The organism is Streptomyces sp. RGM 3693, assembly GCF_050471125.1.
Lineage (GTDB): Bacteria > Actinomycetota > Actinomycetes > Streptomycetales > Streptomycetaceae > Streptomyces.
Window position 1 is genome coordinate 225,884 of the sequence record NZ_JBMPPQ010000004.1, and the last position, 115,343, is coordinate 341,226.

The 115,343-nt window shown below is 71.7% G+C and carries 94 protein-coding genes, 1 tRNA gene and 2 pseudogenes (2 of these 97 running past the window's edge); 35 read left to right on the forward strand and 62 right to left on the reverse strand.

The window, feature by feature from the left end:
• On the reverse strand, positions 1-180 hold the 5' portion of the coding sequence (locus tag ACO0M4_RS37215; RefSeq protein ID WP_430375564.1) for an MsnO8 family LLM class oxidoreductase. 879 nt of this gene lie to the left of the window's left edge; 180 of the gene's 1,059 nt are visible here — the first part of the coding sequence; it begins with the start codon at positions 178-180; its stop codon lies beyond the left edge, outside the window.
• Positions 181-280: 100 nt separating this feature from the next.
• On the opposite strand from ACO0M4_RS37215, the gene ACO0M4_RS37220 reads away from it, so the two are divergent.
• Complete coding sequence (locus ACO0M4_RS37220) at positions 281-1,177, forward strand: class I SAM-dependent methyltransferase (protein ID WP_430375565.1); 897 nt, start codon at positions 281-283, stop codon at positions 1,175-1,177.
• 45 nt (positions 1,178-1,222) lie between these two features.
• Here ACO0M4_RS37220 and ACO0M4_RS37225 read toward each other — a convergent pair whose 3' ends face one another.
• A complete protein-coding gene (locus ACO0M4_RS37225) occupies positions 1,223-2,719 on the reverse strand; it encodes a hypothetical protein (RefSeq protein ID WP_430375566.1) in 1,497 nt (498 codons plus the stop codon).
• Positions 2,720-2,928: 209 nt separating this feature from the next.
• On the opposite strand from ACO0M4_RS37225, the gene ACO0M4_RS37230 reads away from it, so the two are divergent.
• Positions 2,929-4,767: an endonuclease/exonuclease/phosphatase family protein gene (locus tag ACO0M4_RS37230; RefSeq protein ID WP_430375567.1), complete on the forward strand. Its 1,839-nt coding sequence runs from the start codon at positions 2,929-2,931 to the stop codon at positions 4,765-4,767.
• A 138-nt stretch (positions 4,768-4,905) separates the two neighbouring features.
• Positions 4,906-5,046: a hypothetical protein gene (locus ACO0M4_RS37235; RefSeq protein WP_362304321.1), complete on the forward strand. Its 141-nt coding sequence runs from the start codon at positions 4,906-4,908 to the stop codon at positions 5,044-5,046.
• Positions 5,047-5,133: 87 nt separating this feature from the next.
• Here ACO0M4_RS37235 and ACO0M4_RS37240 read toward each other — a convergent pair whose 3' ends face one another.
• The 12 genes from ACO0M4_RS37240 to ACO0M4_RS37295 form a co-directional block, all read right to left on the reverse strand.
• Positions 5,134-5,940, reverse strand: coding sequence for an EI24 domain-containing protein (locus ACO0M4_RS37240; RefSeq protein ID WP_430375568.1), 807 nt, complete (start codon positions 5,938-5,940; stop codon positions 5,134-5,136).
• A 139-nt stretch (positions 5,941-6,079) separates the two neighbouring features.
• Positions 6,080-7,069: a 2,3,4,5-tetrahydropyridine-2,6-dicarboxylate N-succinyltransferase gene (gene dapD / locus ACO0M4_RS37245; protein WP_430375569.1), complete on the reverse strand. Its 990-nt coding sequence runs from the start codon at positions 7,067-7,069 to the stop codon at positions 6,080-6,082.
• Between the two features lie 143 nt (positions 7,070-7,212).
• Positions 7,213-7,761 carry a TetR/AcrR family transcriptional regulator gene (locus ACO0M4_RS37250; protein ID WP_430375570.1) on the reverse strand — a complete coding sequence of 183 codons (549 nt, stop codon included), beginning with the start codon at positions 7,759-7,761 and terminating at the stop codon, positions 7,213-7,215.
• Positions 7,761-8,081, reverse strand: coding sequence for a DMT family transporter (locus ACO0M4_RS37255; protein WP_430375571.1), 321 nt, complete (start codon positions 8,079-8,081; stop codon positions 7,761-7,763). The genes ACO0M4_RS37250 and ACO0M4_RS37255 overlap by 1 nt, the downstream gene beginning before the upstream one ends.
• A 158-nt stretch (positions 8,082-8,239) precedes the next feature.
• Positions 8,240-8,575 carry a metal-sulfur cluster assembly factor gene (locus ACO0M4_RS37260; protein ID WP_364877175.1) on the reverse strand — a complete coding sequence of 112 codons (336 nt, stop codon included), beginning with the start codon at positions 8,573-8,575 and terminating at the stop codon, positions 8,240-8,242.
• The gene (gene sufU, locus ACO0M4_RS37265) at positions 8,572-9,030 is read right to left on the reverse strand and encodes a Fe-S cluster assembly sulfur transfer protein SufU (RefSeq protein ID WP_016578640.1); all 459 of its coding nucleotides are present in this window, start codon (positions 9,028-9,030) and stop codon (positions 8,572-8,574) included. Before sufU ends, ACO0M4_RS37260 begins: the two co-directional genes overlap by 4 nt.
• Before the next feature lie 52 nt (positions 9,031-9,082).
• Positions 9,083-10,339, reverse strand: coding sequence for a cysteine desulfurase (locus ACO0M4_RS37270; protein ID WP_430375572.1), 1,257 nt, complete (start codon positions 10,337-10,339; stop codon positions 9,083-9,085).
• Entirely contained in the window at positions 10,336-11,100 is a 765-nt protein-coding gene (gene sufC / locus ACO0M4_RS37275) for a Fe-S cluster assembly ATPase SufC (protein WP_430375573.1), read from the reverse strand. The genes ACO0M4_RS37270 and sufC overlap by 4 nt, the downstream gene beginning before the upstream one ends.
• A 7-nt stretch (positions 11,101-11,107) precedes the next feature.
• Positions 11,108-11,425 (reverse strand): non-heme iron oxygenase ferredoxin subunit, encoded by a 318-nt coding sequence (locus ACO0M4_RS37280; RefSeq protein WP_016578643.1) that lies wholly within the window; start codon positions 11,423-11,425, stop codon positions 11,108-11,110.
• On the reverse strand, positions 11,422-12,606 hold the full coding sequence (gene sufD / locus ACO0M4_RS37285) for a Fe-S cluster assembly protein SufD (protein ID WP_430375574.1): 1,185 nt from the start codon (positions 12,604-12,606) through the stop codon (positions 11,422-11,424). Before sufD ends, ACO0M4_RS37280 begins: the two co-directional genes overlap by 4 nt.
• Positions 12,607-12,667: 61 nt before the next feature.
• Positions 12,668-14,089 (reverse strand): Fe-S cluster assembly protein SufB, encoded by a 1,422-nt coding sequence (gene sufB / locus ACO0M4_RS37290; protein ID WP_430375575.1) that lies wholly within the window; start codon positions 14,087-14,089, stop codon positions 12,668-12,670.
• Entirely contained in the window at positions 14,086-14,904 is an 819-nt protein-coding gene (locus ACO0M4_RS37295) for a helix-turn-helix transcriptional regulator (protein WP_430375576.1), read from the reverse strand. Before ACO0M4_RS37295 ends, sufB begins: the two co-directional genes overlap by 4 nt.
• A 224-nt stretch (positions 14,905-15,128) precedes the next feature.
• Between ACO0M4_RS37295 and ACO0M4_RS37300 the strand changes: the two genes are divergently transcribed.
• From ACO0M4_RS37300 to ACO0M4_RS37310, 3 genes are all read left to right on the forward strand, one after another.
• Positions 15,129-16,091, forward strand: coding sequence for an ABC transporter ATP-binding protein (locus tag ACO0M4_RS37300; protein WP_430375577.1), 963 nt, complete (start codon positions 15,129-15,131; stop codon positions 16,089-16,091).
• Entirely contained in the window at positions 16,088-16,861 is a 774-nt protein-coding gene (locus ACO0M4_RS37305; protein ID WP_430375578.1) for an ABC transporter permease, read from the forward strand. The genes ACO0M4_RS37300 and ACO0M4_RS37305 overlap by 4 nt, the downstream gene beginning before the upstream one ends.
• A 95-nt stretch (positions 16,862-16,956) precedes the next feature.
• Positions 16,957-17,952, forward strand: coding sequence for a COX15/CtaA family protein (locus tag ACO0M4_RS37310; protein WP_430375579.1), 996 nt, complete (start codon positions 16,957-16,959; stop codon positions 17,950-17,952).
• Here the strand turns inward: ACO0M4_RS37310 and ACO0M4_RS37315 are convergent.
• From ACO0M4_RS37315 to ACO0M4_RS37325, 3 genes are all read right to left on the reverse strand, one after another.
• Positions 17,925-18,971 (reverse strand): amidohydrolase, encoded by a 1,047-nt coding sequence (locus ACO0M4_RS37315; protein ID WP_430375580.1) that lies wholly within the window; start codon positions 18,969-18,971, stop codon positions 17,925-17,927. The genes ACO0M4_RS37310 and ACO0M4_RS37315 overlap by 28 nt on opposite strands.
• A 129-nt stretch (positions 18,972-19,100) precedes the next feature.
• Complete coding sequence (locus ACO0M4_RS37320) at positions 19,101-19,487, reverse strand: hypothetical protein (RefSeq protein ID WP_430375581.1); 387 nt, start codon at positions 19,485-19,487, stop codon at positions 19,101-19,103.
• 45 nt (positions 19,488-19,532) lie between these two features.
• Entirely contained in the window at positions 19,533-20,483 is a 951-nt protein-coding gene (locus tag ACO0M4_RS37325; RefSeq protein ID WP_390012958.1) for a heme o synthase, read from the reverse strand.
• Positions 20,484-21,002: 519 nt separating this feature from the next.
• Here ACO0M4_RS37325 and tkt point away from each other — a divergent pair.
• Genes tkt through pgl form a run of 5 tightly spaced genes read left to right on the forward strand, consistent with a single transcriptional unit; the run spans position 21,003 to position 27,653 of the window.
• Positions 21,003-23,105 (forward strand): transketolase, encoded by a 2,103-nt coding sequence (gene tkt, locus ACO0M4_RS37330; RefSeq protein WP_430375582.1) that lies wholly within the window; start codon positions 21,003-21,005, stop codon positions 23,103-23,105.
• A gap of 34 nt (positions 23,106-23,139) precedes the next feature.
• Positions 23,140-24,258 carry a transaldolase gene (gene tal / locus ACO0M4_RS37335; protein WP_430375583.1) on the forward strand — a complete coding sequence of 373 codons (1,119 nt, stop codon included), beginning with the start codon at positions 23,140-23,142 and terminating at the stop codon, positions 24,256-24,258.
• A gap of 4 nt (positions 24,259-24,262) precedes the next feature.
• Positions 24,263-25,795, forward strand: a complete 1,533-nt coding sequence (gene zwf, locus ACO0M4_RS37340) for a glucose-6-phosphate dehydrogenase (RefSeq protein WP_430375584.1) — start codon at positions 24,263-24,265, stop codon at positions 25,793-25,795.
• Positions 25,792-26,850, forward strand: coding sequence for a glucose-6-phosphate dehydrogenase assembly protein OpcA (opcA, locus tag ACO0M4_RS37345; protein ID WP_430375585.1), 1,059 nt, complete (start codon positions 25,792-25,794; stop codon positions 26,848-26,850). Before zwf ends, opcA begins: the two co-directional genes overlap by 4 nt.
• Positions 26,847-27,653 carry a 6-phosphogluconolactonase gene (pgl, locus tag ACO0M4_RS37350; protein ID WP_430375586.1) on the forward strand — a complete coding sequence of 269 codons (807 nt, stop codon included), beginning with the start codon at positions 26,847-26,849 and terminating at the stop codon, positions 27,651-27,653. Before opcA ends, pgl begins: the two co-directional genes overlap by 4 nt.
• An 88-nt stretch (positions 27,654-27,741) precedes the next feature.
• On the opposite strand, the gene pgi is transcribed toward pgl, so the two are convergent.
• From pgi to ACO0M4_RS37415, 13 genes are all read right to left on the reverse strand, one after another.
• Positions 27,742-29,418 carry a glucose-6-phosphate isomerase gene (pgi, locus tag ACO0M4_RS37355; RefSeq protein WP_430375587.1) on the reverse strand — a complete coding sequence of 559 codons (1,677 nt, stop codon included), beginning with the start codon at positions 29,416-29,418 and terminating at the stop codon, positions 27,742-27,744.
• Between the two features lie 56 nt (positions 29,419-29,474).
• The gene (locus tag ACO0M4_RS37360; protein ID WP_430376043.1) at positions 29,475-30,740 is read right to left on the reverse strand and encodes an MFS transporter; all 1,266 of its coding nucleotides are present in this window, start codon (positions 30,738-30,740) and stop codon (positions 29,475-29,477) included.
• Positions 30,741-30,988: 248 nt separating this feature from the next.
• Entirely contained in the window at positions 30,989-31,324 is a 336-nt protein-coding gene (locus ACO0M4_RS37365; protein WP_016578660.1) for an RNA polymerase-binding protein RbpA, read from the reverse strand.
• A gap of 152 nt (positions 31,325-31,476) precedes the next feature.
• Positions 31,477-31,713, reverse strand: coding sequence for a preprotein translocase subunit SecG (secG, locus tag ACO0M4_RS37370; RefSeq protein WP_390012972.1), 237 nt, complete (start codon positions 31,711-31,713; stop codon positions 31,477-31,479).
• A gap of 141 nt (positions 31,714-31,854) precedes the next feature.
• Positions 31,855-32,631 carry a triose-phosphate isomerase gene (tpiA, locus tag ACO0M4_RS37375; protein ID WP_430375588.1) on the reverse strand — a complete coding sequence of 259 codons (777 nt, stop codon included), beginning with the start codon at positions 32,629-32,631 and terminating at the stop codon, positions 31,855-31,857.
• A 6-nt stretch (positions 32,632-32,637) separates the two neighbouring features.
• Entirely contained in the window at positions 32,638-33,849 is a 1,212-nt protein-coding gene (locus ACO0M4_RS37380; protein ID WP_430375589.1) for a phosphoglycerate kinase, read from the reverse strand.
• A 111-nt stretch (positions 33,850-33,960) separates the two neighbouring features.
• Positions 33,961-34,965 (reverse strand): type I glyceraldehyde-3-phosphate dehydrogenase, encoded by a 1,005-nt coding sequence (gene gap, locus ACO0M4_RS37385; RefSeq protein ID WP_430375590.1) that lies wholly within the window; start codon positions 34,963-34,965, stop codon positions 33,961-33,963.
• 252 nt (positions 34,966-35,217) lie between these two features.
• The gene (gene whiA, locus ACO0M4_RS37390) at positions 35,218-36,207 is read right to left on the reverse strand and encodes a DNA-binding protein WhiA (RefSeq protein WP_430375591.1); all 990 of its coding nucleotides are present in this window, start codon (positions 36,205-36,207) and stop codon (positions 35,218-35,220) included.
• Complete coding sequence (locus ACO0M4_RS37395) at positions 36,198-37,259, reverse strand: gluconeogenesis factor YvcK family protein (RefSeq protein ID WP_430375592.1); 1,062 nt, start codon at positions 37,257-37,259, stop codon at positions 36,198-36,200. Before ACO0M4_RS37395 ends, whiA begins: the two co-directional genes overlap by 10 nt.
• Entirely contained in the window at positions 37,256-38,209 is a 954-nt protein-coding gene (rapZ, locus tag ACO0M4_RS37400; RefSeq protein ID WP_430375593.1) for an RNase adapter RapZ, read from the reverse strand. Before rapZ ends, ACO0M4_RS37395 begins: the two co-directional genes overlap by 4 nt.
• A complete protein-coding gene (gene uvrC / locus ACO0M4_RS37405) occupies positions 38,206-40,302 on the reverse strand; it encodes an excinuclease ABC subunit UvrC (protein ID WP_430375594.1) in 2,097 nt (698 codons plus the stop codon). The genes rapZ and uvrC overlap by 4 nt, the downstream gene beginning before the upstream one ends.
• A gap of 120 nt (positions 40,303-40,422) precedes the next feature.
• Positions 40,423-41,322, reverse strand: a complete 900-nt coding sequence (locus ACO0M4_RS37410; RefSeq protein ID WP_430375595.1) for a hypothetical protein — start codon at positions 41,320-41,322, stop codon at positions 40,423-40,425.
• Between the two features lie 4 nt (positions 41,323-41,326).
• On the reverse strand, positions 41,327-41,959 hold the full coding sequence (locus ACO0M4_RS37415) for a papain-like cysteine protease family protein (RefSeq protein ID WP_430375596.1): 633 nt from the start codon (positions 41,957-41,959) through the stop codon (positions 41,327-41,329).
• A 261-nt stretch (positions 41,960-42,220) separates the two neighbouring features.
• Between ACO0M4_RS37415 and ACO0M4_RS37420 the strand changes: the two genes are divergently transcribed.
• Positions 42,221-43,159, forward strand: a complete 939-nt coding sequence (locus ACO0M4_RS37420) for a hypothetical protein (protein ID WP_430375597.1) — start codon at positions 42,221-42,223, stop codon at positions 43,157-43,159.
• A 13-nt stretch (positions 43,160-43,172) separates the two neighbouring features.
• Here the strand turns inward: ACO0M4_RS37420 and ACO0M4_RS37425 are convergent, their stop codons facing one another.
• From ACO0M4_RS37425 to ACO0M4_RS37435, 3 genes are read right to left on the reverse strand one after another with little or no spacing between them, the layout of a single operon-like run.
• On the reverse strand, positions 43,173-43,586 hold the full coding sequence (locus ACO0M4_RS37425) for a Rieske (2Fe-2S) protein (protein WP_430375598.1): 414 nt from the start codon (positions 43,584-43,586) through the stop codon (positions 43,173-43,175).
• A gap of 14 nt (positions 43,587-43,600) precedes the next feature.
• Positions 43,601-45,016, reverse strand: coding sequence for a sugar porter family MFS transporter (locus ACO0M4_RS37430; RefSeq protein WP_430375599.1), 1,416 nt, complete (start codon positions 45,014-45,016; stop codon positions 43,601-43,603).
• A 5-nt stretch (positions 45,017-45,021) separates the two neighbouring features.
• Complete coding sequence (locus ACO0M4_RS37435) at positions 45,022-46,038, reverse strand: zinc-dependent alcohol dehydrogenase family protein (RefSeq protein WP_430375600.1); 1,017 nt, start codon at positions 46,036-46,038, stop codon at positions 45,022-45,024.
• A 197-nt stretch (positions 46,039-46,235) separates the two neighbouring features.
• Here ACO0M4_RS37435 and ACO0M4_RS37440 point away from each other — a divergent pair, with 197 nt between their 5' ends.
• The gene (locus ACO0M4_RS37440) at positions 46,236-47,240 is read left to right on the forward strand and encodes a LacI family DNA-binding transcriptional regulator (protein ID WP_430375601.1); all 1,005 of its coding nucleotides are present in this window, start codon (positions 46,236-46,238) and stop codon (positions 47,238-47,240) included.
• Between the two features lie 112 nt (positions 47,241-47,352).
• A complete protein-coding gene (locus ACO0M4_RS37445) occupies positions 47,353-48,327 on the forward strand; it encodes a carbohydrate kinase family protein (RefSeq protein ID WP_430375602.1) in 975 nt (324 codons plus the stop codon).
• A gap of 267 nt (positions 48,328-48,594) precedes the next feature.
• Here the strand turns inward: ACO0M4_RS37445 and uvrA are convergent, their stop codons facing one another.
• Both uvrA and ACO0M4_RS37455 read right to left on the reverse strand, forming a co-directional pair.
• Complete coding sequence (uvrA, locus tag ACO0M4_RS37450) at positions 48,595-51,696, reverse strand: excinuclease ABC subunit UvrA (RefSeq protein ID WP_430375603.1); 3,102 nt, start codon at positions 51,694-51,696, stop codon at positions 48,595-48,597.
• Positions 51,697-51,968: 272 nt separating this feature from the next.
• Positions 51,969-52,700, reverse strand: a complete 732-nt coding sequence (locus tag ACO0M4_RS37455; RefSeq protein WP_430375604.1) for a TetR/AcrR family transcriptional regulator — start codon at positions 52,698-52,700, stop codon at positions 51,969-51,971.
• A 65-nt stretch (positions 52,701-52,765) separates the two neighbouring features.
• On the opposite strand from ACO0M4_RS37455, the gene ACO0M4_RS37460 reads away from it, so the two are divergent.
• The 3 genes from ACO0M4_RS37460 to ACO0M4_RS37470 all read left to right on the forward strand — a co-directional run bounded on the left by ACO0M4_RS37460 (position 52,766) and on the right by ACO0M4_RS37470 (position 55,938).
• Positions 52,766-54,319, forward strand: a complete 1,554-nt coding sequence (locus ACO0M4_RS37460) for an FAD-dependent monooxygenase (protein WP_430375605.1) — start codon at positions 52,766-52,768, stop codon at positions 54,317-54,319.
• A gap of 217 nt (positions 54,320-54,536) precedes the next feature.
• Entirely contained in the window at positions 54,537-55,271 is a 735-nt protein-coding gene (locus ACO0M4_RS37465) for a maleylpyruvate isomerase family mycothiol-dependent enzyme (protein WP_430375606.1), read from the forward strand.
• Between the two features lie 10 nt (positions 55,272-55,281).
• A complete protein-coding gene (locus ACO0M4_RS37470; RefSeq protein WP_430375607.1) occupies positions 55,282-55,938 on the forward strand; it encodes an MBL fold metallo-hydrolase in 657 nt (218 codons plus the stop codon).
• Positions 55,939-56,011: 73 nt separating this feature from the next.
• Here ACO0M4_RS37470 and ACO0M4_RS37475 read toward each other — a convergent pair whose 3' ends face one another.
• From ACO0M4_RS37475 to uvrB, 4 genes are all read right to left on the reverse strand, one after another.
• Positions 56,012-57,013 (reverse strand): TerC family protein, encoded by a 1,002-nt coding sequence (locus tag ACO0M4_RS37475; RefSeq protein ID WP_430375608.1) that lies wholly within the window; start codon positions 57,011-57,013, stop codon positions 56,012-56,014.
• Positions 57,014-57,174: 161 nt separating this feature from the next.
• The gene (locus tag ACO0M4_RS37480) at positions 57,175-59,193 is read right to left on the reverse strand and encodes a TerD family protein (protein ID WP_430375609.1); all 2,019 of its coding nucleotides are present in this window, start codon (positions 59,191-59,193) and stop codon (positions 57,175-57,177) included.
• Positions 59,194-59,270: 77 nt separating this feature from the next.
• Positions 59,271-59,849 (reverse strand): TerD family protein, encoded by a 579-nt coding sequence (locus ACO0M4_RS37485; RefSeq protein ID WP_430375610.1) that lies wholly within the window; start codon positions 59,847-59,849, stop codon positions 59,271-59,273.
• A gap of 174 nt (positions 59,850-60,023) precedes the next feature.
• Positions 60,024-62,180, reverse strand: a complete 2,157-nt coding sequence (uvrB, locus tag ACO0M4_RS37490; RefSeq protein ID WP_430375611.1) for an excinuclease ABC subunit UvrB — start codon at positions 62,178-62,180, stop codon at positions 60,024-60,026.
• A gap of 497 nt (positions 62,181-62,677) precedes the next feature.
• On the opposite strand from uvrB, the gene ACO0M4_RS37495 reads away from it, so the two are divergent.
• The 3 genes from ACO0M4_RS37495 (at position 62,678) to ACO0M4_RS37505 (ending at position 64,911) form a co-directional block, all read left to right on the forward strand.
• Positions 62,678-63,559, forward strand: a complete 882-nt coding sequence (locus ACO0M4_RS37495; RefSeq protein ID WP_430375612.1) for a glycerophosphodiester phosphodiesterase — start codon at positions 62,678-62,680, stop codon at positions 63,557-63,559.
• An 89-nt stretch (positions 63,560-63,648) separates the two neighbouring features.
• Positions 63,649-64,248: a methylated-DNA--[protein]-cysteine S-methyltransferase gene (locus ACO0M4_RS37500; protein WP_430375613.1), complete on the forward strand. Its 600-nt coding sequence runs from the start codon at positions 63,649-63,651 to the stop codon at positions 64,246-64,248.
• Between the two features lie 120 nt (positions 64,249-64,368).
• The gene (locus ACO0M4_RS37505) at positions 64,369-64,911 is read left to right on the forward strand and encodes a DUF1697 domain-containing protein (RefSeq protein ID WP_430375614.1); all 543 of its coding nucleotides are present in this window, start codon (positions 64,369-64,371) and stop codon (positions 64,909-64,911) included.
• A 53-nt stretch (positions 64,912-64,964) separates the two neighbouring features.
• Here ACO0M4_RS37505 and ACO0M4_RS37510 read toward each other — a convergent pair whose 3' ends face one another.
• The 5 genes from ACO0M4_RS37510 to ACO0M4_RS37530 all read right to left on the reverse strand — a co-directional run bounded on the left by ACO0M4_RS37510 (position 64,965) and on the right by ACO0M4_RS37530 (position 68,861).
• A complete protein-coding gene (locus ACO0M4_RS37510) occupies positions 64,965-65,426 on the reverse strand; it encodes a type II toxin-antitoxin system PemK/MazF family toxin (protein ID WP_430375615.1) in 462 nt (153 codons plus the stop codon).
• A gap of 282 nt (positions 65,427-65,708) precedes the next feature.
• Positions 65,709-66,350: a uridine kinase gene (locus ACO0M4_RS37515; RefSeq protein WP_430375616.1), complete on the reverse strand. Its 642-nt coding sequence runs from the start codon at positions 66,348-66,350 to the stop codon at positions 65,709-65,711.
• 41 nt (positions 66,351-66,391) lie between these two features.
• A complete protein-coding gene (locus ACO0M4_RS37520) occupies positions 66,392-66,844 on the reverse strand; it encodes a hypothetical protein (RefSeq protein ID WP_430375617.1) in 453 nt (150 codons plus the stop codon).
• 106 nt (positions 66,845-66,950) lie between these two features.
• Positions 66,951-67,832, reverse strand: a complete 882-nt coding sequence (locus tag ACO0M4_RS37525; RefSeq protein WP_430375618.1) for an IclR family transcriptional regulator domain-containing protein — start codon at positions 67,830-67,832, stop codon at positions 66,951-66,953.
• 87 nt (positions 67,833-67,919) lie between these two features.
• Positions 67,920-68,861, reverse strand: a complete 942-nt coding sequence (locus ACO0M4_RS37530; RefSeq protein ID WP_430375619.1) for a quinone oxidoreductase family protein — start codon at positions 68,859-68,861, stop codon at positions 67,920-67,922.
• Between the two features lie 723 nt (positions 68,862-69,584).
• Here ACO0M4_RS37530 and ACO0M4_RS37535 point away from each other — a divergent pair.
• Together ACO0M4_RS37535 and ACO0M4_RS37540 are read left to right on the forward strand one after the other, a co-directional pair.
• The gene (locus ACO0M4_RS37535; protein ID WP_430375620.1) at positions 69,585-71,213 is read left to right on the forward strand and encodes an FAD-dependent oxidoreductase; all 1,629 of its coding nucleotides are present in this window, start codon (positions 69,585-69,587) and stop codon (positions 71,211-71,213) included.
• A gap of 292 nt (positions 71,214-71,505) precedes the next feature.
• The gene (locus ACO0M4_RS37540) at positions 71,506-73,497 is read left to right on the forward strand and encodes a CDP-glycerol glycerophosphotransferase family protein (RefSeq protein ID WP_430375621.1); all 1,992 of its coding nucleotides are present in this window, start codon (positions 71,506-71,508) and stop codon (positions 73,495-73,497) included.
• Positions 73,498-73,626: 129 nt separating this feature from the next.
• On the opposite strand, the gene ACO0M4_RS37545 is transcribed toward ACO0M4_RS37540, so the two are convergent.
• Positions 73,627-75,822 (reverse strand): NB-ARC domain-containing protein, encoded by a 2,196-nt coding sequence (locus ACO0M4_RS37545; protein WP_430375622.1) that lies wholly within the window; start codon positions 75,820-75,822, stop codon positions 73,627-73,629.
• Positions 75,823-76,107: 285 nt separating this feature from the next.
• Here ACO0M4_RS37545 and ACO0M4_RS37550 point away from each other — a divergent pair, with 285 nt between their 5' ends.
• Entirely contained in the window at positions 76,108-77,184 is a 1,077-nt protein-coding gene (locus tag ACO0M4_RS37550; RefSeq protein WP_430375623.1) for an RNA ligase (ATP), read from the forward strand.
• 45 nt (positions 77,185-77,229) lie between these two features.
• Here the strand turns inward: ACO0M4_RS37550 and ACO0M4_RS37555 are convergent, their stop codons facing one another.
• The 3 genes from ACO0M4_RS37555 to ACO0M4_RS37565 are packed head-to-tail and all read right to left on the reverse strand — an operon-like array spanning position 77,230 to position 83,890.
• Entirely contained in the window at positions 77,230-79,170 is a 1,941-nt protein-coding gene (locus ACO0M4_RS37555; protein ID WP_430375624.1) for a helicase-associated domain-containing protein, read from the reverse strand.
• Between the two features lie 14 nt (positions 79,171-79,184).
• On the reverse strand, positions 79,185-80,906 hold the full coding sequence (locus ACO0M4_RS37560) for an SWIM zinc finger family protein (RefSeq protein ID WP_430375625.1): 1,722 nt from the start codon (positions 80,904-80,906) through the stop codon (positions 79,185-79,187).
• Positions 80,903-83,890 (reverse strand): DEAD/DEAH box helicase, encoded by a 2,988-nt coding sequence (locus ACO0M4_RS37565; RefSeq protein WP_430375626.1) that lies wholly within the window; start codon positions 83,888-83,890, stop codon positions 80,903-80,905. The genes ACO0M4_RS37560 and ACO0M4_RS37565 overlap by 4 nt, the downstream gene beginning before the upstream one ends.
• A 577-nt stretch (positions 83,891-84,467) precedes the next feature.
• Here ACO0M4_RS37565 and ACO0M4_RS37570 point away from each other — a divergent pair.
• Together ACO0M4_RS37570 and ACO0M4_RS37575 are read left to right on the forward strand one after the other, a co-directional pair.
• Positions 84,468-86,018 carry a UvrD-helicase domain-containing protein gene (locus ACO0M4_RS37570; RefSeq protein WP_430375627.1) on the forward strand — a complete coding sequence of 517 codons (1,551 nt, stop codon included), beginning with the start codon at positions 84,468-84,470 and terminating at the stop codon, positions 86,016-86,018.
• Positions 86,019-86,180: 162 nt separating this feature from the next.
• Complete coding sequence (locus ACO0M4_RS37575) at positions 86,181-86,486, forward strand: DUF6343 family protein (RefSeq protein WP_430375628.1); 306 nt, start codon at positions 86,181-86,183, stop codon at positions 86,484-86,486.
• Between the two features lie 45 nt (positions 86,487-86,531).
• Here the strand turns inward: ACO0M4_RS37575 and ACO0M4_RS37580 are convergent, their stop codons facing one another.
• The 4 genes from ACO0M4_RS37580 to ACO0M4_RS37595 form a co-directional block, all read right to left on the reverse strand.
• Positions 86,532-86,942: a tetratricopeptide repeat protein gene (locus ACO0M4_RS37580; RefSeq protein ID WP_430375629.1), complete on the reverse strand. Its 411-nt coding sequence runs from the start codon at positions 86,940-86,942 to the stop codon at positions 86,532-86,534.
• Between the two features lie 207 nt (positions 86,943-87,149).
• Positions 87,150-87,596 carry a cupin domain-containing protein gene (locus ACO0M4_RS37585; protein ID WP_430375630.1) on the reverse strand — a complete coding sequence of 149 codons (447 nt, stop codon included), beginning with the start codon at positions 87,594-87,596 and terminating at the stop codon, positions 87,150-87,152.
• Positions 87,597-87,619: 23 nt separating this feature from the next.
• Positions 87,620-88,210, reverse strand: a complete 591-nt coding sequence (gene coaE / locus ACO0M4_RS37590; RefSeq protein ID WP_430375631.1) for a dephospho-CoA kinase — start codon at positions 88,208-88,210, stop codon at positions 87,620-87,622.
• 281 nt (positions 88,211-88,491) lie between these two features.
• The gene (locus ACO0M4_RS37595) at positions 88,492-89,445 is read right to left on the reverse strand and encodes a PAC2 family protein (protein ID WP_430375632.1); all 954 of its coding nucleotides are present in this window, start codon (positions 89,443-89,445) and stop codon (positions 88,492-88,494) included.
• Positions 89,446-89,796: 351 nt separating this feature from the next.
• Between ACO0M4_RS37595 and ACO0M4_RS37600 the strand changes: the two genes are divergently transcribed.
• The gene (locus ACO0M4_RS37600) at positions 89,797-90,804 is read left to right on the forward strand and encodes a right-handed parallel beta-helix repeat-containing protein (RefSeq protein WP_430375633.1); all 1,008 of its coding nucleotides are present in this window, start codon (positions 89,797-89,799) and stop codon (positions 90,802-90,804) included.
• A 156-nt stretch (positions 90,805-90,960) separates the two neighbouring features.
• Here ACO0M4_RS37600 and rpsA read toward each other — a convergent pair whose 3' ends face one another.
• The gene (gene rpsA, locus ACO0M4_RS37605) at positions 90,961-92,475 is read right to left on the reverse strand and encodes a 30S ribosomal protein S1 (protein ID WP_430375634.1); all 1,515 of its coding nucleotides are present in this window, start codon (positions 92,473-92,475) and stop codon (positions 90,961-90,963) included.
• A 372-nt stretch (positions 92,476-92,847) separates the two neighbouring features.
• On the opposite strand from rpsA, the gene ACO0M4_RS37610 reads away from it, so the two are divergent.
• A complete protein-coding gene (locus ACO0M4_RS37610) occupies positions 92,848-93,681 on the forward strand; it encodes a class I SAM-dependent methyltransferase (RefSeq protein ID WP_430375635.1) in 834 nt (277 codons plus the stop codon).
• A gap of 67 nt (positions 93,682-93,748) precedes the next feature.
• Positions 93,749-96,352, forward strand: a complete 2,604-nt coding sequence (gene hrpB / locus ACO0M4_RS37615; protein ID WP_430375636.1) for an ATP-dependent helicase HrpB — start codon at positions 93,749-93,751, stop codon at positions 96,350-96,352.
• Between the two features lie 144 nt (positions 96,353-96,496).
• Here hrpB and ACO0M4_RS37620 read toward each other — a convergent pair whose 3' ends face one another.
• From ACO0M4_RS37620 to ACO0M4_RS37630, 3 genes are all read right to left on the reverse strand, one after another.
• On the reverse strand, positions 96,497-97,492 hold the full coding sequence (locus tag ACO0M4_RS37620) for a DUF3068 domain-containing protein (RefSeq protein WP_430376045.1): 996 nt from the start codon (positions 97,490-97,492) through the stop codon (positions 96,497-96,499).
• A gap of 72 nt (positions 97,493-97,564) precedes the next feature.
• Positions 97,565-97,699 carry an SPW_0924 family protein gene (locus ACO0M4_RS37625; protein ID WP_107490305.1) on the reverse strand — a complete coding sequence of 45 codons (135 nt, stop codon included), beginning with the start codon at positions 97,697-97,699 and terminating at the stop codon, positions 97,565-97,567.
• A 159-nt stretch (positions 97,700-97,858) separates the two neighbouring features.
• Positions 97,859-99,727, reverse strand: a complete 1,869-nt coding sequence (locus ACO0M4_RS37630) for a lytic transglycosylase (RefSeq protein ID WP_430375637.1) — start codon at positions 99,725-99,727, stop codon at positions 97,859-97,861.
• A gap of 180 nt (positions 99,728-99,907) precedes the next feature.
• Between ACO0M4_RS37630 and ACO0M4_RS37635 the strand changes: the two are divergent.
• Positions 99,908-100,174: pseudogene (locus ACO0M4_RS37635) on the forward strand (DUF4184 family protein); the annotation flags it as partial.
• A gap of 289 nt (positions 100,175-100,463) precedes the next feature.
• Here ACO0M4_RS37635 and polA read toward each other — a convergent pair.
• On the reverse strand, positions 100,464-103,178 hold the full coding sequence (gene polA, locus ACO0M4_RS37640) for a DNA polymerase I (RefSeq protein ID WP_430375638.1): 2,715 nt from the start codon (positions 103,176-103,178) through the stop codon (positions 100,464-100,466).
• A 247-nt stretch (positions 103,179-103,425) separates the two neighbouring features.
• Between polA and ACO0M4_RS37645 the strand changes: the two genes are divergently transcribed.
• The 3 genes and pseudogenes from ACO0M4_RS37645 to ACO0M4_RS37655 all read left to right on the forward strand — a co-directional run.
• Positions 103,426-105,726 carry an FdhF/YdeP family oxidoreductase gene (locus ACO0M4_RS37645; protein ID WP_430375639.1) on the forward strand — a complete coding sequence of 767 codons (2,301 nt, stop codon included), beginning with the start codon at positions 103,426-103,428 and terminating at the stop codon, positions 105,724-105,726.
• Between the two features lie 161 nt (positions 105,727-105,887).
• Positions 105,888-106,361, forward strand: a complete 474-nt coding sequence (locus tag ACO0M4_RS37650) for a PaaI family thioesterase (protein WP_430375640.1) — start codon at positions 105,888-105,890, stop codon at positions 106,359-106,361.
• Between the two features lie 96 nt (positions 106,362-106,457).
• A pseudogene (locus ACO0M4_RS37655) lies at positions 106,458-106,633 on the forward strand (ABC transporter ATP-binding protein); the annotation flags it as partial.
• A 160-nt stretch (positions 106,634-106,793) separates the two neighbouring features.
• Here ACO0M4_RS37655 and ACO0M4_RS37660 read toward each other — a convergent pair.
• The gene (locus ACO0M4_RS37660; protein WP_430375641.1) at positions 106,794-107,483 is read right to left on the reverse strand and encodes an ANTAR domain-containing response regulator; all 690 of its coding nucleotides are present in this window, start codon (positions 107,481-107,483) and stop codon (positions 106,794-106,796) included.
• 90 nt (positions 107,484-107,573) lie between these two features.
• On the opposite strand from ACO0M4_RS37660, the gene ACO0M4_RS37665 reads away from it, so the two are divergent.
• Together ACO0M4_RS37665 and ACO0M4_RS37670 are read left to right on the forward strand one after the other, a co-directional pair.
• Positions 107,574-107,656 (forward strand) — tRNA-Leu (locus ACO0M4_RS37665).
• Between the two features lie 85 nt (positions 107,657-107,741).
• Positions 107,742-108,530 carry a helix-turn-helix domain-containing protein gene (locus tag ACO0M4_RS37670; protein WP_430375642.1) on the forward strand — a complete coding sequence of 263 codons (789 nt, stop codon included), beginning with the start codon at positions 107,742-107,744 and terminating at the stop codon, positions 108,528-108,530.
• A gap of 50 nt (positions 108,531-108,580) precedes the next feature.
• Here ACO0M4_RS37670 and pyk read toward each other — a convergent pair whose 3' ends face one another.
• Together pyk and ACO0M4_RS37680 are read right to left on the reverse strand one after the other, a co-directional pair.
• Positions 108,581-110,017 carry a pyruvate kinase gene (pyk, locus tag ACO0M4_RS37675; protein WP_430375643.1) on the reverse strand — a complete coding sequence of 479 codons (1,437 nt, stop codon included), beginning with the start codon at positions 110,015-110,017 and terminating at the stop codon, positions 108,581-108,583.
• Between the two features lie 145 nt (positions 110,018-110,162).
• Positions 110,163-110,861, reverse strand: coding sequence for an SIMPL domain-containing protein (locus ACO0M4_RS37680; protein ID WP_430375644.1), 699 nt, complete (start codon positions 110,859-110,861; stop codon positions 110,163-110,165).
• Positions 110,862-111,073: 212 nt separating this feature from the next.
• Here ACO0M4_RS37680 and ACO0M4_RS37685 point away from each other — a divergent pair, with 212 nt between their 5' ends.
• Positions 111,074-112,894, forward strand: a complete 1,821-nt coding sequence (locus ACO0M4_RS37685) for a bifunctional metallophosphatase/5'-nucleotidase (protein WP_430375645.1) — start codon at positions 111,074-111,076, stop codon at positions 112,892-112,894.
• Between the two features lie 87 nt (positions 112,895-112,981).
• Here ACO0M4_RS37685 and ACO0M4_RS37690 read toward each other — a convergent pair whose 3' ends face one another.
• Complete coding sequence (locus ACO0M4_RS37690; protein ID WP_430375646.1) at positions 112,982-114,418, reverse strand: lysine N(6)-hydroxylase/L-ornithine N(5)-oxygenase family protein; 1,437 nt, start codon at positions 114,416-114,418, stop codon at positions 112,982-112,984.
• Positions 114,415-115,343, reverse strand: partial view of a pyridoxal phosphate-dependent decarboxylase family protein gene (locus ACO0M4_RS37695; protein ID WP_430375647.1) — the 3' portion only. It continues 484 nt past the right edge of the window; 929 of the gene's 1,413 nt are visible here — the last part of the coding sequence; its start codon lies off the right edge, out of view; the stop codon is at positions 114,415-114,417. Before ACO0M4_RS37695 ends, ACO0M4_RS37690 begins: the two co-directional genes overlap by 4 nt.

Below are 115,343 nucleotides of genomic sequence, written 5' to 3' on the forward strand. Positions count from 1 at the left end.
CACGGTGGGCGCCGAGCCGGCGACACCGGGCACGCTGTGGTGCTCGGCCACCCAGAACCGGTGGTACCCGAGCCGCTCGGCCCACCGAGCCAGCTCCACGGTGTCCCGCAACGCCGCCGCGGGCGGGTGTCCCTCCCTGGTGCGGGAGCGGTCCAGGATTGAGAATTGTGTCGTCCGCATCGTCGAGCTCACCTCCCCTTCAACATCCGCCCGTGCCCAAGATTCCTTCCCCACGCCCCCTCGGCCCCCTCCCCCCACGGCTTACGACGAGGAGCGTCCGATGACCGAGCAGCCGCCCCCGACCGGCGGATCCGGCCGGTCCGCGCACCCCGACCACCCGGACGGCGCAGCCCGCCCGGACCTCCCCGACCGGGTCGCCGCCACCTACGGCGAGGAGGACCTCAGCACCGTCACCGCGTTCACCGGCGGCTTCATCAACTTCGGCTACTGGGCCTGGCTGCCCGAGCCCGCGGACCGGCCGCTGACCGAGGACGACCGGCTCCGCAGCGAGCAGGACCTCTACCGGCTGGTGCTGGACACCTTCGACCGGCCGCGCGGCCGCACCGCCCTGGAGGTCGGCTGCGGCCGCGGCCTGGGCTGTGCGCTGGCCCTGCGGGAGTTCGACTTCGGGTCGGTGATCGGCCTGGACGCCCATCCGGACCAGATCGCCCGCGCCCTGGAGGCCAACGCCGCCCTGCTCCGCGAGGACACCGGCCCCCGCCGGCTGAAGTTCGTGCTCGGCCCGGCCCAGCGGATGCCGTTGCCGGACGCCTGCACCGACTTCGTCTACTCCGTCGAGGCCGCCCAGCACTTCCGCGACCTGGCCGGCTTCGCCCGGGAGGCGGTGCGCGTACTGCGGCCGGCCGGCCAGTTCGCGCTGACCACGTTCTTCGCCCGGGTCCCGGAAGCGGTCCGGGTGCTGCCCGAGCTGCTGCCCCCGTACGCCAACGGGCTGGACGTGACACACCTGGTGGACGACGTGGCGGCCACGTTCGACGGGGCCGGGCTGGTCGACGTCGCGGTGACGCCGATCGGCGACGGCGTCTGGGAGCCGTACGACCGCTACATGGCGGAGCGGCCGGAGCTGCGCGACAAGTGGCCCCGCCAGTACCTGACCGCCTACCAGACCGGACTGCTCGACTACTACCTGATCACGGCGGCGGCCCCGGCCGGCTGAGCCCCGGCGGAGCCGCTGACGCCGCGCCCCTCGTGCCGTCCCCGCTCAGTCGGCCCGTCGCGACCGCGCCTTGAAGGCGGCCTTGCGCGCCTCCTTGGCGGCCTTCTTGTCCGGGTGGAGCCGTCCCATGGCCTCCAGCACATCGGCGGTGGCCGGGTGGTCCACCCGCCAGACCGCGTCGAAGAACCCGCTGTGCTGGACGCTCAACCCGCGTACCAGCTCCTGGAGTTCGGCGGTCGCCTCGTCGTCGGTGTCGCCGAGCTGGGCCGCGATGGTGTCCACCGTCAGCCAGAAGACCAGCTCCTGGGACGGCTCGGGGATGCCGGGCAGTCCGCGCTCGGCGAGCCAGACCCGGGCCAGCCCGCCCAGGTGCCGGTCGTCGAGCACCTCGCGCAGCGCCGGTTCGGCCTCGGGGGCGACCAGGGAGAGGGTCTGCTGGGCGGCGAGCCGGCGCAGCGGGCCGTGCTCGTCGTCGCCGCGGGCGGCCGCGAGCAGCTCCCGGGCGGCGTCCAGCGGGGTGCGGGCGGCGAGCCACTGCTCGGACTCCGCCTGGGCCATCGCCTCGGGGTAGTCGGGCAGCGCCGTCAGCAGGACCTCGGCGCCCTGGTCGGCGAGGTCGCCGACGGCGGGGGCGTCCACCCCGGCGTCCAGCATCCGGGCGCGGACCGCCCAGACGCCGAGCGGGGTGAGCCGGACCAGGCCGTAGCGGGCGACGTCCTCGTCCGCGAGCGGCTCGGCCGCGCTCACCGTCTCGCCGTCCTCGTCGAGCTCCTCGATCAGTGCCTCGTCGACCGGCCGGTAGGCGACCAGTCCGATCGGCTCCAGCACCCGGAACTGGTCGTCGAGCCGCATCATCGCGTCGGAGACCTCTTCGAGGACCTCATCGGTGGGCTCGTCCATATCGTCCGGGACGATCATGGAGGCGGCCAGCGCGGGCAGCGGGACGTCCTGGTCGGGGACCTCGCCCAGGGCGCTGAGGAGGTAGAGGTTGCCGAGGATGCCGTCCAGCAGCTCGGCCTCCTCCTCCGGGTTCCAGTCCAGGGCGTCCAGGTCGAGTTCGTCGCCCTCGGCGAGCTGCTCGGCGATGTCGGAGAGGTCCGGGGCGACCGCGTCGGCGAGCACCGTCTCCATGCCGCCGAGCCAGATGTCCAGGACGTCCTGCGGGCTGCCGGAGGTGAGCAGGCCCAGCTCCTCGCCGGGGGTGGCGGTGCCGACCGCGGCGTCGTCCGGGAGGTTCGCCGCGTCGGCGGCGTCCGCCTCCTCGTGCTCGGTGATCTCGACCAGCCCGGTGTCCACCGCCAGCTGCCACGCCTCGGCGGCGTAGGCGGGGCCGTCCTCGTCGCCGGCCAGGCCCAGGTGCTCGGTGGCCGCGACCAGCGACTTCTCGACCAGCTCACCGCCGACGCTGACCGGGACGCCGGACTCGGCCCAGCGGGCGAGCTGGGCGGCCCGGGCCAGCAGCGGGGCGCTCAGTGCGGCGCGGGCCAGCTCCGCTTCGGAATGCAGCCGCACCGGCGGCATGGTGGGGCGGTCTGCGGACATCTGGGCTCAGCTCCTCGGACGGACGTCGGCTCGTGCGCCGCCCAAGCGTAGACGGAATCCTCCCCATCTCGGGCGGTTCACCCTTCCGTACGCTCCCGTCCACCGGGAGAACCTTGACAACTCCCTTGCGCACACAAGAGATTGACGCGCGTAGCGAGCGCCGGTCCCGCTTCGCCACATCTCCTACCCCCCCTTCTCCGGAGGCATTGATGCCACCCCGTCGTCCGCTCCGCAGACCGGTCGCCCTCACTGCGGTGGCCGCCTGCGCCGCCCTCGCCGGCGGACTGCTCAGCGTGCAGTCCGCCTCGGCGGCCGGCACCCGGATCCACGACATCCAAGGCAGGACCCGCATATCCCCGCTGGCCGGCAAGCAGGTCGGCGACGTTCCCGGCACCGTGACCGCGATCCGGGCGTTCGGCTCGTCCCGCGGCTTCTGGGTGCAGGACCCGCACCCCGACGACGACCCGGCGACCAGCGAGGCGGTCTTCGTCTTCACCGGCAAGGAAACGCCGAAGGTCGCGGTCGGCGATGCGCTCACCTTCAGCGGCACGGTCAGCGAGTACTACCCGGGCGGCAAGGACGCCGGCGGCCAGTCCGTCACCGAGATCACCAGTGCCACCTGGAAGGTCACCGCGAGCAACCAGGCGCTGCCGGCCCCGGTCAAGCTCAACGCCTCCTCGATTCCCGCGACTTACGCACCCGACGCGGGCGGCCGGAGCATCGAGTCGCGCACCCTCCGGCCCACGAAGTACACCCTCGACCGCCTGGAGTCGCTGGAGGGCATGCGAGTCTCGGTCGTCGGCGCCCCGGTCGTCGGCCCCACCAACACCCACAACGAGCTGTGGGTGACCGCCACCCCCGGCCACCACCGCACCGCCCGCGGCGGCACGCTCTACGAGTCGTACGCCGACCCCAACGGCGGCCGCATCAAGGTCCAGTCCCTCATCCCCTTCTCGCAGCGGCCGTTCCCGGTGGCCAACGTCGGCGACCGGCTGAGCGGCACCACCGCCGGCCCACTGGACTACGACAACTTCGGCGGCTACACCCTCCAGGCCACCGAACTGGGCACGCTCGCCGCCCACACCCCGGCGCCCGAGGTCACCCGCACACAGACGGCCGACGAACTCGCGGTGGCCACCTACAACGTCGAGAACCTCGCCCCGGACAACCCGCAGACCAAGTTCGACCGGCTGGCGAAGGGCCTGGTCCACAACCTCGCCGCCCCCGACGTCGTCGCCCTGGAGGAGGTCCAGGACGACAGCGGCGCCACGGACGACGGGACGGTCACCGCGGGGACCACCCTCAAGAAGCTCACCGACGCCATCAAGGCGGCCGGCGGCCCGGCGTACGCGTGGCGGGCGATCGACCCGCAGAACGACCAGGACGGCGGCCAGCCCGGCGGCAACATCCGGGTGGCGTTCCTCTTCAACCCGCAGCGGGTGGCGTTCACGGACGTCAAGGGCGGCGATGCGACCACGCCGGTCAAGGTCGTCGACGACCACGGCCGGGTCGGACTGTCCGCTTCGCCGGGCCGGATCGCGCCGACCGACGCGGCGTGGAAGTCCAGCCGCAAGCCGCTGGTCGGCGAGTTCGCGCTGCGCGGCAAGCCCGATCGCCGGGTCTTCGTGATCGCCAACCACTTCAACTCCAAGGGCGGCGACCAGGGCCTGGACAGCCGCTTCCAGCCGCCGGCCCGGACCTCGGAGACCCAGCGCACCGCACAGGCGAAGCTGGTCAACACCTTCGTCAAGGAGCTGCTGACCAAGGACCCCAAGGCCGACGTGGTGGTGGCCGGCGACCTCAATGACTACCAGTTCTCGCCCGCGCTGAAGACCCTCACCAGCGGCGGCGTGCTCACCGACCAGGTCACCAAGCTGCCGGTCGCCGAGCGCTACAGCTACGTCTACCAAGGCAACTCCCAGGTGCTGGACCACCTGCTCACCAGCAAGGCACTGACCCGCGCCGACTACGACGTGGTGCACATCAACGCCGAGTACGCGGACCAGACCAGCGACCACGACCCGCAGGTGCTGCGGATCAAGCCCTGACGCCCGACATCCCTGCCCCGCGCCTCACCCGGGGTGACCGTCTCGTCACTCCACCAGCCCACCTCCGGGGGCCAACTGCGCCCCGGGGTGCGGTACTGGGAGGGCAAACACCGTTTCGGCGAGACAAAGGGAGTCATGATGCCGAAGTCGCAGAACCGTAAGTCGGGCAAGCAGGACCGAGCCGCCGAGCGGCGCTCCGACCAGCACCGGCCGCAGTCGGAGGAGTCCGCCGCCGAGCGCACCCAGGACCTGAAGCCGCGGTCGCGCAAGGCTGACTGACGCGGGTAGGGCAGGCAGTACGCCGAGCGGCCGCCGCACCACAGGGTGCGGCGGCCGCTTCGTCGTTCCGGGCGTCCCCGGGCACGGTCACCAGGCGGCGGGCACCGCCCGTTCCTCCGGCTCCGGCCCGTCCGCCACCGCCGGCCCGGCATCCGGCCCGACGGGCACCAGCTCCCGCACCAGCAGGGTGGCCCCGGCCACCGCGCCCGGCATCAGCAGCACCGCCACGAACGGAATCAGGAACAGCAGCACCAGTGGCGTCCCGAAGCCCACCGCCAGGGCCTTGCGGCCGCGCAGCAGCCGCAGCCGCTCGCGGACCGGAATGTCCCGGCGCTGCATCGCCACCGTGGTCAGCTCGACGGCGAGGAAGAAGCCGGAGACACAGAACCCGAGGGCCGGAACCACGGTCTGCCCCACGAACGGCAGGAAACCCAGGAGGAAGAGCAGCACCGCGAACCCGGCGGCCCGCAGCAGCACATGGACCATGTCCCGCAGCGCGATGCCGATCTCCCGCCACAGCGGGCGGTCCGAGCCGGGCGGGCAGCCGCCCTCGCTCTCCTCGACCTGCTCCGACAGCGACTCGTAGAAGGGGTCGCCGATCAGCAGGGTGACGGCGGTGAACGTCAGCACCGACAGCGTCAGCCCGCCGGCCAGCAACAGCGCCACGAACAACCCGCGCAGCAGCCCCTGCCACGGGGAGCCCCAGCCGTCGGCGAACGGCGTCGCCCAGGCGGCGAGGTCGCCGGACCACAGGGCCAGCACGGTGAGCAGCCCCGCGTACAGCACCAGCGCCACCAGTGCGGGGATCAGCCCGAACCCCCACCACCGGCCGTGCCCGGCGACCCAGCGCACGCCCCGGCCCAGATACCGCACCCCCGCTACAAGATCACGCATGCGGCCACCCTATCGGCGCGACGGGACGGTCGACCGGTCCGGGACAACGCGGTGCGGAACCGGGTCCGGAACCGCACACGCCCCGGGCCCGGCGGTGTGGCCGCCGGGCCCGGGGCGAGGACTGCGGGACGGTGCCCGGTCAGTTGTGGCTGTGCAGGATCTCGTTCAGACCGCCCCAGATCGCCTTGTTCGGGCGGGCCTCGACGGTGCCGGTGGTGGAGTTGCGGCGGAAGAGGATGTTGTCGGCGCCGGACAGCTCCAGCGCCTTGACGATCTGGCCGTCGGGCAGCGTGATGCGGGTGCCCGCGGTCACGTACAGACCGGCCTCGACCACGCACTCGTCGCCCAGCGCGATGCCGATGCCCGACTCGGCGCCGAGCAGGCAGCGCTCACCGATCGAGATGATCTGCTTGCCGCCGCCGGAGAGGGTGCCCATGGTGGAGGCGCCGCCGCCGATGTCGGTGCCGTCGCCGATCACCACACCGGCGCTGATCCGGCCCTCGATCATCGAGGTGCCCAGCGTGCCGGCGTTGAAGTTGACGAAGCCCTCGTGCATGACGGTGGTGCCGGCCGCGAGGTGGGCACCCAGCCGCACCCGGTCGGCGTCGGCGATCCGAACGCCGGCGGGCGCCACGTAGTCGGTCATCCGCGGGAACTTGTCGACGCTGGTGACCTGGAGGTGCAGGCCCTCGGCGCGGGCGTTCAGCCGGGCCGTCTCCAGCTGGTCGACCGGCACCGGGCCGAGCGAGGTCCAGGCGACGTTGGCCAGCAGGCCGAAGACGCCCTCCAGGCTCTGGCCGTGCGGCTTGACCAGGCGGTGGCTGAGCAGGTGCAGGCGCAGGTAGGCGTCGTGCGCGTCCAGCGGCTTGTCGTCCAGGGAGGCGATGACCGTGCGGACGGCCACGACCTCCACGCCGCGGACCGGGTCGGGACCGATGGCCTTGAGGGCAGCGGCGCCCAGCAGCTCGGCGGCGCGGTCGTCCGCCAGCTGCTCGGTGCCGGCCGGGCCGGGCGCGTCGACCAGCTCGGGCGCGGGGAACCAGGTGTCGAGAACGGTGCCGTCGGAGGCGACGGTGGCGAGCCCGGCGGCGACGGCGCCGGTCGTGAGGGAAGTTGCAGCATCGGTCATGTGGGAAACCTAACCGGAGCCCGCCCGCGGAGGCGAACCGGTCTCAGCGATCGGTCCCGGGCCGTACGGTCACACGATCCGGGCCGCCCGCCCGCACCGTCCGGCTCGTAGGGTCGCACCAGCCGCCGGCCCGCGGGCGCCGGTCACCGGGCGGCCCCCAGCACCCCGGCCAACCCCTCGCGCACCAGGGCCGGCTGGAACGGCTGACCGGTGAGCAGGTGCTGGAGCAGCAGCCCGTCGGTGAAGGCCACCACCGCCCGGGCGGTGGCCCGGTCGCCGATCCGCCGGTCGAGCAGCGTCACCATCTCGTCCAGGCACTCGGCCGCGATCGGCCGCACCGCCTCGTGCCGCAGCGCGGCCAGGTACAGCTCGTACTCCAGCTCCACCCGCGCCCGGTCCGCGGCGAGGATCTCCGCGACCAGCCGGGCCACCTCGTCGGCGAGCGGCACGGCCGGGTCGATCCCGTCCACCCAGCGCGCGAAGTCCGCCAGCCACCAGCCGTTGGCCTGCCGCAGCGCGGCGACCAGCAGGTCGTCGAGGGTCGCGAAGTGGTACGTCGTGGAGCCCAGCGGGACGTCCGCCGCGGCCGCCACCGCGCGGTGGCTGAGCCCGGCGATCCCCCGCTCCCCGACCACCGTGATCGCCGCGTCGATGATCCGCTGCCGCCGCTCCGGGTCGTAGCGCCGGGCCATCAGTGCGCCCCGTCGAGGTTGAGCACCACTACCCCGGCGATCACCAGCAGCACCCCGAAGATCTTGAAGGCGCTGGCGCTCTCGCCCAGGAACACCATCCCGATCGCGGCGATCACCGCGGTACCGGTCCCGGCCCAGATCGCGTACGCGGTCCCGATGCTCATCGACTTGAGCGTCTGGGCGAGCAGTGCGAAGGCGAGCACGTACCCGAGGACGGTGCCGAGCGAGGGCCACAGCCTGCTGAAGCCGTGGCTGTACTTCATCGAGGTCGTCGCGAGGACCTCGGAGAGGATCGCGCCGGCGAGTGTCAGGTAGGCCATGCGTACGAGCGTACACAGCGTTGCGTACGACCGTACACAACGGGGGGGGCGATCGCAGCGCTCGGCGCTCAGCGCCCGGAACGACGAAAGCGGCCGTGCCCACCGAAGAACCGGTGGACACGGCCGCTCGACCGTGCGGTGGTGCCGCGGAGCGGCACTCAGACGTTGAACCCCAGCGCGCGCAGCTGCTCGCGGCCATCGTCGGTGATCTTGTCCGGGCCCCACGGCGGCATCCAGACCCAGTTGATCTTCAACTCGCTGACGATGCCGTCCGTGGCGGACCTCGCCTGGTCCTCGATGACGTCGGTCAGCGGGCAGGCCGCCGAGGTCAGCGTCATGTCGATGGTGGCGATGTTGGCGTCATCGATGTGGATGCCGTAGATCAGCCCGAGGTTGACGACGTCGATGCCCAGCTCGGGGTCGACGACGTCGTACAGCGCCTCGCGGACCTCTTCCTCCGAGGCCGGCTTGGTGGTGGTCGGGGTGTCGGTCATGCGGTCTTCGCCTCCTGGGAAAGGGCCTTGGCCGTGGCGTCCTTCCAGGCCATCCAGCTGAGCAGGGCGCACTTCACACGCGCCGGGTACTTCGAGACACCGGCGAACGCCACCGCGTCCTCCAGCACCTCCTCCATGGCGTCATCGGGCTCCACCTGGCCCTTGGACTGCATCAGCTCCAGGAACGTCTCCTGGATCCGCTGCGCCTCACCGAGCTCCTTGCCGACCAGGAGGTCGTTGAGCACCGACGCACTGGCCTGGCTGATGGAGCAGCCCTGCCCCTCGTACGACACGTCCTCGATGGTCGTGCCGTCGAGCCGCACACGGAGCGTGATCTCGTCGCCGCACGTGGGGTTGACGTGGTGCACCTCGGCGTCGCCGTCCCGAAGACCGCGCCCATGGGGGTGCTTGTAGTGGTCCAGGATGACGTCCTGGTACATGGAATCCAGCTTCACGACTCAGTCAGTCCTCGTCCTCATCCACCGTGCCTCTTGACCACGGTGCCCATTAACCGAAGAAGTTGCGGACGTGCTCCAGGCCCTCGATCAAGGCGTCGACCTCACCCGGGGTGGAGTACAGATAGAACGACGCTCGCGTGGTCGCAGGAATTCCGTAGCGCAGGCAGACCGGGCGCGCGCAGTGGTGCCCCACGCGGACCGCGATGCCCTGCTCGTCCAGAACCTGACCCACGTCGTGCGGGTGGATGTCGCCGAGCGTGAAGGAGAGCGTCGCCCCGCGGTCCTCGGCCGTGCTCGGGCCGATGATGCGCAGGTCGGGGACCTCCAGCAGCCGCTTGACGGCGTACTCGGTGATCGCGTGCTCATGCGCGGCGATCTTGTCCATGCCGATCGCGGTGAGGTAGTCCACGGCCGCGCCGAGGCCGACGGCCTGCGCGATCGGGGGCGTACCGGCCTCGAACTTGTGCGGCGCGGGCGCGTAGGTCGAGGAGTGCATGGACACCGTCTCGATCATCTCGCCGCCACCGAGGAACGGCGGGAGGTCCTCCAGCAGCTCCTGGCGGCCCCACAGGACGCCGATACCGGTCGGGCCGCACATCTTGTGGCCGGTGAAGGCCACGAAGTCGGCCTGGAGCGCCTGGACGTCAAGGACCATGTGCGGCGCGGCCTGCGAGGCGTCGATGCACACCAGCGCACCGACCTCCTGCGCGCGCCGGACGATCGTCTCGACCGGGTTGATGGTGCCCATGATGTTGGAGACCAGCGTGAAGGAGACGATCTTCGTCTGCTCCGTGATGACCTCGTCGATGTTGGACAGGTCGAGGCGGCCGTCGTCGGTGATGCCGAACCACTTCAGCTTCGCGCCGGTGCGCTGCGAGAGCAGCTGCCACGGAACGATGTTGGAGTGGTGCTCCATCTCCGTGATGACGATCTCGGTCTCGTGGTCCACGCGGTAGGGCTCGTCGGCCCAGCCGAGCATGTTGGCCACGAGGTTGAGCGACTCCGAGGCGTTCTTGGTGAAGATCACCTCGTTGCGGCTCGGCGCGTTGATGAAGGTGGCGACCTTGTCGCGGGCACCTTCGTACAGCGCCGTGGCCTCCTCGGCGAGCACGTGCACGCCGCGGTGGACGTTGGCGTTGTGACGTTCGTAGTAGGCGCTCAGGGCGTCGAGGACCTGGCGCGGCTTCTGCGAAGTCGCCGCGTTGTCCAGGTACACGATCTTCTTCCCGTCGTGGACCTGACGGTCCAGGATGGGGAAGTCCTTACGGATCGCCTCTGTGTCGAGGAGGCCCGGCAGCTGTGTCACGCGGTCGTACCACCCTTCACGTATGCCTCGTAGCCCTCGGCCTCCAGCTTGTCCGCCAGCTCGGGGCCGCCGGACTCGGCGATCCGGCCGTTGGCGAAGACGTGGACGTAGTCGGGCTTGATGTAGCGGAGAATCCGCGTGTAGTGGGTGATGAGCAGGGTGCCCACCTGGCCGGCCTCGCGGATGCGGTTGACGCCCTCGGAGACGATCCGCAGCGCGTCGACGTCGAGGCCGGAGTCGGTCTCGTCGAGGATCGCGATGGCCGGCTTGAGCAGCTCCAGCTGGAGGATCTCGTGGCGCTTCTTCTCGCCGCCGGAGAAGCCCTCGTTGACGTTGCGCTCGGCGAACGCCGGGTCCATCTGGAGACGCTCCATGGCCTCCTTGACCTCCTTGACCCACGTGCGGAGCTTGGGGGCCTCACCGCGGATCGCGGTGGCGGAAGTGCGCAGGAAGTTGGAGACCGAGACGCCGGGGACCTCGACCGGGTACTGCATGGCGAGGAAGACGCCGGCCCGGGCGCGCTCGTCGACGGACATCTCAAGGACGTCCTCGCCGTCGAGGGCGACGGTGCCACCGGTGATCGTGTACTTGGGGTGACCTGCGAGGGAGTAGGCGAGGGTCGACTTGCCGGAGCCGTTGGGGCCCATGATGGCGTGCGTCTCGCCCTGCTTCACGGTCAGGTCGACGCCCTTCAGGATCTCGCGCTGGCCGTTCTCGGCCTCGACGGAGACGTGCAGGTCGTGGATCTCAAGCGTTGCCATGGGGAACTCAGGACTCCTGGGTGACGGAGACGAGCACGTCGTCCCCTTCGATCTTTACGGGATATACGGGGACGGGGCGCGTCGCGGGAAGACCGGACGGCTTGCCGGTCCGCAGGTCGAAGCTGGAGCCGTGCAGCCAGCACTCGATCGAGCAGTCCTCGACCTCGCCCTCGGAGAGGGAGACGTTGGCGTGCGAGCAGATGTCGTTGATCGCGAACACCTCGCCCTCGGTGCGCACCAGCGAGATCGGCGTGCCGTCGATCTCCACCCTCTTGGGGGTGTCCTCCTCCAGCTCGCTCAGCGCGGCCGCGCGTACGTAGGTCATGCCGCCGACGCTTCCAGCTCGGCCTCGATCTTGCTCATCAGGCGCTCCTCGACGTCCGGGAGCCCGATCTGCTGGACCAGCTCGGCGAAGAAGCCGCGGACGACCAACCGGCGCGCCTCGTCGGCGGGGATGCCGCGGGCCATCAGGTAGAAGAGCTGCTCGTCGTCGAACCGGCCGGTCGCCGAGGCGTGGCCGGCACCGACGATCTCGCCGGTCTCGATCTCCAGGTTGGGCACCGAGTCGACCCGCGCGCCGTCGGTGAGCACGAGGTTGCGGTTCAGCTCGTAGGTGTCGGTGCCGGTGGCGGCCGCCTGGATGAGGACGTCGCCGATCCAGACCGCGTGCGCGTCCTGCCCCTGCAACGCGCCCTTGTAGGTCACGTGGGAGCGGCAGTTGGCCACGTCGTGGTCGACGAAGAGGCGGTGCTCCTGGTGCTGGCCCTGCTCGGTGAAGTACAGGCCGTAGAGCTCGGCCTCGCCGCCAGGCGCCGCGTAGGTGATCCGCGGGTGGAGGCGGACGACGTCGCCGCCGAAGGTGACAACCACGGACTTGAAGGTGGCGTCCCGGCCGACCAGGGCGTTGTGCTGGCCGCAGTGGACGGCCGTGTCGTCCCAGTCCTGGACGGAGACCACGGTCAGCTTGGCGCCGTCGCCGAGGAGGTAGTCGACGTTGGCGGCGAGCACGCCGTCACCGGTGTGGTCGATGACCACGACCGCCTCGGCGAACGCGCCCAGCTCGATGACCTGGTGGCCGAAGGCGGTGCCGCCCTCACCGTGCACCCGGATCCGGATCGGCTCGGTGAGGACCGTCTCCTTGGGAACGGTGACCACCGACGCCTTCTCGAACACGCTGTACGCCTGCGCGGCGACCCTGTCCACCGGCTTGCCGGCCTTGCCGACCCGCGGGTCGGCGCGGTCGACGAGCTCGTGGGTGACGCCCTCGGGCGCGGTGATGTCGACCTTCAGGTCGGGACCGCCGGCCACGGCGCTGCCGTCGTGCAGACCGCGCAGCCGCGCGAGCGGCGTGAACCGCCACTCCTCCTCGCGGCCGTGCGGCACCGGGAAGTCCGCCACGTCGTAGGACGGCGGGGCGCTCATCCGGGTGGCGACGGTGGACTCCGCGGCCACCGCGACGGAACCGGCGGTCGTGGAACCCAACGGGATGTTCTGAGCCTCAGCCATGGCTGTCGTCTAGCTCGCTTTCTGCGTTCTTGCGGGAGTCAGTCGCTGCGTGGGGCCGGGGTCAGCCGACCGCGCCTTCCATCTGCAGCTCGATCAGCCGGTTGAGCTCCAGCGCGTACTCCATCGGCAGCTCACGGGCGATCGGCTCGACGAAGCCACGGACGATCATCGCCATGGCCTCCTGCTCGCTCAGGCCGCGGCTCATCAGGTAGAAGAGCTGGTCCTCGCTGACCTTGGAGACGGTCGCCTCGTGGCCCATGGAGACGTCGTCCTCGCGGACGTCCACGTAGGGGTAGGTGTCCGAGCGGGAGATGGTGTCCACCAGCAGCGCGTCGCACAGCACGTTGGACTTGGAGCCCGCGGCGCCCTCGCCGATCTCGACCAGACCGCGGTAGGAGGTCCGGCCGCCGCCCCGCGCCACCGACTTGGAGACGATGTTGGAGGAGGTGTTCGGCGCCATGTGGACCATCTTGGAACCGGCGTCCTGGTGCTGGCCCTCGCCGGCGAAAGCGATCGAGAGGGTCTCGCCCTTGGCGTGCTCACCCATGAGGTAGACCGCCGGGTACTTCATGGTGACCTTGGAACCGAGGTTGCCGTCGACCCACTCCATGGTCGCGCCCTCGTAGGCGACGGCGCGCTTGGTGACCAGGTTGTAGACGTTGTTCGACCAGTTCTGGATGGTCGTGTAGCGGCAGCGGCCGCCCTTCTTGACGATGATCTCGACGACCGCGGAGTGCAGCGAGTCCGACTTGTAGATCGGCGCGGTGCAGCCCTCGACGTAGTGGACGTAGGCGTCCTCGTCGACGATGATCAGCGTCCGCTCGAACTGGCCCATGTTCTCGGTGTTGATCCGGAAGTAGGCCTGCAGCGGGATGTCCACGCGGACGCCCTTGGGCACGTAGATGAACGAGCCACCGGACCAGACCGCGGTGTTCAGCGACGCGAACTTGTTGTCACCGACCGGGATGACCGTGCCGAAGTACTCCTGGAAGAGCTCCGGGTGCTCCTTGAGCGCGGTGTCGGTGTCCAGGAAGATGACGCCCTGCTTCTCCAGGTCCTCGCGGATCTGGTGGTACACGACCTCGGACTCGTACTGCGCGGCGACACCGGCGACCAGGCGCTGCTTCTCCGCCTCGGGGATGCCCAGCTTGTCGTAGGTGTTCTTGATGTCCTCGGGCAGCTCCTCCCAGGAGGCGGCCTGCTGCTCGGTGGAGCGGACGAAGTACTTGATGTTGTCGAAGTCGATGCCCGAGAGGTCGGAACCCCAGGTCGGCATGGGCTTCTTATCGAACAGCTTCAGCCCCTTGAGGCGCAGCTTGAGCATCCACTCCGGCTCGTCCTTCTTCGCCGAGATGTCGCGGACGACGGCCTCGGACAGGCCGCGCTTGGCAGCGGACCCGGCGACGTCGGAGTCGGCCCAGCCATATTCGTACTTACCCAGTCCCTCGAGCTCAGGGTGAGCAGTCTCCGTAGGGAGCGTCATGCGGGGTTCCTCCCGGCCGTGCTAGCAGATGCTGTGGTGGTCTTTGTGGGGCGCTCACCAGTGCGGTGAGCTGCCTTGCCGGCGCCGGCCTTCGGGACGAAGGTCGTGCACACCCCGTCGCCGTGGGCGATGGTGGCAAGGCGCTGTACGTGGGTCCCGAGCAATCGGGAGAAGACCTCGGTCTCCGCCTCGCACAGCTGCGGGTACTGCTCGGCGACGTGGACGACCGGGCAGTGGTGCTGGCAGAGCTGTTCACCGAGCTGGGGATTGGGCGCACTGCGCGCCGTAGCAGCGTACCCGTCCGCGGTCAACGCCTTCGCCAGGGCCTGGGTGCGGGCCTCCGGCTCGGCCTTCTCGACCGCCTCGCGGTACCCCTCAGCCTGCGCGGCGAGCCGTGCTCGGGCGAACGCGGCGACCGCCGCCTCGCCCTTGGCGCCGCCGCCCGCGCTCTGCGCGATCCAGCGCATCGCATCCGCGGCGAGGCCGTCGTACGCCTGGTCGAAGGCGTCCCGACCGCACTCGGTGAGGGCGAACGCCTTGGCCGGACGGCCGCGGCCGCGAGCGCCGTAGACCCGCTTCTCGCGGGGCTCCACGACACCCTCGGCGACCAGCGCGTCCAGATGACGGCGGACCGCGGCCTGGGTCAGCTCCAGGCGGAGGGCCAGCTCGGCCGCGGTGGACGGGCCGTGGTCGAGGATGGAGCGGGCGACGCGGTTGCGCGTGCCGCGCTGCTCGTCGTGCGCGGGCGCGGAGGAATCCGGGCCGGCGGCCTGCCGGGCCGCGGGCCTGTTCCGATCCTCGCTCACGTATTTCACAACGCCATTGTTGCGTAATTCGTCAAAGCGATTCAAGCCTGTATCGCATTGCGGACCGGTGGCCTCCATCACTTAGGGTTACCTAATTACGGTGCCGTCCGTCACGCTCCGGAACCGGCGCCTCCCCTTCCGGAGGACACCCCTCAAGGCGGTCCCCGCACAGCTCCCGGACAGGTCCTGGCCCCAGCTCCCGGCGCCCCGCCCCGCTCCGTAGACTGCCCGGCATGCCCAGCACCTCCCCAGGGGACGCCCCCCGCTCCCCCGGCCGTGAGCCTGCCGTCGAGGTCGTCGGCCTGGTCAAGCGGTACGGGACCAAGACCGCCGTGGACGGCCTCGACCTCACCGTCGCGCGCGGCACCGTGACCGCCGTCCTCGGCCCCAACGGCGCCGGGAAGACCACCACCGTCGAGACCTGCGAAGGCTACCGGCGCCCGGACGCCGGTCGGGTCCGCGTCCTGGGACTGGACCCGATCGCCGACGCCGCCGCCCTGCGACCGCGGATCGGCGTGATGCTCCAGTCGGGTGGGGTCTACGCGGGCGCCCGGGCCGAGGAGATGCTGCGGCACACCGCCACCCTGCACGCCCACCCCCTCGACGTGGACCAGCTGATGGACTGGCTGGGCCTCGACAGCTGCGGACGCACGTCCTACCGGCGACTGTCCGGCGGCCAGCAGCAGCGGCTGGCCCTGGCGATGGCCGTGGTCGGCCGCCCCGAGCTGGTGTTCCTGGACGAGCCGACGGCCGGTCTCGACCCGCAGGCCCGGCGCGCCACCTGGGACCTCGTCCGGGAACTGCGCGCCGACGGCGTCAGCGTGGTGCTGACCACCCACTTCATGGACGAGGCCGAGCAGCTGGCCGATGACGTGGCGATCATCGACGGCGGCCGGGTCGTCACCCAGGGCAGCCCGGAGCAGCTGTGCAAGGGCGGCGCCGAGAACAGCCTGCGCTTCACCGGCCGCCCCGGCCTGGACGTCGCCTCGCTCCTCAAGGCGCTGCCGGCCGACAGCGCCGCCGCCGAACTGACCGCCGGCACCTACCGCGTCCAGGGCCAGATCGATCCGCAACTGCTGGCCACCGTGACCTCGTGGTGCGCCCAGAACGGCGTGATGCCCGACGCGATAGCCGTCGAACGCCACACCCTGGAAGACGTCTTCCTGGAGCTGACCGGCAAGGAGCTGCGCGCATGACCACCGCGACCGGTACGTTCGCCCCCCGGCCCGGCGCCGCACCGCTGCCCCGGATGATCCGCGCCCAGGCCGCCCTGGAGACCAGGATGCTGCTGCGCAACGGCGAGCAGCTGCTGCTGACCGTGATCATCCCGACGCTGCTGCTGGTGCTGTTCTCCGCCGTCCGCATCATCGACACCGGCGCCGGCAAGCCGGTGGACTTCCTCGCACCGGGCGTCCTGGGGCTCGCCGTGCTGTCCACGGCGTTCACCGGGCAGGCCATCGCCACCGGCTTCGAGCGCCGCTACGGCGTGCTCAAGCGGCTGGCCGCCTCGCCGCTGCCGCGCTGGGGGCTGATGACCGCGAAGACCTGCGCGGTGCTGGTCACCGAGGTGCTCCAGATCGCCCTGCTGACCGCGGTCGCCCTCGCGCTGGGTTGGTCCCCGCACGGCAACCCCCTCTCCGTGGTCCTGCTGCTCCTGCTGGGCACCGCCGCGTTCTCGGGTCTGGGGCTGCTGATGGCCGGCACCCTCAAGGCCGAGGCCACGCTGGCCGCCGCCAACCTGGTCTTCCTGCTGCTGCTCGTCGGCGGCGGGGTGATCGTCCCGATGGACAAGTTCCCGGCCGCGGCCCAGCAGGTGCTCCAGTTCCTGCCGATCTCCGCGCTCTCGGACGGTCTGCGGGAGGTCCTCCAGCACGGTGCCGGCCTGCCCCTGGCCGACCTGGGGATCCTGGCCGTCTGGGCCGTCCTGGGCCTGGGCGCGGCGGCGAAGTTCTTCCGCTGGGAGTAGTCGCGTCGGGGTGCACCATGCCCCCGACCAGGCCCGCACGCCCGTTTCGCACCCCTCGTGAAAACACGCACAAGCCGCCACCTACGATGACTCCCGTGCCGAACACGCTGAATCCCCTTGAGCTGATCGCCCGCCACTGGCAGCCCTCCGCGCGCTTCGTCCGGCGGGCGGCGCTCGCCACCGTCGTGATGGCCGTGGTCATCGTCGTGACCGGCGGCGCGGTCCGGCTGACCGAGTCCGGTCTGGGCTGCTCGACCTGGCCCAAGTGCACGCCGGACAGCCTCACCCCGACCGCCGCGATGGGCATCAACGCCCTCATCGAGTTCGGCAACCGCATGCTGACCTACGTCCTGTGCGCGGTCATCGGGCTGTTCATCGTGGCCGCACGGGCCCGCGCCCCGCGCCGCCGCTCGCTCACCCGGCTCGGCTGGGCGCAGTTCTGGATCGTGATGGGCAACGCGGTCTGGGGCGGCATCGTCGTGCTGACCGGCCTGAACCCGTACCTCGTCGCCGCGCACTTCCTGCTCACCAGCGCCCTGCTCACGGTCGCCGTGCTCAGCTGGCAGCGCGCCAAGGAGGGCGACGAGGAGCCGCGCGACGTCGTTGCCCGGCCGGTCCGGCAGCTTGCCTGGCTGCTGGTGGCGGCGACCGGCGCGCTCACCGTCATCGGCACGGTCGTCACCGGCACCGGCCCGCACGCGGGCGACGCGCACAAGGTCCACCGCATCCCGCTGAACTGGCAGGAAATCACCCAGCTCCACGTCGACTTCGTCTACGTCGTGGTCGGCCTGAGCGTCGCCCTGTGGTTCGCCCTGCGCGCCGTCAAGGCCCCGGCCGCCGCGCGCCGGGCGGCACTGGAACTCCTCGGCTGCATCGCCCTCCAGGGCGTCATCGGCTACGTCCAGTACTTCACCGGCCTGCCGGAAATCGTCGTCGGACTCCACATGCTGGGCTCGACCCTGGTGTGGATCGCCGTGCTGCGGGTCTGCCTGTCGCTGCGCGAGCGCGGTCCGCTCCAGGAGGACGACCCGCGCCCGGCGGTCTCCGACGACGCGACGGACGCTCAGCTCGCCTCCGCCGCCAGCCGGTAGACCCGGCGCGCGGTCCCCGAGCCGACCAGCTCGGTGATCCGCCGCCCGTCCGCGGCGGCGCACAGCCCCTCGGCGGTCCACTCCCCCACCACCCGCGCCATGGCCCGGGCGAAGAGCCGGGCCGCGGTGACGTAGAGCTCGGGCAGCCCGCGCGCCCCCGAGGAGAACAGCAGCTTGCCGAACGGCGCCTGGCCCAGCGTCTCCTCGGGAAACGGCCCGGTGTCCGCGTACACGTGGGCGTGCACCCCGGCGAGCTGCGCGGCCCACCGGTGGTGCGGGGCCTCCGGCAGCAGTACGAGGTCGGAGCCGAGCCCGGCGGTGGCCCGGAGAAAAGCGGCGAGCGGCTGCGGATCGGGGCAGTGCAGCTGCACCGGGAGCCCCGTTGCCACCGCGCTCCACAGCAGGTGCCGGACGAGCGCGGGCTCCCCCAGCGGCTCTCCGGGACGGCGGCCGCGCAACCAGCGGTCCGCGGCCCGTCGCACCTCACCCGCCCCCGGGGCCTGCCCCTCGCAGTACACGGCGCCGGAGGCGAAGGCGGTGGCGTGCTGGGCGGCGGAGTAGAGGGCCTCGGCGGTGTAGCCGAGGAAGGAGTCGACGCTCCCGGAGGTGTCGGCGACCTGCTCGGCGAGCGGTTCCAGCCGGACGACCTCGTGGGCGCGGGCCTCGGCGGCGGCGGCGAGTTCGGCGGCCGAGGTCAGGCCGCCGGGGGTGCCGGCCTCCACCAGGAACGTGCCGATGCCGGCCCCGCGGAGCAGCATCCGGCCGGCGTGGAAGGCGCCCACCTCGCGTCGGCGGGCCAGGTAGCGCACCGGCGCACAGTGCGGCTCCAGACCGAGCAACGGGGGGCACCAGCGACGTATCGCGAGACCGGTGCGGGTGTCGAAGTGACTGGTGCCGGTGGGGGCCGGGCCCTGAGCGCGGGCCGCGGCGGCCAGCTGGGCCTCGAAGGAACCGAGGCCCAATTCGCCGTGGACGGCGCCGTGACTGTGCTGGTCGATGAGCGGGGGGAGTGTGTCCATCCGCCCCTCCTCGCCATCAGCCCGATGGGCGTGGCCGGTCCACCGCGCCTGTGAGCTTAACGGGCGAGCCGGTGGTGAGGTAGCGGGCGATGCGCCCCGGCGCACGGCACCGGGGCGGGAGTTCGGGGCCTACGGGTTGGCCGGACCGCCCACCTGGATACCGGCCATCCGGGACCACTCGTACGGGCCGGTGCGGACCTTGGCGGCCAACTCGCCGTCGAAGTCGCCCTGGAGGGTGATACCGGCCTGCTCGGCGGCCTGCTCGGCGGCGCCGTAGCTGTCCGCGACCAGGTTGCCCCACTCGCCGTTGGCGCCGACCAGGGCGATCCGGGTGCGACCGCGGCCGATGTGGGCGAGCTGCCCCTCGGCGCTGCCGCCGTGGGTGCTCGCGAACGCCCGGATCTGCTTGGCGAGTCGGGCCGCCTGCTTGTCGGCCCGCTTCTGCGCCGGGGTCACGGTGGCCGTGCCGCCCGCCGCCTGCTCGTCCGCCTGCTGGGTGTCTGCCATGGTCAGCATGCTACTCGCGAGTACCGTTTTTGTGGGGGTGATCCCCCACACCTCCTAGCGCAGGAACGGGTCCACGGCGACGGCGACGAACAGCAGCGACACATAGGTGATGGACCAGTGGAACAGCCGCATCTCCTTGAGCTTGGGCCCGGTGATGCCGGCCTTGGCGCGAGCCTGGAGGGCGTGCGCCTCACGGAGCCAGAAGGCGCCGCAGGCGACCGCGACGGCGGTGTAGAACCAGCCGGTGTAGCCCAGCGGCTGGAGCAGCAGCGAGACCGCGACCATCACCCAGCTGTAGAGGACGATGTGCCGGGCGACGACCTTGTTGCCCGCGACGGCCGGCAGCATCGGCACGCCGACCCGCTTGTAGTCCTCCGTGACCTTCATCGACAGCGGCCAGTAATGCGGCGGCGTCCAGAAGAAGATGACGAGGAAGAGGACGACGGACGCCCAGGAGACCGTGTTGGCCACCGAGGACCAGCCGATGAAGACCGGCATGCAGCCCGCGATGCCGCCCCAGACGATGTTCTGCGAGGTGCGCCGCTTGAGGATCATCGTGTAGACGACGACGTAGAAGAGCAGCGCCCCGAGGGACAGCATCGCCGACAGCGGGTTGACGAGGAACCAGAACCAGGCGGTGGAGCCGACCGCGAGGGCGGTGGCGAAGACCAGGCATTCGCGCGGCGAGACCATGCCCGTCACCAGCGGCCGCTGGGAGGTGCGGTCCATCATCGCGTCGATGTCGCGGTCGAGGTACATGTTGTACGCGGCGGCACCGCCGGCGGAGAGGTAACCGCCGATGCAGGTCGCCAGCACCAACCACAGGTCCGGCACACCACCGGCCGCCAGGAACATCACCGGCACCGTGGTCATCAGCAGCAGCTCGATGACCCGTGGCTTGGTCAGCGCGATGAACGCCTTGAGCCGGGCCCCGAACGGCCGGTTACCGGGACTCCCGGGGACTTGAGAGAGCCCCCCCGCAGGACGGGTTTCGACGGCCGTCACGCACACCCCTGGAAGTTAACGTCAGCGGCCTGGGCCGCGGAGATAAGGCCAGCAAGCTCCGCCGGCGGTGAACACCCGGTAAAGGCTTGCGCTTACCACGCCACTTTAGACGTTGGCCATACGGCGGCTCTCGCGGGGGTGGGGTCGTGTTGGGCGCCCGGGTGCGGGGTGGGGACGGCGGCATGCCCGGCGGACCCCGTGACGGTTTGTCCGGAGCTTTCCCGGGAGGTTCGCCCGGCGTTCAAGAGGCGGAGGCGCCCGGTGCCCGGCAGTCTGGTCCTATGGCGCGACCCCGGCACCGGGAATACCCCAAGCATCTACTTCGTTGCCCTAAGCGACAATTGTTCCCCCGACAGCCATCCGTCGAGTGAGCGCCCCGACCGCCGACTGAGCACCGACTGAGCGTGGAAATCACCGACTGAGCGTCGAAAAGGCGGGCGCATTTACGGGGGTAGGCTCGACACCGCCTGGCGGACATGACGTCCGCATTCGACATGTGGAGAGGAGCCCTGACTCAGGGTGAGCACCAAGCCGACCACCACAGATTTCGAGTGGACCGAACTGGACCAGCGGGCGGTGGACACCGTCCGCGTCCTGGCCATGGATTCCGTGCAGAAGGTCGGTAACGGCCATCCGGGTACGGCCATGAGCCTGGCGCCCGCCGCCTATGTTCTCTTCCAGAAGCTGATGCGGCACGACCCCGCCGACGCGGACTGGACCGGCCGGGACCGGTTCGTCCTCTCCGCAGGCCACTCCAGCCTGACCCTCTACATCCAGCTCTTCCTGGCCGGCTACGGCCTGGAGCTGGACGACCTGAAGAGCTTCCGCACCTGGGGCTCGAAGACCCCGGGTCACCCGGAGTACGGCCACACCACCGGCGTGGAGACCACCACCGGCCCGCTGGGCCAGGGCGTCGCCAACGCCGTGGGCATGGCGATGGCGTCCCGCTACGAGCGCGGTCTGTTCGACCCCGACGCGGCGCAGGGCACCTCCCCCTTCGACCACATGGTGTACGTCGTCGCCGGTGACGGCTGCCTCCAGGAGGGCATCGCCGCCGAGGCGTCCTCCATGGCCGGCCACCAGAAGCTCGGCAACCTCGTCATGCTGTGGGACGACAACCACATCTCCATCGAGGGCGACACCGAGACCGCGGTCTCCGAGGACACCTGCAAGCGGTACGAGGCGTACGGCTGGCACGTCCAGCGCGTCGAGCAGCTGCCCAACGGTGACCTGGACCCGGCCGGCCTGGCCAAGGCCCTTGAGGCCGCCAAGGCGGAGACCGAGCGCCCGTCGTTCATCGCGGCCCGCTCGATCATCGCCTGGCCGGCCCCGAACGCCCAGAACACCGAGGCCGCGCACGGCTCCGCGCTGGGCGACGAGGAGATCGCCGCCACCAAGCGCGTGCTGGGCTTCGACCCGGAGAAGTCCTTCGAGGTCGCCGACGAGGTCCTGGCGCACACCCGCGGTGCCCTGGACCGCGGCCGCGAGGCCCGCGCCGAGTGGGAGAAGTCGTTCGCCGCCTGGCGAACCGCCAACCCCGAGCGCGCCACCGAGTTCGACCGGATCGCCGCGGGCGAGCTGCCCCAGGGCTGGGAGGACCACGTCCCCTCGTTCGAGACCGGCAAGTCCGTCGCCACCCGTGCCGCGTCCGGCAAGGTGCTCCAGGCGCTGGGTGCGGTCATCCCCGAGCTGTGGGGCGGCTCCGCCGACCTCGCCGGGTCGAACAACACGACGATCGACAAGACCTCGTCGTTCCTGCCGGAGGGCAACCCGCTGCCGGGCGCCGACCCGTACGGCCGGACCATCCACTTCGGCATCCGCGAGCACTCCATGGCCGCGGAGATGAACGGCATCACGCTGCACGGCAACACCCGTGTCTACGGCGGCACCTTCCTGGTGTTCTCCGACTACATGCGCAACGCCGTCCGGCTGTCCGCACTGATGCACCTGCCGGTGACGTACGTGTGGACGCACGACTCCATCGGCCTGGGCGAGGACGGTCCGACCCACCAGCCGGTCGAGCACCTGGCCTCCCTGCGCGCCATCCCGGGCCTGAACGTCGTGCGCCCGGCCGACGCCAACGAGACCGCCATCGCCTGGCGCGAGATCCAGCGCCGCTGGACGAAGAAGTTCGGCGTGGGCGCCCCGCACGGTCTGGCGCTGACGCGTCAGGGCGTGCCGACGTACGAGGCCAACGAGGACACCGTCAAGGGCGGTTACGTCCGCTTCGAGGCCGAAACGGCCGACGGACAGAGCGCTGCGCCGCAGGTCGTGCTGATCGCCACCGGTTCCGAGGTGCAGCTGGCCGTCGCGGCCCGCGAGCAGCTCCAGGCCGAGGGCGTCCCGACCCGCGTGGTGTCGATGCCGTCGGTGGAGTGGTTCGAGGAGCAGGACCAGGAGTACCGCGACAGCGTGCTGCCGCCGTCCGTCAAGGCCCGGGTGGCCGTGGAGGCCGGCATCGGCCTGACCTGGTACCGCTACGTCGGGGACGCCGGGCGGATCGTGTCCCTGGAGCACTTCGGTGCCTCGGCCGACGCCAAGCTCCTCTTCCGCGAGTTCGGCTTCACCCCCGAAGCGGTGGCCACCGCCGCGCGGGAATCGCTCGCCGCCGCCGCGCGCTGACGCCCGTATACGACAAGTAGGAGATGCAGAACCCATGACAGACGCACTCAAGCGCCTCTCCGACGAGGGCGTGGCGATCTGGCTGGACGACCTGTCGCGCAAGCGCATCACGTCCGGCAATCTGGCCGAGCTGATCGACCAGCAGCACGTCGTCGGCGTCACCACCAACCCCTCGATCTTCCAGAAGGCGATCTCCTCGGGCGACGGCTACAGCCAGCAGCTGGCTGACCTGGCGACCCGCAAGGTCACCGTGGACGAGGCCATCCGCATGATCACCACGGCCGACGTCCGGGACGCCGCCGACGTGCTGCGCCCGGTCTTCGACGCCACCGGTGGTCAGGACGGCCGGGTCTCCATCGAGGTGGACCCGCGGCTGGCGCACCACACCGCGCCGACCATCGCCGAGGCCAAGCAGCTGGCGTGGCTGGTGGACCGCCCGAACACGCTGATCAAGATCCCGGCCACCAAGGCGGGCCTGCCGGCCATCACCGAGGTGATCGGCCTGGGCATCAGCGTCAACGTCACCCTGATCTTCTCGCTGGAGCGCTACCGCGAGGTGATGGACGCCTACCTCGCGGGCCTGGAGAAGGCCAAGGCCGCGGGCCTGGACCTGTCCAAGATCCGTTCGGTGGCGTCGTTCTTCGTGTCCCGCGTGGACAGCGAGATCGACAAGCGCCTGGAGAAGCTCGGCACCGACGAGGCCAAGGCGCTCAAGGGCAAGGCCGCGCTGGCCAACGCCCGACTGGCGTACCAGGCGTATGAGGAGGTCTTCTCCTCCGAGCGCTGGGCCGCCCTCGACAAGGTGGGCGCCAACAAGCAGCGTCCGCTGTGGGCCTCGACCGGCGTGAAGGACCCCGCGTACAAGGACACCCTGTACGTGGACGAGCTGGTAGCCCCGGGCACGGTCAACACCATGCCGGAGGCCACCTTGCAGGCCACCGCCGACCACGGCCAGATCACCGGTGACACGGTGCGTGGCACCTACGCCGCCGCCCAGGCCGACCTCGATGCGATCGCCGCGCTCGGGATCTCGTACGACGACGTCGTGCAGCTCCTGGAGGACGAGGGCGTGGAGAAGTTCGAGGCGTCCTGGAACGACCTGCTCAAGTCGACCGAGGCGGAGCTTGCGCGCCTCGCTCCTTCGGAGGGCTGATCCCTTGACCGCTGTTCATGGAGCGAACCCGCTCCGTGACGCCGCGGACCGACGGCTCCCGCGCATCGCGGGGCCGTCGGGCCTGGTCATTTTCGGCGTCACGGGCGATTTGTCGCGTAAGAAGCTGATGCCCGCCGTCTACGACCTCGCGAACCGGGGTCTGCTGCCGCCGGGCTTCTCGCTGGTCGGCTTCGCCCGCCGCGAGTGGGAGGACGAGGACTTCGCGCACGAGGTGTACGAAGCCGTCAAGCAGCACTCCCGTACGCCGTTCCGCGAGGAGGTCTGGCAGCAGCTGGTCCAGGGCTGCCGCTTCGTCCAGGGCAACTTCGACGACGACGAAGCCTTCGAGACGCTCAAGGACACCATCAACGAGCTCGACAAGGCGCAGGGGACGGGCGGCAACTTCGCCTTCTACCTGTCGGTGCCGCCGAAGTTCTTCCCCAAGGTCGTCCAGCAGCTCAAGAAGCACGGGCTGGCCGATCAGAAGGCGGACTCCTGGCGCCGCGCGGTGATCGAGAAGCCCTTCGGCCACGACCTGGAGAGCGCTCAGGAACTCAACCGGATCGTCCACGAGGTCTTCCCGCCCAACGAGGTCTTCCGGATCGACCACTACCTGGGCAAGGAAACGGTCCAGAACATCCTGGCGCTGCGGTTCGCCAACACCATGTTCGAGCCGCTGTGGAACCGCAGCTACGTCGACCACGTGCAGATCACGATGGCCGAGGACATCGGCATCGGCGGCCGGGCCGGCTACTACGACGGCATCGGCGCCGCCCGTGACGTCATCCAGAACCACCTCCTCCAGCTGCTCGCGCTGACCGCCATGGAGGAGCCCGCCTCCTTCGAGGCGGACGCGCTGGTCGCGGAGAAGACCAAGGTGCTGGGCGCCGTCCGGCTGCCCAAGGACCTCGGTAGGGAGACCGTCCGGGCGCAGTACACGGCCGGCTGGCAGGGTGGCGAGAAGGTCGTCGGCTACGTCGAGGAAGACGGTATCGACCCCAGGTCGAAGACCGACACCTACGCCGCGATCAAGCTGGGGATCGACAACCGCCGCTGGGCGGGCGTCCCCTTCTACCTGCGGACCGGCAAGCGCCTGGGCCGCCGGGTCACCGAGATCGCGGTGGTCTTCCAGCGCGCCCCGCACTCCCCGTTCGACCACACCGCCACCGAGGAGCTGGGGCAGAACGCCCTGGTCATCCGGGTGCAGCCGGACGAGGGCGTGACCGTGCGGTTCGGCTCCAAGGTGCCCGGCACCTCGATGGAGGTGCGCGATGTGTCGATGGACTTCGCGTACGGCGAGTCCTTCACGGAGTCCAGCCCCGAGGCGTACGAGCGACTGATCCTCGATGTGCTGCTCGGCGACGCCAACCTCTTCCCGCGCCTGGAGGAGGTCGAGCTCTCCTGGAAGATCCTCGACCCGATCGAGACGTACTGGGACAAGCACGGCAAGCCCGCGCAGTACCCGGCGGGCACCTGGGGGCCCGACGAGGCAGACGAAATGCTCGCACGAGACGGACGGAGCTGGCGTCGGCCATGAAGATCGATCTGACGGAAACCACGGCCAGCAAGATCAACAAGGCACTGGTCCAGGGCCGCCGCGCCGTCGGCACCCCGGCCATCGGCATGGTGCTCACCCTCGTCATCGTCACCGACGAGGAGAACGCCTACGACGCCCTGCGGGCCGCCAACGACGCCTCCCGCGAGCACCCCTCGCGCACCCTCGTCGTGATCAAGCGGGTCAGCCGGTCACCGCGCGACCGCGCCAAGGCCCGCCTGGACGCCGAGGTGCGGGTCGGCACGGACGCCGGCACCGGCGAGACGGTGGTGCTGCGGCTGTACGGCGAGGCGATCGACCACGCCCAGTCCGTGGTGCTGCCGCTGCTGCTGCCGGACGCCCCGGTCGTGGTGTGGTGGGCGGTCAACGCCCCGCTGGACCCGGCCAAGGACCCGCTCGGCGCGCTGGCGCAGCGCAGGGTCACCGACGCCTACGCCTCCGAGGAGCCCGTCCGGGACCTCTCCGCACGCGCCGACACGTACACCCCGGGTGACACGGATCTGTCCTGGACCCGGATCACGCCCTGGCGTTCGATGCTGGCGGCGGCGCTCGACCAGTCGCCGTGCACGGTCACCTCGGCCGTGGTCGAGGGCGAGGAGTTCAACCCCAGCTGCGAGCTGCTCGCCATGTGGCTCGCCAGCAGGCTGGACGTCCCGGTCGAGCGCACCGTTTCGGCCGGCCCCGGACTCACCGCGGTACGGCTGGAGTCCAGTGGCGGAACGATTGTCCTGGACCGTCCGGACGGCTCCCTGGCCACCCTCTCCATGCGCAGCCAGCCGGACCGCGCGGTGGCGCTCAAGCGGCGGGAGACCTCCGAGCTGCTCGCCGAGGAACTGCGCCGGCTCGACCCGGACGACATCTACGCCGCCGCGCTGAAGTACGGCGTGGAGCGGATCGGCGAGCCGGGCGGAGCGCCGGCGGCACCGGCCGCGGCGGACCGACCGGCGGACCCGGCCACCGGCAAGGCCGCGGACGCGGACGCCCCGGCCAAGCCGTCCGCGAAGAAGGCGCCCGCCAAGAAGGCGGCCGCCAAGTGAGCACACCGCAGGTCGTCGTCCACCGCGACAAGGAGCTGATGGCGAAGGCCGCCGCGGCCCGACTGATCACCAAGATTGTCGATGCCCAGTCGGCCCGCGGCACCGCCTCCGTCGTGCTCACCGGCGGGCGCAACGGCAACGGGCTGCTCGCGGCCCTGGCCGAGGCGCCCGCCCGGGACGCGATCGACTGGTCCCGGCTGGACCTGTGGTGGGGCGACGAGCGGTTCCTGCCGGATGGCGACCCGGAGCGCAACTACACCCAGGCCCGCGAGGTGCTGCTGGACAGCGTCCCGTTGGACCCGGCCCGGGTGCACCCGATGGCGCCCTCGGACGGCCCGTACGGCCATGACGCGGACGCCGCAGCGGAGGCGTACGCGGCCGAACTCGCCGCCGCCGCCAGCCCGGAGCACTATCAGTCAGCGGCTACCGACGCGGGCGGTGCGGTGCCGTCCTTCGACGTACTGCTGCTGGGTGTCGGCCCGGACACCCACGTCGCCTCGCTCTTCCCCGAACTCCCCGCGGTGTACGAGCGGGAGCGGGCCGTGGTCGGGGTGCACGGTGCCCCCAAGCCGCCGCCCACCCGGGTCACGCTGACCCTGCCCGCGATCCGCGCGGCACGGGAGGTGTGGCTGCTGGCGGCCGGCGAGGACAAGGCCAACGCCGCGGCCATCGCCCTGTCCGGTGCCGGTGAGGTGCAGGCCCCGGCGGCCGGGGCCCGCGGCCGCAGCCGGACGCTGTGGCTGTTGGACGAGGCGGCCGCCGCCCAACTGCCGCGCGCCCTCTACCCCCCGGCGTCCTCCTGAGCCGGGCGGCGCACCGGGCCCACCGGAGCGCCGCACACACGCCGACGGCCCCACACCCCCGCGGGTGTGGGGCCGTCGGCGTATTGCCTCAACGCCCGCGCAGCTCGCGGTACTTGGCGACCAGGCCGGCCGTGGAGGCGTCCAGGCCCGGCACGTCGCCCGCCGCGCCGGCGGCTGATGTCGACGTCTCGGTGAGCGCCGGTTCGACGCGCTTGGCCAGGACCTTGCCCAGCTCGACGCCCCACTGGTCGAAGGAGTTGATGTTCCACACCGCGCCCTGGACGAACACCTTGTGCTCGTAGAGCGCGATCAACTGGCCCAGCACCGACGGGCTGAGCTCCGACGCCAGGATCGTGGTGGTGGGGTGGTTGCCCTGGAAGGTGCGGTGCGGCACCAGTTCCTCGGCGACGCCCTCGGCCCGCACCTCGTCCGAGGTCTTGCCGAACGCCAGCGCCTGACCCTGCGCGAAGAGGTTGGCCATCAGCAGGTCGTGCTGGGCCACCAGGTGCGGCTGGAGGTCCTCGACCGGCCGGGCGAAGCCGAGCAGGTCGGCCGGGATCGTCTTCGTGCCCTGGTGGAGCAGTTGGTAGTAGGCGTGCTGGCCGTTGGTGCCGGGGGTGCCCCAGACCACCGGGCCGGTCTGCCAGCCCACCGGCCGGCCCTGGCGGTCCACGGACTTGCCGTTGGACTCCATGTCCAACTGCTGGAGGTAGGCGGTGAACTTGGAGAGGTAGTGGCTGTAGGGCAGCACGGCGTGCGACTGGGCGTCCCAGAAGTTGCCGTACCAGATCCCCAGCAGGCCCAGCAGCAGCGGGACGTTCTCCTCCGGCGGGGCGGTCCGGAAGTGCTCGTCGACGAGGTGGAAGCCGGCCAGCATCTCGCGGAACCGCTCCGGACCGATCGCGACCATCAGCGACAGACCGATGGCGGAGTCGTACGAATAGCGGCCGCCGACCCAGTCCCAGAACTCGAACATGTTGTCGGTGTCGATGCCGAAGTCGGCGACCTTCTCGGCGTTGGTCGACAGCGCCACGAAGTGCTTGGCGACCGCTTCCGCTCCGGCACCGAGGCCGGCCAGCAGCCAGTCGCGGGCGGAGGTGGCGTTGGTGATCGTCTCGATGGTGGTGAAGGTCTTCGAGGCGATGATGAACAGCGTCTCGGCCGGGTCCAGATCACGGACCGCCTCGTGCAGGTCGGCACCGTCGACGTTGGAGACGAAGCGGAACTGCATGTCCCGGTGGGTGTAGGCGCGCAGCGCCTCGTACGCCATCGCGGGGCCCAGATCCGAGCCGCCGATACCGATGTTGACGACCGTTTTGATGCGCCGGCCGGTGTGGCCCTTCCAGTTCCCGGAGCGGACCCGGTCGGCGAAGGTGCCCATCCTCGTCAGGACGTGCTGCACCGCGGGGACGACGTTCTCCCCGTCGGTGGCCATGACCGCCGAGCCGGGCGCGCGCAGCGCGGTGTGCAGCACGGAGCGGTGCTCGGTGATGTTGATCTTCTCGCCGCGGAACATCGCGTCCCGCAGCTCGGCCACGCCGGTCGCCGCGGCCAGTTCGCGGAGCAGCCGCAGGGTCTCGTCGGTGACCAGGTGCTTGGAGTAGTCCAGGTGCAGATCGCCGACTTGGAGGGTCAGGCGCTCGGCGCGACCGGGGTCCTTGTCGAACAGCTCGCGCAGGTGCACCTCCCCCATCTGCTCGCGGTGCTTGCTCAACGCGGTCCACTCAGGCATCTGGTCGAGCCTGCCGCGGCCTTCTGCGTTCATTCGGACATCAGCCTTCTTCGTCTCGTAGCGGCCCCGCCGTCCTCCAACCTAATTGATCAGGGCGCGGTATGAGGTATCTGTCCCCTGTCGGACGAGGTGCTGTCGCCGCCACGAACAACCGGTATCAGCACCACGGCGCCCGCCCCCAGCAGCGCGGCGGCCACCAGCGCCGGGGAGTTGGGCCCGCAGACCACCGCGGCCCCGCCGCCCAGCAGCGCGCCCACCGGGGTCCCGGCGACCGAGATCGTGCGGAACGCGGAGCTGATCCGACCCAGCATCGCCTCCGGGGCGCGCTGCTGCACCACCGTGGTCTCCAGGACGTTCCACACCGTGCCGGCGAAGCCGAACAGGCCCAGCGCCAGGGCCGCGGGCCACAGCGCGCGCACCGTGCCGAACACCACCAGCACCGCGGTCTGCACCACACCGGCCCACAGCAGGGTGCGGAGCTGGCCGCCGACCGCGGCGATAACCCGGCCGGCCAGCAGCCCGCCGAGCACCGTGCCGGCGCCGTACCCCGTGGTCACCGCGACATAGCCGAAGTCCCCTGCGCCCAGCCAGTCCTTGACGATCACGACCAGCTCGGCGATCAGCGCACCGATGCCGACGTTGCCCAACGCCACCGAGAGGCAGCACCCCCGCAGCACCCGATCGCCCCACAACGCCCGTACGCCCTGCGCGATTTCCCTGCGCAGGGTGCGCCCGGAGGGGGCCGGCGGCCGGGGCGGCGCACCGGTGCGCAGGGACGCCACCAGGGCGGCGGCGATCAGATACGTCGCCGCGTCGGCCACGAAGGGCAGCGCGACGCTCACCCCGATCAGCACCGGCGCCACCGGTCCCCCGACGAACCGGCCAACGACCTCCTGCCCGGTCATCAGACGGGCGTTGGCGGTGGCCAGTGCCTCCCTGGGCACCACCGCCGGCAGCAGGGCGGTAGCGGCGTTATCGAAGAGCGTCTGGAGAGTGGTGAGCGCGAAGGCCAGCGCCAGCAGCAACCCGATACCGGCCGCACCCGCCGCCACCGCCACCGCGAAACCGCCCATCAACAGCCCGCGCAGCAGATCGACCGCCCACATCGCCCGCCGCTGGTCGACCCGGTCCGCGACCGCGCCGCCGAGCAGCCCGAAGACCAGCCACGGCGCGAACCCGCAGGCCGTGACCAGCGCGATCAGCAGCGGATCGGCGGTCACCGCATGGGCGAGCAGCGGGAGGGCTGTGCCCCGCAGCGCGTCGCCGAAACGCGAGACGACGGCGGCGCTCCACAACCGCCCGAACCCACCGCCCCAGGCGAGCCCGGCAACTCCCGCCGCACCGCCCGCTCCCATCCCCGCCATGCCCGCCCCCGTACCGCACCCTGGGGGTCCCCGAGCGGGATCCCCCTGCACAAAACCGTACGGTCGAGCACTGACAACGGACCTAGGGCAACCTCCCCATCCCACACCTCAGATGCCACCGAACCCGCCCGGCACCGCGTGCCGGGACCCGGAAACGCGGCCGGCCCGGCGGGAGGGACGCGGTGTCCCTCCGGCCGGGCCGGTCGTAGTGAACTGTGTGAGCGTGTGGTGCGGTTCCGTCAGATCTCGCCGCGGAGTTTGGCGAGCGCCTCGGCCAGGATCGCCTCGCCGTCGGCATCGCTGCGGCGCTCCCGGACGTAGGCGAGGTGCGTCTTGTACGGCTCGGTACGCGGCGGGTCCGGCGGGCTGTCCCGGTCCTTGCCGGCCGGGAAACCACAGCGCGGGCAGTCCCAGGTGTCCGGCACCTGGGCATCGCCGGCGAAGCTGGGCTGCGTCTCGTGCCCGTTGGAGCACCAGAAGGAGATGCGGATGCGCGGCGCGGACTCGCCTCGCTCCGCCTCCCCCATCGGCCCCGCCCCGACCCGACTTCCTCGGATCGCGTTGCCACTTGCCACGGTCGTAACTCCCTGCGTAATGGTGCCGCGTGCCTCTCACAGCAACTGCGCTGCGGGCGCCCCAGTCTACGAAAGGCCCAACGCGCGTCCAGTGACACGAGTTACCGTCCCGGGACGCTGCCTTCATGATAGGCCGCGCCCTAGACGGTATGTCAGCTGCCGAGCTTGACCATGACGCCGAGCACCACGATGCAGGCGAACCAGAGCAGAGCGATCACGATGGTGATGCGGTCGAGGTTGCGCTCGGCGACCGAGGAGCCGCCGACCGAGGACTGCATACCGCCGCCGAACATGTCGGACAGACCGCCGCCCTTCCCCTTGTGCATGAGCACCAACATCATCAGCAGCACGCTGAAGATGATGAGGGCGATCGAGAACCCGATGACCACGGCTGGACCAACTCTCTGAGGACTGTCGGACGGAACGTACCGACCGTCCGGCGGGGCCGGACGGTGCGGGGCCGGGCGGTGCGCACGACACCGGACCCGGCCCCGACAGGGTACGACGGGCCGGGCCCGTCGTCATAGCTGCTACTGATCGCGGAAGCGGACGATCTTCACGAACTCGTCCGCGTCCAGCGCCGCGCCGCCGATCAGGGCGCCGTCGACATCCGGCTGCCCCATGATCGCCGCGACGTTGCCGGACTTGACCGAGCCGCCGTACTGGATGCGGACCTTGTCGGCCAGCTCCTGGCTGTAGAGCTCGGCGAGGCGGCCGCGGATGGCACCGCAGACCTCCTGCGCGTCCTCGGGCGTGGCGACCTCGCCGGTGCCGATGGCCCACACCGGCTCGTAGGCGATCACGATCGTCTCGGCCTGCTCGGCCGGGACGTCCTTCAGGCCGCCGTCGACCTGGGCGAGGGTGTGCGCGACCTGGTTGCCGGCCTTGCGGACGTCCAGGCCCTCGCCGACGCACAGGATCGGGGTCAGACCGTGCTGGAACGCGGCCTTGACCTTGGCGTTGCAGATCTCCTCGTCCTCGCCGTGGTACTGGCGGCGCTCGCTGTGGCCGACGGCCACGTAGGTGCACTTGAGCTTGGCCAGCATGGCGCCGGAGATCTCACCGGTGTAGGCACCGGAGCCGTGCGCCGACAGGTCCTGGGCGCCATACTTGATCTTGAGCTTGTCGCCGTCGACGAGGGTCTGCACCGAGCGCAGATCGGTGAAGGGCGGCAGGACCGCGACCTCCACGGCGTCGAAGTCCTTGTCGTTGAGGGCGAAGGCGAGCTTCTGGACGTGGGCGATGGCCTCAAGGTGGTTGAGGTTCATCTTCCAGTTGCCCGCCATCAGCGGGGTGCGGTCACTCACGGTTGTTCAGTCCTCCAGAGCGGCGAGGCCGGGGAGCGTCTTGCCTTCGAGGTACTCGAGGCTGGCGCCGCCGCCGGTCGAAATGTGGCCGAAAGCATTCTCGTCGAAGCCGAGCAGGCGCACCGCGGCGGCCGAGTCACCGCCGCCGACGACGGTGAAGGCGGCCGAGTCCAGCAGCCCCTGCGCCACGGCCTTGGTGCCGTTCGCGTAGTCGGGGTGCTCGAAGACGCCCATCGGGCCGTTCCAGAAGACGGTGCCCGCGTCGGCGAGCTTCGCGGCGTAGAGCTCGCGGGTCTTCGGGCCGATGTCCAGGCCCTCCTTGTCGGCCGGGATGGCGTCCGAGGCGACGAGCTCGGGGTGGGCCGGGGCCTTGGTCTTCAGGTCCGGGAAGTCGGCCGAAACCAGCACGTCGACGGGGAGCACGAACTCCACGCCGCGCTTCTCCGCCTCCGCCAGGTACTCCAGGCAGACCGGGATCTGGTCCTTCTGGAGCAGCGAGATCCCGACCTCGTGACCCTTGGCCGCCAGGAAGGTGTACGCCATGCCGCCGCCGACCAGGATGCGGTCGGCCTTCTTGAGCAGGTTGTCGATGACAGCGAGCTTGTCGGAGACCTTGGCGCCGCCGAGCACCACCACGTAGGGGCGCTTGACGTCGTCGGTGAGCTTCTTCAGGACGCCGACCTCGGTGGCGATCAGGTCGCCGGCGGCGTGCGGCAACCGCTTGGGCAGGTCGAAGACCGAGGCGTGCTTGCGGTGCACGGCGCCGAAACCGTCGCCCACATAGAGGTCGGCGAGCTCGGCGAGCTGGTCGGCGAAGGCGCCGCGCTCGGCGTCGTCCTTGCTGGTCTCGCCCGCGTTGAAGCGGAGGTTCTCCAGGACGGCCACCTGGCCGTCGGCCAGACCCGCGACCACGGATGCGGCCGACTCACCGACCGTGTCGGTGGCGAACGCCACGTCCTGGCCGAGGATTTCACCGAGCCGCTGGGCCGCGGGGGCCAGCGAGAAGGCGGGTTCCGGGGCGCCCTTGGGACGGCCCAGGTGGGAGGCGACGATCACCTTGGCGCCGAGCCCGGCCAGCTTGGCGATCGTCGGGGCGACGGCGCGGATCCGGCCGTCGTCGGTGATGGTGGTGCCTTCCAGAGGAACGTTGAGATCGGCGCGGACGAAGACCCGCTTGCCTGCGACGCCTTCCGTGGCGAGGTCGTCGATCGTCTTCATGTGAAGTGACTCCGTTGTAGTCCGTCATGGGACGGGGCCCGTACGACGCGCTACCGCGTCCTACGAGCCCCGTCCACACATTCCGGTGCCTTGGGTGACGTCAGGCAGTGATCAGAGCTGGCCGCCGACGAAGACGGTGAGGTCCACCAGACGGTTGGAGTAGCCCCACTCGTTGTCGTACCAGCCGACGATCTTGACCTGGTTGCCCTGCGCCATCGTAAGGGAGGAGTCGAAGGTGCAGGAGGCCGGCCAGTTGACGATGTCCGAGGAGACGATCGGGTCCTCGGTGTACTCCAGGATGCCCTTGAGCTGACCCTCGGCGGCCTTCTGGAAGGCGGCGTTGATCTCGTCCTTGCTGACCTCGCGGTCGAGTTCCAGGACGAGGTCGGTGACCGAGCCGGTGGGGACCGGGACGCGCATGGCGATGCCGTCCAGCTTGCCCTTGAGCTGCGGGAGGACCAGGGCGGTGGCCTTGGCGGCGCCCGTCGAGGTCGGGATGATGTTCTCCGCGGCGGCCCGGGCGCGGCGCAGGTCCGAGTGCGGGAAGTCCAGGATGCGCTGGTCGTTGGTGTACGCGTGGACCGTGGTCATCATGCCCTTGACGATGCCGAAGCTCTCGTCGAGGACCTTGGCCATCGGCGCCACACAGTTGGTGGTGCAGGACGCGTTGGAGATGACGTGGTGGTTGGCCGCGTCGTACTTGTCCTGGTTGACGCCCATCACGATGGTGATGTCCTCGCCCTTGGCGGGCGCGGAGATCAGGACCTTCTTGGCGCCGGCGGCGAGGTGCTTCGCGGCGTCCTCGCGCTTGGTGAAGATGCCGGTCGACTCGATGACGATGTCGGCACCCAGCTCGCCCCAGGGGAGGTTGGCGGGGTCGCGCTCGGCCATCGTCTTGAAGGTCTGGTCGCCGACCGTGATGGAGTCGTCGGTGTGGCTGACGTCCTGCTTCAGACGACCCAGGATGGTGTCGTACTTCAGCAGGTGGACCAGGGTGGCGTTGTCGGTCAGGTCGTTGACACCGACGATCTCGATGTCCGCACCTTGCTCCAGGAGCGCGCGGAAGTAGTTGCGACCAATGCGGCCGAATCCGTTGATGCCTACGCGGATCGTCACGAACCGATCTCCTCGTTGGTACGCCGGTTTTGGATACCGGCGAGGTGTATGGACTGTCCCCGACCGCCTCCGACCCTACCTCCTGAACGAGACGTACGTGACATTGACATCGGCGCCCAAAGATGCTCAGGTGAGCGGCTTCGAGCCCCTCTGACGCCTCCCCGTGCGCGCCCCTTCACGACGGCCACACGCCCGCGCCCCCGACACCCAGTGCGGGTGTCGGGGGCGCGGGTGAACGAGGGGCGCTCTGGGTCAGCCGACCATGCCGTCCGCGAGCTCCTCGCTGAGGTTGGATTCGGTGCCCGGGATGCCCAGGTCCTGGGCCCGCTTGTCGGCCATCGCGAGCAGCCGCCGGATCCGCCCGGCGACCGCGTCCTTGGTCAGCGGCGGATCGGCCAGCGCGCCCAACTCCTCCAGGGACGCCTGCTTGTGTTCCATCCGCAGTCGGCCGGCGGCGGCGAGGTGTTCGGGCACCTCCTCGCCGAGGATCTCCAGGGCGCGCTGGACCCGGGCGCCGGCGGCGACCGCGGCCCGCGCCGAGCGGCGGAGGTTGGCGTCGTCGAAGTTGGCGAGGCGGTTGGCGGTGGCCCGGACCTCGCGGCGCATCCGCCGCTCCTCCCACGCCAGCACCGACTCATGGGCACCGAGCCGCGTCAGCAGTGCGCCGATGGCATCACCGTCACGGACGACGACGCGGTCCACGCTGCGCACCTCGCGGGCCTTGGCGCCGATGCCGAGCCGGCGGGCCGCGCCGACCAGGGCGAGGGCGGCCTCGGGGCCAGGGCAGGTGACCTCCAGGGAGGAGGAGCGGCCGGGCTCGGTCAGCGAGCCGTGGGCGAGGAAGGCACCGCGCCAGGCGGCCTCGGCATCGCAGGTCGCGCCGGAGACCACCTGTGGAGGCAGGCCGCGGATGGGGCGGCCACGGCCGTCGACCAGGCCGGTCTGCCGGGCCAGCTGGTCGCCGCCGGCCACCACGCGGACCACGTAGCGGCTGCCGCGCCGCAGGCCGCCGGGGGCCATCACCACCAGGTCGGAGGAGTGGCCGAAGATCTCCAGGATGTCCTTGCGGAGCCGGCGGGCGGCGATGCCCGTGTCGAGCTCCGCCTCGATCACAATGCGGCCACTGACCAGGTGCAGACCACCCGCGAACCGCAGGATCGACGAGACCTCCGACTTCCGGCAGCAGGTCCGGGTGACGGGGAGCCGGGAGATCTCATCCTTCACCGCAGCCGTCATCGCCATGGGCCGATCCTTCCATGCATCCGAAAAATACGGTCGTACGCGGCTGCCAGCAGTTCCGGATCGTGCCGGTCGGGGGCTCCCCCGGAACCTGACCGGGTGTCGTCTCCGCGTGCAGCGACCGCGGCCAGCTCGACCTCGCTGCCTACCAGCTGCTTGGCGGCAACCGTCAGACCATCGATGTCGGGCACCGCGGCCTCGTCGGCCAGCACCACGTCGAAGGCGAGTTTAGGGGCGTGTCGGGCCAAAACCTCCAAATGACGCTGCGGGGAGAAGCCCTCGGTTTCTCCCGGTTGGGGTGCGAGGTTGAGCGAGAGCACCTTTCGCGCCTGGGTCTCCTCCAGTGCCTCGCGCAACTCGGGCACGAGCAGGTGCGGGATGACCGAGGAGAACCACGAACCGGGACCGAGCACCACCCAGTCGGCATCGCGGACCGCGGCGACCGCCTCCGGGACGGCCGGCGGGTCCTCGGGGACCACGTGGACGGACTGCACCTCGCCGCGGGTCAGGGCGACGGTGGCCTGGCCGCAGACGGTGCTGATCTCGTCCGGGTGATCCTGGTCCAGCCCCTTGACCTGGGCCTGGAGCTCCAGCGGCACCGCCGACATGGGCAGCACCCGGCCGTGCGCGCCGAGCAGCTTGCCGACCAGGTCGAGCGCCTGGACGTGGTCGCCGAGCTGCTCCCACAGCGCGACGATCAGCAGATTGCCCACCGCGTGGTCGTGCAGCTCGCCCTCGCTGTGGAAGCGGTGCTGGATCACCCGGGCCCAGGTCTGGCCCCAGTCGTCGTCACCGCACAGCGCGGCCAGCGCCTTGCGCAGGTCGCCTGGGGGCAGCACCCCCAGCTCGTCGCGGAGCCGGCCGCTGGAGCCGCCGTCGTCGGCGACGGTGACCACGGCGGTCAGGTCCCGGGTGATGCGGCGCAGCGCGGCGAGCGAGGCGGACAGGCCCATGCCGCCGCCGAGCGCCACCACCTTGGGGGTGGCGCCCTTCGCCATGCGGGCGCTGGGGACGAAGCGGCGGACCCGGCGCAGCCGTGGCGTACGGGGGGTCATTCGCGCCCCATGTCCCGGTGCACGACGACCGTCTCCACGCCCTCGGAGATCAGTCGGCGGGCCAGCTTCTCGGACATCGCGACGCTGCGGTGCTTACCGCCGGTGCAGCCGACGGCGACGGTTACGTAGCGCTTGCCCTCGCGGCGGTAGCCGGCCGCGACCAGGCGCAGCAGCTCGGTGTAGCCGTCCAGGAACTCCTTGGAACCGGGCTGGTTGAAGACGTACTGGGAGACCTCTTCGTTCAGGCCGGTGAAGGGGCGCAGCTCGGGGACCCAGTGCGGGTTGGGGATGAAGCGGCAGTCGACGACCATGTCGGCGTCGACCGGCAGGCCGTACTTGAAGCCGAAGGACATGACCGTGGCGCGCAGCTCGGGGACCTCCTCGCCGGCGAACTGGGCGTCGAGCTTGGCGCGGAGTTCGTGGACGTTGAGGCTGGAGGTGTCGATGACCAGGTCGGCGTCGCCGCGCAGCTCACGCAGCAGGTCGCGCTCGGCGGCGATGCCGTCGACGATCCGGCCGTCGCCCTGGAGGGGGTGCGGGCGGCGGACGGACTCGAAGCGGCGCACCAGGGCCTCGTCGGAGGACTCCAGGAAGACGATGCGGCGCTTGACGTTCTGTGCGTCGAGGGTGGCCAGCGACTCCTTGAGATTGGCGAAGAAGCGGCGGCCGCGGACGTCGACGACCACGGCGATCTTGGCGACGTTGCCCTGCGAGCGGGCGCCCAGCTCGACCATCGGCGGGATCAGCTCGGGCGGGATGTTGTCGACGACGAACCAGCCGAGGTCCTCCAGGCACTTCGCCGCCGTGCTGCGGCCGGCGCCGGACATGCCGGAGATGATCACCAGCTCGGGGATCGCGGCGCTCTCGCCTTGGTCGGCTTCGCGCATCGTGCCCGTACTCACCTGTGCACCGTCTCTCTCGGGTTCCTGCGTCTCGTGCGGTGTGCTCATCGGTCCTGCCCCCGTTCTGCTGACAACGCGGCCGGTGGGGCCCCGTCATCCTCAATGATCTCTCCTGTGGCGGTATTCACCGCGGGGGCGGACGGGGCCGCGGTGGCCAGCGCCGCGGCGACCGTCTCGGCGGTCTTCCGGCCGACGCCCGGGACCTGGCAGATCTCCTCGACCGTGGCGGCCCGCAGCTTCTTCAGCGAGCCGAAGTGTTTGAGGAGCGCCTGCCGGCGGCTCTCGCCGAGCCCGGGGACGGTGTCCAGTGGGGAGGACTTCAGCCGCTTGCCGCGCTTGTTGCGCTGGTAGGTGATCGCGAAGCGGTGTGCCTCGTCGCGGACCCGCTGGAGGAGGTAGAGCCCCTCGCTGCTGCGCGGCAGCACCACCGGGTCGTCCTCGCCGGGCAGCCAGACCTCTTCCAGGCGCTTGGCCAGGCCGCAGACCGCGACGTCGTCGATGCCCAGCTCGTCCATGGCCCGGCGGGCGGCCGCCACCTGGGGGGCGCCGCCGTCGACGACCACCAACTGGGGCGGGTAGGCGAACCGCTTGGGGCGGCCGTCCTCGTCGGTGAGGTGGTCGGCGGAATCGGCGTCGGTGGCGTCGGTGGTCGGTTCCGCAGCCGGGTCCTGAGCCGGGTCCACGGCGGCGGTCCCGGTGGGGTCCTCAGGGGTCGGCTCCTCGATCCACTCGCCGGACTTCTGCTTCTCCTGGAGGTAGCGCCGGAAGCGGCGCCCGATGACCTCGTGCATGGAGCGCACATCGTCCTGGCCGACGAAGCTCCTGATCTGGAAGCGCCGGTATTCGCTCTTCCGGGCGAGACCGTCCTCGAACACCACCATCGAGGCGACGACGTCCTCGCCCTGGAGGTGCGAGATGTCGAAGCACTCGATGCGCAGCGGGACCGTGTCCAGGTCGAGGGCCTGGGCGATCTCTTCCAGGGCGCGCGAGCGGGTGGTCAGGTCGGAGGCGCGCTTGGTCTTGTGCAGGGCCAGCGCCTGCTGGGCGTTGCGCGCGACCGTGGCCATCAGGTCCTTCTTGTCGCCGCGCTGCGGGATGCGCAGCGAGACCTGGGAGCCGCGGCGCTGGGTGAGCCACTGGGCGACCGGCTCGACCGGCTCGGGGAGCGCCGGCACCAGGACCTCCTTGGGCACCGCGTCGCCCTGCTCGTCGCCGTAGAGCTGCTGGAGGGCGTGCTCGACGAGATCGCCGGTGGTGACCGCCTCGACCTTGTCGGTGACCCAGCCGCGCTGGCCGCGCACCCGGCCGCCGCGGACGTGGAAGATCTGGACGGCGGCTTCGAGTTCGTCCTCGGCGACGGCGATCAGGTCGGCGTCGGTGGCGTCGGCGAGCACCACCGCGCTCTTCTCCATGGCCCGCTTGAGCGCGCCTATGTCGTCGCGCAGCCGGGCGGCGCGCTCGTACTCCATCTCCTCGGCGGCCTCCTGCATCCCGCGCTCCAGGCGGCGGATGTGGGCGCCGGTGCGGCCGGCCATGAAGTCGCAGAACTCCTCGGCGAGTTCGCGGTGCTCCTCGGGGGAGATCCGGCCGACACAGGGGGCCGAGCACTTGCCGATGTAGCCGAGCAGGCAGGGGCGGCCGATCTGGGCGGAGCGCTTGAAGACGCCGGCGGAGCAGGTGCGCACGGGGAAGACCCGCAGCAGCAGGTCGACGGTCTCGCGGATGGCCCAGGCGTGGGCGTACGGGCCGAAGTAGCGGACGCCCTTCTTCTTGGCGCCGCGCATCACCTGGACACGGGGGAACTCCTCGCCCAGGGTCACCGCGAGGTACGGATAGCTCTTGTCGTCGCGGTACTTGACGTTGAACCGCGGGTCGAACTCCTTGATCCAGCTGTATTCGAGTTGGAGCGCCTCGACCTCGGTGGAGACGACGGTCCACTCCACCGAGGCGGCGGTGGTGACCATCGTGCGCGTGCGCGGGTGGAGACCGGCCAGGTCCTGGAAGTAGTTGGCCAGGCGCTGGCGCAGGCTCTTGGCCTTGCCTACGTAGATGACCCGGCCGTGCTCGTCGCGGAACTTATAGACCCCCGGCGAGTCGGGGATCTGTCCCGGCTTGGGTCGATAGCTGCTGGGGTCTGCCATGCCCACCACCCTACTGACCGCCACCGACAATCAGGGCCGTAGCGGCGGAGCCCGCCCCTCCGATACCCGGTGGACGGGGCGGAGGGACGGACTCCGGTGGTGCGGTGGTGCGGTGTCCGGTCAGCGGCTGCGCCGCCGGCGCACCGCCGCCGCGACCGACAGGCCCAGGGCGAGCAGGGCGGCGCCGCCCGCCACGGTCGACGCGGCGGTCACCGCGCCGTTCGTCGGATCCCCGGGGCCCCCGGGGTCCCCGGTGTCCACCGCGGAGGCCGCGAGCGGCTGCGGCGCGCGGCCGGTGTCGGCGGCCGGTGCCTCGTTGGGGCCGAAGCCGCCCGCCTCGCCGCGCTTGTCGTACGCGGAGCCGGGGAGCTTGTCGCCGTACGCCTCGGTGACCCGCTTCTGGTAGGCGGCGACGGTGGTGCCGTGTGCGCCCACGGCCTTGCGGGCCGCGTCGTCCAGGGGCTCGATGCGGTCGCCGCGCTGGACGTACCAGGCGTCGATCTGCGGCTCGTGGAAAACCGTTCCGGCACCCTGCGCGGCCCCGGCCGCGGCGTAGCGGGTCTCGTCGTCGCCGCTGGCGATGTTGACGACCTTCCAGGCGGAGCCCTTCTTGGCGGTCCATACGGAGGCCGTGCGGCCGTCGGCGGCGACCGCCTTGCTGGCCATGAACTCCACCCGGGCGACGGGGGCCCCGGCCTTGCCGCGGACGAAGTCGGGCGACAGGACGTAGACGGGCACGGTGGCGCCCTCGATGCGCGGGGCGGTCGGGGCCGGGGCGGCGAGACCTGCTCCGCCTTCGGCGCGGGCGCCGTCCTTGGCCGGTGCGGCGGCGAAGAAGCGGCTCAGGGTGTCCACGGTCGCGGCGGAGGTGGCCACGTCACGGGCGGCGGTGACGGCGGGGCGCGGCGGGGCCTGCGGCACGGGCACGTCGGCGGCCGACGCGGTGAGCGGGGCCAGGCCGAGGAAGGCGGCGGCGAGCGTGCCCGTGGCTGCGGCGCGGGCGACGGTGCGCTTCGTCATGGCCTCAGGCCCCTATCCGGTAGAGGGAGTGCGTCCAAGAGAAGGAGCTGCCGTTCACGTAGTTGTCGAAGTCGCCCCAGTTGTAACGGTTGTTGGTGGCCCAGGGGTCGCCCCAGTACACCCAGTTCCGGGAGGCGTCGTAGCCGTAGATGACGTGCATGTGGCCACCGCCGGACGACCACTGGATGCGGGTCTCGATGGGACGCTTGGCGTTGATCTCGCTCTGGACCGTGCCGTAGCGGAGCCAACCGGTCACATATGAGCCAGAATTGATCCCCATCCAGTCGAGTGCGTTCTGCACATTGCCCAGCGTGGCCTGGTTGTTGGGGCAGGTGGAGCCCTGCTGGCGGTTGAAGGCGGCGTTGCAGAACTGGTTCTGGCTGTACGTCCTGCCGTACCAGGTAGCGATGGTGTTGCCCGATGCGGCCCAGCACCAGTTGGTGTTCTCCTGGGCCTGCATGGTGATGTCCAGGCGGTTGGCGGCCTGTGGGGCGGCACTGACGGTCCGCGGGGCTTCGCCGGTGGCCGGTGGGGCGGCGTTGGCGGTCCCCGGGAGCGTGGTCAGCGCCACCGCGGTGAGCACGGCTGCCGACAGCCATCTACCGCGCCGACGGCGGGCGTGAAGGGGTTGGGACATGGCGTTCCTCCCGGTCAACGGGTGAGGGGGGAGAGGAGCGCATCCGGATGCTGTTGAGGAGCATCGGGTGTTGTCGCAGGCAGGTCAACACGCTTCAATGCGAGGTGACATGGGGGTGTGGACGAACGGGCCCGGAAGTGAACGGCCGACGCCCGGCGTCCTGCAGTGACGAGGCAGGGAGAGCGCGCGCCGTGCGTCCCGGTTGTGAATGTTCACGTCGCGCGCCGGAGGATTGAGGCAATGGCACAGAACGCTCCCGATATGACACAAAACCTTCCAGTTTCGGCCGAGTTGGCGCAGCTCTTGCGGACCGGCCCGTTCCACCTCGCCCTGCGCGGCGCACTCACCGCACGCGGGCTGGCACTCACCCGCGTCCAGCACAAACTCGCCCAGCGCGGCATCACCATCGGGGTCACCAGCCTGAGCTACTGGCAGCAGGGGGCCCGGCGCCCACAGCGCCCCGAGTCACTGCGCGCGGTCCGCGCCCTGGAGGACGTCCTCGGGCTGCCCGACCGGTCGCTGCACCGGCTCCTGGTGCCGGAGGGCGGCAACCGCCCGGAGACCGAGCGGCCGCCGGCCCGTTCCTACCGCTCCCTGGTCGCCCCGGCCGACTGCCTCCAGCAGCTCTTCGCCGAGCTGGAGACCCCGGTGGACGGCGGGCTGCACACGGTCGGCCACCACGAGTGGGTGCGGATCGGGCCGCGGCGCGAACTGAGCGAACGGGAGTCGCTCCAGGTGGTGCGCGCCCACCGGGACGGGGTGGACCGCTATGTCGCCATCCACCGGGGCGACGCCGGCTGCGACCCGTCCCGGGTACGGGTGCGGGCCACGGAGAACTGCCGGCTGGGACGGGTGCGCGGGGACGCGGCGAACGGCGTGGTCGTCGCCGAGCTGCTCTTCGACGCCCGGCTGCGGGCCGGCGACACCCACGTCTTCGGCTACGCCTTCGAGGACGGCAGCGGCGGCCCCAGTTCCGAGTACGTGCGCGGGTTCAGCTTCGCCGGCGGACAGTACGTCCTCCAGGTGCGGTTCGACGAGGTGGCGCTACCGGTGCGCTGCCGCCGCTTCACCCAAGCGTCGGCCGGCGCACCGCGCACCGGCCAGCAGGAGCTGACACTGAGCGGGCAGCACCACGCGGTGCACGTGGTGGAGCAGGGGGTGCGGCAGGGGATCCTGGGGATCGCCTGGGACTGGGGGTGAGCCGGGCGGCGGCTCAGCCCGCCATCAGCTTGCCGCCCTTGACCTTGACCGGGACCTCCTCCAGGGGGCTGGACGCCGGCCCCTGGGCGACCTTGCCGGTGGCCACCTCGAAGTGGCTGCCGTGCAGCGGGCAGACGGCCTGCCCCTTCTCGATCTTGTTCAGGGTCCCGCCCATGTGCGTGCACACACTGCTGAAGCACTTGAATTCGCCCTTGGTGGGCTGCGAGACCAGCAGCCGCTGCGCGGCGTAGAGCTTGGCGCCGCCGACCGGCACCTCCGCGGCCGGGCCCAGCTCCACCGGCGCGTCCGAGGACGGCCGGGCGCCCGATCCCTGCCCCCCCGCGGCGCAGCCCGCGGCGCCGAAGCAGGCGATGCCGGCGAGCGCGGTCCCGCGCAGCACGGTCCGACGGTCCGGGGACGCACTCATGGGGGACCTCCAGGTCAGTGGGCGGCGTCGGCCCCCGACGATACCGGGGCGGTCCGCTCGCGCGACGGGCGGTCCACCCCGCCCCGCAGCAGCTCCGCCTCGATCTCCTCCAGGCTGCGACCCTTGGTCTCCGGCAGCAGCCGCTGGACGAAGACGAACGCCAGCAGCGTCGTCCCGGCGAAGAAACAGAAGTTGATCCCGGCACCCCAGGCGTGCAGCAGGGAGGGGAAGAGCAGCGCCACGATCATGTTGAACAGCCAGTTGAAGAGCACGCACAGGCTGACCGCGGCGGCCCGGATCCGCATCGGGAACAGTTCCGGCAGCATCACCCACTGCACCGGCCCCCAGGAGACCGCGAACGAGGCGATGTAGAGCGCGATCCCGAGCAGGGTGAGGGTGGACAGCAGCGCGCCGTAGCCGAGCCCGGAGAGGTTGGTGACGGCCAGCACCACCATCGCCGCGCACATGCCCAGCGCCCCGGTCCGCAGCAGCGGCTTGCGGCCCCTGCGGTCGATCAGCCGCATCGCCGGCAGCGTCATCAGCATGTTGAGCAGGCCGATGCCGACGTTGGCCAGGATGGCGCCGCCCGAGCCGAAGCCGATGTCGGTGAGCAGGGTCGGTGCGTAGTAGATGATCGTGTTGATCCCGACGAAGTTCTGGAAGAGCACCAGCAGCATCCCGACGGTGAAGGCCGGCCGCAGCTGCGGCGACAGCAGCCGCCGCAGGCTCAGCGGCTCGCTCGCCTCCCGTTCGGCGCGCTCGGCCCGCTCGATCTCGGCCAGCTCCTCCCCCGCCGCCGCGGCGTCCCCGCGCAGCCGGGTCAGCACCGCCCGGGCCTCCGCGCCCCGACCCTTGCCCACCAGCCAGCGCGGGCTCTCCGGCTGGGTGATGATGCCCAGCGCCAGCACCGCGGCCGGAACCACGCCCAGGCCGATCATCCAGCGCCAGGCACCTGCGTCGGCGAGGAGGTAGTCGGTGACGTAGGCGACGAAGATGCCGACGGTCACCAGCAGTTGCATCAGTGAGGTCAGCCCGCCCCGCAGGTGCTTGGGCGCGAGTTCGGTGAGGTAGAGCGGGACGACCACGGAGGCGATGCCGACGCCCACGCCGATCACGAAGCGGAACGCGATCAGCGGGACGGCTCCGGGCGCACCGGCCGCGCCGAGGGTGCCCAGGATGAAGACCACGGAGGCGGCCAGGATCAACCGGCGGCGCCCCCACGAGTCGGAGAGCCGCCCGGAGAGGCCGGCGCCGAGCATCGCTCCTACGAGGAGGCCGGAGACGACCAGGCCCTCCAGGAGCGGGGTGAGCGCGATATCGCGCTTGAGGAAGAGCATGGCGCCGGAGATGACGCCGGTGTCGTAGCCCCAGAGGATGCCCCCGAGGGCGCCGAAGACCCAGATCATGGCGTTCTTGACGGATGCGGGCACGGCGCTCAACCCTTCTGCGGAGCGATGTGGATCTTGCGGCCGGTGCCGGTCTGGAAGCGGGCCACCGCCTCGTCGAAACCGTCCAGGCCGTAGACGTCGGAGACCAGCGAGTCGACGGGGACTCCGCCGAGGCCGGCGGCGAGCAGGTCGATGGCCGGCTGGAAGCTGTTGTGCACCGCCATCGAGCCGATGATGTCGATCTCCTGGCTGTAGACGCGGTACGGCGCGAAGGACGCCGCGCGGGCCGGGTCGGCGACGCCGAACTGGAGGAACGTCCCGCCGCGGCGCACCCGGCCCAGACCGTCCTCGATGGCCGCGATCACCCCGGTCGCGTCGATCACCACCTCGAAGCCGGGCGCCCGGTCGAGGGCGTCGGCGTGCGTCACCGCCGCGTCCACACCGAAGGACCGGGCGAACGCCAGCCGCTCCTCGTTGAGGTCCACGACGGAGACCGAGGCGGCCCCCGCGGTCCGCACCAGCGCGGCCATCAGCAGGCCCATGGTGCCCGCCCCGTAGATCAGGTAGTGCTCACCGGGGCGGCGCGGCAGCCGGTTGAGTCCGTGCACCGCACAGGACAGCGGCTCGGCGAGTCCGGCGGCGGCCTCCGAGAGGTGCGCCGGCAGGACGTAGGCGCAACGGGCCGGCACGGCGACCAGTTCGGCGAAGCCGCCGGCCCTGGTGACGCCGATCGCGCTGTAGTCCTCGCAGAGGTTGGCGCGGCCGATCCGGCAGTAGTGGCAGGCGCCGCACGGCATGTTGGGGTCGACCGCGACCCGCTCGCCGACCGCCCGGTCCCGCACCGCTCCGCCCACCGCGACGATCTCGCCGGTCAGTTCGTGCCCGGGGACCAGCGGGTAGCCGACCACCGGCAGTTCACCGCCGAGGATGTGCATGTCGGTGCCGCACAGCCCGCAGGAGGTGACGCGCACGACCACCTCGTCGGGCTCCGGGCGGGGATCGGGGAGTTCGGTGACAGCGGTGGTGCCCCGGGGGCCCGGTGCGGTGACCACGAGAGCGCGCATCGGCGCCTCCTCACGACGTCGTGCGGGTTCGATGGCGGGGACACTACAGAAGAACCACCAGGACGTAAACGCTTACGCAAGCGTTTACGTATGGTCCTGCGCGGACGTACTGTGATGGACTGCGAAGGACGGGCACGGAGGCCGTCCGCCGGGAGCCGGAGCACGGTGCGCCGGGGCATCGGGGAGGAAAGAGCCGGATGACGACGATGGTGGATGTGGCACGGCGCGCGGGCGTCTCCGTCGCCACGGTCTCGCACGTGGTGAACGACACCCGACCGGTGCGCCCGGACACCCGGGCCGCGGTGCTGGCCGCCATCGAGGAGCTCGGCTACACCCACAACACCCTCGCCCGTTCCCTGGTCACCTCCCGCACCCGCTCCATCGGCCTGGCGGTCTCGGCGATCAGCAACCCGTACTTCACCGAGATCCTCCAGGGCGTCGAGGCCGGCGCCCTGGAGGCCGGATACAGCCTGCTGATCGCCGACCCGCACGACGACCCCCGACACGAGCGCAAGGTCGTCCAACTGCTGCACGAGCGGCGGGTGGACGGCATGATCGTCGCGCCCTCCGCGGAGCCGGCCGAGATGACCACATATGTGATGCAGCGTCAGGTGCCCACAGTCTTCCTCGACCGGCTGGTCGGCGACGGCTTCGACCAGGTCTGCGCGGAGAGCACCGGGCCGGTCCGCCAACTCGTCGAGCACCTTGCCGACCTGGGGCACACCCGGATCGGCCTGGTGGCGGGCCTGCCCGGGCTCAGCACCACCACCGAACGGGTCGAGGGCTACCGCGCGGGACTGCGCGCCCGCGAACTGCCCTTCGCGCCCGAGCTGTTGGCCGGTGGCAACTCCGAGGCCGAGGGCGCCCAGGACGCCACCCGCCACCTGCTCGCCGCGCCGGAGCCGCCCACCGCGATCATCACCGCCAACAACGCGATGACCATCGGCGCGCTCCAGGCCCTGCGCGGCCTGGGCCTGGAGGTGCCCCGGGACATCGCCCTGGCCTGCTTCGACGACTTCTCCTGGGCGGACCTCTTCACCCCGCGGCTGACCGCGATCGCCCAGCCCAGCAAGGAACTGGGCACTGCGGCGGTCCGGCTGCTGCTGGAGCGGCTGGACGATCCGGGCCGGCCGCCCCGCACCGTCCGACTGCCCTGCACCTTCGTGCACCGCACCTCGTGCGGCTGTCCCGAGACCGCTTAGCGGCCGTCCGGCGGCCGGGCACCTGGCCCGCCGGACGGCCCCGGGGCCCGGACGGGCCCTCGCTCGCCACGCCCCGGCCGACCCCGGCCACTGCAGGAAAGGACCCGCCCCCGTGATCGTCGTCGCCGGCGAGGCGCTGATCGACCTCGTCCCCAGTCAGCAGCCGTCCCCCGACGGCCCGTTGCCGGCGCTGCTGCCGCGGCGCGGCGGCGGGCCCTACAACACCGCGGTGGCGCTCGGGCGGCTGGGCGCACCCACCGCGTTCTGTTCCCGGGTCTCGACCGACACCTTCGGCGCGTCGCTGCTGCGCGGTCTGCGCGACGGCGGAGTGGACACCTCACTGGTGCAGCGCGGCCCGGAGCCGACGACCCTGGCGGTGGCGGACATCAGCCCGGACGGCTCGGCCGGCTACGGCTTCTACGTGGAGGGCACCGCCGACCGGCTCTTCACGCTGCCCCCGGCGCTGCCCGACACGGTGCGGGCGCTCTCCCTGGGCACCTGCTCGCTGGTGCTGGAACCGGGCGCCGGGGCGTACGAGGCGCTGTTGCGCCGGGAGGCCCGGCGCGGGGTGTTCACCGCGCTCGACCCCAACATCCGCCCCGGGCTGATCCCCGACCCGGACGCCTACCGGGCGCGGTTCCGCTCCTGGCTGCCGGACCTGGCGCTGCTGAAGCTGTCCGAGGAGGACGCGCTGTGGCTGGCCGGGGCGGGCGTCGGGCAGCCGGGCGCGCCGGGGGCCGACCGGGCGACGGTCCTCGCGGCGGCCCGGGAGTGGCTGGCCGCCGGGCCGGCGGCGATCGTGCTCACCCACGGCGGCGACGGGCTGACGGTGGTGACGCGCGGCGGCGGCGAGCTGACGGTGCCCGGCGAGCGGGTCACCGTCGTCGACACCATCGGCGCGGGCGACACCGTCAACGCGGCGCTGCTGCACCGGTTGGACGTCCATGGCGCGCTGTCGTACGCGGCGGTCGGGGCGCTCGCCGACGGCGACTGGGAGGACATCCTCCGCTTCGCCGCCCGGGCGGCGGCCGTCACCTGCTCCCGGGCGGGCGCGGAGCCGCCGTACGCCGCGGAACTGGCGGCCTGAGGGGCCGACCGGACTGCCGGCCCGACCCGGCCTGACCCGGTCTGACCCGACCTGACCCGGTCTCGGGGAACCATGGCACAGCCATCAGCGCCAAGGTGCGGCGGCCCAGGCCGTTGCGGTTGGCGGGCTTGAGCGGGGAGCGGCGGGCGACGTCCCCGAGGCCGCGACGGGCGGAGGGCTCGGGTCTGGCCCTGCCCGGAGTAGCACAGCGGGGGCGGAGCCCCGGGAAGAGGCTCTGCCCCCGCTGTTCCGTGCGGCGGTGCGGCGTCAGGAGGTCCGACGGGCCCGCGTCGTCGTCTTCTTGGCGGCCGTCGTCTTGGCCGCCGTCTTCTTGGCGACGGCCTTCTTCGCCGGGGCCTTCTTGGCGGTGGAGGCGGCGGTGCTCTTCTTGGCGGCGGTCTTCTTCGCCGCGGTCGAGGCGGTCACCGTCGTCTTCCCGCCCGCGTCGGCGGCCACCGCCTTCTTCGCCGCGGTCTTCCGGGCGGCCGGCTTCCGGGGCGCGCCGTTGACCAGCGCCGCATCGCTGACCCGGTCGCCGAGGATGTCCCGGAGGAACTTGCCGGTGTGGCTGGCCGGGATCGCCGCGACCTGCTCCGGGGTGCCCTCGGCGACGACCAGGCCGCCGCCGTTGCCACCCTCGGGGCCCATGTCGATGACCCAGTCCGCGGTCTTGATCACATCGAGGTTGTGCTCGATGACGATCACCGTGTTGCCCTTGTCGACCAGGCCGGACAGCACCTTGATGAGCTTGCTGATGTCCTCGAAGTGCAGACCGGTGGTGGGCTCGTCGAGGACGTAGACGGTGCTGCCGGTGGAGCGCTTCTGGAGCTCGCTGGCCAGCTTGACCCGCTGCGCCTCACCGCCGGAGAGGGTCGGCGCGGACTGGCCGAGCCGGACGTAGCCGAGGCCGACCTCGTTGAGCGTCTTGAGGTGGCGGGCGATGGTCGGCACCGCCTCGAAGAAGCTCAACGCCTCCTCGATCGGCATGTCCAGCACCTCGGCGATGGACTTGCCCTTGTAGTGGACCTCCAGCGTCTCGCGGTTGTAGCGCGCACCGTGGCAGACCTCGCACGGCACGTACACATCCGGCAGGAAGTTCATCTCGATCTTGATGGTGCCGTCGCCGGAGCAGTTCTCGCAGCGACCGCCCTTGACGTTGAAGGAGAAGCGGCCGGGCAGATAGCCGCGGACCTTGGCCTCCATCGTCTCCGCGAAGAGCTTGCGGACGTGGTCGAAGACGCCGGTGTAGGTGGCCGGGTTGGAGCGCGGGGTCCGGCCGATCGGCGACTGGTCGACGTGCACCACCTTGTCGACGAGGTCGTCGCCGGCGACCCGGGTGTGCCGGCCGGGGACCGACTTGGCGCCGTTCAGCTCGCGGGCGAGGTGGGTGTAGAGGATGTCGTTGACCAGCGTCGACTTGCCGGAGCCGGAGACGCCGGTGACGGCGGAGAGCACTCCGAGCGGGAAGGAGACGTCGATGTCGCGGAGGTTGTTCTCCTTCGCGCCGTGGACCGTCAGCTGTCGGGCCGGGTCGGTGGCGCGGCGGACGTCGGGCGTCGCGATGGCCTTCTTGCCGGCGAGGTACTGGCCGGTGATCGAGTCCTTGTTGGCCAGCAGCTGCTTCATCGGGCCGCTGTGGACGACCTTGCCGCCGTGCTCGCCGGCGCCCGGGCCGATGTCGACGACCCAGTCCGCGACCTTGATGGTGTCCTCGTCGTGCTCCACCACGATCAGGGTGTTGCCCATGTCGCGCAGCCGCACCAGGGTCTCGATCAGCCGGTGGTTGTCGCGCTGGTGCAGGCCGATCGACGGCTCGTCGAGGACGTAGAGCACGCCCACCAGGCCGGAGCCGATCTGGGTGGCGAGGCGGATGCGCTGGGCCTCGCCGCCGGAGAGGGTGCCGGCCGCGCGGTTCAGCGAGAGGTAGTCCAGGCCGACGTCGACCAGGAACTTCAGCCGCTCGTTGACCTCCTTGAGGACCCGCTCGGCGATGGTCTTCTCGCGGGCGTTGAGCGTCATCGTGCGCAGGAAGTCGGCGCAGTCGCTGATCGACATGGCCGCGACCTCGGCGATCGACTTCTCCTGGACCGTGACGGCGAGCACGATCGGCTTGAGCCTGGTGCCCTCACAGGTCGGGCAGGGCACCTCGCGCATGTAGCCCTCGAAGCGCTCCCGGCTGCTGTCGCTCTCCGCTTCGCTGTGCCGCCGCTTGACGAACGGCACCGCGCCCTCGAAGGCGGTGGTGTAGGCACGCTGGCGGCCGTAGCGGTTGCGGTAGCGGACCTCGATCTGGGTCTTGTGGCCGTGGAGCAGGGCCTTCTTGGCGCGCTGCGGCAGTCCGGCCCAGGGGATGTCCGTACGGAAGCCGAGGGCGTCGGCGAGCGCGCCGACCAGGCGGCCGAAGTAGTCCTTGGTGTGGCCGCCGGACCAGGGGTGGATGGCGCCCTCGTCGAGGGAGCGCTCCTCGTCCGGGATGATCAGCTCCGGGTCGACCTCCATGCGGGTGCCGATGCCGGTGCAGTCCGGGCAGGCGCCGAAGGGCGAGTTGAAGGAGAAGGAGCGGGGCTCCAGCTCCTCGAAGGAGAGGTCGTCGTAGGCGCAGTAGAGGTGCTCGGAGTACATCCGCTCGCGCTGCGGGTCGTCGGCGTCGAGGTCGACGAAGTCGAGGATGACCATGCCGCCGGAGAGCCCGAGGGCGGTCTCGACGGAGTCGGTCAGTCGGCGCTTGGCGCTCTCCTTGACCGTGAGGCGGTCGATGACCACCTCGATGGTGTGCTTCTCCTGCTTCTTCAGCTGCGGCGGTTCGGTGAGCTGGATGGTCTCCCCGTCGACCCGGGCGCGGCTGTAGCCCTTGGTCTGGAGGTCGGAGAAGAGGTCGACGAACTCGCCCTTGCGCTCGCGCACCAGCGGCGAGAGCACCTGGAAGCGGCTGCCCTCGGGGAGCTCCAGGACCTTGTCGACAATGGCCTGGGGCGACTGCCGGGCGATCGGCCGCCCGCACTCAGGGCAGTGCGGTTTGCCGATCCGGGCGAAGAGCAGCCGGAGGTAGTCGTAGACCTCGGTGATCGTGCCGACCGTCGAGCGCGGGTTGCGCGAGGTCGACTTCTGGTCGATCGAGACCGCGGGGGACAGGCCCTCGATGAAGTCCACATCGGGCTTGTCCATCTGCCCGAGGAACTGCCGGGCGTATGAGGAGAGCGACTCGACATAGCGCCGCTGCCCCTCGGCGAAGATCGTGTCGAAGGCGAGCGAGGACTTGCCCGACCCGGAGAGCCCCGTGAAGACGATGAGGGAGTCGCGGGGGAGGTCGAGCGAGACGTTGCGGAGGTTGTGCTCGCGAGCGCCACGGACGATGAGACGGTCGGCCACGCCGGTCGGCACCTTTCTTGGAGAGGGGCGGAAGCCGCGGGCTGCGTCCACCGCGCGGTGAGCGAGCAGAGGCGGCGGAGCGGAGCGGGCCCCCGACCAAGGGTATGGGGGCCGTCGCGGCAGTGTCGTTGGGATGCCATACACGAGCCTATAGCACGTGCATTCGATTTACGGGCCTCGCAAGCCCTCTTCACCCAAACGTGTGGCGACCCCACAACCTTCCCACCGCGATGACCAGCCGTTACGCCGTCCGGCGGGCAGCACCCCCGCAATCAGACCCGCTCCAGCCCGCCGTCCGACAGCGCCCGCGTCAGCACGTCGAACGTGTGCCGGATCACTGCTTCGTGGTCAACGGCCACCTCGTCCACGGGGTCACCCTCCAATTGTCGGACGACGGCCTCCACGTAGAGCGTCCGCCAGCCCGCGATGATCAGCGCCGCGGCCAGCCGGGCGTCCCGATCGGGCCGTGCGGGATCGCCACCGGCCGCCTCGGCGAGCGCCCCGGCCAGTGCGGCCTCGACCTCCTCGACCGCCTCGCGCACCCGCGCCCGCAGCGACGGCGCCTGCAGGACGGTGCGGAAGAAGTGCTCGAACCCCTCCCCCGGCCCGCCCAGTGGATGCCGCTGCGCCAGCAGGTCCAGCGCCAGCCGGCGCAGCGCGGCGAGCGGCGTCTCGTCCGCACCGCGTCCCCGCACCGCGCCGACGATCAGCTCCACCGCCTCGGGGATCCGGTCGAGGAAGAGGTCCTCCTTGCGCGGGAAGTAGTTGAAGACCGTCATCGTGGACACCTCGGCGGCGCGGGCGACCTCGGCGACGGCCACGTTGTCGAAGCCGCGCTCAAGGAACAGCAGCGTCGCCTCCCCGGAGATCCGCTGCCGGGTGAGGCGCTTCTTGCGCTCGCGCAGACTCAGGTGCGGATCCAGGTGCGCATCGTCATCGACACCCCCGACCGCCTGCCGCTCCGCGGTCCGCCCCCGCTCTCCCGTGGACTTCTTCTCCGCCACCGTCTCTCCTTCCGTCGAAAAAAATTGTAGCGGAAACAAATTTTTAGTGACTACACTCATGCCTCATGAAGCGCGACGCAGACGTAGTAGTGGCAGGGGGCGGCCCGGTGGGGCTGATGCTCGCCTGCGAATTGGCACTGGCGGATGTCCCGGTCGTCGTCCTGGAGCGACTGACCGAGGTGGACACCACGATCAAGGCGGGGGCCATCAACACCCCCAGCGCGGAGGCCTTCTACCGGCGCGGGCTGTTGCCACCGCTGAGGGAGGTGCAGAACGCCAGCCTGGCGCAGTTCGGCTCGTTCACCCAGCAGCGGCAGGCGGCCGGCGCCTCGGTCACGGTGCCGGCGCCGCGGTTCGCCGGGCACTTCGCGGGCATCATGCTCCGCGGTGACCTGCTCGACGAGTCGGATCCGGACTTCGCCGGCCGCGGCCCGGCCGGCGAGGTCGGCCTGGTCCCCCAGGAGGCCCTGGAGCGGATCCTCGCCGAACGCGCCGTCGAGCTGGGCGTGACCCTGCGCCGCGGAGTGACCCTCACCGGCTTCGACGCCGATGACGAGGGGGTGCACGTCCACACCTCGCACGGGTCGCTGCGCGCCGGCTGGCTGGTGGGCTGCGACGGCGGCCGCAGCACGGTGCGCCGGCTCGCCGGCATCCCGTTCCCCGGGACCGCCCCGTCGATCACCGGCCACCAGGCCATGGTGGAGATGACCGGCGCCGACGACCTGGGCGCCGGCTGGAACTGGACCGCCACCGGGACGTACGTCCACGGGCCAATGCCCGGCCGGATCCTCACCGTGGAGTTCGACGGACCGCCCGCGGACCGCGAAGCCCCGATCACCGCCGAGGAGTTGCAGACCGCGCTGCGACGGGTCTCCGGCGTCCCTGACGTCACGGTCACCAAGGTGGTCTCGGCGACCCGCTTCACCGACAACGCCCGGCAGGCGTCCTCGTACCGCCACGGCCGGGTGCTGCTGGCCGGGGACGCGGCCCATGTGCACTCGCCGTTCGGCGGCCAGGGGCTCAACCTCGGGATCGGCGACGCGATGAACCTCGGCTGGAAGCTGGCCGCCACGGTGCGCGGCTGGGCCCCGGAGGGCCTGCTCGACACCTACACCACCGAGCGGCACCCCATCGGCGCGTGGGTGCTGGACTGGACCCGGGCCCAAGTGGCCCTGATGCGGCCGGAGTCGCACGCCGGAGCGCTGCGCCAGGTGATCAACGAACTGTCCGGGACGCCCGACGCCACCACGTTCTTCGTCAAGAAGATCTCCGGCGTCTGGCAGCGCTACGACCTGCCCGGTTCGCACCCGATGATCGGTCGTAGCGCCCCCGACCTGGAACTGTCCGGCGGCCACCGGCTCGCGGACCATCTCCACGGCGGCCGGGGCCTGTTGCTCGACCTCGCCGACGACCCGGCGCTGCGCGAGCGCGCGGCCGGCTACGGCGACCGGGTGCGGACCCTGACGGTGACCTGCCCGGACCGGCCCGACCTGTCCGGCCTCCTGCTCCGCCCGGACGGCTGCACCGCCTGGGCGGCCGACGCCCCCGGCGCCTACGAGGAGTTGGACGGGGCGCTGGGCCAGTGGTTCGGGGCGCCCGCCGTAGTGCCGGCCGCCTAGGGCCCGTCCTCGTGCCCGTCCTGGGGCCCGTCCGGTCCTGTTCCACCAGACAGGCCCCCGGGGCGCGAGCCGGGCGGACGGCGTGGCAGCGGCGGCGGACCCGTCCGCCCCTGTCACGCCCGCGCGCACCACCCGCGCGACCGGCACCACCCCGAAGGCGCCGCCGAATGCTTCCGTACGGCTCCCGGACCCGCCCGGGCGGCGCTAGCGTCGGGCCATGACCATCCCTCCTGATTTCCCGCGCGATGCGGCCGCCGTCCACGAGTCGACCGATCGACTGCTGGTCTCCCTGGGCAAGCTCGACGACGCTGCGGTCGGCGAGCCGTCGCTGCTGCCCGGTTGGACCCGGGGCCACGTCCTGGCCCATCTGGCCCGCAACGCCGACGCCCTGGTCAATCTCCTGACCTGGGCACGGACCGGCGTCCGCACACCGATGTACGCCAGTACCGCGGTCCGTGACGGCGACATCGAGCGGGACGCCGACCGTCCGCTGGCGGTCCACCTGGAGGACCTCCAGGAGAGCGCGGCCCGCTTTGGAGCGGCGGCGCAGGCCCTGCCGGCGGACCGGCGGGCGTACGAGGTCGAGATGCGCAACGGCGTCGTCGAGCGGGCCGACCGGCTCGCGCTGCGCCGGCTGGCCGAGGTCGAACTGCACCATGTCGACCTGGGCGTCGGGTACACCGTCGAGCAGCTGTCGCCGGCCTTCGTGGACAGCGAGTTGGACTTCCTCACCGGGATCAAGTTCGCCGGGCACCCGGACCTGCCCGCGCTGGAGCTGCACGGCGACGACGGCCGCCAGTGGCACACCGGGCGGTCCGCCGACGGTGCGTCAGCCGCCCCCGTGGTGGTCAGCGGCTCGCCGAAGGACCTGGTCGGCTGGCTGACCGGGCGCGCGGACGGCGGCCGGTTGGACACCCACGGCGCGGCGCTGCCGGTCATCCCCCCGCTCTAGAGTTGGTGCCATGACCTACAGCGGAGCAGTGAAGGTCGGCGGACCGGCCGACGTACACGAGCTGACCGACCTGATGATCTCGAAGGTCGCGGTCGGTCCCATGGACAACAACGCGTACGTGCTGCGGTGTCGTGCGACCGACGAGCAGTTGCTGATCGACGCGGCCGCCGATCCGCACACGCTCCTCACCCTGGTCGGCGACAGCGGCCTGGCGTCCGTGGTCACCACGCACCAGCACGGCGACCACTGGGGCGCGCTGCGCGAGGTCGTCGACGCCACCGGCGCGCGGACGTACGCGGGCCGGTACGACGCCGAGGGCATCCCCGTCCCCACCGACGTCCTGGTCGAGGACGGCGACACGATCACCGTCGGCCGCGTCCAGCTGACCGCGCGCCATCTGGTCGGGCATACCCCGGGCAGCATCGCGCTGGTCTACGACGATCTGCACGGCCACCCGCACGTCTTCACCGGGGACTGCCTCTTCCCCGGCGGGGTCGGCAACACCTGGGGCAGCGCCGAACGGTTCGCCAGCCTGGTGGACGGCGTGCAGGGCAAGCTCTTCGACCAGTTGCCGGACGAGACCTGGGTCTATCCGGGGCACGGTGCCGACACCACGCTCGGCGCCGAGCGGCCGCACCTCGCCGAGTGGCGGGAGCGCGGCTGGTAACGGGCCGGAAGCCCGGCTCCGGGCCCGGCGGGCGGACCTCCGCCCGCCGGGCCCGCGCCGTTCCCCACGGCGCTCAGCCGCGGGTGTGCGTCCCTGCCCCGTCGAGCGCCTCCGCGGGCTCCTCGGCCGCCGCCAGGCGCCGCGAGGCCCGCAGGCTGGTCACCGTCGTGATGGCCAGCACCGCGCAGATCACGCCCAGCGAAACCGGAATGCTGATCTCCGGGACGGCCACCCCGGACTCGTGCAGTGCGTGCAGCACCAACTTCACGCCGATGAACCCGAGGATCACCGACAGGCCGTAGGAGAGGTGGACCAGCTTCTTGAGCAGGCCGCCGATCAGGAAGTACAGCTGCCGCAGCCCCATCAGGGCGAAGGCGTTGGCGGTGAAGACGATGTACGGGTCCTGGGTCAGGCCGAAGATCGCCGGGATCGAGTCCAGGGCGAAGAGGACGTCGGTGGTGCCGATCGCCAGCATGACGATCAGCATCGGGGTCATCAGCCGTCGGCCGTTCTCGACGATGAACAGCTTGGTGCCGTGGTACCGGTCGGTGGACGGGAAGCGGCGCTCGACCGCCTTCAGGAAGCGGTTCTCCTCGAACTCCTCGTCCTCCTGCCCGGCCCGCGCCTCCTGGATCAGCTTCCACGCGGTCCAGATGAGGAACGCACCGAAGAGGTAGAACACCCAGGAGAAGTTGGCGATGATCGCCGCGCCCGCGCCGATGAATCCGGCCCGCAGCACCAGCGCGATGAGCACCCCGACCAGCAGCACCCGCTGTTGGTAGATGGTCGGGACCGCGAACTTGCCCATGATCAGGACGAAGACGAAGAGGTTGTCGACACTCAGGGACTTCTCGGTGATGAAGCCCGCGAAGAACTCACCGGCCGGCGCGCCCCCGCCGAAGGCCAGCAGGCCGAGCCCGAACAGCACGGCGAGCGCCATCCAGACGCCGGTCCAGATGCCGGCTTCCTTGAGGGACACCTCGTGGGGCTTGCGTCCGCCGATGAAGAAGTCGACGGCGATCAGGGCACCCAGACCAAGGATGGTCAGCACCCACAGGGTCAGGGAAACGTCCACTGTTCCTCCGGCATGGTCGTACGGCACACACAGCGTCGTCGCTGCCGGGGATTCCTGCACCCCTCCAAAGAAGAGTAAAGGAAGTTCATGAAATGGCAAAGGAAAAGGTAAAACCGCAGGTGGGGGGCGGTCTACTGAATCCCTAACGGGGCCGTCCGGGGTCAGCCCCGCTCGGGGTCCACCGCCGGATGGGCATCGGCGACCCGGTCCAGGACCCGGCGGATCACCTCGCTGCGCCGGGGCGCGAGGGGCGGCTCGTACGTCCAGGCGTGCCCGACCCACGGATCGGCGAGGTGGGCGTCGGGAACCGGGGTGATCCGCAGCAGGGCGCGCCAGAGCGGATCCAGGACCGGCCCGTACTCCCGCGCCCGGTCCCGGTCGGCGACCAGCATCAGGTGGACCCCGACCGCGGGGCCCTCGTCGACCAGATAGCGCAGCTGGTTCAGGGCCCGGTCGTCGAAGCCGTGCGGGAAGTCATGGACGATCAGCAGTTGCTCGGCGGGATCCAGCTCCGGCGGCAGGGCCTCCGTCGCGCGGTGCCGCACCGCCATCTGGAGGAGGTCGACCCGCCGGGTCAGCGCCTCCAGCACCGCGGCCACGCCCCGGGCGCCGGCGGGCGGGGCCGTGGGCAGCACGCCGCTCTCCCGCAGCGGGGCGAGCGCCGGTCCGGCCGCGCCGGCGGGGTCGATGACCTGGACCGCGAACGCGCCGGGCGGATGGGCGGCCAGCAGCCGGGCGGCGACCGCGACGGCGGTCTCCAGGGCCAGCCGCGCCAACGCGGCCTCGTCGGGCGCCGCGGCGGTGAGCGCGCTGCCCAACTCCCGACGGCCGTACTCCCGCTCGGGGTCGTGTCCGGGGCGCGGATACGGTCCGGGACCGCTGTCGATCCACAGTCCGCGCTCCAGCGGGAGCCGGACGAGCAGCGGGATGCGCAGGCCGGGGGCCTCCGGGAGGTGCAGATCGCCCAGCCGCACCGCCATCGGGTGCTGCCGCGGGACCTCGTAGCCGTGCCACACCGGGTGGTCCCAACGGGCGAGGGCGAGCGGCAGCGCGGGCTCCACCACCTCCGACTCGGCGGTCAGCTGGGCGAGGTCGCGGTCGAGGACCGCGCGGGCCCGGTCGACCAGGTCGGCGTGTCGGTCCCGGGCGGCGGCGCGGGCTGCCTCGGCAGCGCCACCCAGGCGGGCGTCGGGGTCGGCGAGCGCCGCGTCGAGCTCCCGCTCCAGGCGGGAGGCGGCGAAACCGGCGGCGCTGCGGTACGCCGCGACCGACCGGGCCAGATCCTCGAACATGCCACGGACCTGGTTGTAGAGCCGCTCCTCCATGCTCCAGCCGTTGGCGTCGCCGGCGACCGGGGCGATCGGGCCCGCCGGGTCGCCGGGGGTCGCGGCCAGTCCGGCGGGCGCCGGGGGCGGGGGCGGCGTGGACGGGGCGGGCGGGGCCGCGGCGGCTGCGGGAGCCGGCGCGGGGGCGGTGGGCCGCCGGGGGTGGCGGTAGTCGACCCGGTCGCCGGAGGGCTGGGGAGCGGGTTCCACCGCCGGGGTGCCGGGGGTGCCGGCGGTGGTCCCGGCCGCCGGTCGCTCAGGGGGGCGCACCGCATCCGGGTCGGGCACCGCCACCGTCGGGGCCTGGTCGTGGCCGGCCGCCGCTTCGATCTCCGCGGCCAGCTCCGCGGCCCGCGGCAGCCCCTGATCGCGCAGCAGCTCCGCCAGTCCGCCGGCGTACCCCTGGCCCACGGCGCGGATCCGCCAGGCGCCCTGCCGGCGGTAGAGCTCGACGGCGACCAGCGCGGACTCCGGGCCCAGGCCGGTGAGGGGGTAGGCGACGAGCGGGGTGCCGTCGACGCGCGTCACGGCGACCGAGGGCGCGGCGGCGGGGCCGAAGCCACCCGGCGCGCCGGGCCCGCCCGGCAGCGCCAGCAGCACGCTCACCTGGTGCACCGCGGTGGGCAGCGCGTCGAGATCGACCGCGATGCGCTGCTCGGCGGCCGCCCCGGAGGGAACCTCGACGCCGGGCCGGTGGGGTGCGCCCGGATGGACCACCGCCTCGGCGCCCGGCAGCCGGCCCTGCTCGTCGCCGAGCGCGACCGCGACCAGGACGGGCCCGCCGGCCGCGATCCGGATCTCCACACGGGTGCCGTCCAGTGGGTGGTTCTGCCCCCGGACCAGCTCCGCCGTCATCGTCGTCCCCTTGTGTGTCGTGCCGGTGGTGTGCGGTGTGTGGCGTGTCGACCGGTCGCGGGTCGGTGCCGCGGTGCCTACAGGTACGGCCGGATCGCCGGCACCAGATCCTCGAAGGTACGGCCGACGGTGGGCTCGCCGATGGCGGTCAACTGCCAGCCGTCGCCCGAACGGTGCACCTTGCACATGACCTGCGCAGTGTGATCGCCGCCGCCGGCGAGGGTGTAGCGCGCCAGCTCCTGGCCGGTGGTCTCGTCCACCAGTCGGCAGAACGCGTCCTGGACCTCGGCGAAGGTCTGGCCGGTGAAGGAGTTGACGGTGAACACGATCTGGTCGACATGGACCGGCACCCGCTCCAGGTCGACCAGGATCGCCTCGTCGTCACCCCCCTGGCCGGCCCCGCCGATGCGGTTGTCGCCGGTGTGCCGGACCGCGCCGTCGTCACTGGTGAGGCGCTGGAAGTAGACCACGTCGGCGGGGGTGCCGTCGGCGAAGAGCAGCGCCGAGGCGTCCAGGTCGATCTCCTGGGTGCGGCGCCCGAACAGGCCGCGGCGCGGCGCCGACCGCCATCCCAGGCCCATCCGGACCGCGGTCAGCGTCGCCCCGTCGGACTTTTGCAGGCTGATGCCCTGTCCCTTGGACAAGTTGACCGACACGCGCCGTCCCCTCCTCGCCGTCCCGTCCGCCGGTTGAGCGGCCCCTGCCGACCCTACGTACGTGGGCGGGCGGGGGCGCGGCGGGCCCGCCGTCTGTGGCGGTTCTACAACACGCCCGGGCAGGTCCGCGGCCCGACCGCCGTCGCCCCGGCGGGTGGGCCGCGGACCCGGCCGCTACTTCATTCCGGCCTCCTTCATCTGCCGGAGCTCCTTCTTCAGCTCGCCGACCTCGTCCCGGAGCCGGGCGGCGACCTCGAACTGCAACTCCGCGGCAGCCGCCCGCATCCGCTCCGTCAGCTCTTCGATCGTCTCGGCGAGTTCGGCCGCGGGACGATCCGTCAGGACCTCGCCGCCCTTGCCGCCCTTGCCCTTGGCGGCCTTGGTCGCCTTGCCGGCTTTGCCGGCCTTCCCGCCGAGCGCCGGGACCGGTGCCTTGGCCTTGCCGTCCTTGTCGCCGCCCTTGCGGTAGCCGGAGCCCAGCAGCTCCTGGGTGTCGAGCTCCTCGCGGGCGAGGGTGGCGACGATGTCACCGATCTTCTTGCGGAGCGGCTGCGGGTCGATGCCGTTCTCCTTGTTGTACGCCAGCTGCTTCTCCCGGCGGCGGTTGGTCTCATCGATGGCCTTCTCCATCGCCGCGGTGATCTTGTCGGCGTACATGTGCACCTGGCCGGAGACGTTACGAGCCGCCCGGCCGATGGTCTGGATCAGCGAGGTGCCGGAGCGCAGGAAGCCCTCCTTGTCGGCGTCCAGGATCGCCACCAGGGAGACCTCCGGCAGGTCCAGGCCCTCCCGGAGGAGGTTGATGCCGACGAGCACGTCGAACTCACCCGACCGCAGCTCGCGCAGCAGCTCCACGCGCCGCAGGGTGTCCACGTCGCTGTGCAGGTAGCGGACCTGGATGCCGAGCTCCAGGAAGTAGTCGGTGAGGTCCTCGGCCATCTTCTTGGTGAGGGTGGTGACCAGGACGCGCTCGTCCTTCTCGGTGCGCTTGCGGATCTCGTGCACGAGGTCGTCGATCTGCCCGTCGGTGGGCTTGACCACCACCTCCGGGTCGACCAGACCGGTCGGCCGGATGATCTGCTCCACGAAGCCGTCGCCGCGGGACAGCTCGTACGGGCCGGGCGTCGCGGAGAGGTAGACGGTCTGGCCGACCCGCCCCAGGAACTCCTCCCACTTCAGCGGCCGGTTGTCCAGCGCGGACGGCAGCCGGAAGCCGTGGTCGACGAGGGTGCGCTTACGGGAGGCGTCGCCCTCGTACATGGCGCCGATCTGCGGGACGGTGACGTGCGACTCGTCGATGACCAGCAGGAAGTCTTCCGGGAAGTAGTCGAGGAGGGTGTTGGGCGCCGAGCCCGGCTCACGGCCGTCCAGGTGCATCGAGTAGTTCTCGATGCCCGAGCAGGAGCCGATCTGCCGCATCATCTCGATGTCGTAGGTGGTGCGCATCCGCAGCCGCTGGGCCTCCAGCAGCTTGCTCTGCTTCTCCAGGGTGGCGAGCCGGTCCGCCAATTCGGCCTCGATCCCGGCGATGGCCTTCTCCATGCGCTCGGGGCCGGCGACGTAGTGACTGGCGGGGAAGACGTACAGCTGCTGGTCGTCGCTGATCACCTCGCCGGTGAGCGGGTGCAGGGTGGACAGCGCCTCGATCTCGTCGCCGAACATCTCGATCCGGACGGCCAGCTCCTCGTAGACCGGGAAGATCTCGATGGTGTCGCCGCGGACCCGGAAGGTGCCCCGGGTGAACGCCACGTCGTTGCGGGCGTACTGAATCTCGACGAAGCGGCGCAGCAGCTGGTCCCGGTCGATCTCGTCACCGACCCTGAGGGGCACCATCCGGTCGACGTACTCCTGGGGCGTGCCCAGGCCGTAGATGCAGGACACCGAGGCGACGACGATGACGTCCCGCCGGGTGAGGAGGGAGTTCGTCGCGGAGTGGCGCAGCCGTTCGACCTCCTCGTTGATGGAGGAGTCCTTCTCGATGTACGTATCGGACTGCGGGACGTACGCCTCGGGCTGGTAGTAGTCGTAGTACGAGACGAAGTACTCGACGGCGTTGTTGGGCAGCAGCTCGCGGAATTCGTTGGCGAGCTGCGCCGCGAGGGTCTTGTTGGGCGCCATCACCAGGGTCGGGCGCTGGAGCTTCTCGATCATCCACGCGGTGGTCGCCGACTTGCCGGTACCGGTCGCACCCAGCAGGACGACGTCCTTCTCACCACCGCGGATGCGTCGGTCCAGCTCGGCGATGGCCGCCGGCTGGTCGCCGTTGGGCTGGTAGGAGCTGACGACCTCGAAGGGCGCCACCGTGCGTTCGATCTTTGAAACGGGCCGCATGGGATCCACCGTACGACCCGCCACTGACAATCGGTGCCGCATCGGATCTGACCTGCGGTTTTCCGAGGACCCCCGGAGTGGTGGGACGAGCGGTCGGCCCCGGCCATGCCGTGGGCGCTCCGCCGGCACGAGCACGGCGGCCGGGTCGGGGAGCCGGCGCCGGACCGGGCGCGTCGCGGCTGGCCGGAACGGTATGCCCTCGGCACGGGCGACAAAAACGGTCAACTGCCCGAAGGGTGACTCACCGTCGGCCGAGATGCGCGGATGCCGCGGCTCCGGCAAGTTGGATGACGTCGGGACGTATGTCTGCTGCACGGCCATTCCGGGCATCCTGCAACTGCGACGCTCCGCACGGAAAACCGGCCATTCTTCGTTCAGCACCCGGCCACCGCATGTCCGCCTCCCGCTCCGGCCCGGCTGCGAGCCTCCGTCTGTCCGTCCGCCCCGTTCACCTCACTTCACGTCAGCTCACTACCACGACGTCACGAGGAGTCCGTATGCGTATTCGCCCCGTCGCCGCCTTCGCCGGTGCGCTCCTGGGTCTGTCCGCGCTCGTCCTCCCCGCCAGCGGCGCCCAGGCCGCGGCCCACGGACACGCCCCTGTGGTGGTCGGCCACCGCGGCGCCGCGGCGTACGCCCCCGAAAACACGCTCGCCTCGATCGACGCGGCGCACCGGCTCGGGGTCTCCTGGGTCGAGAACGACGTCCAGCGCACCAAGGACGGAGAGCTGGTCGTCCTGCACGACACCTCGCTGGCGAGAACGACCAACGTCAAGAAGGTCTTCCCGGACCGCTCCCCGTGGAACGTCGGCGGCTTCACGCTCCGGGAGATCGAGAAACTCGACGCGGGCAGCTGGTTCGGCGCGAAGTTCAAGGGGGAGCGGGTGCCGACCCTTGAGGACTACCTGGACGAGGTCGAGCACAACGGCCAGCGGCTGCTGATGGAGCTGAAGAACCCCGAGCTCTACCCCGGGATCGAGCGGCAGGCCCTCCGGGAGCTGCGCCATGACGGCTGGCTGGACAGCGGGCACCTCAAGCGTCGTCTGATCGTCCAGAGCTTCAACGCCGACGCGATCAAGAAGGTCCACCGCATGAACCCGGCGGTCAAAACGGGCTTCCTCGGCAACCCCCCGGTGGCCGACCTGCCCAAGTACGCCGCGTACTGCGACCAGATCAATCCGCCCCACACCACCGTCACCCATGCGTACGTGAACGCCGTGCACGCGCTGCGGGGCCCGCACGACCGGCGGCTGGAGCTCTACATCTGGACCGTCGACGACGCCAAGGCCGCGGTCAGCTCCGCCGGCCTGGGGGTCGACGGGGTCATCAGCAACAAGCCCGACGTGGTGCGCAAGGCGCTGGCCAACGCGGGCTACTGACCGTCCGGCGCGGCGGGGAACGGGGCCGGCGGCGGCCGGCGGGTCCGTTCCCCGCCGCGTTGTCAGTGGCCGGTCCTACCCTGGGGCACGTGACGAACGCAGAGCACGGTCCAGGACCCGCCGCGGCGCCGGGCGCCGCCCCGGAGGCGGTCCGCCCGGCCCGCCGCGACTGGGCCTGGACGCGCATCGGGACTCCGATCGGCCCACTGCTGCTCGCGGCGACGCGGGAGGGCCTGGTCCAGGTCGCCTTCCACGCCGGCGAGCGGGTGACCCGGCGGGCACTGACCCGACTGGAGGACACCTTCGGCGGGCCACCGCTCCCGGAGATACCTCATCTGGCGACGGCCACCGCCGAGCTCGCCCGCTACTTCTCCGGTGAGCTGCGGACCTTCACGGTCCCGCTGGACTGGTCGCTGTCCGGCGGCTTCAATGCCCGGGTGCTGCACGCGCTGGCCGCCGGTGTCCCGTACGGCAGCGTGGTCGGCTATCAGGACCTGGCCGACCGGGTCGGGGAGCCGGGCGCGGCCCGGGCGGTGGGCGCGGCGATGGGCTCCAATCCGCTCCCCGTGGTCGTCCCCTGCCACCGGGTCGTGGCCAGCGACGGCGGGATCGGCGGCTTCGGTGGCGGTCTGGAGACCAAGCGGCTGCTGCTGGCGCTGGAGGGCGTGCTCCCCGCTCCCCTGTTCTGAGCGCCGCCCGGTCGCTCTCCTGAATGCTTCCCGTCCGCTCACCTGGTGCTTCCCGTCCGCTCCCTGCCCCCGCCGCCGGGATCCGTCCCGCCGGCCGGCACCGTCCACGAAGGGCCCCGCATGTCCCGTCACATCGCCCTGCTCCGCGGTATCAACGTCGGAGGCCACAACTCCTTCCCCAAGGCCCGCCAGCTGGAGCTGGCCCACTCCCTGGGGTTCGAGGAGGTCTCCGTCCTGCTGCAGACGGGCAACATCGTCTTCGCCGACCCAGGGACGCCGCCGGCGGAGACGGCCCGGCGGATCGAGGAGCGGATCGCGACCGACCTGGGCCTGACGGTGCCGGTGGTCGTGCGGACCAGGGACGAGCTGGCCGCCACGGTCGCCGGGAACCCGTTCCCGCTGGCCGTGCCGGAGCCCAAGACCCTGCACGTGACGTTCCTGTCGGAGGTGCCCGCCGACCCGGCCCGGCTGGACGCGCTCGACCAGGCCCCATACGCACCGGACCGGTTCCGGCTGATCGGCCGCGAGCTGTACCTGTGGTGCCCGCAGGGCATCGGGCGCTCCAAGCTCGCCGAGGCGGTCGGCCGGGCCCGGCTCGGCGTGACGGCCACCGCGCGCAACTGGAACACCGTCACCAAGCTGCTGGCGCTGGCCGACACCTGATCTCCCGCCGAGTGCGCCCTGGTTCGGCCGCCGATCCGGGCGCGGTGCAGGCGTCAGCGCCAGCCGTGGAGCTCCCGCAGCCGGTTGGCGACGAGGTTGAAGCGGCCCCGGTCGAGCGCGCACGCCTCGCGTCGCATTCCGTTCGCGTGGACCCGCAGGACCCGGTCCACGGCCACCCAGGAGTCGCGCCCCGAGCGGTCCCAGGGGCCCGCCCCGAGCGCCACCCAGTCCCGGTCGTCGTTGTGGCGCTTGCTCGACAGTTGCACGGCCAGCAGCGTCCCGGCCGCCTCCCGGGCCACGACCAGCACCGGCCGGTCCTTGCCGCGGCCGTCGTTCTCCTCGAACGGGACCCAGGTCCAGACGATCTCGCCGGGGTCGGGGTCGCCGTCCGGGTCGGGGGCGTAGGACATCGCCACGGTTCCGACGGCGCGCGGCGGGATCTCCACGGTCGCGGCGGGTCCTTGGCTGCCGGGCAGGGGCGGGTGCGGGTCTGCTGCGTTGAACGAGGTCGTCATCCCCCGCACGCTACCGGCCGCGGTGAACACGCTGATGGGCGGCCTGCGTTAGGCCGTCCGCGGTCGATTGTCAGTGGTCGCCCGTACGGTTTTTTACAGCGGGGGCGGTCGCCGGGACCGCCTCGGGGGGGGATCACCATGTCCGAGATCACGACGCATCGGGAACTGTCGCAAGAAGACGGTGGGGCCCACGAGTTATCCGAGGCTTCCGTGCGGGAGACCGTGATCGCCGCCCGCCTCGGGCGGCCCGTCCGCCGGCCGCGTGCGCGGCGGCCGGTCCGCTCAGTCGGCGGCTCCGCTCCAGGCCGGCCGGTGCGGATCGTCGGCCCGCACGACGACGTCCGCCGCCTCCTCGGGCCGGGTCTCGGCCTCGTATCGGGCGAACGCCGGCAGCGTCCAGCGCTGCTCCTGCGGGGTACGGCGGGTCAGCGCGCCCGGCGAGAGCTTCAGGTGCACGGAGAGATCGAACGGAAACCACTGTCCGAGCAGCAGCGGACCGTGCAGCAACAGCACGCCGCCGGGCGGCAGTTCCACGTAGCCGCTGCGCGTCGCCCGGTCCGCCACCGGGTCCCACAGGTCCCGGAGCACCCGCCCGGTGCCGCCGGGCTCCAGCGGCTGGAACACCTCGCGCCACAGGGCCCGCCGGTCGAACCACTCGTCGTGGTAGGCGTCCGGGTCCTCCCGGCCGTACTCCAGCCGCAGCGAGGCAGGCCGCAGAAAGCCGTAGGTGCCGGCCTTGTGCACCGCCCGCCCCCGGAGCCGCAACGCCTCGGCGAGCCGCCCGGCGAGGTCGCCGGGAGCGGCAGCGGGAGCCCCGTCGACCGCTACCCGCAGCCAGGGGCTCCCGTCGTGCGCCGTCAGCCTGTCGATGCGCGCGGCGAGCGCGTCGGTGAGCCGTTCCCAGGTGATCGCTTCGAGCCGCACCCGGCCATTCTGCCCCGGCGGCGGGTGCCAGGCGCCCGGGATCAGCGGGACTGCGGTCCGCCGGGCGGGAAGCCGCCGTGGACGCCGCCGGAGATCACACCGGCCTGCACCACCATCCCGTGCGCACCACCACTGAGGTTGTTGTGGACGTCCCGCACGGTGCCCTGCGGCTGCTGCTGGGGCGCCACCTCGTCGAGCAGTTGGCGCAGTTCGGCCGCCGCGGCCGGGTCCTCGGCGAGCAGCCGCCGCAGCCGGGCCTTCCAGACCACGGCCACCCCTTGGGCCACCTCCTCGTCGCCGTCCTCCCGGGCGGTGACGACGTCGGTGCGCGCCTGGTCCAGCTCGCGTTCGACCGCTGCCTCCTCCTCCGCACCGCGGCGCCGGGCGAGCAGGGACGCCATCCGCCGGCGGACCGCGGCCCAGCCCTCGGTCGCCATCTGCTGCACCAGCGTCGTCGCCCCCGCCGTCGCGAGCGCCACCAGTTCCGCTTCCATCGGACCCCCTTGCATGTCGTGCGCGTCGTGTCGCGCCTGGTGCCACGGTAGAGAGGCAGGCCGCCTCATGAACAGCCGCGCGGCCGGGTGCCGCTGCGCTCCGGGTTCAGGAGTCCATGGCCGGCCGGGCCGCTCCGTAGCGGCTGAGTACGGCCGCCGCCTCCTTCGTCGCCTCGATGACGCTGTCGGGGGCTTCCGGCATCACGGTCTTCTGCTTGAGCAGCAGCACCGCGCCCATGATGGACCCGTCCCACATGATCGGCGCGGCACAGGAGTTCCAGCCGGCCATGCACTCCTCGTAGCCCAGCGCGTAGCCGAGGTCGCGGACCTCCGCCAGGGAGACCAGCAGCGCGTCGTTGTCCCGGTAGACGCCGGGGCCGGCCTGTTCGGGGACGGGCTCGGCCAGTACGCGCTGTTGGAGGACCGCCGGGAGGTAGGCGAGGATGGTGCGCCCGGAGGCACCGGTGCGCAGGGAGCGGGTCACGGACAGCACGTCCCGCGGTGTCATGCCGAGTTCGGCGAGGTCGGAGTCGCCGACGGCCATGTCGACGCACTGCCGCTGCGCGCCGGAGAACGGCGCCACCATGTACAGGAACACCAGCCCGTTTCCGGTCGCCTCGCGCAGGTCGCTCAGGACCGTCTGCGCACCGTCGAGGCGGTGGTCGAGCGCGGTGAAGGCGAGTTGGGCGGCCGAGGTCCGCAGGCGGTAGAGACCCCGGTCCACCCGTTCGAAGATCCGCTGGTAGATGCCGGATTGCAGGATGCGGTAGACGACGGAGTCGTCCAGGCCGATGAACTCCGCGATCTCACCGGGTCCGTGGGCGGATCCGCCGAGTTCGGCGAAGGCCGTCTGGACGAGGAAGACCCGCTCGGCATGGCCGGATCCGGACGTCCGGGAGCCGGCGGAGGCCGTGCTCCTGCGGGCCTGGCCGGTGTGCTGCACGGCCTCCGGAGCCGTGGACTGCGACGCTGCGGTGCGATGGCCCATCGTGTGCTCTCCTCCCTGACAGTGGTCCGCGCCCGAAGGCGAACGGCGTGTGCGGTGCGGGGCGCCCCGCCCCCGATGCCTCCGGCGTTACCGGGTGACGTCGAGGGCGAGTTTCCCGGTCGGGGTGCGGGCGGCGAGGTCGTGGTGCGCCTGCGCCGCCTCCCCGAGCGCGTAGGTGGTGCCGGTCAGTGTCGTGAGGGAGCCGTCGGCGACGGCGTCGAACAGCGCCCGCATGGACGTCGGCAGCGCGGTGCGGTCCCCGTAGAGCTGGGGCAGCCAGAAGCCCGAGACGGTGAGGGAGCGCTCCATCAGTTCGCGGGTGGACACGTTCGCCAACTCGCCGCCGGCGAAGCCGTAGACGGCGAGGCGGCCGCGCGGTGCGACGGCGGCCAGGGTCCGGGCGAAGGTGGCACCACCGGTCATCTCCAGCGCCGCCTCGACCGGGCCGCCGGCCGCGTCCAGGATGCGCTCGGTGAGGTCCTCGGCCGTGGAGTCGACGACCGCGTGCGCGCCCAGGTCCAGGGCCAGTTGGCGCTTGGCCGCGGTCCCGGCGAGGCCGATGATCTTCGCGCCGGCTCGGGCCGCGAGCTGGACTGCCAGTGTGCCGACCCCGCCCGCCGCTGCCGGGACGACGACGGTCTCTCCCTTGGTGAGGCGCAGTGCGGTGAACAGCAGATGCCAGGCGCTGTTGCCCTGGAGGGCCAGCGCGACCGCCTGCTCGTCGCTGACGGCGTCGGGGACGTCCCAGGTGACGCGGCGGTGCAGCAGGGTGCGTTCCGCGTATCCGCCGCCGCGGGTGAGTCCCACGACCCGGCGGCCCTCGATGGTGCCCACGACTTCGTTGCCGGGTATGTAGGGCAGTTCCACCGGGGCGAGGTAGCTGTCCCCACGGACATGCACATCGGCGTAGTTGACGCCGGCCAGGGTCACCTCGGCGAGTGCGTGCCCGGCGCGAGGCGCCGGCTCGGGGGCGTCCTCCAGCCGGAGCACGTCCGGGCCGCCGAATTCTCGCATCACGATCGCGCGCACGACTCTCCCTCAGGTTCTCCGGTGCGGTGCCCGCACAGGGTAGGCACGGCACCGGCCGGCCCGCCGCCCCCCGATCATTTCGCGCCAACCCTCCGGACTTTCCTTGAACGACGCTCTCCCCCGCGCCCCCGATTCCTGAAGGCTTTCTCGTGTCGCGAGAAAACTCCGACGCAGTTACCACCCATTGCGCCCTTTTGGTGTAGATCTACCCGGCGGTACAGGCCGGGTGGCTCCCACACATCCCTCACTCGCCGCCGGCTACCAGAAGTGATCGACGCCGCCTACGATCCGGACGTGTGTCCGCCGTTGACCAGAGGCGACGGCCGCGTCCCCAGGGGCAGAGCACGGCGTGCGAGGCAGCAGTGCCGGCCCGTCCCGCCCGGTAGCCCGGGCGGGGAGTGGCGGAGGGCGGGGTCCGAGCTGCGGCAGGGCGGGCACGGCCTGAGGGGGAATCATGATGGGGAAATCGGGGGGCGGCAGGCCGGCGTTCGCGCCGGCCTGCCGGGACCTACAACGGGCACTGCCTCTTCCGCCGGCACCTCTGCGCATCCTGCGAACCGCGTCTGCTTCCCTGCCGTCGCTGACGGCGCGGGTCACCGCCGCCACCGACGCCGTCATCGCCGCCGCGCGCCGCCATTCCCGGCCGTACACCGCCCCGCCCTTTCTGGTCGCGGCCGGGCCGCGCCGGGGGTTCGCGCGCCACCGCCGAGAAAGGGACCGCCCATGAACGCGTCGAGCAGCACGAGCAGCGCCGGGCTCCAGTTCACGCACCCGTACCTCGCCGTGGTGCTCGGCGGCGGTTTCACGGGCATGGTCGCCGCCGCGGCGCTGTCCGCGTACGCCGATGTCATCGTGGTCGAGCGGGAGCGGCTGCCGCGGGCCCCCGCGCTGCCCACCGACCTTCCGCAGCCCCGGCACGCCCATCTGCTGGCGGCGGGCGGCGCCCGGGTCGTCGAGGGCCTGCTGCCCGGCACGGTCGAACGGTGGCTGGCGGAGGGCGCCCGCCGGCTCGCGGTGCCGTCGGAGCCCGCCGGTCCACTGCTGCCCGGCCGGCCGGTCCGCCGGGCCCGCACCCGCCACGTGTTCGCCTGCTCCCGCGATCTGCTCGACCGGGTCATCCGCGAGCAGGTGCCGGCGCTCCCCGGGGTGACGGTCCTCGACGGCACGGAGGCGGAGCGGTTGACCGGCACCGCCGAGCACGTCACCGGTGTGTGGGTCAGGGGCACCACCAGCGGTGAAACGTACCGCCTGGACGCCGATCTGGTGGTCGACGCCACCGGCCGCTCCTCCACCACCCCGGACCGGCTGTCGGGGCTGGGCCTGCCCGCCGCCCCGGAGGACGTCCGGGACTCCGGCATCGTCTGCGCCACCCGCATCTTCCGCGTCCCCGCCGGATACGAGAACTGCCCGGTGCTCACCGCCCGCTCGGACCGCGGTCCGGCCGGCGGCGCCCCGACATCTGGATCCCTGCTCCCGGCCGTCCGGACGGCAACGCTGGTCCCGATCGAGGGCGGGCGCTGGCTGGTCACCCTCACCGGCGGCGGCCGCGGCGCCGAGCGGCCGTCCGAACGCGCCGATCACTTCGTGCCGTTCGCCCGTCGGATCCACACGGTCATCGGTGACCTCATCGCCGATGCCGAGCCGCTGAGCGAGGTGCGGCTGACCCGCGACACCTCCAGCCACCGTCACCGCTACGAGCAACTGCCCAGCTGGCCCACCGGGTTCCTCGCCCTCGGCGGCGCGGTGGCCTCGGTCAACCCGGACTGCGGCCAGGGGCTGTCCCTCGCGGCCCACGGCGCCGCCGCGCTCCGCGAGGCGCTGCGACGGTACGGCCTGGACGACCCCGCGCTGGCCCGCAGGGTGCAGCGCACCGTCGGCGGTCTCGTCGAGGCACCTTGGGCGCTGGCCACCGGCGAGGAGCTTCCACGGCCCTCACTCCCGGGCGCGTCCCGGCCGTCGCTGGCCAGCCGCTTCGTACGCGGCGCCGTGAGCGGCGTGCTCGCCCCGGCCGCCGACCTGCCCCCGGTCTGCCGCGCCTACGTCGATGTGGTCACGCCCGCCGTCCCCGTGGCCTGTCTGCCGCAGGCGTTGGCCCCGCAACCAGCACCCGCCGCGGCGGCGTCCGCGGTGCGGTCACCGGGCCCCGACGCACCGGACGAGCCGTCCGCGCTGCCGTCCCTGTGCGCCCCCTCGGCCACCGCCGCATTGGCCGCGGCACCGCCCCCGACCACGCCGAGCGCTCCCGGCCCCGAGCGGGCGCCCCGCCGACTGCCCCGTCCCCTTGGCTTCGACCCCACGTCGCTGCTGTTACGGCGACTCAACGGCGGCCGGCGCAAGCCCGACGGCGCCTGAGGCCCGGCCCTGGCCCCGGTGCGGCGCCGGCCCTGAACTACGGTGGGCCCCAGGGACACGTCCGATCACCGGTGGCAGGCCGCCGGAAATCGTCACCACCAGGGGGTTGCGGAGAAGGGTGATGCGCGCTACGAGCACTCTGCCCGCGAACCGCGAACCGCGAACCGCGAACCGCGAACCGCGAACCGGGGATGGGGGATCGGGCGGGGACGGAGCGGGCGGCATCGAGGGGTGCGCGTCCGGGGACGCGACTGACCCCACCCATGGGCTGCTGCCGCCGCTGCGGGTGCCCGTGGGTGACGATCCCGAGCGCTGGCAGACGTTCCCGGGCGCGCGGTTGGTCGTCGCCGTCGCCCGTACCGTCACCTCGACCGTCCGGGTCCTCGACGTCCTGCGCCCGGTCCTACGCGATGACCCGCGGGTCCATCTGGTCTTCGCCTTCGACCCCACCTCGGCGTTCAACGACGGCGTGCACGCCCTGCTCCGCTCGGTCGGCGCCCGGGTGCTGCCCTGGCACCAGTTCGCCCGGATCAGCCCCGACCTGATCATCACGGCGACCGAGAACGCCGATCTCACCACCGCGCACCACACCTGCCCGGTGCTGGTACTGCCGCACGGCGTCGGCTTCCACAAGGTCGTTCCCGACTCCCGCAGCGACCGCGACCGGCTGGCCGGCGTCGTCCCGGACGCACTGCTGCACAGCGGCCGCGCCTGGCTCGCGATCTCCCATCCCGACCAAGCGGCCCAACTCGCCGCCGCCCATCCCGCCACCGCCGGCCGCACCCTGCTCGTCGGCGATCCCTGCTATGACGCGCTCCTGAACGGGCGGGCCCTGCGCGCCACGTACCGCGCGGCACTCGGCATCGCCGACGGGCGACGACTGATCATGCTCAGCTCGACCTGGCGCGACCACTCGGTCCTGGGCCGCGACCCCGCCCTGCCGGCCCGCCTGCTCGCCGAACTTCCCCTGGACGACTACGCCGTTGCCCTGGTCACCCACCCCAACATCACCTCTGCCCACGGTAGTTACGTCCTCCGCTCGCACCTCGACTCCGCCCATGACGCCGGGCTGCTGACCATTCCGCCGACCGCAGGCTGGCAGGCCACCCTGCTCGCCGCCGACCTGCTGATCGGTGACCACGGCTCGGTCACCTTCTACGGCGCGGCACTCGGCACACCCCTGCTACTCGGCGCGTTCGGCGACGACGAGGCCGTCACCGGAACCCCCATGGCGGAGCTGGGCCGGATCGCCCCGCGACTGCGACCCGACGCGTCTCTGCGGCCGCAGATCGAGCGGGCGCTCGGCCTGGGGCGGGTGCCCGGCGACGACGCCCTGGAACGGCTGCGGAAGGTCGGCGAGAGCGCCTTCGCCGCCCCCGGCCGCGCCCTGGAACTCCTGCGCACCGCCGTCTACGGCCTGCTGCGCCTCCCCGAGCCAGCGGACGGCTCGCCACCTCCGCGCCGGGCCCCGGAGCCGCCCGTCCCGCAGGACCACCCGGAACCCACCACGGCCTGTTACATCCGCACCTCCCTCTCCGAGGACCCTGGTGATTCCTGGAACTCTGGCTACTCCTGGAACCCAGGCGATCCCTGGAGCCCTGGCAACTCCGGGGGCCCCGGTGGCTCCGGGGGATCTAGTGACTCCGGGGGTTCCGAGGAGACCGGCTGCCCCCGGATATCCGTCGAGCGCACCCCGGCGGCCGTGGCCGCCTTCTCACCCGTACCCGTGCCTCCCATGGCCAACTCATCGGCCTCCTCCATCTCCCCCGTCTCATTGGCCTCATCGGTCTCATCGGTCTCATCGGTCTCGTCGGTCTCGTCGGTCTCGTCGGTCTCGTCGGTCTCCCCCAACTCGTCCGTCTCGCCCGTGACACGGGGCGATGTCCCCGACGGCCCGTTCCGTCATCTGTCCTGCGCCGATGACGAGTGGGACCGGCGGTGGCCGGAGAGCGCGTCCGTCCTGGTCCGCCGGGCCCCGGCAGATACCGCCGTGGCTGCCGACCGGTGGATCGAGGACACTCTCGCCCGCTATCCCGGCTGTCTGCTCGCCGCCGCGACCGTCACCGGCCACGGCTGCCGGGTCGGTCTGCGCGACGGCCGGACCGTCGAAGTGTCCACCACCGGCCCGAAGTGCGACGCCACCGTCCTGGCCGCCGTCGTCTACGCCTGCCTGCGCGCCCGACGCCCGCCGGCGGGCTTCGTCACCCTCGCGCTGGGCGACCGTAGCGAGGACGCGGTGCTCCGCCTCACCCGACGGGCGAGTCGGCCGCGCCCCACGGGCTGACGGATCCGCTTACGAGGACCGTCGCGCCCCTCCCGCGTGCCCCGCACCCCGCGGCACCCCGGCACCCCGGCACCCGCGACGGTCCGTTGCCGGGTGGGGCCGCACCAGCCCCGCCCGGGCACTCACTGCCTACGCTCCCCCGGTCGCCGCACCGTCCGCACCATTCGAACCATCAGCACCATTGGGACCGTTCGCACCATTCGAACCGTTCGCGGCACCCGTCAGTCTGCGGCGCAGCTCCACGGCTCGCGGGCCGCCGCCCGCCTCGTATATCTCCAGGGCCCGCGTCAGATGGAGCCGCCATCGCTCGTGGTCGCCGCGTTCCTCGGCCAGTTCCGCCAGCGTCTCGCACACCTGCGCCTCGTAGTGGACGGCGCCGCGCTCACGCAGCATGGTCGCGGCTTCCTCCAGGGCGGCCACGGCCTCCGCCCTCTGCCCGAGGTCGCGCAGGACACCCCCGATGGCGGCCAGCGCGCGGGCGCCCATCCGCCGGTCGTCGATGGCCATGAACCCGTCGTAGGCGTCCTCCAGAGTGGCCCGGGCCTCCTCGGTACGGCCGACGGCGTGCTGAGCACAGCCCATGAAGTAGCGGCCGATGGCGCTACCGCGCTCGTCACCCGCGGCGCGGTAGAAGACCATCGCCTCCTCGTAGGTCGTCACGGCGCGGGCCGGATCGCAGCGGTCCCAGTAGCGGCCGTGGAACTCGCGGGCGGAGGCGCGCAGCAAGGTGTGGCCGGACTCGTCGGCCCGAGCGACGGCGGTCTCCAGTTCCCGGCGGGCGCGGCGCAGCTCGTCGCGGTCCATCAGCGGGCGGGACAGCAGTGTGCGCAGCCGGGCCTCGGCCGCGGGGTTGCCGTCCGCGGCGGCGTGCCGGGCGCCCAAGTCCCCGCTTCTGACCCAGTCGTTGAGATATCTCCGGTTCAGGAAAAGCGCGGTCAGCGCCTCGGCGAGCTCCCATACCCGCCGGTGCCATCCCTGGTCGGCGGCGGTCTGCTGGGCGGACAGCAACTCGCCGCGCCAGGCGTCGAGCCAGTCCAGCGCCTCCTGCCGGCCGGCGAATGCGGTGGCCCGATCCGCCTCGCCCAACCTGTCGGTGTACGACCCGATGCGCATCCGGCGGCCCATGACGGCGAGATCGGCCTGAGCGGCGCGGGTGAGCAGATGATCGACGATCCGGGCCACGACTGCCGTGCGCTCGGCCTCGTCGTCCTCCTGGACGGCCTGCTCGCGGGCGTGCAGCCGCACCAGGTCGTGGAACTCGTAACGCCCGTCGGGGGTCACCGCGACCAGGCTGGCGGTCTCCAGGACGTCGAGTTGCTCGGCGGCGTGGGCGACGGTCGTCGCTGCTGCCGCGGCGGCCGATCCGGCGTCCCAGTGGCGGCCGGGGTGCAGACCCAGCAGCCGGTAGAGCCGGGCGGCCGGCGCGGGCAGTCCCGCGTAGGCCACTCCGAAGACAGCAGACACCGTGCGCTCCCCTCCCCGACGCAGGGCATCCAGCCGGCGCCGGTCGTCGGCCAATTCATCGGCCAGTGCGGCGACCGGCAAACGCGGATGCATCACCAATCGCGCGGCGGCGACGTGCAGGGCCACCGGCAGCCCGCCGCAGCTCGCGACGATCCGCTCGGCCATGCCCTCGCCGCCCTCGGCGATCCGTTCCTCCCCACACAATCGGCGGAGCAGTTGCAGCCCGTGCTCCGCCGAAAGCGGCTCCAGGGGCATCAGGCGGGCGCCGTCGTCGAGCAATTCCCCGAGCATCGACTGGCTGGTCGCGAGGACGACGCTGCCGGGGGCGCCCGGGACCAGTGCCCGTACCTGCGCCGGCTCGGTCACGTCGTCGAGCACCATCAGCACCCGTTTGTCCGCCGTCAGGCTGCGCAGCAGCCCGGTCAACTCGCCCAGGGTGTCGGGCAGATAGCGGTCCTCGACGCCGAGTGCCCGCAGGCAGCGGCTCACCCCGGCGGAGACGTCGCCGCCGGCCTGCGCCCGCAGCTCGGCGAAGTCGATATAGAACTCGCCGCCGGGGAACCGGCCGCGCTCCTCCTGCGCCCATCTCCGTACGGTCGCGCTCTTGCCCACCCCCGGCAGACCGCTGAGCACCGCGAGACCGCCGCCGTCCCCCACCCAGCCGTCGATCTCCGCCAACACCGGCTCGCGGTTGACGAACTGCGCTGAGCCGGTCGGTACCTGCCGTGGCACCGGCAGCTCCGGTCGCGGCAGCTCGAACCGCACATCGCCCTCGATCACGCCGGTCTGGATCACCAGCCCGTGCGCCGTCCCGCTGAATTCGTTCCGGACGCGCTCGGCGTCCGACCCGTTGTCCCTCACGCCGGCTCCCCCCGTCGGTCGATTCCGTCCACCAAAAACGCTACTTGACGCCACTGACAACGCGGCGCGACGGTCGGCCGGATGACCACCGTCCATTCCGCCACACGGTCACAACCGGTCGACAGCGACGAAATTCGTTCGCCGGTCGACATTGACTCGATCACAGTGGTGGCGGGGCACCGGCCGACAACGGCGACACGGAGCACCTCAACACGGAGCCGGCACCGGCGACCGCCACAGCAACAGCAACAGCAACAGCAACAGCAACAAGAAACGGGGGACGGCGTGTCGACGCTGCGCGTCACGGTCGAGGAACTGACGGTCCATGAGCATCCCAACGCCGATGCACTGGAACTCGCACAGGTGGGCCTGTATCGGGCGGTGGTCGCCAAGGGCGCCTATCAGACGGGGGACTTCGCCGTCTACATACCGGAGCAGGCGGTCCTCCCAGAAGGGCTGGTAGCCGAGCTGGGCCTGACGGGCAAGCTGGCCGGCGCGGCCGCCAACCGGGTCAAGGCGATCCGGCTGCGCGGCGAGCTGTCGCAGGGCATCGTCTGCCGTCCGCGGGCGCTGACCGGGGTCGATCTGGCCGCGGCGCACAAGGACGGAACGGATTTCGCGGCGGAACTCGGAATCGTGAAGTGGGTTCCCCCCGTGCCGATTTCGATGAGCGGGGAGGTCGAGCCGGCACCCGACCTGCTGCCGTGGATCGACGTCGAGAACCTGAAGCGGTACCCGGCGGCGTTCCCCGAGGGCGAGCCGGTGGCGATCACCGAGAAGGTGCACGGCACCGCCTGCTGCCTGACCTACCACGCCGGCGAGGGACGGGTGCAGGTGACGTCCAAGGGATTGGGCGCGCAGCGGCTGGCGCTCGTCGAGGATCCCGGGAACCTGTACTGGCGGGCGGTGCGCGGGCACGGCCTCCCGCAGGTCGCCGCGGAGCTGGCCGGGGAGTTGGGGGCGTCGCGGGTCGGGATCTACGGCGAGGTGTACGGCGACGGGGTCCAGGACCTGGGGTACGGCGCGGACAGCCGACGCGGAGTGCCCGGCTACGCGGTCTTCGACGTCGCGGTGGAGACCGGCGGCGAGGTGCGGTGGCTGGATTCGCAGGAGCTGACGAGGGTGCTGGACGGGCGGCTTCCCGTGGTGCCCACGCTGTTCAGCGGCCCGTACGAGGCGCGGCAGGTGATGGCGCTGGCCGAGGGCGGCGAGACGCTGTCCGGACGGGCGGTGCACCTCCGGGAGGGGGTGGTGATCCGTCCGCTGGCCGACCGCTACAGCCCGGAGCTGGGCGGACGGGCCATCGCCAAGGTGGTCAGCGGCGCCTACCTGACCCGTAAGGGCGGCACCGAGTACGAGTAACCGGACGGTGGCCCGGGCCGTGCCGCCCTGACGGTGCGGAACGGATCAGCTGCCTCCGCTCGTGGCGCTCTCCTGGGACTCCGCTGGGTGCCCCAGGAGGCGCTGGGCGAGGGCGAGCGTGGCCCGTGGAGCGCGGGTGGGGCTGGGGGCCGCGGTGCGGTGGCTGGGGAGTCGTTCGACGGTGGCGGCGCCAGTGTCGGACTCCAGGGCGGGGGCGTAGCCCGCGGCACGCAGGACGTCCAGGGTGGCGGCCGGCGGGCGGGCGCTGACCAGAACGGTCGGTGCGATGGCACGCAACGCCAGTTCGCGCAGCGCGTGGTGGGCGGCGAGTTCGGCGACCAGGGCCTGGTCGTCGGAGCGGATGCAGCAGGCGGCGGGCACGACCCGCATCCGGCCGTGGGCGCGGGCGGTGTCCTGGAGGAGGTAGCCGAGGGGCTGCGGCAGGGTACCGGTGGCCGAGGCGGCGGTGAGCGCGGCCTGGAGGGTGTCGGCGGTGTGGCCGGAGTCCAGCGCACGGCGGACCGAGCCGGGGGTGAAGCGCCAGGTCACGGCGTGGCCCTCGGATTCCCGGTCGGCGGCGGAGGCGAGGAGTCCGGCGAGGGCGGGAGCCGGGCGGCCGGGCACGACGGCGGTCAGATCGGCCTGGAAATGGGCCTGTTCGACGGGTGGCGGCAGCAGGTCGCGGAGCGGCTCGTCGAGGTTGGTCGGGTCGGCGAGCAGGGCCCGGCCGAGAGGGGTGAGGGTGCCGTGGGCGGTGAGGCCGAGGTAGGCCGCCTCGTGGAGGGTGTGGGCGGCGCGCTCCTCGGCCATCGGCTGCTCGGTGACGGCCAGCGGACGGTGCCAGTCCGCCGTCCGGAGCAGCCGTCGGAGGGGCCCGAGGGCGTCCGCGTCCGCCGGCGAGTCGGGGAGCGGCAGGGGCGGGGGCGTCCAGCCGGCGCCCGGTGGGACGTCGGCCAGAGCGGCGAGGAGCGCGTGCCGGAGGGCGGGGGCGTGCCGGTCGTGACCGCGGACCAGGGCGGTCGGGGTCTCGCCGAACGGGGTGTGGGTGGGGACGTCCCAGAGGGCATACCAGGCGGCCACTACGGGAGCGAGACGGGCGCCGGGCGGGCGGCTGAGCCAGTCGTCGTAGGCATGGGTGGGCAGCGCGGTGATCCCCGACGGGCTGCGGGTCAGCGCGATCAGGCCGGCGGCCAGCGTCAGATCGAGCAGGAGTCGGGTGTGCGCTTCCGTGGTGCCGGCCGCCTTGGCCAGGCGCTTGAGCTCGCGGACGGTCAGTCCGCCTGATTTGCGGAGCGTGGCGGGCTCGGTGGCCAGGGCGGCGAGGAGGCGCTCCACCGTGCTGGCCAGATGCGCCGCGGCAGCCTGGGATTCGTCGTACGGCGAGGTCCGCGGGGCGGGCACGGCGGCGGTACCGGACTGGTCGCCGTCGGGAGCGGCACCCTCGGGGCCGGGCGCCGGGGCGTGCGGCGCGAACGGACCGAGGTCGTGGGCGGCGAGGAGTTGCGGAATGCGTGGTGGGACGAGAACGGCGCCGCCCTCGGTGGCTGCGGCGAGGCCGTCGGCGCAGAGTGCGTCCAGGGCGGCTTCGGCGACGGTCCGGGCAGGTCCGGGAGCGGTGACGCCGAGCGCGGCGTGGACGTCCTCGGGCGGGACCGGTTCGCTGGCCAGCTGTGGGAAGGACAGTCGGTGGGCCATCAGGGACTGGTAATCGGCCCCCGGGGCCGGGGCGGCGGGCGCGGCCGCGTCCCGGGCGGCCCGCTCCTGGCTGATACGGGCGGTGGTGGCGAGCACCTGCAATCGGGGGTGATCGAGGTGCAGCACCAGGTGGTGGAGGGTTTCGTAGGACCACAACGCGCTTGCCAGGCCGCGGAGTTCGGTGGGCGCGGGCCGGCGGGCGAGCGGCTCGGCATGGCGGGTGAGGAGTGCGGCGAGCTGTTCGGGGGTGCGCTGCGCGAGGGAGCGGGTGAGTGCGTCGAGACCTTCCACGACGTTGAGGTTAGTCATCGTGCCAACAGGGTGGTCAGGGCACCCACGGGGTCCGGGTCCGCGGGGCCGGTGGGCCACCAGTCATCGGTGCCTGGCTCGGATTCGTACGGGTACCAGCGGTTGTCGCGACCGAAGCGCAACTGGATGCCCCGGTCGGCGTCGGTGAGGCGATTCTGGTGTGGGCGGAGCGCCGGTAGGCCGGCGGCCAGCAGGGCGCTGCGGGCCCGGTCGAAGTCGCCGGCCGGGGGATTCCAGGCGTCTCCCAGGAGGGCGAGTCCTTCGGGACCGCCCTGCCGCCAGGCGGCGACGGAACGTGCGATGTCGGTGGGGGTACGGCCGGTCGCCGCCGCGACGTCGCGGTAGAGCACGCGGGTGGTGGCGGTCAGGCCGGCCGTGGGATGGGCGGTCGCGGCCAGACGGATGGTGTCCTCCCACGGGGGCAGTGCCGCGAACGGGCCGGGGCCTGCCTGGCCGACGTCCCCCGTGGCCTGGGCGGCGGACAGATAGGCGTGGGCGCGGGCGGCGGCGTCGGCGGCGACGAGTTCGAGGGTGGCGGCCTCGAACGGCAGCCCGCCGGCGTCCGGGAGCGCCTGTGCTTGACCGGGCCGGGGCGGCACCACCACGGGGGGCGGAAGCGGCGGCCGGGGCCGGTCGGCGAGGGCCTCCCGGGCGAGGACGCCACGGGCTGCGACCGCCGCGGGCATCGTCTCCCCACCCCGCCCAGCAGCCGACTGCGGTCGGACCGAGCCGGGCGGTGCGGAACGGTCCGCGGACGCGGAGCTGGCGTTGGCGCCGTACGCAAAGGTTGCGCCGGTCCCGGACGTGCAGACGTCACTGGTCCCGGACGCGGAGACGTCACCGGTTCCGGACGCGGAGACGCCACCGGTTCCGGACGCGGAGGACGGCCCGGCTGCCGGGAGGGACTCCGTTTCCGCGGAAGACTCGGATACCGAAGGGGAGACGAACTCGGACGCCAAGGCCGAGGCGGGCGCGGACACGGACGCGGAGGCGGACACGGAGGCGGATACGGACACGGAGGCAGACCCACCGCTCCCGAGTGCCGTGGTGGCCACGGCTGCGGCCCGCCCCCGGCTTTCCCGCGCGCCGTGGCCGGCGTTGCGGCGCGCAAGCTCGTCGAGGAGCTCCCGCTCGCCCCGGCCGCGGAGCAACAACAGGACGAAGGGGTCGGCGTCGAGCAGCCGGGCCACCTGGAAGCAGAGCGCGGCGGCGTGCTTGCAGGGCCGGCCGCTGTCCGGGCAGGAACACCGGGGCACCAACTCACCCGGCCCCGGGAGGAGACACACCTCCCCGTCGGCCAGCGCACGGGGCAGCTTCTTGGCCAACAGTGCGGTGAGCCGGTCGGGGTGGGCGGCGACATCGTCCAGGAGGGCGTCCCACTCCTGCTCGGTGAGCGTCCTGACCCGCACCTCGGCGCTGTACGGGCGGGGCCGGCTGCCCCGTACGGTGGCGATCACCCGGCCCGGGGTGATGTTGATCGTGTCGACGTGGCCGTCGCGGGCGTACGCCCGACCGCGGGCGAGGCGGGCGCCGTCGAGGGCACTGCTCTCCAGCGCTTCCAGCCACGCACCGCCCCACCAGGATTCCGCACGCGCCCCGGCCGTGGCGTCCGGGCCCGGCAGCGGCGGGAACGTACGCGAACGGTCGGCGCGGACCAGCCGGTCCGTCGCGGCGGCACGCCCCGAGGTGGGGGTACGGCGCCGGTGTCCGAGGCTCATCCGGCCCTCCTCAAGGAGACGAGATCGGCGAGTTCGGCGTCGGTCAGCTCGGTGAGCGCGCTTTCGCTACCGGAGAGCACCGCGTCGGCGAGGGCCCTTTTGGCGGCGAGGAGTTGGGCGATGTTGTCCTCCACGGTGCCCTCGGTGATCAGCCGGTGGACCTGGACGGGCTGGGTCTGACCGATGCGGTAGGCGCGGTCGGTGGCCTGCTCCTCCACCGCGGGGTTCCACCAGCGGTCGTAGTGGATGACATGTCCGGCGCGAGTGAGGTTCAGCCCGGTGCCGGCCGCCTTCAAGGACAGCAGGAAGACCGGCGTCCGGCCCGACTGGAAGTGATCGACCATCCTCTCCCGTTCGGCCACCGGGGTGCCGCCGTGCAGGAGTTGACTGGGGATGCCCCGGCCCGCGAGATGGCGTTCGAGCAGCCGCGCCATCCCGACGTACTGCGTGAAGACCAGGGTGGCGCCGCCCTCCGCGAGGATGGTGGCCAGGAGTTCGTCGAGCAGTTCGAGCTTCCCGGAACGCGCGGCGAGTCCCGGGGCGGTCTCCTTGAGGTACTGCGCGGGATGGTTGCAGATCTGCTTGAGGGCGGTGAGCAGCTTCATCACCAGGCCGCGCCGCGCCATGCCCTCGGCGCTCTCGATCCTCGCGAGGGTCTCGCGCACCACGGCCTGATACAACGCGGCCTGTTCGCGTCCGAGCGGAACCGGGTGGTCCGTCTCGGTCTTGGGCGGGAGTTCGGGCGCGATCCCCGGGTCGGACTTCTTGCGGCGCAGGATGAACGGGCGCACCAGTCTGGCCAGCCGTTCCGCCGCCCGTGGGTCCTCGCCGCCCTCGACCTCCCGGGCGTGCAGCGCACGGAACGTCTTGAGCGGCCCGAGGAGCCCGGGGGTCGTCCAGTCCAGCAGCGCCCACAGCTCGGACAGGTTGTTCTCGACGGGCGTGCCGGTGAGGGCGATGCGCGCCGGGGCCTTGATGCCGCGCAGCGCCCTGGCCGTCGAGGACCTCGGATTCTTCACGTGCTGCGCCTCGTCGGCGACGACCCACGCCCAGGTGCGGCCGGCGAGTTCGATGGCGCTGCTGCGCATCGTCCCGTAGGTCGTGAGCACGAAGCCGCTGTCCACACCGTCGAGGCTGCGGCCCGCCCCGTGGAAGCGGTGCACGGGCGTGCCGGGGGCGAAGCGTTCGATCTCGCGTTGCCAGTTGCCGAGCAGGGAGGTGGGGCAGACCACGAGGACCGGGGCGGTGGGCCGCCGGTGGAGGTGGAGCGCGATGACGGTGATGGTCTTGCCCAGGCCCATGTCGTCGGCCAGGCAGCCGCCCAGCCCGATGGAGACCATGGTGTCGAGCCATGCCATACCGCGCAGTTGGTAGTCGCGCAGCGTTGCGCGGAGTCCGGGCGGCTGGGGCAGCGGGCGCGCCCGGGTGGTGAGCCGGCCACGCAGGGCGGCGAGTGCGCCCAGGGGCACCACCTCGACCTCTTCGCCGTCCACCTCCGTGGTGCCGTCGAGCGTCGCGGCGAGCGCCCGGGCCGGGTCCACATAGCCCAGTTCGCGTTTGCGCGCCTTGCGGACCAGTGCGGGGTCGATCAGGACCCACTGGTCACGCAGCCGGACCACCGGGCGATGTGCCTCGGCAAGGATGTCCATCTCCGCCTCGCTGAGCGGTACGCCGTCCATGGCCACCTGCCAGCGGAACTGCGCCAGTTCGCCGGCGTCGAAGAAGCCGAAGCCGTCCGCCGCCGACCCCGGCGCGGGGCGCAGCACCGCCGTAGCGGTCAGGCCGCGGCTCAGCTCCCTGGGCCAGTGGACGGCCATCCCGGCGGCGCCGAGGCGCGGCGCGGCCTCCCCCAGCAGCTCGGACAACTCGTCCTCGCTGAGCGGGAGTACGTCGGGGACGGGGCGCTCCAGGAGGCGGTCGAGCGGGGACCAGACACGGGCCACCCGGCGCAGCGCGAGGAGCGTGTCCGCGTGGGACCGCGGACCGAAGGCGTCGGGCGCCTCGCCCTCCCACAGCTGGCGGGCGTCAGCCACCAAAGTGGGGTCGGTGAGGCTGTGGACCTGTAGGACTGCCGCCGCTCGGCGTTCCTCGGCGACACCGGCGTGCGGCGCCGGCCCTCCCCCGGCCTCGCCCTCCAGGCCCCCGTCCGTGGTCGCGCCTTCTCTTTCTCCTGCGGTGTCGAAGAGCTGGTGCGGGGCGAGGTCGAGACGGAGCGAGAGCCGCACACCGGCGTCGACGCCGGCTGCGACCTCGGCCGCCCACTCCCGGGCGGCCGGGAGGTACTGCGGCGCCGTCGCGGCGAACGGGGCACCGGCCACCAGCGCCGCGGCCGGGGTACGCGGAAGGGCGTCGACGACGGCATCCACGAACTGCCGCACCAGGGCGACCGGATCGGGCAGCTGGAGCGGTCGGCTGCCGGGGAGCGGTACGGCGTACGCCTCGCCGGGCATGGCGGCGGCGATGGCCCGTAGATGGGCAATGTCGTCCGGGTCGAGCGGGCCGGCCCGCCAGGCGTCGGTGTCGTCGCCGGTCAGGCCGGGCAAGAGTCTGCCGCGGGCGGCGAGATGCAGGGCGTGCAGGGTGGCCGCGCCCCAGCAGGCCGCGGCCGGGTGGGCGTCCGGCGCGCGCCGGGCTCGGACCAGCACCGGAACGGCCTCGGGCAGGGTGAGCACCAGCGCGGGCACCATACGGCTCCGCGCCCCGTTGCCGTGGCGCCGAGCCACTGCCAGCCGCGTGACCTCGCCACCCGGCTCCCCCTTGCCCCCGCCCGCAGCGTCGGGGAGCGGCCCTCCGTCCGGCCGCCAGAAGGCGACCGTCCCGGCCCGCGGTGTACGGGCGGGCAGGAAGACCGCGGCACACCCCGCGACGGTCGCAACCAGGTCGCCGACTCCGCCGTCAGCCGTCTCAGCCGTCCTGAGCTCCCCGGCGGCAGGGCTGACCGACGGCCGGGGCGCCCCTCTCGACGCCTCCTGCCACCTCGCCATGCCATCCCCTGCCGTCGGGTCCTTCCACGCCGGTAACGGCGCCCGCCGGGCCCGTCGCGCCCGGTTACGTTCTGCTGCTTCCCCGACCTGCGAGTCTACGGTCGTCGCCATGTCGTCCTCCCCCGTCGTTCTGCGGCGGCCGCGACGCTCTCAAGCGGTCGAGACCACTCCTCGGTGACTGCGCCTTCCTCCCGCCCTTCCGCGCTCTCGCCATCCGTCACGGCCTTCCGCGCCGCTTCCGCCGTCGCGGCTCTGCGTGATGTCGAGGAAAGCAGACCCCACTGACAATCCGCCCGCGCACAGCCGCCCGCGGAGCTCGCCCACCGCGCCGCAGCACCCCCGCCAGCATCCGGAAACACTCGTCCGACCAGCACAAATCCACCCCGACGACACCTCGCAAACAGTCCGGAGAAGCGTCCCGACAAAGTTATCCACAGGCCGAGCGCACCTCGCCCACCCTCACATCAAAGCGATTACATTCAGTGACTGAACCGCAGCGCGGTGGCTTGCTGCATCGCACCGCTCACCGCGCATCACGACACCCGAGCGATAGTTCCGACCCCTGCAAGGAGCACCCATGCACATCCCGACCGCCGAACAGACCGCCGCCGCCGAAGCCTTTCCGACCGGCGCCCATCTCGTGATCCAGGCCGGCGCCGGCACCGGCAAGACGACGACCCTGGCGATGCTGGCGTACACCGCTCGGCGGCAGCGCCGCACCGGCCGCTACGTCGCGTTCAACCGCACCGTCGCACGCCACGCCGCCCGGACCTTCCCCGCCGAGGTGACCTGCGGAACCGCCTACGCCCTCGCGTACACCGCGGTGGGAAGGCACTACCAAGCGCGGCTGAAGGCACCCCGCCAGGCAGGCTGGCGCACCGGCACCGCCCTCGGGATCGAAGACGGCATGCGCTTACGCATCGGCCCACGCAAGGTCAACAACAAGGCCCTCTCCTACACCGTCCTGCGCACCGTCACCCGCTTCTGCCAGTCCGCCGACAAGGAGATCGCCCACCACCACGTCCCGCCGCTGCGCGGTGCCGAGTCCGAGCCACTGCACACTCAACTAGCCGGCCTCGTCCTGCCGTACGCCCGCAGAGCCTGGGCCGATCTGCAGCATCCGGACCACGGCGTGGTCCGCTTCGAACACGACCACTACCTCAAGATGTGGGCACTGAGCGCCCCCGTCATCCCGGCGGACTTCTTCCTCCTCGACGAGGCACAGGACACCAACCCCGTCGTCGAACAGGTCCTCACCGCGCAGCGCGATCACGCGCAGCTGGTCCTGGTCGGGGATTCCGCGCAGGCCATCTACGGCTGGCGCGGCGCCCGCGATGTGATGACCGGCTTCGACGGCACCCACCTCAGCCTCTCCCGCTCCTTCCGCTTCGGCCCGGCCCTCGCCGCCGAGGCCAACCGCTGGCTGACAATCGTCAGCGCCCCCATCCGCCTCACCGGGGCGCCCCATCGGGAGACCGAGTTGTGCCGCCTCCCCACACCCAAGGCGATCCTCTGCCGGACGAACGTGGGCGCCATGGTCGAAGTGATACGCCAGCTGGAGACAGGCCGGCGGGTCGCGCTCGCCGGGGGCGGGGAGACCCTGAGCGCGCTGGCCCGCGCCGCTCGCGACCTCGCGTCGGGACGGCGCACCGCGCACCCCGAGCTGATGCTCTTCGAGACCTGGTCCGAGCTCCGCGAGTACGCGGAATTCGACCCGGCCGGACGCGATCTGCTGCCCCTGGTGGAGCTCCTCGACGAACATGGCGCAGACGCCGTACTCCGCGCCTTGGACCAGCTCTCCCCCGAGGATTCCGCCCAGGTCACGGTGTCCACGGCGCACCGCGCCAAAGGCCGCGAGTGGTCGAGCGTACGCATCGCGGACGACTTCACCGGTCCTGATGATCTCGACGAACGCGACGAGGACGGCGCGCCACTGCCCGGCCCGGTCGACCTCGACGAGGCCCGCTTGGCCTATGTCGCGGTGACCCGCGCCCGTTCGCAGCTCGACATCGGTGGACTGTCATGGATCAACACCCACCCGGCCGGCGATCCGCGCCCCGGAATCAACGTCCCGAAGCCACGACGACCGATGAACCCACCCGCCACCCTGCAGAAGCCTGCAACGTGAAGCCGGCAACGCGAGAGACCGCACGTGCCTCAAAGGCGCACCACGAGGATCACTCACGGAAGAGGGAGGAACGGAACGAGAAAAGCGTCCGCCACGACGGAGCAAACGGCACGTGACGGACGTCTCGATCAGGAGGATGCTGGAGGTGGGAGATGGAGAACGATGCGCTCGGGTGATGAGCCTCTTCACGCACGCAGCCCGCTGCGAATGCGGTGCGGGTTGGCGCTGTGGGGGCTGCTGTGGGCCGTCGCCGGCACCGTGGCCTTCGTGATGGCCGGCCGGCCGCAGTGGGCAGCCGTGTGTGCCGCCCTGGCCGCCGTGGCCGCCACCGACCTGGCCATGGTGATCCGGCATATCCACCAAGGGCCGCACTACCAACCCGGCAGAAACATCCCGCCCTACGAACCCGACCGAGGCCACAACGAGATACGTGGGACCGGCGGGCGGCGGCGCGGCTCCAGACCGTAGCCACAGCCGTCACCCGCCGGCGGACGACCCGTTCATCGGCGGTGGTTACCCGGCTGCGTCATCCAGACCGACCACGCCGTCCCCGTTGCCCCGGTCCGGGGCGAAGCGGGCGGCTTCGAGGAACTCCGGGCGCGGTTCGAGGGCTGCGGCCAGGCGGAAGTGACGCAGCGCCGCATCGGGGCGGTTGGCGCGTTCCAGGGTGCGGCCGAGGGCGAAGTGGGCGAAGGCATTGTCCGGTTCGCGTTCCAGCACGATCTGGAACTCCAGCTCCGCGGGCCGGAGTTGGGCGGAGAGAAAGAAGGCACGGGCACGCAACAGTCGCGCTGCGGTGTTCTCGGGGTGTGCGCTGATGACCGAATCCAGCAGCCGGATCGCGCCGCGCGGATCACGGGCGGACAGCAGTTGCTCCGCGGCACGGTAATCAATGACGTGTGTCTCGGGACTGCGCTCGGGCACGGGCCGTCTCCTCTCCGGGTGTCGTCGGGCAGGTCGGACAGGACCATGCTCCGTACGGCGATCGGTGCGGTACAACAACGACGTCGTCAACACGCCGGTCCATTGCCGCATTCCCGGTCCGGCGGTCTCGTCCCGCCGGGTGCCCAGCTGCCAGTGGCGCGTCCCGCACCGACGTCAGCCCCTCACGCTGACGCCGATGCACCACCGCTAGAGGCTGATGTGATACGCCTTCCGCAACGTCTCGTGCACCGTCCATCGCGTGCGGTCACCCTCGCGCAGGACGCAGGCGTCACCCGGCCCCACCTCCAGGACCTGGCCGCCCTCGACCTCGATGGTGGCGCGTCCGCTGACGACCACGAACAGTTCGTTCGCCTCGGTGTCGGTCACCACACCCGGTGTGATCTGCCAGATACCCCGGATCTGACGGCCGTCCGGTGATTCCCACAGCACCTTGCCGGTCACCACCGGGTCACCGGCGACGACCTGTTCGGGGTCGAGCGGCTCCGGCTCCAGATCGGCGTCGGCGAGTCCGGGGACGTTCACCACGAACGATCCGGGAGCAGCATCGGCGGAGTCGGCGGCCGGGCCGGAGTCCCCGGCGGTGGTTCCGGGTCCGGTGGCAGGGGTCTGTGGATCAAGCTCGGTAGTTGTCATGGCGGTGAGGCTATCGCCCGAACTCAGGCGCCCCGCAGGCGCTCCCACACCTCGCGGACCTGGGGCTCCAGCGCCTCCAGCGGACCGTCGTTGTCGATCACCAGATCGGCGATGGCCAGCCGTTCCTCGCGGCTGGCCTGCGCCGCCATCCGCTGTGCCGCCTCGTCCAGCGACATGCCCCGCAGCCGCACCAACCGATCCAGCTGGGTCTGCGGTGCCGCGTCGACGACCACCACCAGGTCGTAGAGCGGCGCCAGGCCGTTCTCCGTCAGCAGCGGCACGTCGTGGACCACCACGGCGTCCGGTCCGGCCGATCCCTCGAGTTCAGCCGACCGCGCGCCGACGAGGGGGTGCACGATCGCGTTGAGCGCCTTGAGCTTCTCCTGGTCGGAAAAGACCAGCGCGCCCAGCTTCGGCCGGTCCAGGGTGCCGTCCGGCGCGAGGACGTCCACCCCGAATTCCTCGACCACCGCCGCGAGTCCGGGTGTCCCCGGCTCGACGACCTCGCGTGCGATCTTGTCCGCGTCCACGATCACCGCACCGTACGACGCCAGTAGTCGCGACACTTCACTCTTGCCGGCACCGATCCCGCCGGTCAGCCCCACCTTCACCATGGCCCCACGCTATACGGCCAATGCAGCGGTACGACGCCCGGGCGCCGCCCCGCACACGACCGGAGCCCCACCGTCCGGAGCCCCACCGTCCGAAGACGAACCGACCCGCAAACCACACCGACCCTGAGTCTCACGGCGAGCCCACCGCCCAGGGCACGGACCACCGGCGGGGGCCGGGAGGTGGCCAATCCCCCAGACAGTCCGCTAACCAGCTTGGCCAGGGCTGCAGTTGACGGCCGACAGTCGGCCGCCCCCTCCAAGCCCCCGCCCATCGCCCCGCCTCAGATCACGCCCCCGCCGCCCTCCGCCTCGCGCTCCGCCAGGAAGCGTTCGAATTCGCGGCCGATCTCGTCGGCCGACGGGAGTTCCACCGGTTCGGCGACAAGGTTGCCCCGGGTCTCCGCCCCGGCCACCGCGTCGTACTGGTGCTCAAGACCGCTGACCAGGGCGACCAGTTCCTCGTCGCCCTCGGAGATCTGCCGTTCGATCTCCTCCTGCGTCCGCAGTGCCTCGGTGCGCAGCGCGTGCGCGGCGTTCGGCAGCACCAGGCCGGTGGCGGCCGTCACCGCCTCCAGAGCGGTGAGCGCGGCGTCCGGGTATGCGGACCGGGCGATGTAGTGCGGCACGTGCGCCGCCACGCCCAGGACGTCGTGGCCCGCCTCGGCCAGCCGGAATTCGATGAGGGACTCGGCACTGCCGGGCACCTGGGCCTCGTCGAAGAAGCTGCTGTGCCCCGGCATCAGGTCCGTGCGGTTGCCGTGCGGCGTGAGACCCACGGGCCGGGTGTGCGGGACGCCCATCGGAATGCCGTGGAAGTTGACCGACAGCCGGACGCCGAGCCGCTCCACCAGCTGCCGAACCGCCGCCGCGAACCGTTCCCATTCCACGTCCGGTTCGGGCCCGGACAGCAGCAGGAAGGGCGCACCCGTGGCGTCCTCCACCAGATGCAACTCGATGCTCGGGATCTCGTACGCGGTCCAGCGGTGCCGTTCGAAGGTGAGCAACGGGCGGCGCGCACGATAGTCGACCAGCCGGTCATGGTCGAAGCGGGCCACGACCCGATGTGGCAGGCCGTCCAACAGCCTTTCCACGATCTGATCGCCGGTCTCACCGGCGTCGATGTAGCCGTCGAAGTGGTACAGCAGCACCAGGCCGGCGGAATCCCTGGCCGTGATCGCCTCGACCGCCGCGAGCCCGCTCGGCTCCCATTCGTACAACCCCTGGGGATCCAACACAGTGACCGCTCCTCCTCGTGTCCACAGGCAAGAACGTCCCGCACGGCCCCGGGCATTCCCGACCCCGCATTCCCGGCCTCGCATTCCCGGCCTCGCATTCCCGGCCTCGCATTCCCGGCCCAGCACTCCAGCCCGGCCTCCCCTTCCCCCCTCCCTCAACCCAACCATTCACATCAATGAACCCCAAGATCCCCCGGGCCAGTTACCGCAACCCCACTGCCGGCCCGTTCGCCACACCTCACCCTCCCTCCGGTGCGACCCCTTGACGCCCATTGGTCCGTACCTCCAGCTTCACCACCCCTCTAGCGATTCACATTCCTACCCAACGTTCATATACAGAAAGGCAGTTGAATGCGCACCGGCCCCCTCACCACCCTCTCCGTCGCCGCCCTCCTGGCCGCCGCCGGCGCCCTCACCGCCACCACCGCCCATGACGCGCCCACCCCGGCTCCTGTCGTCACCCCCTCGACGACCTCCCCCGCCCGCGTGGTGAACGTCTCGACCGCGGCACAGCTCAAAAGCGCCCTCGCCGCCGCCCGCCCCGGCGACACCATCCAGCTCGCCGACGGCATCTACCGCGGCAACTTCTCGGCCTCCACGGCCGGCAACGCCGCCTCCCGCATCACCCTCACCGGCTCGTCCCAGGCCGTGCTCACTGCCAGCGGCGGCTACGGCCTCCACCTGGACGGGGCGTCGTACTGGACCGTGCAGGGCCTCGCCGTCACCGGCGGCCAGAAGGGCATCGTGATGGACGCCGCCGACGGCGTCGTGATCGATACGGTCACCGTCCACGACCTGACCATGGAGGGCGTGCACTTCCGCACGTCCAGCAAGGACGGGATCATCCGGAACTCCGCCATCCGCGACACCGGCAAGGACGGTAGGGGGATGGGCGAGGGCATCTACGTGGGAAGCGCCGGCGGCACGGACGACAAGAGCGACAACGTGCAGATCCTGAACAACACGATCGGCCCGGGCGTCGGCGGCGAGAACGTCGACATCAAGGAAGGGACGACCGGAGCCAAGATCATCGGCAACAACTTCGACGGCAGCGGGCTGACCGGCGCCAACTTCGACGACTCGTGGGTCGACATCAAGGGCAACAAGGTACTCGTCGAGAACAACACCGGCGCCCACACCACGAACAACGGCTACGAGACCCACACCCAGCAGCCGGGCTGGGGCTGCGGCGCGGTCTTCCGCGGCAACCGGTCCGATCTGAGCGGGGCCACCGGCGCGGGCCGTTACGGCTTCAACATCACCAACTACCAGGCAGACAGCTGCCCGGTCAGCATCGCGGACGACAACACGGTCACCGGTGGCCGGGGCACCGCCAACCCGGGAGTCCCGGTCGGTTGATACACACCCGGCCGGCCACCCGGCGCGCGCCCACGGCTCACGCCCCGACCGGTCCACCGGCAACCGCCCCACGGCACGACGAAGGCCCGCCCCCCGAAGGGAGCGGGCCTTGCGTCTTCAGCTACCTCTACCGGCTAGCGCTGACGGTGGAACCGTTCAGCTCTGGCCGCCGGCCAGCTTCTCGCGGAGCGCGGCAAGGGCCTCGTCCGACGCCAGGGCGCCGGAGTTGTCCGCCGACTCCGAGGAGTACGAGCCACCGGAGACGTTGCCGCCGCCACCCTGGCCGCCGCCGGCCGCCGGAGCGGCAGCACCCTCAGCCGCAGCCTGCTCGTCGGCCTCGCGGGACTTGATGACCTGGGCCTGGTGCTGCTCGAAGCGCTGCTGCGCCTCGGCGTACTGCTGCTCCCACGCCTCGCGCTGGGTCTCGTAGCCCTCCAGCCAGTCGTTGGTCTCCGGGTCGAAGCCCTCGGGGTAGATGTAGTTGCCCTGGTCGTCGTAGGACGCGGCCATGCCGTACAGGGTCGGGTCGAACTCGACCGCCGACGGGTCGGCACCGAAGGACTCGTTGGCCTGCTTCAGCGAGAGGCTGATGCGGCGACGCTCCAGGTCGATGTCGATGACCTTGACGAAGATCTCGTCGTTGACCTGGACGACCTGCTCCGGGATCTCCACGTGGCGCTCGGCCAGCTCGGAGATGTGGACCAGACCCTCGATGCCCTCGTCCACGCGGACGAACGCACCGAACGGCACCAGCTTCGTGACCTTACCGGGCACGACCTGGCCGATCTGGTGGGTGCGGGCGAACTGCTGCCACGGGTCTTCCTGGGTCGCCTTGAGCGACAGGGAGACGCGCTCGCGGTCCATGTCGACGTCCAGGACCTCGACCGTGACCTCTTGGCCGACCTCGACAACCTCGGACGGGTGGTCGATGTGCTTCCAGGACAGCTCGGAGACGTGGACGAGACCGTCGACGCCACCCAGGTCCACGAAGGCACCGAAGTTGACGATGGAGGAGACGACGCCGGAGCGCACCTGACCCTTCTGGAGGGTGGTGAGGAAGGTCTGACGGACCTCGCTCTGGGTCTGCTCCAGCCAGGCACGGCGGGACAGGACCACGTTGTTGCGGTTCTTGTCCAGCTCGATGATCTTGGCCTCGAGCTCCTTGCCCACGTAGGGCTGAAGGTCGCGGACACGGCGCATCTCGACCAGGGAGGCCGGGAGGAAGCCGCGGAGGCCGATGTCGAGGATGAGACCACCCTTGACGACCTCGATGACGGTACCGGTGACGATCCCGTCTTCTTCCTTGATCTTCTCGATGGTGCCCCAGGCACGCTCGTACTGGGCGCGCTTCTTCGAGAGGATCAGGCGGCCTTCCTTGTCCTCCTTCTGAAGGACAAGGGCTTCGATCTCGTCACCGACGGCGACGACCTCATTGGGGTCGACGTCGTGCTTGATCGAGAGCTCACGGCTCGGGATGACGCCTTCGGTCTTGTAACCGATGTCGAGCAGGACCTCGTCCCGGTCGACCTTCACGATGACGCCGTCGACGATGTCGCCGTCGTTGAAGTACTTGATCGTCTCGTCGATCGCGGCGAGGAAAGCTTCCTCGTTACCGATGTCGTTGACCGCAACCTGCGGGGTGGTGGCGGTGGTCTCGGTGCTGCTCGTCATGTGGGAAAGGGCTCCGGTACGGACATTGAAGTCGTAGGTACTGCTACGCCGAGAGCCCGTATCGCCTCTGCATCAGACCGGACAGCGTCTAAGGCGCATCCTCCGGACGCCCCGTAAAACCGGAGCAACCCGAAACGCCTCAAAACCGAGGGGACATTCATACAGATGCGAGCGCGGCCTGCTCCGTCCGAGGCGCGCAGGCCCGCAGCGCAACTTGTAGCATACGGGGGCAGCCGGACAGGGTCAATGCGCGAAAGGCGCACACCCGGGACAGAAAGCCCCATAACCGGCGCACGCGATGTTCCGCGAGGCCATTCGGCCTCACAGTCCCCCGCTGCGACAAGCACAGCGAAGACTACGACGACGGGCGCGATGAGCCAATACGCGAAGGACAGCGAGCCGGAGGCGACCCGCCGTGACGCCTCGGACGCCGAGAGCAGTAGGGCCAGCCGCGGCTGGTGGGACCGCAATGCGGACGACTACCAAAGGGAGCACGGTGCCTTCCTCGGGGACGACCGATTCGTCTGGGGCCCGGAAGGGCTCGACGAAGCGGATGCCGCACTCCTGGGGCCGACCGCGGAGCTGAAGGGGCGGCGGATCCTGGAGATCGGGGCCGGGGCGGCGCAGTGTTCCCGCTGGCTGGCGGCGCAGGGGGCGCTTCCGGTGGCGCTGGACCTCTCCCATCGACAGCTCCAGCACGCGCTGCGGATCGCCGGCGACGACAGTGACGGCACCCTCGACCTGGTGGAGGCGGACGCGGGCGCGCTGCCGTTCCGCGACGGCAGCTTCGACCTGGCCTGCTCCGCCTACGGGGCGCTGCCGTTCGTCGCCGATCCGGTGCAGGTGCTGCGCGAGGTCCGGCGGGTGCTGCGGCCGGGCGGGCGGTTCGTCTTCTCGGTGACCCACCCGATCCGCTGGGCGTTCCCCGACGAGCCCGGGCCGGAGGGCCTGTCGGTTGCGGCCTCGTACTTCGACCGCACGCCCTACGTCGAGCAGGACGAGAACGGGCGGGCGGAGTACGTGGAGCACCACCGGACGGTGGGCGACCGGGTGCGGGACGTGGTGGCCGCCGGCTTCCGGCTGGTGGACCTCGTCGAACCGGAGTGGCCGGACTGGAACACCCAGGAGTGGGGTGGCTGGTCGCCGCTGCGCGGGCATCTGATCCCGGGGACGGCGATCTTCGTGTGCACGGCGGACTCGGCGTAACGATCCCCGGGCGGACCGCGCCGGGGCGGGCGGCCGGCGCGGGCGGACCGGGCGGCAGACTGGAGCGGTGAGCCTCACCCCTTCCCCGGCCGTGGGTACGCCCGCTGCCGCCCTCGCCCAGCTGCCCGTCCGCAGTGCGCTCCCCGCGCTGCGCAGTGCCCTCGACACGGTCGGTGCCGCAGTGCTGTGCGCGCCGCCGGGCACCGGCAAGACGACTCTCGTGCCGCTGGAGCTCGCCGGGCTGACCGGCGCGGGGCCGCGACGGCGGGTGCTGGTCGCCGAGCCGCGCCGGATCGCGGCCCGGGCGGCGGCCCGTCGGATGGCGTGGCTGCTCGGCGAGCGGGTGGGCGACCGTGTCGGCTTCACGGTGCGCGGGGAGCGGCGGGCCGGGCCCCGTACGGCGGTGGAAGTGGTGACCACGGGTGTGCTGCTGCAACGGCTGCAGCGCGATCCGGAGCTGGCCGGGGTGGACGTCGTGGTGCTGGACGAGTGCCACGAGCGGCATCTGGACGCCGATACCTGCGCGGCCTTCCTGCTGGACGTGCGGGCGACGCTGCGGCCGGAGCTGCAGGTGCTCGCCGCCTCCGCGACGACGGATGCGGAGGGGTGGGCGCGTCTGCTGGGCGGCACCGGGGGGCCGGCTCCCGTCGTGGAGGCGGCGGGGGTCTCGCACCCGGTGGAGGTCGTGTGGGCGCCGCCCGCACGGCCGGTCGCACCGGCGCACGGGATGCGGGTGGATCCGGCGCTGCTGGCGCACGTCGCCGCCGTGGTGCGGCGGGCGCTGCGCGAGCGGACCGGTGACGTGCTGTGTTTCCTGCCCGGGGTCGGGGAGATCGCGCGGGTCGCGGGGCAGTTGGCCGGGGTGGACGCCGAGGTGCTGCAGGTACACGGGCGGGCGCCGGCCGAGGTGCAGGACGCGGTACTGGCCGGCGGGGACGGAACCCGCCGGGTCGTGCTGGCGACCTCCGTGGCGGAGTCCAGTCTGACCGTGCCGGGAGTGCGGACCGTCGTGGACAGCGGGCTGGCGCGGGTGCCGCGGAGGGACCATGCGCGCGGGCTCAGCGCGCTCGCGACCGTGCGGGCCTCGCGGGCGGCGGGGCGGCAGCGGGCCGGGCGGGCCGGGCGGCAGGGGCCCGGTGCGGTCTACCGCTGCTGGGCCGAAGGGGAGGACGGGCGGCTGCCGCGCTTCCCGGATCCGGAGATCAAAGTCGCCGATCTGACCGCGTTCGCCCTCCAGGCGGCCTGTTGGGGCGATCCGGACGCGAGCGGGCTGGCGCTGCTCGACGCGCCGCCGGCCGGGGCGCTGGCCGCGGCCCAGGAGGTGCTGGCGGCGATCGGCGCGGTGGACGCGGCGGGCCGGGCCACCGGGCGGGGCGTGCGGATGGCGCGGCTCGGGCTGCACCCGCGGCTGGCCCGCGCACTGGTGGACGGCGCGCCGGAGGTCGGGGTGCGGCGCGCCGCGGAGGTGGTGGCGCTGCTCAGCGAGGAGCCACCGCGGTCCTACGGGGACGACCTGGCGGCCGCGTGGCGCACCGCGCGCCGGGGCGGCGATGCCTACGCCGCGCGGTGGCGACAGGAGGCGCGGCGGCTGGCGACGGCGGCCGGGGAGCCCGAGCGGGAGGGCGGCGGGCGGCCGGGGTCGGCGACCGGAGGGCCCGCGTCCGAGGACGCGGTGGCCGGACTGATCGCGGCGCTGGCCTTTCCGGAGCGGGTGGCCCGGGCGCGCGGGGCGGGCAGCTACCTGATGGCGTCCGGGACCGGGGCCGATCTGGTCGGGGCGGAGGCCGGGGGCCGGGCCGGGGACGGGTCGCGGCTGCGGGACGCGGCGTGGCTGGCGGTCGCGGTGGCGGACCGGCCGGTCACGGCGGCATCCGCGCGGGTCCGGCTCGCGGCGGTGATCGACGAGGAGACCGCCCGTGCCGCGGCCGGGGCGCTGTACTCCTCCGGGGAGGAGGTGCGCTGGGCGGACGGGGAGGTGGTGGCCCGGCGGGTGACCCGGCTGGGCGCGATCGAGCTGACGGCCCGGCCACTGACCACACCGGATCCCGCACTGCTGCGGGACGCGGTCGTCGACGGTCTGCGGCGGGAGGGGCTCGGGCTGCTGCGGTGGACGGCAGGGGCGACCGCGCTGCGGCAACGGATGGCTTTCCTGCACCGGGAGGTGGGCGCGCCGTGGCCGGAGGTGTCGGACGCGGCGCTGCTGGAACGCGTCGAGGAGTGGTTGGGGCCCGAGCTGGGGCGGGCGCGGCGGCGGGCCGATCTGGCGCGGGTGGACGCGGGGCAGGCGCTGACCCGGCTGCTGCCGTGGGCGACCGGTGAGGCGGTGCGCTTCGAGGAGCTGGCGCCGGAGCGGATCGAGGTGCCGAGCGGGTCCCGGGTGCGGGTGGATTACGACGGTGAGCAGCCCGTGCTGGCCGTGAAGCTGCAGGAGTTGTTCGGGCTGCGGGAGTCGCCGCGGCTGGCGGGCGGGCGGGTGCCCGTGGTGGTGCACCTGCTCTCCCCGGCGGGGCGGCCGGCGGCGGTCACGGCGGACCTGGCCTCCTTCTGGCGGGAGGGCTACCGGGCCGTCCGGGCGGAGTTGCGCGGCCGCTACCCCAAGCATCCCTGGCCGGAGGACCCTTCGACGGCGGAACCGACCCGGCACACCACGGCGCGGCTGCGGCGGGGGTGAGAGCCCGCCGGGCGGGGCGGTCCCCCCGCGGGGCGGACGGCCCCGCGCGCCCAGCTCTCCGGGGGCGGCCGGGCGCGTCAACTCCCTTCCGTGGCAGGTCGTTCGGGGGCTGGGCGGTCGGTTCGTCGGTGTCATGTCTCCACGCTACGGCCCGCCACTGACAACGCCGTCGGTCGCCGGTGGCGCAGCGTCCCGGCGAAGCCGTCGACCGCGGGCTTCGAGGTACAGGCTGACGGCGAGGAGTACGGCGCCGAGGGCCAGGAAGCCCCAGGGGAGGTAGCTGGTGAGCAGCAGCACCAGGGTGCGCTGGGACTTGACCAGGGACACGGTGGCGTCGACGTAGTCGGCGCGCATCTTCACGTGGCCGGCGAAGGCGGTGACCTTGCCGCCGCCGGGCAGCAGTTGGCCGCCGCGCAGTTCTTCCTTGTGGATCTCCTCGCCGTTGACCGGCGCTCCGGTGACCGGGTCGACCCAGAACATCCGCGTGGTGGAGTACCAGCGGGTGGTGCCCATCTTCTCGACGGCCTCCGGGGTGATGCCCTTGACCGGCATCTTCTTGGGGAGCGGGACCTTGGTCCAGGGGATGGTCTGCTCGAAGTAGTAGACGCCCAGGCCGTGGTAGGTGCGGGTCCCCTTGTAGTGGATGGGGGCGGAGGTGCGCGTCTGCGGGTCGAAGTAGGCGTAGTCGCGCTTCTCGGCAAGGAACGGCCACTTGTACTCGATGCCGGACCGGCGTACGGGGTCGTCGTCGACCATCTCGCCGGTGGCGTGGACGGGGTCCTGGGAGTGCGCGTCGAAGATGTAGCGCTCGGGGATCTCGGAGACCATCTTGCCGTCGGGGCCGGCCACGTAGGAGAGGGCGTCCCAGACCACGACGTCGCGGCCGGCGGTGCGCTCGATCCGGTCGGCCTCGGCGACGTTGCCCTTGAGGGTCTGCACGATGGTGACCTTGGGTACCTGCCGGGCCTTCATGGTGCCGTAGTCGAGGAGGGTGGCGGGCCGGGCCTCCAGGACCATGTCCTGGTACTGGCTGGGCGGGATCTTGGCGAGGCGGGGGAAGGCGTACCACCGCATCAGCGGGGACAGTGCGGTGAAGAAGGCGGCGAGGCCGAGCAGGACGAGGCTCGCGGTGCGGCGCATCCCTCTCCGCTGCTTCGACGAGTGCGCCCCGGTGCCGGGCGGGGTTCGGCGCATGGCGGTGGCGGCCCTCCCTCAGGGGTGTGCGGGGACGGTGGTCAGCAGTGGCTTGGGGGAGGTACGTCCCTCGGGGGCGCCGATCGCGGTGACGGTGAAGATGAGGGCGAGCGCCGCGGCCAGGCCGATCGCGGCTGCTATCAGGGCGCGCATGGCCGTCCTCCCGGAGAACTGAACTGATGCAGCGTCAGGGCGGGGGCACGGTAGCAACGGGCGGCCGAGATGAGAACACGTTTCACCGCCGTCCCGCCCGGGCGAACGGGCGGGACGGCGGTGACGGTAGCGGTGGAGGTGCGGCCGGGGGCCGGGCGGTCAGGAGGCGGCGGCCGGTGCCGTGACGGTGAGGGTGACGGTCAGCACGGCGCCGTCGGCGGTGGTCAGCCGGAGCCGGAAGGTGCCCGCGTGGGTGTCGGTGTAGATCTTCGGGAGGGTGAGCAGGCCGTCGGCGTCGGTGGTGAGGCCGGGGAGGGTCCGGACCGGCTTGTCCTTGTCGGCGCCGGTGGCCTTGGGGTCCTTGAAGTAGGGGCCCCGGTCGTTCTCGACGGGCTTCTTCGGGTCGTCGGTGATCAGGGTGGCGGTGACCGCGACTCCGGCCGCGGCCTTGCCCTGGTAGGTCGCCTTGACCTGGACGGCGTCGTCGGCGTAAGCGCCGCCGGCCTTCGTGGTCAGCTCCTTGTCGGAGGTCCGGGCGAGCGCGTCGGCCTTCGGTGCGGGCTTGGCGGTCACGGTGCCGGTGAAGTCGACGGGGGGCACGGAGCGGCCGACGGCGGTGGCCCGGACGGTGAACGGGCCGGCGGTGTCGCCGGCGTGCAGCGTCGGGGCGGTGGCCAGGCCGTCCTTGTCGGTGGTGACGGTGACCGCGGTGGCACCGCCGGGGAAGCGGGTGCCGGTGGTGCCGGTGAGGGTGAAGCGGACGCCGGCGCCGGCCACCGGCTTGCCGTCGGCGTCCTTGGCGCGGACCCGGGGTGCGGTGGCGAAGTCGGCGCCCGCGGTGGCGGTGAGGTCCTTGCCGTCCTTGTCGCCGGCCGGTTCGAGGGCGGTGAGCGGGGCGGGCTTCGTGGGCGGGTTCGGAGTGGGCGTGGGGGTCGGAGTGGGCTTCGGGTCCGGGGTTGGCTTCGGGTCCGGGGTGGGCTTCGTGGGCGGCGTGGGGGTACGGGTGCCGTCGCCGTGCGTGGGCCCGGTGGAGCTGCCGGCGCCGGGCGAACCGCCCGGGACGGCTGGCCCGTTGGGCTTCTCCTGGCCGGCTGTGCCACCGGGGGCCGGGGGCGTGCCCTTCGTGCCGCCGCGGCCGTGGCCGCCCTTCCCCGCGCCGCCAAGGGTGTCGGCGGTGCCGCCGCCGCGCTGTACGGGAAGCACGCCCTTGCCGTCCGGTACCTCGAACGTGCCGTTCCGGTAGAAGGCGTACCAGGACAGCACCAGTTGCAGGTACGCGCCGGAGTCGTTGTAGCCGAGGACGGCCCGGTCCAGGTCGGCCTGGACGGACAGGTCGCGGCCGTTGGCGCAGAGGTAGCGGCCGGCGGCGAGGGCGGCGTCGAAGACGTTGTTGGGGTCCTTGACCCCGTCCCCGTTGCCGTCGGCACCCCAGCCCGCGCCGTGCGGACCCCCTTGGGACCAGGTGGAGGGGATGAACTGCATCGGGCCGACGGCGCGGTCATGCGTGGTGTCGCCGTCGTAGCGGCCGTGGTCGGTGTCGGGTATCAGGGCGAAGCCGTGGCCGTTGAGCTGGGGGCCGAGGATCGGTTGCAGGGTGGTGCCCTCGGCGTCGACCGCGCCGCCCCGGGCATGGCCGGACTCCACCTCGCCGATCCCGGCGAGCAGTTGCCAGGGCAGCCGGCAGCCGGGGTCGGACGCGCGGAGTTGGTCCTCGGCCTTCTTGTAGGCGGCCAGGACGGTGGCCGGAATACCTGCCTGGGACGGACCGTGCGTCGGAATTCCGGTGCCGCTGGGATGGCCGGAACCGTTCGGTGGGACGGGGCTCTTGAGGGGTGGCAGGTCGGTGTAATACGGCGAGCCGCCGTCGATGGGGGTGCCGGCGGGCGGTGCGGGGCTGCGGTCGGCGCGGGCGACCGGGCGTTCGGCGGCACCGGGCGCCTGGGAGGCGGTCAGCGCGGCCAGCGCCGCCGCCGCCACGGCCGTCGAGGCCGTTCCCCTTTGGAGCCGCCGCCGGAATGTGGCTGCCATACCTGGTGTCCCCTCCATGTCGACCAACCACCCGCACCTGTCGCAGGTCCTGGCGTGTCGTGCGTGACGCCGTACGGCGCTCCCCAGCGCCTCAACTCCGGCGACACTACGACAACTCGGGCCGCGCAGCCACCACTCGCATCGGCCACATAATGATCCGAATCGATCAAGGAGGGGCAGATGCCGTTCACCCTGAGCCATGCCGCCGCCGTCCTGCCACTCATCCGTCGAACCGGCGCGGCGCGCGGCCCGTTGGTCGCCTCCGCGCTGGTCGCCGGGTCGTTCGCACCGGATGTGACGTACTACGCGGACACCGTGGTTCCGGGCGGCATGGCGTTCGGCACGGTCACCCACGCCCCGGCCGGCGTGGTGACGGTGGACGTGCTGCTCACCGCGGTGTTGGTCGGCGGCTGGCTGCTGGTGCGCGCGCCGCTGCTGGCGCTGCTGCTCGGCACCGGGTACCGCACGCTGCGGGCGTACGCCGTCCACGGGGCGACGGTGGGGTGGTTCGACTACCTGCCGGACCTGCTCTTCGGGGCGGGCGCCGGGCTCGTACCGGGGCTGCTGGTCTGCGCGGCGGCCTTCCGGCTGCTGGACCGGCGGACACGCCGGAGCGGGTCCGCGGCGGACGGGACCGCGCCGGGGCGGCCGGCGGGCGCCGGGGCCGAAGCCACCTGACGGGGCGGGCGGGCCGGGGTGCGTACGGCGCGAGCACCGTACGCACCCCGGGCGGCGGTCAGTGCGCCGCCGACTCCCAGTCCTTGCCGGAGCCGACCGAGACGTCGAGCGGGGCGCGGAGTTCGACGGCGGCGGCCATCTCCTTCCGGACCACTTCCTCGACCGCGGCGCGCTCGCCGGGGGCCACCTCGACCACGATTTCGTCGTGGACCTGGAGCAGCATCCGGGAGGTCAGCTCCGCCGTGCGCAGCGCGGCGTCGACCCGCAGCATCGCGATCTTGACGATGTCGGCGGCGGTGCCCTGGATGGGGGCGTTCAGTGCCATCCGCTCGGCCATCTCGCGGCGCTGGCGGTTGTCGCTGTTGAGGTCGGGCAGATAGCGGCGGCGGCCCAGGATCGTCTCGGTGTAGCCGGTGGCGCGGGCCTCCTCGACGACGCGCTGGAGGTAGTCGCGCACCCCACCGAACCGCTCGAAGAAGTTGTCCATCAGCTTGCGGGCCTCGTCGGGCTGGATGCCCAGCTGCTGGGAGAGGCCGAACGCGGAGAGTCCGTAGGCCAGGCCGTACGACATCGCCTTGATCTTGCGGCGCATCTCCAGGTCGACCTCGTGCTTGGCGACCGAGAAGACCTGGGAGGCGACGGTGGTGTGCAGGTCCTCGCCGGAGGTGAACGCCTCGATCAGGCCCTCGTCCTCGGAGAGGTGGGCCATCACCCGGAGTTCGATCTGGCTGTAGTCGGCGGTCAGCAGCGACTCGAAGCCCGTGCCGACGACGAAGCCGCGGCGGATCGCCCGGCCCTCGTCCGTCCGCACCGGGATGTTCTGCAGATTGGGGTCGGTGGAGGACAGTCGGCCGGTGGCCGCGACGGTCTGGTTGAACGTGGTGTGGATCCGGCCGTCCGCGGCGATGGTCTTGATCAGGCCCTCGACCGTGGTCCGCAGCTTGGCCTGCTCCCGGTGGCGGAGCATGATCACCGGGAGTTCGTTGTCGGTCTGGGCGGCCAGCCAGGCCAGCGCGTCGGCGTCGGTGGTGTAGCCGGTCTTGGTCTTCTTGGTCTTGGGCAGGCCCAGCTCACCGAAGAGGACCTCCTGGAGCTGCTTGGGCGAGCCGAGGTTGAACTCGTGGCCGGCCGCGGCGTGCGCCTCCTTGACGGCCTGCTGCACGGCGCCCGCGAACTGCTGCTCCATCCGCTCCAGCCAGCCGCGGTCGGCGGCGATTCCGGCCCGCTCCATCCGGGCCAGCAGCTCGCTGGTGGGCAGCTCGACGTCGCGCAGCAGATCGGTGGCGCCGACCTCGGCCAGCTTCGCATCGAACGCCGTCCCGAGGTCGAGGACCGTACGGGCCTGCGCCATCAGGGCGTCCGCCTCGGCCTCCTCGTCCGCGCCGAACGCCAACTGCCCGTCGCCGGCGGCGGCCGGGGCGAGATCGCGGCCCAGATACTCGATGGAGAGGGCGTCCAGCGCGAAGGAGCGGCGGCCGGGCTTGACCAGATAGGCGGCGAGTGCGGTGTCCATGGCGACGCCGTCGATGCGCCAGCCGTGCTCACCGAAGACCCGCATCAGGCCCTTGGCGTTGTGCATCACCTTGGGCCGGGCCGCGTCGGCGCTCCAGGCGGCGAAGGCCCGCTCGTCGGCCTCGTCCAGCTGGGCCGGGTCGAACCAGGCGGCCGGACCGTGCCCGGTGGCCAGCGCCACCTCGGCGACGCTGCCGCTGCCCAGCGTCCACACGTCGACGGTGGTTACGCCCAGCGGTCCGGTGCCGTGCTCGGCCAGCCACGGGGCGAGCTCGCCGGTGCCGAGGACGGTGCCGTCCACGGCGACGCCGGCGGCCGGCTCGACCGTCTCGTCGGACTCGGCGGCGCCCGGATCCACGGCCAGGAGGCGGTCCCGCAGGCCCTGGTTGCGGATCTCCAGGGCGTTCAGGAAGACCTTGAGGGCCTCGCGGTCGTAGGGCGCGCGGGTGAGCTCGGCGGGGCCGCAGGGCAGCTCGACGTCGCGGACCATCTCGGTCAGCCGGCGGTTGAGCTGCACCGACTCCAGGTGGTCGCGGAGGTTCTGCCCCGCCTTGCCCTTGACCTCGTCGACGCGCTCCACCAGCTCGGCGAACGAACCGAACTGGTTGATCCACTTCGTGGCGGTCTTCTCGCCGACGCCCGGGATGCCGGGGAGGTTGTCCGACGGGTCGCCGCGCAGGGCCGCGAAGTCCGGGTACTGGGCAGGGGTCAGGCCGTACTTCTCGGCGACCTTCTCGGGGGTGAAGCGCGTCAGCTCGGAGACGCCCTTGGTGGGGTAGAGGACCGTGACGTCCTCGGAGACCAGCTGGAAGGAGTCGCGGTCGCCGGTGACGATCGCGACCTCGAAACCCTGAGCGGTGGCCTGGGTGGCCAGGGTGGCGATGACGTCGTCGGCCTCGAAGCCGTCCACCGCGAAGCGCTTGACGTGCATCGCGTCGAGGAGCTCGCCGATCAGCTCGACCTGGCCCTTGAACTCGTCGGGCGTCTTGGAGCGGTTCGCCTTGTACTCGGGGAACTCCTCGGAGCGCCACGTCTTGCGGGAGACGTCGAACGCCACCGCGAAGTGCGTGGGCGCCTCGTCACGCAGGGTGTTCGCGAGCATCGACGCGAAGCCGTAGATCGCGTTGGTCGGTTGCCCGGTCGCGGTGGTGAAATTCTCCACGGGCAGGGCGAAGAACGCCCGGTATGCCATGGAATGCCCGTCCATCAGGAGCAGGCGCGGACGGCCGCCCGCCGCCTCGGTGCCGGTCGCTTCGCTCATCTTCACTGCCTTTCCTGCCACGCCCCCGATCCTGCCACGGCCCACTGACAATCCCCGCCGCGACGGGAGACGCCGAGCCGGCGGACCGGCGACTGACCGCCACCGCGGCGCGCCCACCGCCCCGCAGTCCCCTTACTCGCCCCTCCCTGTCCATGACAGGATCGGGGGCGCACGAAGCAGATGTGTACGGCAACGATCCGCCGCGATCCGGCGTCCCGACCCGGCACACGACCCGAGGGAGAGCGCCATGGCAGGCAAGCCGCCCGCGTCGGACCCCGTCCAGGACGCGCCCGAGGTCAGCGGGCCCCAGCACTCCGCGGTCGGCATCCCGGCCATCGCCCACGCGCTGAAGATCTCCCAGCAGCAGATGGGCGTCCGCCGCACCGCCCTCACCCTGCTGCGGGTCAACCAGAAGAACGGCTTCGACTGCCCCGGTTGCGCCTGGCCCGAGGACGACAAACGGCACGCCGCCGAATTCTGCGAGAACGGCGCCAAGGCCGTCGCCGAGGAAGCCACCCTGCGGCGGGTCACCCCCGACTTCTTCACCGCCCACTCGATCGAGGACCTCGCCACTCGCAGCGGCTACTGGCTCGGCCAGCAGGGCCGCCTCACCCACCCCATGTACCTCCCCGAGGGCGCCGACCACTACGAACCGGTCAGCTGGGACCGCGCCTTCGGCCTCATCGCCGAAGAGCTCACCGCCCTCGCCTCCCCCGACGAGGCCGTCTTCTACACCTCCGGCCGGACGAGCAACGAGGCCGCCTTCCTCTACCAGCTCTTCGCCCGCGAGTTCGGCACCAACAACCTCCCCGACTGCTCCAACATGTGCCACGAGTCCTCCGGCTCCGCACTCACCGACACCCTCGGCGTCGGCAAGGGCAGCGTCCTGCTGGAGGATCTCTACAAAGCCGACCTGATCATCGTCGCCGGGCAGAACCCGGGCACCAACCACCCCCGGATGCTCAGCGCCCTGGAGAAGGCCAAGGCCGGCGGCGCCAAGATCATCTCGATCAACCCGCTGCCCGAGGCCGGCCTGGAGCGGTTCAAGAACCCCCAGACCCCGCGCGGCCTGGCCGGCGGCGGCACCGCCCTCACCGACCTCTTCCTCCAGGTGCGCATCGGCGGCGACCAGGCCCTCTTCCGCGCCCTCAACCGCCGCATCCTGCAGACCGACGGCGCCCTCGACGAGGACTTCATCCGCGACCACACCCACGGCTTCGAGGAGTTCGCGGCCCTAGCCCGCGCCGGCGAGGACGCCGACGACACCCTGCGCGCCACCGGACTCACCCACGACGAAATCGAGCGCGCCCTGGCCATGGTCCTCGCCTCCGAGCGCACCATCGTGTGCTGGGCGATGGGCCTGACCCAGCACAAGCACTCCGTCCCCACCATCCAGGAAGTCGTCAACCTCCTCCTGCTGCGCGGCAACATCGGCCGCCCCGGAGCCGGCGTCTGCCCCGTACGCGGCCACAGCAACGTCCAGGGCGACCGCACCATGGGCATCTTCGAACGGCCCGCACCGGCCTTCCTCGACGCCCTGGAGAAGGAGTTCGGCTTCGCCCCGCCCCGCGAGCACGGCTACGACGTCGTCCGCGCCATCCGCGCCCTGCGCGACGGCCAGGCCAAGGTCTTCTTCGCCATGGGCGGCAACTTCGTCGCCGCCACACCCGACACCGACGTCACCGAAGCCGCCGTCCGACGCGCCCGCCTCACCGTGCACGTCTCCACCAAGCTCAACCGCTCCCACGCGGTCACCGGCGCCCGCGCCCTGATCCTGCCGACCCTGGGCCGCACCGAACGCGACCGCCAAGTCCGCCCGGATGGGACGAGCGCCGACCAGTTCGTGACCGTCGAGGACTCCATGGGCATGGTGCACGCCTCCCGCGGCCGCCTGGAGCCCGCCGGCCCCCAACTGCTGTCCGAACCAGCCATCGTCGCCCGCCTCGCCCGCCGCGTCCTCGGCTCCGACAGCGACACCCCCTGGGAGCGGTTCGAGACGGACTACGCCGCGATCCGCGACCGGATCGCCCGCGTCATCCCCGGCTTCGAGGACTTCAACGCCAAGGTCGCCCGCCCCGGAGGCTTCGCCCTGCCGCACGCCCCCCGGGACAGCCGCAGCTTCCCCACCGCCACCGGGAAGGCCAACTTCACGGCCGCCCCCGTGGAATTCCCCACCGCCCCCGAAGGGCGGCTGCTCCTCCAGACGCTGCGCTCCCACGACCAGTACAACACCACCATCTACGGCCTCGACGACCGCTACCGCGGCATCAAGAACGGCCGCCGCGTGGTCCTCGTCCACCCCGACGACGCCCACCAACTCGGCTTCACCGACGGCGCCTACGCCGACCTGATCAGCGAGTGGACCGACGGCAGCGAACGGCGCGCCCCAGGCTTCCGGGTGGTGCACTACCCCACCGCCCGCGGCTGCGCGGCCGCCTACTACCCCGAGACCAACGTCCTGGTGCCGCTGGACCACACCGCCGACACCAGCAACACCCCGGCCTCGAAGTCCGTGGTCATCCGGCTGGAGACCGCACGGGAGAGCTGACCGCCGGCCCGCGGTGCGCGACCACGGGCCGACAACGGGCACCCCGCAGCGGGTGCCCTCCCCACGACCTGATAGGAACAGGCCCAGATCCGCGACGATCAAGAACGCGTTCAAGGGCGCGTTCAAGGGCGCGTTCAAGGGCGAGCGAAACGGAGCAGTCCATGGGTGAGCAGAGCACGACCACGTTCCCGCAGGAGATCCTCGATCAGTGGGCCGGCATCGGGGTCGACCTGCCCGCCCTGTTCTCCGCCGGGCACCTGGGCGAGCGGATGAGCGTCCAGGTCACCGAGGCGGCCCCCGAGCGCGTCGTCGGCACCATGCCCGTGGAGGGCAACACCCAGCCCTACGGACTGCTGCACGGTGGCGCCTCCGCCGTCCTGGCCGAGACCCTCGGCTCCGTAGGCGCGATGCTGCACGGCGGCCCCTCCAAGGCGGCCGTCGGCGTCGACCTCAACTGCACCCACCACCGCGGCGTCCGCTCCGGACTGGTCACCGGCGTGGCCACCCCCGTTCACCGCGGCCGGTCCACCACCACCTACGAGATCACCATCACCGACGAGGACGGCAAGCGGGTCTGCACCGCCCGTCTGACCTGTCTGCTGCGCGACGCCGACCCCGGCATGTACCGCGCCTGACGTCGGATATCAGCCAGCCGACCGGCGCCTCTGCACCGGCCGCCACGGCCCCGCACCCGAACCCCGGGGCGGGGCCGTTCGCCTTCCCGTCAACGCGGCCTGGCACACTCCCCCGAAGGCCGACGCCTCTTCCCCGCCTCACCATCGCCGAGAACCTCCAACTCGGCGCCTTCCTCCGCAAGGACGCCGCCGCCATCACCGCCGACATCCAACGCGTCTACGACCTCTTCCCGGTCCTCGGCGAACGCCGCCGCCAACCCTCCGGGACCCTCCACGACACCTCCGTCCGCAAGACCTACCTCGGCGAGGACTGACCCCCGCGCAACCGGCCGGCGCCGCTCCGCACACCGCAAAGCGCCGGCGGCGCCCCACACGGGCACCACCGGCGCTCGACGAACCGACCCGGGCCTCCCGACCCCGCCGGCCCCGGACCTACTGGTCCTTGCCCTGCTCCTTCGACTGGCCCTTCGACTGGCCCTTCTGCTGCTGACGCTCCGTCGCGTCCTCGATGACCGCCTCGGCCACCTGGTGCATCGACAGCCGACGGTCCATCGACGTCTTCTGGATCCACCGGAACGCGGCCGGCTCCGACAGCCCGTACTCCGTCTGCAGAATGCTCTTCGCCCGGTCCACCAACTTCCGCGTCTCCAGCCGCTGGGTGAGGTCGGCGACCTCCTTCTCAAGCGCCCGCAGCTCGGTGAACCGGCTTACCGCCATCTCGATCGCCGGCACGACATCGCTCTTCGAGAACGGCTTCACGAGGTACGCCATGGCGCCCGCGTCCCGGGCCCGCTCCACCAACTCGCGCTGCGAGAACGCGGTCAGCATCAGGACCGGCGCGATGCTCTCCTCGGCGATCTTCTCGGCCGCCGAGATACCGTCCAGGATCGGCATCTTCACGTCCAGGATCACCAGATCGGGGCGGTGCTCCCGGGCCAGCTCCACGGCTTTCTGGCCGTCCCCGGCCTCGCCGACGACGGAGTAGCCCTCCTCCTCCAGCATCTCCTTGAGGTCGAGGCGGATGAGCGCCTCGTCCTCGGCGATCACGACGCGCGTGGTCAGCGGCGGGACGTGCGACTGGTCGCCATCGGCGACGGGCTGCTGGGGCTCGGCAGCGCTCAAGGGGACTCCTCGTTCCAGGCAGGTGGTGCCATTGCAGCCTACCTAGAGGCGGTCATCGTTACTCACACGGTATGGTGTCTCGTGCCGCCGGCCGGGTTGGTGGAATGGCATACACGGATGTCTCAAACACATCTGCCCGAAAGGGCTTGCGGGTTCGAATCCCGCACCCGGCACTCTCAGGTCATCCGGAATTTCACGTTCTCGTGAAATTCCGCGCGAGCCATTCCCCGCACGCACTCCGTCACGCACAGTGACGGTATGCGATTTCATGACACAGACGTACGACAGCGGGCGATCGCCCGACTCCGCGCGGGGGCGAAGAACGCAGATGTCGCCCGCGCCCTGGACATCCCTCTCGGCACCATCAGCTACTGGCGGCATATGGACCGCGCCACACGTGGGGAATGCCCGGGGCGGCACGACCCACGGTGTCCTCGCTGCGACGGCCGCGAGCTCGACCGAGCGTCCTATGCCTACCTCCTGGCCCTCTACCTCGGCGACGGCCACATCATCCAATACGCGGCACATCGCGTACCGAGCCTCATGATCGCGTGCGACGACAACTGGCCCGGCCTCATGGATGACTGCGAGGCCGCGATGCGGGCCGTCTTCCCCGACAACTCAGTGTGCCGGGTCAGCCGGCAGGGCTGCCACGACGTGAAGGTCTACTCCAAGCACTTACGGTGCTTGTTCCCGCAACACGGCCCCGGCAAGAAGCATGAACGGCCGATAGCCCTCGAAGAATGGCAGCAGCGCATTGTGGACGCCCATCCTTGGGAGTTCATCCGCGGGCTGGTCCACTCCGACGGCTGCCGGATCACCAACTGGACGACGCGGACGGTCGGTGGCGAGCGCAAGCGCTACGCGTACCCGCGGTACTTCTTCGCCAACAAGTCGGACGATATCCGGGGGCTGTTCTCGGACACCCTCGCCAAGGTCGGTGTGGAGTGGACCGTCCTGGCGCGGGGCGGTGACCCGTTCAACATCTCCGTCGCCAAGCGTGCCTCTGTTGCGCTCATGGACCAACACATCGGGCCGAAGTACTGACAGGGACGGCAGTCAGTTCCTCGGCCCAGCGGGTTCAGGTGCGGGTGGAGCTAGTTCTGGATGTCGTCCTCGCCGATGTGGTGGACGCGGACGAGGTTGGTGGAGCCGGGGACCCCGGGCGGGGAGCCGGCGGTGATGATGACGACGTCGCCCTTGCGGCAGCGGCCGATCTTCAGCAGTTGCTCGTCGACCTGGGCGACCATCTCGTCGGTGGAGTTGACGGTGGGGCCGAGGAAGGTCTCCACGCCCCAGGTGAGGTTGAGCTGGGAGCGGGTCGCGGGGTCGGGGGTGAAGGCGAGGAGGGGGATGGGTGAGCGGTAGCGGGAGAGGCGGCGGACGGTGTCGCCGGACTGAGTGAAGGCGACGAGGAACTTCGCGCCGAGGAAGTCGCCCATTTCGGCGGCGGCGCGGGCGACGGCGCCGCCCTGGGTGCGGGGCTTGCTGCGTTCGGTCAGCGGCGGCAGTCCCTTGGCGAGGATGTCTTCCTCGGCGGCTTCGACGATGCGGCTCATGGTGCGGACCGTCTCGGTGGGGTACTTGCCGACGCTGGTCTCGCCGGAGAGCATCACGGCGTCGGTGCCGTCGATGATGGCGTTGGCGACGTCGGAGGCCTCGGCGCGGGTGGGGCGGGAGTTGTCGATCATCGAGTCGAGCATCTGGGTGGCGACGATGACCGGCTTGGCGTTGCGCTTGGCGAGTTTGACGGCGCGCTTCTGGACGATCGGGACGGTCTCCAGGGGCATTTCGACGCCGAGGTCGCCGCGGGCGACCATGATGCCGTCGAAGGCGGCGACGATGTCGTCGATGTTGTCGACGGCCTGGGGCTTTTCGACCTTGGCGATGACGGGCAGGTAGCGGCCCTCCTCGCGCATGATGCGGTGGACGTCCTGGATGTCGCGGCCGCTGCGGACGAAGGAGAGGGCGATGATGTCGGCGCCGTAGCGCAGGGCCCAGCGGAGGTCGTCCTGGTCCTTCTCGGAGAGGGCGGGGACGGAGACGGCGACGCCGGGGAGGTTGAGGCCCTTGTGGTCGGAGACCATGCCGCCTTCGATGACCTTGGTGTGGACGCGGGGTCCTTCGACGGCGGTCACTTCGAGGGTGACCTTGCCGTCGTCGACGAGGATGCGTTCGCCGGGGGTGACGTCGCCGGCGAGGCCGGGGTAGGTGGTGCCGCAGAGGTGCCGGTCGCCCTCGATGCCGTCCTCGACGGTGATGGTGAAGGTGTCGTCGCGTTCAAGGAGTACGGGGCCTTCGCGGAATCGACCGAGGCGGATCTTCGGGCCTTGAAGGTCGGCGAGGATTCCGACGCTGCGGTGGGATTCTTCGGACGCTTTGCGGACCCGGTCGAAGCGCGCTTCGTGATCGGCGTAGGTGCCGTGGCTGAGGTTGAAGCGGGCGATGTCCATTCCGGCGTCGACGAGGGCTTTGATCTGCTCGTACGAGTCGGTGGCGGGTCCTAGTGTGCAGACGATCTTTGCTCGGCGCATGTTTCGACCCTATGACTTACCCGGCGGTAGGGAACGGTGGAGACATGACTGCTCAACGACCGCTTGGTGAAAGGCTGTTGACAAGTAATGGAATGGGCGGGAAGCCGCTCCGATGAGCAGAATTACGGCTTCCCGCGGCGTGGGCTCACAGCGCGGGACGGGTCATGGTGAAGCGTGCGTTGACGCTGGCGTAGACGGTCTGGCGGCGGGGTTCGAGGTCGAGGGCGGGGGCGGATTCGAGTCCGGCGCCGCGGGCGGCGCCGGGGGCCGAGAAGCCGTAGCCCTGTTGCTGCGGCGGGCCCTCGGCGCCGAGGTCGGCGATTTCGAGGACGGCGTCGAGGTGGGCGCCGAGGGCTTCGGCGTATTCGCGGGCACGTTGGACGGCTTCGTGGACGGCTTGGGTGCGGGCGCTGCGGTGGGCGGGCGAGTCGGGGCGGAGGGCCCACCAGGGGCCGTCGACGCGGGTGAGTTCGAGGTCGGCGAGGCGGGTGGTGAGTTCGCCGAGGGCGGTGAAGTCGTTGAGGGTGGCGGTGAGGGTGACGCGTCCGTCGTAGGCGCGGATGCGTTCGTGGCGGCCCTTGTCGGTGAGTTGCGGGGTGAGGGTGAAGCTGCTGGTCTCCAGCTTTTCGACGGCGTCGCCGTAGCTCTTGACGAGGGTGAGGGCGTGTTCGTTGCGGCGGGTGAGGTCGGTGAGGGCGGTTGTGCGGTCGGTGCCGCGGGCGCTGACGGTGATGGTGATGCGGGCGATTTCGGGGTCGATTTCGAGGCGGGCTTCGCCGCGGACGGCGAGGCGGGGGGCGTCGGGGGTGCCGTAGGGGAGGGCGGCGGCGGTGAGGTCGGTCATGGGTGGTAGGTGCCCTTCTGGTGGTGGGTGTGGGGGCCTGGAGTTGCAGGGTTGCACAGGGGGGCGGGGTGGGGTTGGTCATCGGATCGCAACCTGTGGGGGGTGTTGCGCGGGGGGTGGCTGCGCCAGAATCTACGCGCGTTGCCCCGGGCCGGACGTCCGGGTCCGTCGTGCGGTGCAGGGCATGTGCCGTCTTCTTCAGGGGAGTTGGGATGACGTTCGACCGGAGGAAGTTCCTGGGTGGTTCCGTGGTGGCGGGGGCGGGGGTGGTGCTCACGGGGGCGGGCACGCCGACCGCGGCCGCGGCGCCGGCCGCCCCGACGGGCGGTGGGGGTGGCGCGGGCCGGGGGCGGGAGCGCTATGCGTTCACGGTCATGGGGACGACGGATCTGCACGGGAACGTCTTCAACTGGGATTACGCCACCGACGCCGAGTTCGACGACAAGGACCACAATGATGTGGGGCTGGCGAAGATTTCCACGCTGGTGGATGAAGTCCGCCGGGAGAAGGGGCGGAAGAACACCCTGCTGATCGATGCGGGTGACACCATTCAGGGGACGCAGCTGGCGTATTACTACGCAAAGGTGGATCCGATCACGGATCCGCACGGTCCGGTGCATCCGATGGCGCGGGCGATGAATGCGATCGGCTATGACGCGGCGGCGCTGGGGAATCACGAATTCAATTACGGGATTCCGGTGCTGCGGAAGTTCGAGGAGAGCTGCCGTTTTCCGCTGCTGGGTGCGAACGCGGTGGACGCGAAGACGCTGCGGCCGGCGTTCCGGCCGTATGTGATCAAGCGGTTGCGGACCCCGCGCGGGCGGGATGTGCGGGTGGCGGTGCTGGGGCTGACGAATCCGGGGATCGCGATCTGGGACAAGGCGAACGTGCAGGGGAAGTTGGCGTTCCCGGGGCTGGAGGAGCAGGCCGCGAAGTGGGTGCCGAAGCTGCGGTCGATGGGTGCCGACGTGGTGATCGTGGCGGCGCATTCGGGGGCCAGCGGCACGTCGTCGTACGGGGATCAGTTGCCGTACGTGGAGAACGCGGCGGCGTTGGTGGCGGAGAAGGTGCCGGGGATCGACGCGATCCTGGTGGGGCATGCGCATGTGGAGATCCCGGAGCGGCGGGTGGTGAACAAGGCGACGGGCCGGGAGGTGGTGCTGTCGGAGCCGTTGAAGTGGGGGCAGCGGCTGACCTGTTTCGACGTGGAGGTGGAGTGGCGTCGGGGTCGTTGGGCGGTGGCGTCGGTGGGTTCGAAGGTGCTCAATTCGCATGCGGTGGCGGAGGATCCGCAGATCACGGACATGCTGCGGGCGGCGCACGCCAAGGTCGTGACGTATGTGAACCGGGTGATCGGGAAGTCGAAGGCGGAGATGTCGGCGGCCGAGGCGCCGGTGAAGGACACCGCGATTCTTGATTTCATCGCGTTCGTGCAGGCGGAGGCGGTGCGTAAGGCGCTCGCTGGGTCGGCGCACGCGGCGTTGCCCGTGTTGTCGCAGGCGTCGTGTTTCTCGCGGACGGCGCAGGTGCCGGCGGGGGATGTGTCGATCCGGTCGATGGCGGCGCTGTATCCGTTCGACAACACCTTGGAGGCACGGGTGTTGACGGGTAAGCAGCTGCGGGAGTACCTGGAGTTCTCGGCGCGGTATTACGTGCAGACGGCGCCGGGGGGTCCGGTGGATCCGGGGCGGGTCACCAATGCGGACGGTACGCCGGATTACAACTATGACGTGGTGAGCGGGGTCTCGTACGAGATCGATATTGCGAAGCCGGCGGGTCAGCGGATCGGGAAGCTGACGTTCGGGGGGAAGCCGTTGGCGGATGCGGCGCGGTTCGTGCTGGCGGTGAACAACTACCGGGCGAGTGGCGGTGGTGGTTTTCCGCATGTGGCGTCGGCCGAGCAGGTGTGGTCGACGTCGGAGGAGATCCGGAATCTGATCATCGCGTGGGTGGAGGCGAGCGGGGTGATCGATCCGGCGGTGTTCGCTTCGGTGGACTGGAAGCTGACGCGGGACGGGATGCCGGTGTTCTAGGGCCCCTCGGGACGTGTCGCCGCCGCGTCGGCGGGCCGCCCCTCTCCCCCGGTCCGGGTTCGGGCGGGGTGGGAGGGGCGGTGGCGTTCAGTGGCGCGGGACCAGTGTGGAGCCTTGGCGGGGGACGGTGCCGGTGCGGCGGGTCGGGGGGTGGCTGAGGCCGAAGGTGGTGAAGGCGGTGCGGTTGGGGAGGGGGTAGGCGGGGCTGCCGGTGAGGGAGTTGAGGATGGTGGCGCTGCGCCAGGCGGCGAGGCCGAGGTCGGGGGTGCCGACGCCGTGGGTGTGGCGTTCGGCGTTCTGGACGTAGAGGGAGCCGGTGATGGCGGGGTCCAGGACGAGGCGGTGGTGTTCGTCGATCCGGGGGCGATCGGAGGCGTCGCGGCGGAGGTAGGGGTCGAGGGCGGCGAGCAGGGTGTCGAGGCGGCGTTCGCGGTAGCCGGTGGCGAGGACGACGGCGTCGGTGGTGAGGCGGGAGCGGCTGCCTTGTTGGGCGTGTTCGAGGTGGAGTTCGACCTTGGTGGTGCCGACCCGGCCGGCGGTGCGGACCTGGACGCCGGGGGTGAGGACGGTGCTGGGCCAGCCGCCGTCGAGGGTGCGGCGGTAGAGCTCGTCGTGGAGGGCGGCGAGGGTGTCGTGGTCGATGCCCTTGTAGAGCTGCCATTGGGCGGGGAGGAGCTCGTCGCGGACGCGTTCGGGGAGGGCGTGGAAGTAGCGGGTGTAGTCGGGGGTGAAGTGTTCCAGGCCGAGTTTGCTGTATTCCATGGGCGCGAAGGCCGGGGTGCGGGCGAGCCAGTGGAGGTTCTCGCGGCCGGCGGGGCGGGCGCGGAGTTGGTCGAGGAAGATTTCCGCGCCTGATTGGCCGGCGCCGATGACGGTGAGGTGGTCGGCGGTGAGGAGGCGTTCGCGGTGGTCGAGGTAGTCGGCGGCGTGGATGACGGGGACGGTGGGGGCCTCGGCGAGGGGGCGTAGGGGGATGGGGATGTGGGGGGCGGTGCCGATGCCGAGGACGAGGTTGCGGGCGTAGGTGCGGCCGAGGGCTTCGGCTTCGCCGTCGGCGTCGAGCTGGGTGAAGTCGACTTCGAAGAGGCTGCGTTCGTGGTTCCAGCGGACGGCGTCGATCTGGTGGCCGAAGTGGAGGGAGGGGAGGTTTTCGCTGACCCAGCGGCAGTAGGCGTCGTATTCGGCGCGGTGGATGTGGAAGCGCTCGGCGAAGTAGAAGGGGAAGAGGCGTTCGCGGGTTTTGAGGTAGTTGAGGAAGGTCCAGGGGCTGGCGGGGTCGGCGAGGGTGACGAGGTCGGCGAGGAAGGGGACTTGGAGGGTGGTGCCGTCGATGAGGAGGCCGGGGTGCCAGTGGAAGGCGGGGTGCTGGTCGTAGAAGGCGGTGCGGAGTTCGGTGAGGGGGTGGGCGAGGGCGGCGAGGGAGAGGTTGAAGGGGCCGATGCCGATGCCGGCGAGGTCGAGGGGTTCGTCGGGGCCGGGGGTGTCGGTGGCGGTGCCGGGCTCGCTGTGCGGTGGGGTGTTCATCGCGGGATGTGGCCTTCCACGAGTTTGAGGAGGTTGGTGAGGTCTCCGGGTTGGGTGTGGGGGTTGAGGAGGGTGGCTTTGAGCCAGAGGCCGGTGGGGGTGGTGGCGCGACCGAGGACGGCGTGGCCTTCGGTGAGGAGGGAGCGGCGGATGGCGGCGAGGGTGGTGTCGTCGGCGCCGATGGGGCGGAAGAGGAGGGTGGTGAGGGTGGGGCGGGAGTGGAGTTCGTAGCGGGGGTGGGCGTCGATCAGGTCGGCGAAGGTCTGAACGGCGGCCAGGGTGCGGTCGACGAGGTCGCCGAGGCCCTGTCGGCCCAGGGCCTTGAGGGTGACGGCGATCTTGAGGATGTCGGGGCGGCGGGTGGTGCGCAGGGAGCGGCCGAGGAGGTCGGGGAGTCCGGCTTCGGTGTCGTCGTCGGCGTTGAGGTAGTCGGCTTGGTGGGCGAGGGGGGTGAGGGTGGCCGGGGCGGGGACGGCGAGGAGGCCGGCGGCGACCGGTTGCCAGCCGAGTTTGTGCAGGTCGAGGGTGACGGTGTGGGCGCGGGCGAGGCCGGTCAGGGCGTGCTGGTGGGTGTCGCTGAAGAGGAGCGGGCCGCCGTAGGAGGCGTCGATGTGGAAGCGGGCGCCGTGCTGGTCGGCGAGGTCGGCGAGGGCCGGGAGGGGGTCGATGACGCCGGCGTCGGTGGTGCCGGCGGTGGCGATGAGGAGAACCTGACCGGTGCGTCCGGTGAGTTCCGCGAGGCAGGTGTGGACGGTGGCGGGGTCGAGGGTGCCGTCGGGGGTGGGGAGGGTGAGGGGTTCGGGGAGGCCGAGGAGCCAGGCGGCGCGGTGGATGCTGTGGTGGGCGTTGGCGCCGCAGACGATCCGGAGCGGGCCGGTGGCGTCCGGGGGGCGGGGGGCCTCGCGGGCCAGGAGGACGGCGAGTT

Coding starts and splice junctions, on each gene's coding strand:
- ACO0M4_RS37300 (WP_430375577.1), top strand. CDS start 15,129: ATGCCCAGCACCTCCCCAGGGGACGCCCCCCGCTCCCCCGGCCGTGAG.
- ACO0M4_RS37470 (WP_430375607.1), top strand. CDS start 55,282: ATGACCTACAGCGGAGCAGTGAAGGTCGGCGGACCGGCCGACGTACAC.
- ACO0M4_RS37600 (WP_430375633.1), top strand. CDS start 89,797: ATGCGCACCGGCCCCCTCACCACCCTCTCCGTCGCCGCCCTCCTGGCC.
- ACO0M4_RS37585 (WP_430375630.1), bottom strand. CDS start 87,596: ATGACAACTACCGAGCTTGATCCACAGACCCCTGCCACCGGACCCGGA.
- ACO0M4_RS37505 (WP_430375614.1), top strand. CDS start 64,369: ATGTCCCGTCACATCGCCCTGCTCCGCGGTATCAACGTCGGAGGCCAC.
- dapD (WP_430375569.1), bottom strand. CDS start 7,069: ATGACCGATGCTGCAACTTCCCTCACGACCGGCGCCGTCGCCGCCGGG.
- uvrB (WP_430375611.1), bottom strand. CDS start 62,180: ATGCGGCCCGTTTCAAAGATCGAACGCACGGTGGCGCCCTTCGAGGTC.
- ACO0M4_RS37395 (WP_430375592.1), bottom strand. CDS start 37,259: ATGACCCCCCGTACGCCACGGCTGCGCCGGGTCCGCCGCTTCGTCCCC.
- ACO0M4_RS37650 (WP_430375640.1), top strand. CDS start 105,888: ATGGGTGAGCAGAGCACGACCACGTTCCCGCAGGAGATCCTCGATCAG.
- ACO0M4_RS37560 (WP_430375625.1), bottom strand. CDS start 80,906: ATGAGCCTCGGACACCGGCGCCGTACCCCCACCTCGGGGCGTGCCGCC.
- ACO0M4_RS37680 (WP_430375644.1), bottom strand. CDS start 110,861: ATGACCGACCTCACCGCCGCCGCCCTCCCCTACGGCACCCCCGACGCC.
- ACO0M4_RS37425 (WP_430375598.1), bottom strand. CDS start 43,586: ATGAGTGCGTCCCCGGACCGTCGGACCGTGCTGCGCGGGACCGCGCTC.
- sufD (WP_430375574.1), bottom strand. CDS start 12,606: ATGGCTGAGGCTCAGAACATCCCGTTGGGTTCCACGACCGCCGGTTCC.
- coaE (WP_430375631.1), bottom strand. CDS start 88,210: ATGGTGAAGGTGGGGCTGACCGGCGGGATCGGTGCCGGCAAGAGTGAA.
- ACO0M4_RS37480 (WP_430375609.1), bottom strand. CDS start 59,193: ATGACGGCGGAGCTGGTCCGGGGGCAGAACCACCCACTGGACGGCACC.
- opcA (WP_430375585.1), top strand. CDS start 25,792: ATGAAGATCGATCTGACGGAAACCACGGCCAGCAAGATCAACAAGGCA.
- ACO0M4_RS37440 (WP_430375601.1), top strand. CDS start 46,236: ATGACGACGATGGTGGATGTGGCACGGCGCGCGGGCGTCTCCGTCGCC.
- ACO0M4_RS37525 (WP_430375618.1), bottom strand. CDS start 67,832: ATGGGCCATCGCACCGCAGCGTCGCAGTCCACGGCTCCGGAGGCCGTG.
- ACO0M4_RS37685 (WP_430375645.1), top strand. CDS start 111,074: ATGACGTTCGACCGGAGGAAGTTCCTGGGTGGTTCCGTGGTGGCGGGG.
- ACO0M4_RS37435 (WP_430375600.1), bottom strand. CDS start 46,038: ATGCGCGCTCTCGTGGTCACCGCACCGGGCCCCCGGGGCACCACCGCT.
- ACO0M4_RS37510 (WP_430375615.1), bottom strand. CDS start 65,426: ATGACGACCTCGTTCAACGCAGCAGACCCGCACCCGCCCCTGCCCGGC.
- ACO0M4_RS37670 (WP_430375642.1), top strand. CDS start 107,742: ATGCGATTTCATGACACAGACGTACGACAGCGGGCGATCGCCCGACTC.
- ACO0M4_RS37225 (WP_430375566.1), bottom strand. CDS start 2,719: ATGTCCGCAGACCGCCCCACCATGCCGCCGGTGCGGCTGCATTCCGAA.
- ACO0M4_RS37495 (WP_430375612.1), top strand. CDS start 62,678: ATGCGTATTCGCCCCGTCGCCGCCTTCGCCGGTGCGCTCCTGGGTCTG.
- pyk (WP_430375643.1), bottom strand. CDS start 110,017: ATGCGCCGAGCAAAGATCGTCTGCACACTAGGACCCGCCACCGACTCG.
- ACO0M4_RS37625 (WP_107490305.1), bottom strand. CDS start 97,699: ATGCGCGCCCTGATAGCAGCCGCGATCGGCCTGGCCGCGGCGCTCGCC.
- ACO0M4_RS37320 (WP_430375581.1), bottom strand. CDS start 19,487: ATGCTGACCATGGCAGACACCCAGCAGGCGGACGAGCAGGCGGCGGGC.
- ACO0M4_RS37465 (WP_430375606.1), top strand. CDS start 54,537: ATGACCATCCCTCCTGATTTCCCGCGCGATGCGGCCGCCGTCCACGAG.
- ACO0M4_RS37305 (WP_430375578.1), top strand. CDS start 16,088: ATGACCACCGCGACCGGTACGTTCGCCCCCCGGCCCGGCGCCGCACCG.
- polA (WP_430375638.1), bottom strand. CDS start 103,178: ATGAGCGAAGCGACCGGCACCGAGGCGGCGGGCGGCCGTCCGCGCCTG.
- ACO0M4_RS37380 (WP_430375589.1), bottom strand. CDS start 33,849: ATGAAGACGATCGACGACCTCGCCACGGAAGGCGTCGCAGGCAAGCGG.
- ACO0M4_RS37575 (WP_430375628.1), top strand. CDS start 86,181: ATGCGCTCGGGTGATGAGCCTCTTCACGCACGCAGCCCGCTGCGAATG.
- ACO0M4_RS37630 (WP_430375637.1), bottom strand. CDS start 99,727: ATGGCAGCCACATTCCGGCGGCGGCTCCAAAGGGGAACGGCCTCGACG.
- rpsA (WP_430375634.1), bottom strand. CDS start 92,475: ATGACGAGCAGCACCGAGACCACCGCCACCACCCCGCAGGTTGCGGTC.
- ACO0M4_RS37410 (WP_430375595.1), bottom strand. CDS start 41,322: ATGACGAAGCGCACCGTCGCCCGCGCCGCAGCCACGGGCACGCTCGCC.
- ACO0M4_RS37645 (WP_430375639.1), top strand. CDS start 103,426: ATGGCAGGCAAGCCGCCCGCGTCGGACCCCGTCCAGGACGCGCCCGAG.
- ACO0M4_RS37220 (WP_430375565.1), top strand. CDS start 281: ATGACCGAGCAGCCGCCCCCGACCGGCGGATCCGGCCGGTCCGCGCAC.
- ACO0M4_RS37420 (WP_430375597.1), top strand. CDS start 42,221: ATGACACAAAACCTTCCAGTTTCGGCCGAGTTGGCGCAGCTCTTGCGG.
- sufB (WP_430375575.1), bottom strand. CDS start 14,089: ATGACGCTCCCTACGGAGACTGCTCACCCTGAGCTCGAGGGACTGGGT.
- ACO0M4_RS37255 (WP_430375571.1), bottom strand. CDS start 8,081: ATGGCCTACCTGACACTCGCCGGCGCGATCCTCTCCGAGGTCCTCGCG.
- ACO0M4_RS37690 (WP_430375646.1), bottom strand. CDS start 114,418: ATGAACACCCCACCGCACAGCGAGCCCGGCACCGCCACCGACACCCCC.
- ACO0M4_RS37535 (WP_430375620.1), top strand. CDS start 69,585: ATGAACGCGTCGAGCAGCACGAGCAGCGCCGGGCTCCAGTTCACGCAC.
- ACO0M4_RS37415 (WP_430375596.1), bottom strand. CDS start 41,959: ATGTCCCAACCCCTTCACGCCCGCCGTCGGCGCGGTAGATGGCTGTCG.
- rapZ (WP_430375593.1), bottom strand. CDS start 38,209: ATGAGCACACCGCACGAGACGCAGGAACCCGAGAGAGACGGTGCACAG.
- tal (WP_430375583.1), top strand. CDS start 23,140: ATGACAGACGCACTCAAGCGCCTCTCCGACGAGGGCGTGGCGATCTGG.
- ACO0M4_RS37240 (WP_430375568.1), bottom strand. CDS start 5,940: ATGCGTGATCTTGTAGCGGGGGTGCGGTATCTGGGCCGGGGCGTGCGC.
- ACO0M4_RS37315 (WP_430375580.1), bottom strand. CDS start 18,971: ATGGACACACTCCCCCCGCTCATCGACCAGCACAGTCACGGCGCCGTC.
- pgi (WP_430375587.1), bottom strand. CDS start 29,418: ATGAACGCAGAAGGCCGCGGCAGGCTCGACCAGATGCCTGAGTGGACC.
- ACO0M4_RS37280 (WP_016578643.1), bottom strand. CDS start 11,425: ATGACCTACGTACGCGCGGCCGCGCTGAGCGAGCTGGAGGAGGACACC.
- ACO0M4_RS37570 (WP_430375627.1), top strand. CDS start 84,468: ATGCACATCCCGACCGCCGAACAGACCGCCGCCGCCGAAGCCTTTCCG.
- ACO0M4_RS37520 (WP_430375617.1), bottom strand. CDS start 66,844: ATGGAAGCGGAACTGGTGGCGCTCGCGACGGCGGGGGCGACGACGCTG.
- ACO0M4_RS37260 (WP_364877175.1), bottom strand. CDS start 8,575: ATGACCGACACCCCGACCACCACCAAGCCGGCCTCGGAGGAAGAGGTC.
- ACO0M4_RS37250 (WP_430375570.1), bottom strand. CDS start 7,761: ATGGCCCGGCGCTACGACCCGGAGCGGCGGCAGCGGATCATCGACGCG.
- uvrC (WP_430375594.1), bottom strand. CDS start 40,302: ATGGCAGACCCCAGCAGCTATCGACCCAAGCCGGGACAGATCCCCGAC.
- ACO0M4_RS37230 (WP_430375567.1), top strand. CDS start 2,929: ATGCCACCCCGTCGTCCGCTCCGCAGACCGGTCGCCCTCACTGCGGTG.
- ACO0M4_RS37610 (WP_430375635.1), top strand. CDS start 92,848: ATGAGCCAATACGCGAAGGACAGCGAGCCGGAGGCGACCCGCCGTGAC.
- ACO0M4_RS37565 (WP_430375626.1), bottom strand. CDS start 83,890: ATGGCGAGGTGGCAGGAGGCGTCGAGAGGGGCGCCCCGGCCGTCGGTC.
- ACO0M4_RS37360 (WP_430376043.1), bottom strand. CDS start 30,740: ATGGGAGCGGGCGGTGCGGCGGGAGTTGCCGGGCTCGCCTGGGGCGGT.
- ACO0M4_RS37620 (WP_430376045.1), bottom strand. CDS start 97,492: ATGCGCCGCACCGCGAGCCTCGTCCTGCTCGGCCTCGCCGCCTTCTTC.
- sufC (WP_430375573.1), bottom strand. CDS start 11,100: ATGGCAACGCTTGAGATCCACGACCTGCACGTCTCCGTCGAGGCCGAG.
- ACO0M4_RS37235 (WP_362304321.1), top strand. CDS start 4,906: ATGCCGAAGTCGCAGAACCGTAAGTCGGGCAAGCAGGACCGAGCCGCC.
- whiA (WP_430375591.1), bottom strand. CDS start 36,207: ATGGCGATGACGGCTGCGGTGAAGGATGAGATCTCCCGGCTCCCCGTC.
- ACO0M4_RS37460 (WP_430375605.1), top strand. CDS start 52,766: ATGAAGCGCGACGCAGACGTAGTAGTGGCAGGGGGCGGCCCGGTGGGG.